The organism is Streptomyces sp. NPDC020898 (genome assembly GCF_044333925.1).
Lineage (GTDB): Bacteria > Actinomycetota > Actinomycetes > Streptomycetales > Streptomycetaceae > Streptomyces.
The window spans coordinates 224756-317025 of sequence record NZ_JBIRRV010000008.1 but is presented as its reverse complement, the minus strand read 5'-3'; the positions used below and the strand labels follow the sequence as shown (position 1 = coordinate 317025).

The 92270-nt window shown below is 71.2% G+C and carries 71 protein-coding genes and 1 riboswitch (1 of these 72 cut by a window edge); of the genes, 26 read left to right on the top strand and 45 right to left on the bottom strand.

Going from position 1 to position 92270, the window contains the following annotated elements:
* Positions 1-113 precede the first annotated feature (113 nt).
* The 4 genes from ACH4TV_RS26280 to ACH4TV_RS26265 all read right to left on the bottom strand — a co-directional run bounded on the left by ACH4TV_RS26280 (position 114) and on the right by ACH4TV_RS26265 (position 4448).
* Entirely contained in the window at positions 114-1241 is a 1128-nt protein-coding gene (locus tag ACH4TV_RS26280) for a DUF5954 family protein (protein ID WP_398402137.1), read from the bottom strand.
* A 97-nt stretch (positions 1242-1338) separates the two neighbouring features.
* Positions 1339-2298 (bottom strand): hypothetical protein, encoded by a 960-nt coding sequence (locus tag ACH4TV_RS26275; protein WP_398402135.1) that lies wholly within the window; start codon positions 2296-2298, stop codon positions 1339-1341.
* Positions 2299-2308: 10 nt separating this feature from the next.
* Entirely contained in the window at positions 2309-2662 is a 354-nt protein-coding gene (locus tag ACH4TV_RS26270) for a hypothetical protein (RefSeq protein ID WP_398402133.1), read from the bottom strand.
* Entirely contained in the window at positions 2649-4448 is a 1800-nt protein-coding gene (locus tag ACH4TV_RS26265; protein ID WP_398402131.1) for a hypothetical protein, read from the bottom strand. The genes ACH4TV_RS26270 and ACH4TV_RS26265 overlap by 14 nt, the downstream gene beginning before the upstream one ends.
* A 178-nt stretch (positions 4449-4626) precedes the next feature.
* Here ACH4TV_RS26265 and ACH4TV_RS26260 point away from each other — a divergent pair, with 178 nt between their 5' ends.
* A complete protein-coding gene (locus ACH4TV_RS26260; protein ID WP_398402129.1) occupies positions 4627-5532 on the top strand; it encodes a GNAT family N-acetyltransferase in 906 nt (301 codons plus the stop codon).
* An 87-nt stretch (positions 5533-5619) separates the two neighbouring features.
* Here the strand turns inward: ACH4TV_RS26260 and ACH4TV_RS26255 are convergent, their stop codons facing one another.
* The 5 genes from ACH4TV_RS26255 to ACH4TV_RS26235 form a co-directional block, all read right to left on the bottom strand.
* Entirely contained in the window at positions 5620-6609 is a 990-nt protein-coding gene (locus tag ACH4TV_RS26255) for a malate dehydrogenase (protein WP_398402127.1), read from the bottom strand.
* Between the two features lie 329 nt (positions 6610-6938).
* Positions 6939-8270, bottom strand: a complete 1332-nt coding sequence (locus ACH4TV_RS26250) for an XRE family transcriptional regulator (RefSeq protein ID WP_398402125.1) — start codon at positions 8268-8270, stop codon at positions 6939-6941.
* 403 nt (positions 8271-8673) lie between these two features.
* The gene (locus ACH4TV_RS26245) at positions 8674-9162 is read right to left on the bottom strand and encodes a helix-turn-helix domain-containing protein (protein WP_398402123.1); all 489 of its coding nucleotides are present in this window, start codon (positions 9160-9162) and stop codon (positions 8674-8676) included.
* A gap of 93 nt (positions 9163-9255) precedes the next feature.
* Positions 9256-10014 carry a DUF3017 domain-containing protein gene (locus tag ACH4TV_RS26240; protein WP_398402121.1) on the bottom strand — a complete coding sequence of 253 codons (759 nt, stop codon included), beginning with the start codon at positions 10012-10014 and terminating at the stop codon, positions 9256-9258.
* A gap of 517 nt (positions 10015-10531) precedes the next feature.
* A complete protein-coding gene (locus ACH4TV_RS26235; protein WP_398402119.1) occupies positions 10532-11386 on the bottom strand; it encodes a bifunctional methylenetetrahydrofolate dehydrogenase/methenyltetrahydrofolate cyclohydrolase in 855 nt (284 codons plus the stop codon).
* 283 nt (positions 11387-11669) lie between these two features.
* Here ACH4TV_RS26235 and ACH4TV_RS26230 point away from each other — a divergent pair, with 283 nt between their 5' ends.
* From ACH4TV_RS26230 to ACH4TV_RS26220, 3 genes are all read left to right on the top strand, one after another.
* Entirely contained in the window at positions 11670-12296 is a 627-nt protein-coding gene (locus ACH4TV_RS26230) for a hypothetical protein (RefSeq protein WP_398402117.1), read from the top strand.
* 134 nt (positions 12297-12430) lie between these two features.
* Positions 12431-13177, top strand: a complete 747-nt coding sequence (locus ACH4TV_RS26225) for an FHA domain-containing protein (RefSeq protein WP_398402115.1) — start codon at positions 12431-12433, stop codon at positions 13175-13177.
* Entirely contained in the window at positions 13177-14826 is a 1650-nt protein-coding gene (locus ACH4TV_RS26220) for a serine/threonine protein kinase (protein WP_398402113.1), read from the top strand. Before ACH4TV_RS26225 ends, ACH4TV_RS26220 begins: the two co-directional genes overlap by 1 nt.
* Before the next feature lie 113 nt (positions 14827-14939).
* Here the strand turns inward: ACH4TV_RS26220 and ACH4TV_RS26215 are convergent, their stop codons facing one another.
* Positions 14940-15299, bottom strand: coding sequence for a hypothetical protein (locus ACH4TV_RS26215; RefSeq protein ID WP_398402111.1), 360 nt, complete (start codon positions 15297-15299; stop codon positions 14940-14942).
* Between the two features lie 290 nt (positions 15300-15589).
* Between ACH4TV_RS26215 and ACH4TV_RS26210 the strand changes: the two genes are divergently transcribed.
* Positions 15590-16549, top strand: a complete 960-nt coding sequence (locus ACH4TV_RS26210) for a hypothetical protein (protein WP_398402109.1) — start codon at positions 15590-15592, stop codon at positions 16547-16549.
* Between the two features lie 68 nt (positions 16550-16617).
* On the top strand, positions 16618-17070 hold the full coding sequence (locus tag ACH4TV_RS26205) for a peptidase inhibitor family I36 protein (protein ID WP_398402107.1): 453 nt from the start codon (positions 16618-16620) through the stop codon (positions 17068-17070).
* A gap of 73 nt (positions 17071-17143) precedes the next feature.
* Here ACH4TV_RS26205 and purH read toward each other — a convergent pair whose 3' ends face one another.
* Complete coding sequence (purH, locus tag ACH4TV_RS26200; RefSeq protein ID WP_398402346.1) at positions 17144-18715, bottom strand: bifunctional phosphoribosylaminoimidazolecarboxamide formyltransferase/IMP cyclohydrolase; 1572 nt, start codon at positions 18713-18715, stop codon at positions 17144-17146.
* Between the two features lie 8 nt (positions 18716-18723).
* Complete coding sequence (gene purN / locus ACH4TV_RS26195) at positions 18724-19401, bottom strand: phosphoribosylglycinamide formyltransferase (RefSeq protein WP_398402105.1); 678 nt, start codon at positions 19399-19401, stop codon at positions 18724-18726.
* 234 nt (positions 19402-19635) lie between these two features.
* Here purN and ACH4TV_RS26190 point away from each other — a divergent pair, with 234 nt between their 5' ends.
* Positions 19636-20433 carry a hypothetical protein gene (locus ACH4TV_RS26190; RefSeq protein WP_398402103.1) on the top strand — a complete coding sequence of 266 codons (798 nt, stop codon included), beginning with the start codon at positions 19636-19638 and terminating at the stop codon, positions 20431-20433.
* 149 nt (positions 20434-20582) lie between these two features.
* Here the strand turns inward: ACH4TV_RS26190 and ACH4TV_RS26185 are convergent, their stop codons facing one another.
* On the bottom strand, positions 20583-22166 hold the full coding sequence (locus tag ACH4TV_RS26185; protein WP_398402101.1) for a DUF6350 family protein: 1584 nt from the start codon (positions 22164-22166) through the stop codon (positions 20583-20585).
* 97 nt (positions 22167-22263) lie between these two features.
* Here ACH4TV_RS26185 and ACH4TV_RS26180 point away from each other — a divergent pair, with 97 nt between their 5' ends.
* Positions 22264-23313 carry a helix-turn-helix domain-containing protein gene (locus ACH4TV_RS26180; protein WP_398402099.1) on the top strand — a complete coding sequence of 350 codons (1050 nt, stop codon included), beginning with the start codon at positions 22264-22266 and terminating at the stop codon, positions 23311-23313.
* A gap of 260 nt (positions 23314-23573) precedes the next feature.
* Here the strand turns inward: ACH4TV_RS26180 and sucD are convergent, their stop codons facing one another.
* The 6 genes from sucD to ACH4TV_RS26150 all read right to left on the bottom strand — a co-directional run bounded on the left by sucD (position 23574) and on the right by ACH4TV_RS26150 (position 32170).
* A complete protein-coding gene (gene sucD / locus ACH4TV_RS26175) occupies positions 23574-24458 on the bottom strand; it encodes a succinate--CoA ligase subunit alpha (RefSeq protein WP_398402097.1) in 885 nt (294 codons plus the stop codon).
* Between the two features lie 21 nt (positions 24459-24479).
* Entirely contained in the window at positions 24480-25658 is a 1179-nt protein-coding gene (sucC, locus tag ACH4TV_RS26170; RefSeq protein WP_398402095.1) for an ADP-forming succinate--CoA ligase subunit beta, read from the bottom strand.
* Between the two features lie 705 nt (positions 25659-26363).
* Positions 26364-27296 carry a hypothetical protein gene (locus tag ACH4TV_RS26165; protein ID WP_398402093.1) on the bottom strand — a complete coding sequence of 311 codons (933 nt, stop codon included), beginning with the start codon at positions 27294-27296 and terminating at the stop codon, positions 26364-26366.
* A gap of 142 nt (positions 27297-27438) precedes the next feature.
* Positions 27439-28614 carry a VWA domain-containing protein gene (locus ACH4TV_RS26160; protein ID WP_398402091.1) on the bottom strand — a complete coding sequence of 392 codons (1176 nt, stop codon included), beginning with the start codon at positions 28612-28614 and terminating at the stop codon, positions 27439-27441.
* The gene (locus ACH4TV_RS26155) at positions 28611-31028 is read right to left on the bottom strand and encodes a DUF5682 family protein (protein ID WP_398402089.1); all 2418 of its coding nucleotides are present in this window, start codon (positions 31026-31028) and stop codon (positions 28611-28613) included. Before ACH4TV_RS26155 ends, ACH4TV_RS26160 begins: the two co-directional genes overlap by 4 nt.
* Positions 31025-32170, bottom strand: a complete 1146-nt coding sequence (locus tag ACH4TV_RS26150; protein WP_398402087.1) for an AAA family ATPase — start codon at positions 32168-32170, stop codon at positions 31025-31027. The genes ACH4TV_RS26155 and ACH4TV_RS26150 overlap by 4 nt, the downstream gene beginning before the upstream one ends.
* A gap of 176 nt (positions 32171-32346) precedes the next feature.
* Here ACH4TV_RS26150 and ACH4TV_RS26145 point away from each other — a divergent pair, with 176 nt between their 5' ends.
* Both ACH4TV_RS26145 and ACH4TV_RS26140 read left to right on the top strand, forming a co-directional pair.
* A complete protein-coding gene (locus ACH4TV_RS26145) occupies positions 32347-33705 on the top strand; it encodes an SWIM zinc finger family protein (protein ID WP_398402085.1) in 1359 nt (452 codons plus the stop codon).
* Between the two features lie 91 nt (positions 33706-33796).
* Complete coding sequence (locus ACH4TV_RS26140; RefSeq protein WP_398402083.1) at positions 33797-35500, top strand: DUF5691 domain-containing protein; 1704 nt, start codon at positions 33797-33799, stop codon at positions 35498-35500.
* On the opposite strand, the gene ACH4TV_RS26135 is transcribed toward ACH4TV_RS26140, so the two are convergent.
* On the bottom strand, positions 35427-35843 hold the full coding sequence (locus ACH4TV_RS26135) for a cobalamin B12-binding domain-containing protein (protein WP_398402081.1): 417 nt from the start codon (positions 35841-35843) through the stop codon (positions 35427-35429). The genes ACH4TV_RS26140 and ACH4TV_RS26135 overlap by 74 nt on opposite strands.
* 402 nt (positions 35844-36245) lie before the next feature.
* On the opposite strand from ACH4TV_RS26135, the gene ACH4TV_RS26130 reads away from it, so the two are divergent.
* Both ACH4TV_RS26130 and ACH4TV_RS26125 read left to right on the top strand, forming a co-directional pair.
* Positions 36246-37181, top strand: coding sequence for a lipase family alpha/beta hydrolase (locus ACH4TV_RS26130; RefSeq protein ID WP_398402079.1), 936 nt, complete (start codon positions 36246-36248; stop codon positions 37179-37181).
* 228 nt (positions 37182-37409) lie between these two features.
* On the top strand, positions 37410-38927 hold the full coding sequence (locus ACH4TV_RS26125; RefSeq protein WP_398402077.1) for a M23 family metallopeptidase: 1518 nt from the start codon (positions 37410-37412) through the stop codon (positions 38925-38927).
* Positions 38928-39018: 91 nt separating this feature from the next.
* Here ACH4TV_RS26125 and pcrA read toward each other — a convergent pair whose 3' ends face one another.
* Positions 39019-41556 (bottom strand): DNA helicase PcrA, encoded by a 2538-nt coding sequence (pcrA, locus tag ACH4TV_RS26120; protein WP_398402075.1) that lies wholly within the window; start codon positions 41554-41556, stop codon positions 39019-39021.
* Between the two features lie 267 nt (positions 41557-41823).
* Positions 41824-41998, top strand: a riboswitch (cyclic di-AMP (ydaO/yuaA leader).
* Positions 41999-42006: 8 nt separating this feature from the next.
* On the opposite strand from pcrA, the gene ACH4TV_RS26115 reads away from it, so the two are divergent.
* Positions 42007-43218, top strand: a complete 1212-nt coding sequence (locus ACH4TV_RS26115; RefSeq protein WP_398402073.1) for an NlpC/P60 family protein — start codon at positions 42007-42009, stop codon at positions 43216-43218.
* 18 nt (positions 43219-43236) lie between these two features.
* Here ACH4TV_RS26115 and ACH4TV_RS26110 read toward each other — a convergent pair whose 3' ends face one another.
* The gene (locus ACH4TV_RS26110) at positions 43237-43590 is read right to left on the bottom strand and encodes a hypothetical protein (RefSeq protein ID WP_398402071.1); all 354 of its coding nucleotides are present in this window, start codon (positions 43588-43590) and stop codon (positions 43237-43239) included.
* Between the two features lie 426 nt (positions 43591-44016).
* On the opposite strand from ACH4TV_RS26110, the gene ACH4TV_RS26105 reads away from it, so the two are divergent.
* On the top strand, positions 44017-45123 hold the full coding sequence (locus tag ACH4TV_RS26105) for an NlpC/P60 family protein (protein WP_398402069.1): 1107 nt from the start codon (positions 44017-44019) through the stop codon (positions 45121-45123).
* A 51-nt stretch (positions 45124-45174) separates the two neighbouring features.
* On the opposite strand, the gene ACH4TV_RS26100 is transcribed toward ACH4TV_RS26105, so the two are convergent.
* Both ACH4TV_RS26100 and ACH4TV_RS26095 read right to left on the bottom strand, forming a co-directional pair.
* On the bottom strand, positions 45175-45951 hold the full coding sequence (locus ACH4TV_RS26100) for a LuxR C-terminal-related transcriptional regulator (RefSeq protein WP_398402067.1): 777 nt from the start codon (positions 45949-45951) through the stop codon (positions 45175-45177).
* On the bottom strand, positions 45948-47276 hold the full coding sequence (locus ACH4TV_RS26095) for a PspC domain-containing protein (protein ID WP_398402065.1): 1329 nt from the start codon (positions 47274-47276) through the stop codon (positions 45948-45950). The genes ACH4TV_RS26100 and ACH4TV_RS26095 overlap by 4 nt, the downstream gene beginning before the upstream one ends.
* A gap of 143 nt (positions 47277-47419) precedes the next feature.
* Here ACH4TV_RS26095 and ACH4TV_RS26090 point away from each other — a divergent pair, with 143 nt between their 5' ends.
* Complete coding sequence (locus ACH4TV_RS26090) at positions 47420-48928, top strand: PspC domain-containing protein (protein ID WP_398402064.1); 1509 nt, start codon at positions 47420-47422, stop codon at positions 48926-48928.
* Positions 48915-49232: a hypothetical protein gene (locus ACH4TV_RS26085; RefSeq protein WP_398402062.1), complete on the top strand. Its 318-nt coding sequence runs from the start codon at positions 48915-48917 to the stop codon at positions 49230-49232. The genes ACH4TV_RS26090 and ACH4TV_RS26085 overlap by 14 nt, the downstream gene beginning before the upstream one ends.
* Before the next feature lie 65 nt (positions 49233-49297).
* On the opposite strand, the gene ACH4TV_RS26080 is transcribed toward ACH4TV_RS26085, so the two are convergent.
* Positions 49298-49828 (bottom strand): DoxX family protein, encoded by a 531-nt coding sequence (locus ACH4TV_RS26080; protein ID WP_398402060.1) that lies wholly within the window; start codon positions 49826-49828, stop codon positions 49298-49300.
* 174 nt (positions 49829-50002) lie between these two features.
* Positions 50003-51280 (bottom strand): hypothetical protein, encoded by a 1278-nt coding sequence (locus tag ACH4TV_RS26075; RefSeq protein WP_398402058.1) that lies wholly within the window; start codon positions 51278-51280, stop codon positions 50003-50005.
* A 221-nt stretch (positions 51281-51501) separates the two neighbouring features.
* Here ACH4TV_RS26075 and ACH4TV_RS26070 point away from each other — a divergent pair, with 221 nt between their 5' ends.
* Positions 51502-52383, top strand: coding sequence for a DUF4429 domain-containing protein (locus tag ACH4TV_RS26070; protein ID WP_398402056.1), 882 nt, complete (start codon positions 51502-51504; stop codon positions 52381-52383).
* A gap of 4 nt (positions 52384-52387) precedes the next feature.
* Here the strand turns inward: ACH4TV_RS26070 and ACH4TV_RS26065 are convergent, their stop codons facing one another.
* Entirely contained in the window at positions 52388-53185 is a 798-nt protein-coding gene (locus ACH4TV_RS26065; protein WP_398402054.1) for a class II aldolase/adducin family protein, read from the bottom strand.
* A gap of 134 nt (positions 53186-53319) precedes the next feature.
* Here ACH4TV_RS26065 and ACH4TV_RS26060 point away from each other — a divergent pair, with 134 nt between their 5' ends.
* Positions 53320-53787 carry a pyridoxamine 5'-phosphate oxidase family protein gene (locus ACH4TV_RS26060; protein WP_398402052.1) on the top strand — a complete coding sequence of 156 codons (468 nt, stop codon included), beginning with the start codon at positions 53320-53322 and terminating at the stop codon, positions 53785-53787.
* 20 nt (positions 53788-53807) lie between these two features.
* On the opposite strand, the gene guaA is transcribed toward ACH4TV_RS26060, so the two are convergent.
* Positions 53808-55379 carry a glutamine-hydrolyzing GMP synthase gene (gene guaA, locus ACH4TV_RS26055; protein WP_398402050.1) on the bottom strand — a complete coding sequence of 524 codons (1572 nt, stop codon included), beginning with the start codon at positions 55377-55379 and terminating at the stop codon, positions 53808-53810.
* A gap of 377 nt (positions 55380-55756) precedes the next feature.
* On the opposite strand from guaA, the gene ACH4TV_RS26050 reads away from it, so the two are divergent.
* The gene (locus tag ACH4TV_RS26050) at positions 55757-56023 is read left to right on the top strand and encodes a chorismate mutase (protein WP_398402048.1); all 267 of its coding nucleotides are present in this window, start codon (positions 55757-55759) and stop codon (positions 56021-56023) included.
* A gap of 524 nt (positions 56024-56547) precedes the next feature.
* Here the strand turns inward: ACH4TV_RS26050 and ACH4TV_RS26045 are convergent.
* Entirely contained in the window at positions 56548-57699 is a 1152-nt protein-coding gene (locus ACH4TV_RS26045; protein ID WP_398402046.1) for a hypothetical protein, read from the bottom strand.
* 201 nt (positions 57700-57900) lie between these two features.
* Here ACH4TV_RS26045 and ACH4TV_RS26040 point away from each other — a divergent pair, with 201 nt between their 5' ends.
* Positions 57901-58947, top strand: coding sequence for an LAETG motif-containing sortase-dependent surface protein (locus ACH4TV_RS26040; protein WP_398402044.1), 1047 nt, complete (start codon positions 57901-57903; stop codon positions 58945-58947).
* 102 nt (positions 58948-59049) lie between these two features.
* Here ACH4TV_RS26040 and ACH4TV_RS26035 read toward each other — a convergent pair whose 3' ends face one another.
* The 4 genes from ACH4TV_RS26035 to ACH4TV_RS26020 form a co-directional block, all read right to left on the bottom strand.
* Positions 59050-60843 carry a GMC oxidoreductase gene (locus ACH4TV_RS26035; protein ID WP_398402042.1) on the bottom strand — a complete coding sequence of 598 codons (1794 nt, stop codon included), beginning with the start codon at positions 60841-60843 and terminating at the stop codon, positions 59050-59052.
* A 43-nt stretch (positions 60844-60886) separates the two neighbouring features.
* Positions 60887-62518 (bottom strand): succinic semialdehyde dehydrogenase, encoded by a 1632-nt coding sequence (locus tag ACH4TV_RS26030; RefSeq protein ID WP_398402040.1) that lies wholly within the window; start codon positions 62516-62518, stop codon positions 60887-60889.
* Positions 62519-62664: 146 nt separating this feature from the next.
* Positions 62665-64446: a protein kinase gene (locus tag ACH4TV_RS26025; protein WP_398402038.1), complete on the bottom strand. Its 1782-nt coding sequence runs from the start codon at positions 64444-64446 to the stop codon at positions 62665-62667.
* On the bottom strand, positions 64443-65903 hold the full coding sequence (locus ACH4TV_RS26020; protein WP_398402344.1) for a diacylglycerol/lipid kinase family protein: 1461 nt from the start codon (positions 65901-65903) through the stop codon (positions 64443-64445). The genes ACH4TV_RS26025 and ACH4TV_RS26020 overlap by 4 nt, the downstream gene beginning before the upstream one ends.
* 232 nt (positions 65904-66135) lie before the next feature.
* On the opposite strand from ACH4TV_RS26020, the gene ACH4TV_RS26015 reads away from it, so the two are divergent.
* The gene (locus ACH4TV_RS26015; RefSeq protein ID WP_398402036.1) at positions 66136-67098 is read left to right on the top strand and encodes a hypothetical protein; all 963 of its coding nucleotides are present in this window, start codon (positions 66136-66138) and stop codon (positions 67096-67098) included.
* Positions 67099-67106: 8 nt separating this feature from the next.
* Here the strand turns inward: ACH4TV_RS26015 and ACH4TV_RS26010 are convergent, their stop codons facing one another.
* The 6 genes from ACH4TV_RS26010 to ACH4TV_RS25985 all read right to left on the bottom strand — a co-directional run bounded on the left by ACH4TV_RS26010 (position 67107) and on the right by ACH4TV_RS25985 (position 79618).
* Positions 67107-68744, bottom strand: a complete 1638-nt coding sequence (locus ACH4TV_RS26010; protein ID WP_398402034.1) for a serine/threonine-protein kinase — start codon at positions 68742-68744, stop codon at positions 67107-67109.
* A 54-nt stretch (positions 68745-68798) separates the two neighbouring features.
* Complete coding sequence (locus ACH4TV_RS26005; protein ID WP_398402031.1) at positions 68799-70403, bottom strand: serine/threonine-protein kinase; 1605 nt, start codon at positions 70401-70403, stop codon at positions 68799-68801.
* Positions 70404-70512: 109 nt separating this feature from the next.
* The gene (locus ACH4TV_RS26000; RefSeq protein ID WP_398402342.1) at positions 70513-72189 is read right to left on the bottom strand and encodes a protein kinase; all 1677 of its coding nucleotides are present in this window, start codon (positions 72187-72189) and stop codon (positions 70513-70515) included.
* 187 nt (positions 72190-72376) lie between these two features.
* Positions 72377-75109, bottom strand: coding sequence for a protein kinase (locus ACH4TV_RS25995; RefSeq protein ID WP_398402029.1), 2733 nt, complete (start codon positions 75107-75109; stop codon positions 72377-72379).
* A gap of 152 nt (positions 75110-75261) precedes the next feature.
* Complete coding sequence (locus tag ACH4TV_RS25990) at positions 75262-77577, bottom strand: serine/threonine-protein kinase (RefSeq protein ID WP_398402340.1); 2316 nt, start codon at positions 77575-77577, stop codon at positions 75262-75264.
* Positions 77578-77911: 334 nt separating this feature from the next.
* A complete protein-coding gene (locus tag ACH4TV_RS25985; protein WP_398402027.1) occupies positions 77912-79618 on the bottom strand; it encodes a glycerol-3-phosphate dehydrogenase/oxidase in 1707 nt (568 codons plus the stop codon).
* A gap of 295 nt (positions 79619-79913) precedes the next feature.
* Between ACH4TV_RS25985 and ACH4TV_RS25980 the strand changes: the two genes are divergently transcribed.
* Positions 79914-81122, top strand: a complete 1209-nt coding sequence (locus ACH4TV_RS25980) for a nucleotide sugar dehydrogenase (protein ID WP_398402025.1) — start codon at positions 79914-79916, stop codon at positions 81120-81122.
* Between the two features lie 720 nt (positions 81123-81842).
* On the opposite strand, the gene ACH4TV_RS25975 is transcribed toward ACH4TV_RS25980, so the two are convergent.
* The 4 genes from ACH4TV_RS25975 to ACH4TV_RS25960 form a co-directional block, all read right to left on the bottom strand.
* Positions 81843-82967: a GuaB3 family IMP dehydrogenase-related protein gene (locus ACH4TV_RS25975; protein WP_398402023.1), complete on the bottom strand. Its 1125-nt coding sequence runs from the start codon at positions 82965-82967 to the stop codon at positions 81843-81845.
* A 116-nt stretch (positions 82968-83083) separates the two neighbouring features.
* Positions 83084-84586 (bottom strand): IMP dehydrogenase, encoded by a 1503-nt coding sequence (gene guaB, locus ACH4TV_RS25970; protein WP_398402021.1) that lies wholly within the window; start codon positions 84584-84586, stop codon positions 83084-83086.
* 186 nt (positions 84587-84772) lie between these two features.
* Positions 84773-85360 carry a sigma-70 family RNA polymerase sigma factor gene (locus ACH4TV_RS25965; RefSeq protein WP_398402019.1) on the bottom strand — a complete coding sequence of 196 codons (588 nt, stop codon included), beginning with the start codon at positions 85358-85360 and terminating at the stop codon, positions 84773-84775.
* Between the two features lie 371 nt (positions 85361-85731).
* Entirely contained in the window at positions 85732-86343 is a 612-nt protein-coding gene (locus ACH4TV_RS25960; RefSeq protein ID WP_003948568.1) for a response regulator transcription factor, read from the bottom strand.
* Positions 86344-86746: 403 nt separating this feature from the next.
* Here ACH4TV_RS25960 and ACH4TV_RS25955 point away from each other — a divergent pair, with 403 nt between their 5' ends.
* Complete coding sequence (locus ACH4TV_RS25955) at positions 86747-87076, top strand: WhiB family transcriptional regulator (RefSeq protein ID WP_398402017.1); 330 nt, start codon at positions 86747-86749, stop codon at positions 87074-87076.
* A gap of 79 nt (positions 87077-87155) precedes the next feature.
* On the opposite strand, the gene ACH4TV_RS25950 is transcribed toward ACH4TV_RS25955, so the two are convergent.
* Entirely contained in the window at positions 87156-88055 is a 900-nt protein-coding gene (locus tag ACH4TV_RS25950) for a LysR family transcriptional regulator (protein WP_398402015.1), read from the bottom strand.
* A gap of 131 nt (positions 88056-88186) precedes the next feature.
* On the opposite strand from ACH4TV_RS25950, the gene ACH4TV_RS25945 reads away from it, so the two are divergent.
* The 3 genes from ACH4TV_RS25945 (at position 88187) to ACH4TV_RS25935 (ending at position 90545) form a co-directional block, all read left to right on the top strand.
* The gene (locus ACH4TV_RS25945; protein WP_398402338.1) at positions 88187-88849 is read left to right on the top strand and encodes an MOSC domain-containing protein; all 663 of its coding nucleotides are present in this window, start codon (positions 88187-88189) and stop codon (positions 88847-88849) included.
* A gap of 121 nt (positions 88850-88970) precedes the next feature.
* On the top strand, positions 88971-89744 hold the full coding sequence (locus tag ACH4TV_RS25940; protein WP_398402013.1) for an SDR family NAD(P)-dependent oxidoreductase: 774 nt from the start codon (positions 88971-88973) through the stop codon (positions 89742-89744).
* 93 nt (positions 89745-89837) lie between these two features.
* Entirely contained in the window at positions 89838-90545 is a 708-nt protein-coding gene (locus ACH4TV_RS25935) for an ester cyclase (protein ID WP_398402011.1), read from the top strand.
* A 129-nt stretch (positions 90546-90674) separates the two neighbouring features.
* On the opposite strand, the gene groL is transcribed toward ACH4TV_RS25935, so the two are convergent.
* Positions 90675-92270 carry the 3' portion of a chaperonin GroEL gene (groL, locus tag ACH4TV_RS25930; RefSeq protein WP_398402009.1) on the bottom strand. Its footprint extends 27 nt past the window's final position, so only the last 1596 of its 1623 coding nucleotides appear in the window; the start codon falls outside the window, past its right edge — the gene reads right to left on this strand; it ends in the stop codon at positions 90675-90677.

Below are 92270 nucleotides of genomic sequence, written 5' to 3'. Positions count from 1 at the left end.
CGCGCGGCGGGGGGGGCACGCGGGGGGGCGCGGCGGCGGATGGGCGTATGGGGTTGGGGGGTGGGCGGCCGCTCCCCGCGCCCCCCCCCGCTACCCCTTACCCCCTCTACCCCTTACCCCTTCCCCTTCTTCCGGCTCTCCCGTACCGCCGCCCGTCGCGCCGTCTCCGCGTCCCAGAGTTCCTTCAGCTCCAGGGTCCGGGCGTCGAGGACGATCGGCTCGTCGTCGTCCTCCTCCTTCCACAGGCCCTGTTCCTTGAGCTGGCGGGTCTGGACGTCGACGGGTGGTTCGGGGTCGAAGTCGGACGGGCGCGGGCCCTCGGGGCCGTCGGGGCCGACCCGGATGAGGCGTTCGACGCGGGTGACGCGATAGCGGACGCCGTCCACGGTCGCGACGTTGGAGCGCTTCTCGTCCAGGTGGTCGGCGATACGGGCGTACTCGGCGGCCTTCTCCTCGCCCAGCCGTTGGGTGAAGGGGGCCATCACGCGCAGCCAGGAGGCCAGGGAGTCCCGCGCGCCCTGGGGCGTGGAGTCGGAGGCGCCGGGGTTGTGGGCCTTCCAACTCCCGTTCACCCGCTCGGAGATCATGTAGACGGCGGGCAGCAGCACCCCGCCCGGATGCGTGTGCAGAGCGCGCCGGGCCTCGTCGCGGATCTCCGGCGGCGCACCCGGGGTGACCCCGACGAACTGGATGAGATCGAGTTTGAGGATGCCGTCGGACAGCCCGGTGCCGGTGAAGGGATCGACCACGAACCCCTTGGTGCGGGGCCCCACCTTGTGCGCCTCGCCGACCTCCGCCGGGTCGGGGTCGGAGGGGCGGGGCGGCTCTGGCCCGTTCGGCCCCATCCGGACGAACCGTGAGGCACGGACGATCCGGAAGCGCTCGCCCCGTACGCGCACGTCGTTCACGACCTCGCGGTCCATGCGCAGCGCCGCCGCCATCCACTTGCGGCGGGCTTCCTCGTCGCCGGCGTCGTCGGCGCCCTTGGCCCGCATCCGGAACACCGAGCCCAGCGAGTCCCGGGAGCCCTGCGGTGTGTCGCTGCCGTGGCCGAAGAGCTCCCAGCCGCCCGTCTCGCACTCCCTCGTATGGAAGAACTCCGGGATGCCCACGCCCATCAGGTCGGGATAGCGCTTCGTGGCCTCGTACGCCTCCTGCTCCGCGAAGGCCGCGATCGGCCCGTCCTGGGCGGTGACCCGGATCGTCAGATACGCCGGGACCTCATCCCTGTAGTCACTCATGCACTGAGCGTGCACACAACGAAGCTGCCCGGCACCCGATTTCACCGAATCCGCGGGGGTTCGCGTGTGGAATCCTGTGGAACGGTCGCTGGTCGGTTCAGTCCGGTACCGGCGCGGCGCAGGCGCCGAGGGGTGGGCAGAACCAGTCCAACGCCGTGGTGAGCAGCTCCAGTTCGTCGTCGCGGCCGTCCGCGTCAGGGCCGTACGCGGCGATCGCGTAGACGTTGCCGTCGGACGCCACGAAACGCTCGTCGAAGACGTGCCAGGTGCCGACGTCGGGTTCGTTGCTGATGGAGTCGGCCAGGTACTCCAGCCGTGTGCCCGTGAACTCGCCGTCGTCGAGGGTCTCCAGGTCGAGCTCCGTGAAGCCGGGCGCCTTGGCGGTCTCGTCCGACAGGTACAGCTCGAACGACTCGGCCGGGGACGACTCCGCCACCTGGTACACCTGGATGCGGTGATTGCTGTCCGGGCTGCGGTAGTTGACCACGGCGATGCCGAACGAGGAGTCCGCCGTGGTCCGCGTCCACCCCTCGGGTCTAGCGATCCTGAAGCCCTCCTCGTCCTCGTACGACTCGTAGCCGACGGGCAGTTCGGGGCCGGACGCGGAGGGCGAGGCCGTCGTTTCGGTGGGCGAATCGGTCAGGTCCGTCGGCTCCGGGGTGCCGGGCGTCGTGGACTCGCCGGCCACGGTCGTCCGGTTGTCCTTGCCGTCGTCCCCGGTGTCGACCAGGAAGGTCAGCACCAGGCTCGCGGCGACACCGACGGCGGCGGCCCCGATCAGCACGGACCACACGAGCCGCCGTCCCGGGCCCCCGGTCGCGGCGGGCGCGGCGGGCTGACCGGCGGGCGGCCAGGAAGCGTCCGGCCACCCGGCGGGCACGGACACCGTGGGCGCCTCGGGCGGCGGCGCGCCCTCCCCCGGCTCCGCCGTCCCTGACCCCGCCGGCAGGAAGTGCGGCCGGGGCGGTGGCGGAGGCGTCGCCGAAGGGCCGGAACGGCTCCCGGTCTCCTCCCAGCGCTGCGTCTCCTCGTTCCAGTACCGCGATCCCCCGCTCATCGTGTTCCCCTCACATCCCCACGAGGCCCGCCACGGCCGCCGCCGAGGTGAACACGTTCAGCAGGGTCTGGGAGTCGGTGAGCAGCTCCCGCAGTCGCTCCCGGCGCGAGGGATCCGCCCGGCCGGTGCGGGTGATCTCCTCCTCCGCCTCCTCCAGCTCCGTGCGCAGAGCGTCCGTCTCCGCGCTGGCGCGCACCCGGGCCAGGTCGGCACGCAGCTCGCGTACGGCGTTCAGCAGTTCCTCGGCGGCCTCGTCGCGCTGCGGAGGCGCGCCGTGGTTGACGACGGCACGCGCGTGGCGGCCGACGGCGAAGGTGCTGTTCGAGACATCGCCAAAGCTGACGTTCGGTTCATCGCTGGCCATCGGAGCCGGATCCCGTCTGCGGCGCGGCGCCGCCGGTAGTCGTGGAGGTGGAGGCGAACTTGCCTACAGAGAAGGTGCTGTTCTCGACGCGCCCGAAGTTGTTCACGTCGCCGTTGATGACGTTGGTGACCCGCTGCATGAACTCGCCGGTCTGGTAACCGGATTCGGCCAGCGCGACCAGCACCCCGTTCGCCACCCGGTCCTGCACGTTCCTGAGATAGCGCAGAACGTCCATCTCCTGGAAGTCGGACCCGGTGCGTACGGAGCCCAACTCCCGCACGGACAGGGCCGGCCCGTCGGGCAGCGCACCCGCGTACCCGCCGGTCAGCAACCGCCAGACGTACAGCAGGCCCTTGCCCAGGGTGACGAGTGAGCGGGCCACGGAGCCGGGGACCTGGGCGACGGCCCAGGCGGCCTTGCCGAGGACGCTGTTGTTGCGGAAGCGGTGGGCGGCGCGGTCGGCGTTCTTGAAGTCCTCGCGCACCGGCGTCAGTACGTGCGGGGCGACCTCCAGCGTGAGCATGCGGCCCTGGGTGTGGACGCGCACGAAGACCGTGACGACCAGTTCCTCCTCCCAGCCGCCGACGCGGATACGCAGGAAGTGCCGCCTCTTCTCGGCGCCCTCCTCGACCGCACGCGCCCGGTGCTCCTCGAAGGCCTGCGGATAGTACGGCGCCTCCTCGCGCCGCTGGATCCCCTCGGCGGGCAGGAACACGCACTCGTCGATCTCCAGCCGGCGCAGCCGGTCGCGCCCGAGCTGACCCGCGTACTCGGCGGGCAGTCGCAGCTGTTCGATCAGCGGCCGGATCTTCTCCAGCACGACGCGGTTGCCGAGCGGCTGCTGCTTCTTCATCTCCTCGGGCCGCAGCTCCACGGCGAGGACCCAGGTCTGGTAGTCCGCGCCCGCACCGCAGAACGGCCGCAGCTCGTTGTACATGATCAGCGGCGCGTGCTGTTCGAGCCGGATGCGGTCCTTCAGCCGGTGGAACCGCTGTCCCTCCGCCCGCTCGGCGGGGTCCGAGGCGGCGTCCGGGAAGCGCTCCGGGGACAGTTCGGCTGCCAGCGCGCGGGCGAACTGGCCGCGCTGCGCGGCCACGCACAGGGCGATCAGCGCGAACATCGCGAACGTGGCCCACGCCTGCCACAGCTCGATCACGCCGTCGAGGCTGTCGGCGGACGGCACCAGCACGTCGGTCGGGCTCGGCGAGTCGGAGAAGCCGTCGCCGTACAGACCGGAGTCGTACGACGAACCGTAGCCCGAGTCGTACGAGGAGACGTCGTCCCCGGCGCCGAACGCGACGGCGAACGTGAGGACCAGCAGGAACGCGAACCAGCCGCGGCCCCACCAGCGGAGCAGAAAGGCGGGCACCAGGCGGTACAGGGGCGGGTGGTGGCCCCGGCCGCGGATCCAGGACGCGACCGCGATGTACAGGATGGGGAACAGGAAGAGGGCGAGCAGACCGCCGGTCAGCGCCGAGCCGACCACCCACAGGCCCAGGATCGCCCCGGCCCACAGCAGTTCCTGGCGTCTGGCCCGCAGGGCGTGCGCGAGGACGCGGGCCGCGTCGAAGCCGAGCGAGGGTGCCACGATCCGCTGTTCGTTGAGGTGCAGTTCCTCGATGACCCGGTCGCGGTATCCGGAGTCCAGATAGGTGCCGGCGCACAGCAGCCGGGTCGCCTCGCTGGCGTGCGGTGGCGTGGGCGCCTGTGCGGGCGGCGGGCCTGCCGGCGTCGGTTCCGGTTGCTGTGGTTGCTGTGGTTGCGGCGGCACGTATGCGGTACTCACGCGACTCCCCCGATGCGTGTAAAGGCCGTTGTCTGACGTTCAGTTGACAGCCCATCAGCATAGAGCGACGCACGAGGCGGGGATACCGGAATACCAGGAGGACGGCCGTGCGACCCCGGATGCACACACTGTCTCCACGCTGGACTCCCAGAAATCCTTTGACTAAGGTCAAAGAAATATGGAACCTGTGCTGACGAAGGATGCGGACGACGATGTCGCGGCCCTGCGCCGCTTCAACCGGTACTTCACGCGCCGCATCGGCGCCCTCGACGACCACTACCTCGGCCAGGACCGGCCACTGGGCGAGGCGCGACTGCTCTTCGAGATCTCCGAGACCGGGGACGGCGCCTCACTGCGCGAGCTGCGCAGCCGGCTCACCCTGGACGCCGGGTATCTGAGCCGGATGGTGCGCGCGCTGGAGTCTCAGGGGCTGGTGCGGGTGCGGGTGCATCCCGAGGACAGCCGGTCCCGGGTGGTGCGGCTGACGCCGGCCGGGAAGGCCGAGCTGACGGAGCAGAACCGGCGGGCCGACGGGCTGGCGGCGGGCCTCCTGGCCGGCCTCGACGACACCCGGCGCGGCGAACTGACGACCGCCCTCGACACGGCCCGACGGCTGCTCCGCCTCGCGGCGATCACCGTCGAGGTGGCCGACGGCGCGAGTTCCGACGCCCGCGCCTGTCTGGCCGCGTACGCCGCCGACATCGACGAACGGTTCCCCGAGGGCTTCGACCCCGCCGCCCTCGTACAGCCGCACGAGGTGTCGGGGGACGCGGGTGCCTTCCTGGTCGCGTACGAGGAAGGGCGTGCCGTGGGCTGCGGGGCGCTGCGGCGGCTCGACCCGGGGGTCGGCGAGATCCGGCACGTCTGGGTGGACCCGGGGGCCCGCCGTCTGGGCCTCGCCCGCCGGCTGCTGGACGCCCTCGAACACGAGGCGGCGGAACGGCACTTGACGGTCGTACGGCTGGACACGCACGCCGTGCTGACGGAGGCGCAGGCGATGTACCGGGCGTGCGGCTACACGGAGATCCCGCGCTACGACGACAACCCGTACGCGGGGCACTGGTTCGAGAAGCGGCTGTCCTGACCCGCCCGGACGCACCCGGGCCCCGTCCGGCGAAAGCCTGAACGGGGCCCGGGGGAAAAGCAGTTGGGGCTGGTGGAACCGGTGGGACTAGATCAGGCCGAGGGCGCGGACCGCGTCGCGCTCCTCCGTCAGTTCCTGCACCGACGCGTCGATGCGGGCGCGGGAGAAGTCGTTGATGTCCAGGCCCTGGACGATCTCGTACGCGCCGTCCTTCGTGGTGACCGGGAAGGAGGAGATGATGCCCTCCGGAACGCCGTACGAGCCGTCGGACGGGATGCCCATGGAGGCCCAGTCGCCGTCCGCCGTGCCGTTGACCCACGTGTAGACGTGGTCGATGGCGGCGTTGGCGGCGGAGGCGGCCGAGGACGCGCCACGGGCCTCGATGATCGCGGCGCCGCGCTTGGCGACGGTCGGGATGAAGTCCTCCGCGAGCCACTTCTCGTCGCTCACGACCTCGGCGGCGTTCTTGCCGCCGACCGTGGCGTGGAAGATGTCGGGGTACTGGGTGGCCGAGTGGTTGCCCCAGATGGTGAGGCGCTTGATGTCGGCGACCGTCGAGCCCGTCTTCTTCGCGAGCTGCGTGAGCGCGCGGTTGTGGTCCAGGCGGGTCATCGCGGTGAAACGCTCGGCCGGTACGTCCGGCGCGGCGGCCTGCGCGATCAGCGCGTTGGTGTTGGCCGGGTTGCCGACGACGAGGACCTTGATGTCGTCCGCGGCGTTGTCGTTGATGGCCTTGCCCTGGGGCTTGAAGATGCCGCCGTTGGCCGAGAGGAGGTCACCGCGCTCCATGCCCTTGGTACGCGGGCGGGCGCCCACCAGGAGGGCGACGTTGGCGCCGTCGAAGGCTGCGTTCGCGTCGTCCGTGATGTCGATGCCCTGGAGCAGCGGGAAGGCGCAGTCGTCGAGCTCCATCGCGGTGCCCTCGGCGGCCTTGAGCGCCGGGGTGATCTCCAGGAGGCGGAGCCTGACCGGCACGTCCGCGCCGAGCAGCTGGCCGGAGGCGATGCGGAAGAGCAGGGCGTAACCGATCTGGCCGGCCGCGCCGGTGACGGTGACGTTCACGGGAGTGCGGGTCATGGCGTTCTCCGTATGACAGCTGTCGGTGGGGCGTCGCTGCCCCGGGGGGTTCGGATGATCGATCTCTTGGCGTCAAGAGAGATCCAGCCGTCAGGCTATCGCGCATCCGGGATCCCGTACGTCCGGGTCCGTGTGGCCCACCCCACAGAGTCGGTTCACGGCGCGGCACAGCGACGGCCGCTCGTCCGGGAGAGGAGTGACGAGCGGCCGTCGGCCGGGTGACCGACCGTGCCGGACTCCCGTGGGGGTACTTCACCGCCTGCCCCGAACCGGGCCGGGCATTCCCCCGTACGGCAATTCCGTACGAGGGAAATGTGGCGCCGTCGTCCTTACTGCGTGCAGCCCTTCTCCGCGGTGGCCGCGAGGGTGACGCACGCCGTCGCGTCGCCCGCGTCCTTCACGGCCACCATCGGCGTGTACGCGTCGGTGTCCGTGTCGACCTCACCGGTCTGCTTCTTCGCCGTGCCGGACGCGGCGACGTCGACCTGGTCGCCCGGAGCTGCCTGGGTGATGCGCGCCCAGGCGGCCTGGCAGGTCTTGCTGTAGCGGACCTCGACGAGCGTGGTGCCGACGGTGACGCTGTTGGCGGTCTGCGCCAACTCGCCGCCGCAGCCCATGTTCTCCGGGTCCTGGCCGGTGCACGCGTCGCCGCTGCACTTCACGCCGACCGGCAGGTCGGTGTTGGTGTCGGCCGAGACGGTCGGGGAGGGGGGCGGCGCGCCCGCTTCCGGTGTGTCCCCGCCCTTGGTGAGGAACCACGCGGCCGCGACCACCACCGACGCGCCCGCCACGCCCGCGAGGAACATCGTCAGCCGCCGCTTGCGCCGCGAACCGCCACCGCTGCCGCCACCGCCCGGCCGGGCGTCCTGCGGCGGACCGCCGGGTGACATCACGGGCGTACCGGGAGTCCAGGTCGACGACGCCCCGGACTGTCCGTCCGGTCCGCCTGGTCCGCCCAGTCCCGAAGCCGAGGGTGCGCGCCCCCCGGCGCCGATCCTCGACGACGGTCCGGCGTACCCGGCCAGCCCCCACGAGTTGGCCTCGGCCGAGGGGAAACTCCCGGAGCTTCCGGAGTTCGCTGAGCTTGCGGAACTCGCGGAACTCACCGAGCCGCTGGAACCACCGCTCCGCGCGGCGCCGGCGCGAATGTCACGCGCGTCCCGTACGTCGCCCGCCGAGTCCCGGGTCTCCGGGGCCGTCGGCTGCGGCGGCACGGTCGGTGCGACGCCCGCGGGACCGGCGATGCCCGGTGTCGCCGTCGCGCTCCGGGCGGGCCGCCCGTTCTTGCCGCTTCCGTTCTTCGTGTCGGCGGCAGGCGCCCCGGACTCACCCAGCGCGGCGCGCGCCTGGGAGATCCGGATCGCCTCCATGGTCATGTCGTGGCGCATCTCCGAGCGGCTCCAGGCACGCTCGGCCAACTCCCACATCGTGGTGAGATGCATGGGATTGGTACCGGTGACCTCGGCCAGGGCGACTATCGCGCCCTTCGGCGCGAGGAGCCGGCCGTTGAGATAACGCTCCCAGGACGTCTTGCTGTAGCCCGTGCGGTCGGACACCGCCGCGACGCTCAGGCCACTGCGGTCCACGAGCCTGCGCAACTGGCTCGCGAACTCCTTGACCTGCGGATCGAGTTCATCCGGCAAGGCCCTCCAACGAGGCATTGCTTCCCCCCTCATTCCCCCCGGTTCGTGCCGGCTGTTCTCCCGCGCGTGTTGCCGTGGTTCCCTTGACCGAGTCCCGTCCTGGCTACCCACACGGATGCGCCCAGTCAGGATCTCGGTTCCCGGGGTGGGGGCGCACGGGAGCATTGTCAGGCCTGGGGGTGCACCGTTGCACGCCCCTGGCTTGCGGTCCAGTGTTCCACCGACGCCCCCCACGGCCGGCCAAACCCCTGAATAGTGCACGAGACGCCCCGAGCCGTCCCGATTGCCCCACGTTAGCCCTCGTGTCTTGCGCCCTGCTCGCAAATCCTCGAACTTATCGACACATCGACACACAGAAAGCACAAGAGCGGTCACAGCGGGCACACGGATGCCACGATCTCTCAGCGGCATCAACGCGACATCAACCAAAAACGACAGCGCCGATCACCGCGAGCATCACGAGCGCCGGTACGAGGAGCAGGGCGACGAGCAGCACCCGCCGCGAGGAGTCCCCAAGGGCCCCGGAATCCCCGGAATCCCCGGCGGACTCGGACTCCACCCACCAGGGAAGGGTCGGCACCTCCTCCTCGTACACCCCGTCGTACGCCCCGGCCTGCTGCGCGGGAGCCGGCGGGCGGGGCCAGGCCCGGACCGCCAGCTCCCAGCGGACCCCGAAGCGTTCGGCGTCCGCCGGTGTGAGTTCCGCCACCCGGCACAGGGCGGCTATCGCCTGCCGGGGCGGCGGCTGGGTCGCGTTGAGATACCGCTGCCAGGAGGACTTGCTGTACGCGGTACGCGCGCCGAGCGCGGCCAGGCTGAGCCCCGTGCGGTCCTTGAGGAGCCGCACCTGCTCCACGAAGTGCCGCACCTCCGGCGGCAGATCGTCCGGCAGCGGCTGCCAGGCGCTCATCGCGCACCCTCCTCGACGTTCGTCGGCGTTCGCCGGCCTTCACCGGCCGGTCCGAGGCGTTTGACGACGCCGGACGGCGGGTCGGTTCCCGCGCTACTGCGCGTCGCTGCGGATCGTGTAGTGCAGCGTGTCGTTGAGGAACGGGATCTCCAGCCAGGGTCTCGGCTGCGCCATCATCGACAGCAGCACGATGGCCGTGCCCAGCACCGTGTACGTGACCATGTCGGTGAAGCGGGAGCGCACCGCGAGCATCCCGACGTCGGGCACCACCCAGCGCAGTACGGCACCGCCCAGCAGCGCGGCCCCGATCAGCAGCGTCCCGTACCGGAACACGTCGAGCGCGGTGATCAGCAGCCCCACCCCGACCACACTCAGCACCAGAAGGATCGGCCACTGCCGCGCAGGCGCCGGCGCACCCCCCGAGGCCGCCCGGCCACCCCCCTCCGGCCGCGCGGTGTCCCGCGTGAAGAGAGGAAACCGCCGAGTCGTACGCCGAGGCCGCCCCTCGGCATCAGGCGCACTGACGGGGTCGACGGCACCGTCCGGGTCGGCGACATCCGCCGGGCCGGCGGCACTGGCCGGGCCGGCGGCACTGGCCGGGCCGGCGGCACTGGCCGGGCCGGCGGCACTGGCCGGGCCGACAACACTGACGTGATCGCCGGGCCTGGACGCCCTGTCGGGCTCGGGTGCCTGGCCGGACTCGTACGCCTCACCAGAGGTGGACGTCCCGCCGGACCGGGAATCCCGGCCGGAGTCAGCCGTCCCACCGGAGCGGGAACCCCCGACCGACTCGGACGCGCTGCCGAGCTCGCGGGTCCCACCGGAAGCGGCGGGCCCAGCCGACTCAGACACCCTGCCGGACTCGCGGGTCCCACCGGAAGCGGCGGGCCCAGCCGACTCAGACACCCTGCCGGACTCGCGGGTCCCACCGGAAGCGGCGGGCCCAGCCGACTCGGACACCCTGCCGGACTCGCGGGTCCCACCGGAAGTGGCGGGCCCAGCCGACTCGGACACCCTGCCGGACTCGCGGGTCCCACCGGAAGTGGCGGGCCCAGCCGACTCGGACACCCTGCCGGACTCGGATGCCCCGCCAGCGGTAGCAGCCCCACCGGAACGCGAAGCCCTCCCTGCCCCTGAAGCCCCACCGGAGGAGGAGGCCTCGCCGAACCGAGGCGCCCCACCGGAGGTGGATGCCCCCGTCGACTCGGCCGCCTCCGCGCCGGGCGTGCCGTCGCCGAGCGGCTTTCGCACGCCCCCCGCCTTTCGCTCACCCTCCGGCCCTCGGCCGCCCTCCGGCTCCGGGCCGTCGACCGGCGACCGGCCGTCGACCGGGGCCGGGCCGTCGACCGGGCCCCGCCTGTTTTCCGCCTCAGCCGACACTGCGCTCCGCCGCCTCGACCACGTTGACGAGGAGCTGGGCGCGGGTCATCGGGCCGACTCCGCCGGGGTTCGGGGAGATCCAGCCGGCGACCTCGGTGACGCCCGGGTGGACGTCGCCCACGATCTTGCCCTCGGCGGAGCGGGAGACGCCGACGTCGAGGACGGCGGCGCCCGGCTTCACGTCCTCGGGGCGGACCAGGTGGGCGGAGCCGGCCGCGGCGACGATGATGTCGGCGCGGCGGAGGTGGGCGGCCAGGTCACGCGTACCCGTGTGGCACTGCGTCACCGTCGCGTTCTCGCTGCGCCGGGTCAGGAGCAACGGCATCGGGCGGCCGATCGTCACTCCACGGCCGACGACCACGACCTCGGCGCCCTTGATCTCGACGCCGTGGCTGCGGAGGAGGGTGAGGATGCCGTTGGGGGTGCAGGGGAGCGGGGCCGGCTCGTTCAGGACGAGGCGGCCGAGGTTCATCGGGTGGAGGCCGTCGGCGTCCTTGTCGGGGTCCATCAGTTCGAGGATGCGGTTCTCGTCGATGCCCTTGGGGAGGGGCAGTTGGACGATGTAACCGGTGCAGGCGGGGTCCTCGTTCAGCTCGCGGACCGCCGCCTCGATCTCCTCCTGGGTCGCCGTGGCGGGCAGTTCGCGCTGGATGGAGGCGATGCCCACCTGTGCGCAGTCGCGGTGCTTGCCGGCGACGTATTTCTGGCTGCCGGGGTCCTCCCCGACCAGGATCGTGCCGAGGCCGGGCGTGACGCCCTTCTCCTTCAGCGCCGCCACGCGGGCGGTCAGGTCGGACTTGATCGCGGCTGCGGTGGCCTTGCCATCGAGAATCTGGGCGGTCATGCCCCCATCCTCGCGGATGACCACCTCCGGGTTCCAATCCGGGTTCCGATCCGGCTTCCGATCCGGGTGTCCTACCGACGTATGCGCATGATCGCGGATGTTGCACTTGCACAACACATGGACTATGCGGCTGGACAAGTGCGGGCGAACTGAAGAACGATTAAACGACAAGCAGCACAGTGCCGCGGGCAGGGCCGGGGGGCGGACCGCATCTGTACATCACCTTCCTCCGTTCGGTGTCTCGCGCGTCCCCGCACTTGACGCAGACGGAGGAAAGCCCGCCATGAGTTTCGGCGACCCGAACAACCCGTACGGCCCGCCCCAGGGGCAGCCCCAGCAGCCGGCCCCCGGCTACGGCTACCCCCAGCAGACCCCGCCCCAGCAGCCCGGCTACGGCTACCCGGCGGCCCCGCCGCTCGGCCAGCAGGCGTACGGGCAGCCGGGCTACGGCGGCGGCTACCCTGGCGGCCCGCTCACGATGCCGGGCAATGTGAAGGCCGCCCGCGTGATGCTCTTCGTCATCGCGGGTCTCCAGGTGATCGGCGCCATCCTCTTCGCGCTGTCCGCCTTCGCGATCAGCGCCGCGAAGAACGACGAGGAACTGCAGAACGACGTCGACTTCCAGCAACTCGCCGACTACTCGTCCGGCGCCCTGTGGGCCGGCACCGCGCTGGTCCTCGCCTGGGGCGTCTTCGCAATCGTCCTCGGTGCGAAGTTCTCCAGCGGCGGCAGCGGCATCCGGATCACCACGATGGTGTTCGCGATCATCACCGCGATCCTGGGCATCTACCCGTTCATCGTCGTCGGCCTGGTGCACACCGTGCTCGCGATCCTCGTCGCGGTGTTCGTCGGCAAGTCCGACGGCGCGGCCTGGTTCAACCGCTCGAAGTACCCGGCGGCCCACCACTAGCAGGACACGGTCTGCGGCTAGTTCACGCCATTCACCGTCAAGGGCCGTGTCTCAGCTCGCGCAACAGGAGACACGGCCCTGGTGCGTCGCCCTACCCTGGCTCCGGTATTTGCGAGGCCCCGGGGAGACGCACCTTGTACAGCATCATCGTGGTACCTCCGCCGACCACGGAGGACGAGCGAAGAAACACCCGCTTCCGGCTCGCGCCCGGCGAGCGGCTCACGTTCGGACGGTCCGCGACCGACAACGACCTGGAGATCCCGCACGAGGGTGTCTCCCGCGCCGCCGGTGAGATCACCGCGCAGGGCGCCTTCTGGATACTCAGCAACCTCAGCCGCACCCAGACGTACGTCGTCGAGAACCCGGAGGGCGCGGGCGAGCACATCAAGGTGGGCCCGGGGCGCCTGGACGCACCGGTCCCCTTCGAGTTCTCGCGGATCGTGCTCCCGGCGGCCGGTGACCTGCTCCCGGTCGAGGTGTGGGCACCGCGCCACGACTACCGCGACCCGTCCGCCGGTCCGACCGGCGCGACCACCGCGCCCGCCTTCTCCGTCGACCGCACGAAGCGTTACTTCGCGGTCCTGGCCGCCCTGTGCGAGCCCCGGCTGCGCGGCGCCCCGCACGCCCCGCTGCCGACCGTCGACCAGGTCGTCGACCGGCTGCGCCCCAACTGGCCTGCGACGTCCCGCACTTCGGTGCAGTGGAACATCGACTACCTGGCCGTGAAGCTGCGCCTCAAACCCGGCCCCGACACGGCGGACACGGGCCCGCGCCTCAACGGCAAGAAGGAGTCCCTCGTCTCGCTGGCGCTCCGTTTCGACCTCGTACGAGAGGACGACCTGACCGTGCTGACCAGCGTGCCGGGCGCGGGAGAGCGGTGATGCCGGAGGCGTACGCGGTGACGGTGCCCAAGGGTTACCGGGTGGGCACCTGGGAGGTACGGGAGCCGATCGCGACGGGCGCGTTCGGCAGTGTGTACGAGGCACGGCGCGTCGACGACGGACAGGGCGACCAGCTCACCGGGGGTGCCGGCGCGCCCGAGCACCTCCCCCGCACCGCCGCCCTCAAGTTCCTGCCCACGGGCACCGGCACCCCCCGTCACCTCGCCCACCTGCGCGAACTGGCGGACCGCGAACTGACGTTGCACCGCCGGCTGAAGCGTCCCCGGCTGATCCGCATGTACGAGGCGCTGACGGTGGACGACCCCGCCCACCCGGACCTGGACGGCGCGGTGGTCCTCGTACTGGAGAAGGCGGAGGAGTCCCTTGCGGCCCTCCTCGCCCGCACCCAGGGCCCGGCAGCGCAGGGCCCGCCGCCGCAGAACCCGGCCCTCCTCACGCAGATCTGCGAGGGGCTGGTCCAGTTGCACCGGGCGGGCTGGGTGCACGGTGATCTGAAACCGGCCAATGTGCTGCTGATGAAGGACGGTTCGGCGCGGCTGGCCGACTTCAACATGGCCGCGGAACTGGAGGGCACGCACGCGTACACGCCTGCCTTCTCGACGCCCGACTACACGCCCCCGGAACTCCTGTGGTCGGAGATCGGCGAACGGGGCCGCCGTATCCGTCCGTCGGCCGACATCTGGGCCTTCGGCGTTCTGGCCCACCTGGTGCTCACCGGCTCCTTCCCGCTGCCCGGCGGCACCCCGACGACCCGCCGCGACGCGGCGGCGGCCTACGCCCGGGGCACCGACGAACTCCGCCTCTCCCCCGGCCTCCCCGACGGCTGGGCGGAGATCGTGCGGGACTGTCTGACCCGTACGCACGAGGAACGGATCACGGGCGAGGCGCTCCTGCGGAGAGTGGAGACGGTGACGGGTACGGGCGCCGGTGCCGGACTCCTGTCCCGCACCCTCTCTCGCCTCGTCCCCCGGTTCCCGCGCCGGGGCCGCAGAACGCTGATCGGGAGCGCGACGGTCGCGACGGTGGCCCTGGGCGCACTCGCCGCGTTCAGCTACGGCATCAACGGCGAGGCGGACGAGGAGGAACCGGCCGGCGAGTCGAAGGCCACCGGCCGGGCGTCGTCGGTCACGGCGGCCGCCGCGTACGGCGCCGCCGACCTCCGCAGCGACAAGGACATCCCGCCCGCCTACCGGCTGCTGATCGTCGAGACGGCGCACGACTGCAGGCAACCGGACGTCACCCCGTCCCTCATCGCGGCCATGCTGAAGGTCGAGAGCGACTTCGACCCGAACCTCGCCGATCCCGCCAACGACGAGTACGGCATCGCCCGTTGGACCCCGCGCGTACTGCGCTGGTGGATGCGCGAGGACGGCACCCCCGCCGTCTCCGTCCCCGAACCGCCCTTCCCACCCGCCGAGTCCATCCCGGCCATGGGCCGCTACCTGTGCTGGATCGCGCCCCGCCTGGACTCGCAACTGCCGGGCGACCGCCGGGTACTGATCTCGGCGGCCTACCGGATGTCGTACGAGAAGGTGAACGACGCGGCCGGAGTTCCCCCGAAGATCCAGCCCTATGCCGACCGCATCGCCCACTACCTCAAGGAGTACACGCCTCCGGGGAAGAAGTGACCCTGAGAGTTACGAGGTACACCTCCCCGCCCTTCCACGCGAGGGTGTCACCGTCCGCCCCGCGCGGACGTGTGGCCTCCGGCCCCCTCGGGGGAGGGCCGGAGGCGTCACGTTCACGGTGCCGGGAGGGACAGGCAGGCCCCGATCGAGGGGCTCACGGCCCGCACACTGTTGTCCCAGGTGTTGGTCTGCCCCGGGGCCAGTCCGTGGCTCAGTTGCCCGGTCACGCAGTAACCGGTCTTCGTGCTGTTGGTGATCTCCGTGATCAGTAACGCGGGGTCGAACGAGACCCCCTGCCCTTCCGGTACGAGCAGCGGCTGACCGCTCCCGAGCAGGGGCAGGAGACAGACGTACCCCGTCGGACACGCCACCGCCACGTCACGCTCGGCGGCGGACGCGGACACACTCCCCACGGCGACGACGACGGTGGCGCCGAGGGCGACCACCAGCGAGCGTCTGAACTTGTCGCGCATCACTGGACCTCCAGAGGCCGGTACGAACAGGCAGTCGCCTGTCGCCACACCGTCCCAGCGGAACGCGCGCCTCTGTACCCAGGTATGCGCCATTCCGCTCCCACCGCTCCCGGGTGAGAGCCGGCGGACAGAAGCCAGGGCACAGTTTCCCCACCGATCCCCCACAGCAGACCCTCAGACATACGAGGTACCCCCACACACCCCGCCTGCCCCATCTTGTGGATGCCGCACCGAGACCAGGAGCGGCGACGGGGGAACGGAACCCACGAGGGGAACGGGAGTTCGGGGCCATGAGGCGTGCGCTGATGTCGTTGTGCGCGGTCGTGGCGGCCACCGCGGCCGTCACGACCGGATGTGCCGGCGGTACCGGTGGTACGGGCGATAGCGGCGGTGACGGCGACAGCCGGGCGCAGTCCGATCCGCGTCCCCTCCCCCCGGAACTGACCTGGCGGCAGGAGCTGCGCGTCACCGACGCGCAGCAACACCTGACCAGACAGTGCATGAACCGCCAGGGCTTCACCTACTGGGAGGACCTCGGTCTGACGCTCCAGGAGAGCCGCCCGGTGCGCTACGTCCAGGACGACGTGGCGTGGGCCCGTACGTACGGGTACGGCGGCCGGATCTACGCGAAGAGCGAGCGCGTCCGCGAACGCAACCCCATCGGCACCTACCGCCAGAGCCTTTCCGCGTCCCGGCGTACCGCCTTCGACACCGCGCTCGACGGCGGCGACAGCAGCCGCGTGCTCGCGGTGACCCTGCCGGGCGGCGGGGAGATCCGCAAACGCTTCGGCGGCTGTACGGAGGACGCGGAGCGCAGGCTCTACGGCGACCCGGCCGAATGGTTCCGCACGAGCAAGGTCGTCATGTCCCTCAACTCCCTTTACGGGGAAGACCTGATGACGGATCGTCAGTTCACCGCCTCGGTACGGGCCTGGTCCCGTTGCATGAAGCAGGCGGGCCGGCCCTACAAGGATCCTCAGGCGGCCCGCGACGCCGTCCGGGTCAACACCGGCCGGCTGGGCGCGGCCCGCGCCGACGAGGCGTTCGCCGCCGAGCGGAAGACCGCCGTCGCGGACGCGACCTGTGCCCGAGAGACCTCCCTGCGTGCCGTGGTCACGGCCCGGGAGACGTACCACCTGGACCGCCTGCGCGACCGGGACGGCAGGTACGAGAAGGACCTCGCCACCCACCGGAACCTCGGTCAACAGGCCTACGACCGGGCGGTACGCGTCGTTCCGGAGCGCGACTGACCACCGCGCGCTCCGGACGCGTACCGCCCAAGCACCACCAACACACCGCGAAAACAAGGGGAACCATCATGCGCAAGTTCACTGTCACGGCAGCGGTCCTCGGGCTCACCGCCCTGGGCCTCGCCGTACCCGCCACGGCCGCACAGGCGGCCGAGAGCGCCGTGCCCGGCCCCGTCTGCCAGAGCAAGTGGGGTGCGCGCAACGGCAACGTGTACGCCTGGCAGGACCTGGACTGCTCGGGCACCCAGCTGATCAACACTCCGGGGAACAGCACCAACTGGGGTGCCGGCGCCAACGACAAGGCCACGTCCGTCATGAACCGCGGCTTCACCGGCGGCCTGGACCACGTCGCGTTCTACCAGGACGACCTCTACCGCGGCGGCCACACCTGTCTCGCGCCGGGCGAGCTGTACGCCGACAACCTGACCGACAACACGTTCACCAACGGCGTCAACGTGAACGACAACATCACCTCGCACCAGTGGGTGGCCGGCAGCGCCTGCGGCAAGCTCGTCACCTGATCCACCGAACGAAGGCGGGCGGTCCGGCACTGTGCCGGACCGCCCGCCTTCGTGTGTACGGCTCAGTGGAAGGTCAGTGGAAGAAGTGCCGCGTCCCCGTGAAGTACATCGTGACGCCCGCCTTCTTCGCCGCCTCGACCACCAGCTCGTCGCGCACCGAACCGCCCGGCTGCACCACGGCCTTGACGCCCGCGGCCGTCAGGATCTCCAGCCCGTCGGGGAACGGGAAGAACGCGTCCGAGGCCGCGTAGGCGCCCCGCGCCCGCTCCTCGCCCGCCCGCTCGACCGCGAGCTTCGCCGAGTCGACGCGGTTGACCTGGCCCATGCCGACGCCGACCGAGGCACCGCCCTTGGCGAGGAGGATCGCGTTGGACTTGACGGCCCTGCACGCCTTCCACGCGAAGGAGAGTTCCGCGAGCTCGGACGGGGACAGCGCGTCGCCCGTCGCCAGGGTCCAGTTGGCCGGGTCGTCGCCGTCCGCCTGGAGCCGGTCCGTCACCTGGAGGAGCGCACCGCCGTCGATGGGCTTGACCTCGGCGGGGTGCGAGGGCGCGGCCGGGGCCTTCAGGACGCGGATGTTCTTCTTCTTGGCGAGGGCTTCGAGGGCGCCGTCCTCGTAGTCGGGCGCGACGATGACCTCGGTGAAGATCTCCGCGACCTGCTCCGCCATCTCCTTGCTGACCGGCCGGTTGACGGCGATCACGCCGCCGAAGGCCGACAGCGGGTCACACGCGTGCGCCTTGCGGTGCGCCTCGGCGACATCCGAACCGACCGCGATGCCACAGGGGTTGGCGTGCTTGATGATCGCGACACAGGGCTCGTCGTGGTCGTACGCGGCACGGCGGGCGGCGTCCGTGTCCGTGTAGTTGTTGTACGACATCTCCTTGCCGTGCAGCTGCTCGGCCTCGGCGAGACCGGTGCCCGTGCCGTCGACGTAGAGCGCGGCGGGCTGGTGCGGGTTCTCGCCGTAGCGCAGGGTGCTCTTGCGCTCCAGGGCGGCGGCGATGAACTCGGGGAACGGTGAGTCGTCCGCCGGCGCGTAGGCACTCGCGAACCAGCTCGCCACCGCGATGTCGTACTCGGCGGTGTGCCGGAAGGCCTCGGCGGCCAGCCGCTTGCGGGCGGTCAGGTCGAAGCCGCCGTCCTTGACCGCGGTCAGGACGTCGGCGTACCGCGCCGGACTGGTGACCACGGCCACCGACGGGTGGTTCTTGGCAGCGGCGCGGACCATCGACGGGCCGCCGATGTCGATCTGCTCGACGCACTCGTCCGGGGACGCGCCGGAGGCGACCGTCTCGCGGAACGGGTAGAGGTTGACGACCACCAGGTCGAAGGGCTCCACGCCCAGCTCCGCCAGCTGCTCGCGATGGCTCTCCAGGCGCAGGTCGGCGAGGATGCCCGCGTGGACCTTGGGGTGCAGGGTCTTGACCCGGCCGTCCAGGCACTCGGGGAAGCCGGTCAGCTCCTCGACCTTGGTGACCGGGACGCCCGCGGCGGCGATACGGCCGGCGGTCGAACCGGTGGAGACGAGTTCCACGCCGGCCTCGTGCAGGCCACGGGCCAGCTCTTCCAGGCCGGTCTTGTCGTAGACGCTGACGAGCGCCCGACGAAGGGCCCGCTTGTTGCTCTCGGCCGTGACAGTGATGTCGGCGGTCACTGGATAACTACCTTTCGTCCCTCAATGCGATAGCCGTTGCGGGCGAGCCGCCCCACGACATCGACGAGCAGCCTTCGCTCGACTTCCTTGATGCGCTCGTGCAGAGCGCTCTCGTCGTCCTCGTCCCGGATCTCCACCACGCCCTGAGCGATGATCGGTCCGGTGTCGACGCCGTCGTCGACGAAGTGGACGGTGCAGCCGGTGACCCTGGCGCCGTACGCGAGCGCGTCGCGAACGCCGTGGGCCCCCGGAAAACTGGGCAGCAGGGCGGGATGCGTGTTGACGAACCGCCCGCCGAACAGGGCCAGGAACTCCTTGCCCACGATCTTCATGAACCCGGCGGACACGACCAGATCGGGTTCGTACGCGGCCACCGCCCCGGCGAGCGCCGCGTCCCACTCCGCCCGGGTGCCGAAGTCCTTCACCCGGCACACGAAGGTCGGCAGCCCGGCCCGCTCGGCGCGCGCGAGCCCCTCGATGCCGTCGCGGTCGGCCCCGACGGCGACGATCTCGGCCCCGTAGGCCTCGGTGCCGGTGGCCGCGATGGTGTCGAGGAGCGCCTGAAGATTGGTACCGGATCCGGAGACCAGCACGACAAGGCGCTTGGCGGCCTGGGACTCGGCCACGGCGGGGCCCTTTCTCGGGGGAACAGTCTGTGCGGGCGGCTCGTGCATTCATACGAGTGCTTCGCGCCCCGGGATACGGGGAAGTCTACGAAGCGGCCGACCGGCAGCAACGATACCGGCACACCGGACAGCCCCCACGGGACGGGGGCGTGGCCGGAAGGTAGCGTCTGCGAGGAGCCGGTCCGGGAACGCGCTCGTCATACGGTGCGTTGACGGGATGACGGCCCACGCCGGAACAGCCGTACGAAGCCGTATTTCACCAAGGGGAAGACGCTCACTTTGATGCCGGACCGCAGCCTGCGACTCCTTACGCTCCCCCCGCAGTCGGTGCTGTGGCGGGAGCGCCCCGCGTCGCCGCCCGACGCGCCCTCGGGCAAGAAGAACGGCGAGACCGGCGACGGGCAGGGGAGCGCGGCCCCGGACGACAACCCGTTCGCCCCGCCGCCCGAGGGCTCACCGGACAAGCCCTGGCAGCCCCGGCGCCCGGCGGGCGACGACGACTCGGCCGGCCAGTCCGGCGACGGCGGCCGCTCTCCGTGGGGCAGTCAGTGGAGCGACCGGCAGCCCGGCCGTGCCCCGGGCGGCTTCGGCGAGCGGTCGGGCCGGTCCGGCGGACAGGGCGGCCCCGAGGGGCCGGGCGACGGACAGGGCACCAACCCGCGCTGGGACCCGACGGACCCCGCCCAGCGCCACGCGCGGTACGCACTGCTGTGCGGCATGTGGGCCTTCTTCTTCGCCCTCTTCAGCTGGCCGTACGTGGCGCTGCTGCTCGGCGCGCTCGCCCTGAACTGGGGCATCAGCGCCCTGCGCGCCAAGCCCCGCACCCCGAACCCGGACGACCCGGCGCCGGTGCCCTCGCAGGGCCCGGGCGGCGCACGCCGGCCGCAGACGACGGCCGCGATCAGCGGCCTGGTCACGGCATCCCTGGCCCTCGCCATGGTCGCCGCGACCTTCAGCCTCCAGTTCGTCTACCGCGACTACTACACGTGCACGAACGACGCGCTCACGAACACCGCCAAGCAGGACTGCGACCGCCTGCTCCCGAAGGAACTCCGGGGCGTGTTCGGCTCGAACAGCTAGGCGCTCCGCGGGATATGCGGTTCGTTTTCCGCGGGCCGGGTGGGGGCTTGTCGCGCAGTTCCCCGCGCCCCTTTCGGGGCGCGGTGGCGCACCCGACTTCACCAGATCCGCTCAGGCGCTCGAAAAAGCCTGGTAGGGCTACGGCAGGGCTACGTGTCTTCCGGCTCCGGTGGTGACGTGGCGGACGCCTCCTTCAGCGCCGCCCAGCGGGCCTCGCGGGCGGCGTCGTCGTACCAGGGCGAGGGTGAGGGCAGGTCGGCGGGGAGGAAGTCGTAGGCGGCCTCCAGTCCGTACGGGTCGCCCGCCCCGTACACGTCGTCGCGGGTCGTCCCCTGCGGCTTCTTCGCCTCGCCGTCCGCCGCCGGGGGCGTCGGGGTCGGTGTGCCGGTGTCCTTCGTCTTCGGCCGCTTCCGCAGGCACCACGCACGCAGCCCCAGGGCCGTCGGCACGGCGACGGCCGCCGTCCACGCCAGCGTCGCCGCCCCCGTCTGCCACCACACCGGCCCGACATGGGCGAGGGCGCCGCTCCCGAGCGGTCCGCCCGCCGCAGCGGCCAGCACGGCCAGCGCGCCCGCGCACAGGACGGCGGCGAGGCCCGCGTTCGCGGCGGTGCGCCCGACCGACCAGGGCTCCCTTCCCTCGCCCGACCCCGCCGCCCGCGCCGTGAACCAGGCCACCGTCAGCCCGGCCGCCACCGGCACCACGGCGACCGCCCAGGTCAGCGGGGTGCCCTGCCCGGCGTCCGGTACCGCCGACAGCAGCGGGAACGGCGGCAGCAGCGGCGCCGGGTCGGAGGCCAGCGGGCCCGTGGTGTGGTCCACGCCGAGCGCGAAACCCGGGCCCAGGGCATAGGCCGCGCCCCACAGCGCCGCGTTGGGGATCAGGGCCAGACAGAGCAGCAGTACGGCGATCCGCCCCGACCAAGCCTCCGTCAGCTGGAGGAAGGAGGCCCGGGCGACCCCGCCGTGCCACACCAGCGACACCGCGACCAGCAGCGCCCCGCCCCCGGCGAGCACAGCGGTACCGGCCCCGGCGGCCCGCCCGGCGGCCAGCAGACGGACCCGGGCATCCGGGTCCAGGGCCCGTCGACGAACCCACCTGGGCAGCAGGTACAGCGCCCGGGGCGACAGGGGCCCGTGCGGGCGCCCGTACGCCGTCCACACCCCGGCTCCCGCCGCGGCCATGGCGAGCAGCGGCACGCATACGGCCGTCCACGCCCAGTCGGGGCGCAGCCCGCCGCCGGACGCGTACAGCGCGACGCCCCCGCCGACGGCCAGATAGCCGGAGACGACGCCGAGCCAGGCGGTACGGGCGGGAACGGGCGGCGCGTCCTCGGCGTCGTCCTCCCCCGTGTCCGGGCCCTCCGTCGCGTCGCGGGCCGCGCGGTGCAGCAGCCAGGCGGGGAGCGCGAGGAGCAGGAGGGGGGCGACGCCGACCGGGGCGGGGGCGCCGGACAGGCTGTCCGCGCGGACGAGTTCGGCGCCGTGCGCGAGCAGCCAGAGCGCGGCGGCGACGTGCAGCGCGCCACCGGGTCCGCTGTCCGGGTACGGGGAGCTGATCCACAGCACCATGACGAGCACGGCGAACGAACCGAGCCCGAGCCCGGCCGCGACCGCGCCGCCGAAAACGCCGGCGGCCAGTCCGGGGGAACGGTCGCGCAGCCGGTCACGGACGCGGGTGCGCAGAGACAGGAAGGGAGGCCGGCGGTGGGTCGTCTGGGTCACGGGCGCCATGCTCCCAACGACACGCGCTTTCCCGTCGTAACAGGCGAACCTCCGATGTGTCGCCCAATATACGTTTTATGTACTTTTCCGCGCGAAAGGGTCTCCGGTGACGCAGAGCCCCGCCATCCCGCTGCCGCCCCCCGCCGAGCGCCGACGCCTGCGCGAGGCCCAGTCGCTGACGCAGGCTCAGGTCGCCGAACGGGTGGGCGTCGGCCGCGACACGGTACGCGCGTGGGAGGCCGGCCGTACGACACCGCGCGGTCGCAAGGCACAGACGTACGCGAGCCTCCTGGCGGCGGCATCGGCGACAGCCCATGAGGTGACCCTGCGTCAGGCCGATCCCACGGCACCCTTGACGCCCCTGACGCCCGCTCAGGCCTTCGACGCGCTCTACGCGTTCTGCGCCCCCGCTCTCGTACGGCAGGCCTATCTCCTCACCGGGCGGCGGGAGTTGGCGCGTGAGTCGGTCGAGCGGGCGTTCCAGCTGGCCTGGCACCGCTGGCCCGAGGTGGCCGTGGACCCGGACCCGGCGGGGTGGGTACGGGCGACGGTGTACGAGTGCGCTCTCTCCCCCTGGCACCGCTTCCGCGCCCGCCACCGGCACCCGGAGGCCCCGCCCGCCGACCCGGCCGACCGCGCGCTGCTGGCCGTACTCCTGAGGCTCCCCCCGCCGTACCGCCGCACCCTGCTCCTGTACGACGGTGTCGGCCTGGGCCTGCCGGAGACGGCAGCGGAGACGGAGGCGAGCACCCCGGCGACGGCGAATCGTCTCCTCCATGCCCGCGAGGCGGTCGCCGCCCGTCTCCCGGACCTCGCGGACCCGGCCCTGCTCTCCCGGCGGCTCGCCGAAGTCGCCGCCCACGAACGGCTGCGCGCCGCCCGCCCACCCGTGGTCCGCGCGGGCAGCGAACGCCGCGCCCGCAACTGGACTCACGCGGCGATCGCCTTCACCGTCGCCCTCATCGGCGCCACCACGTTCACCCTCCACACGGCCCCCACGCAGTACAACCCCCCGGTCGCCCCGGGCGCGACAGTGCAGGGAGTCCCCCCGAGGGCAGCCCCGGGCGCGCTCTCCCGAGCCGAACTGGACCTACGGACCAAGCTGCAGCGCGCGGCGACGAACGGCCCGGAGAGACTGACCCCGGACGCGAGATGAGCACGCCCGCCCGCCCGGCCGTGGACAGCCGCCCCGCCCGCCCGCGGGCAGTCGCCCGCCGCCCGCCCGGCTGTGGGCAGTCGTTCCGCTGGGGCGATGGGGGTCCCCCGGTCGAGCGAAGCCGAGACTGGGGGAGGGTGGGCACAGCCACCAGTTCCGGGTACCCGGCAATCCTGCGGGCACCTGTACCAACGCCAGTGGGCCCGCCCCAGCAAAGGGAACGGGCCCACAGAGGTTCAGCTCAGTACCGCCGAGAAACGTCAGCCCGCGAGAATCTCGCGCGCCAGCTTCGCCGTCTCGGTCGGCGTCTTGCCGACCTTGACACCGGCGGCCTCAAGGGCCTCCTTCTTGGCCGCGGCCGTACCCGACGAGCCCGAGACGATGGCACCGGCGTGGCCCATGGTCTTGCCCTCGGGCGCGGTGAACCCGGCGACGTAACCGACGACCGGCTTCGTCACGTTCTTCGCGATGAAGTCCGCGGCGCGCTCCTCGGCGTCGCCACCGATCTCACCGATCATGACGATCAGGTCGGTGTCGGGGTCGGCCTCGAACGCGGCGAGCGCGTCGATGTGCGTCGTACCGATGACCGGGTCGCCACCGATACCGACGGCGGACGAGAAGCCGATGTCACGGAGCTCGTACATCATCTGGTACGTCAGCGTGCCGGACTTCGAGACCAGGCCGATACGACCCGGCTTCGTGATGTCGCCCGGGATGATGCCGGCGTTCGACTGGCCCGGGGTGATGAGACCGGGGCAGTTCGGGCCGATGATGCGGGTCTTGTTGCCCTTCGACTTCGCGTACGCCCAGAAGGCGGCGGAGTCGTGGACGGCGATGCCCTCGGTGATGACGACCGCGAGCGGGATCTCCGCGTCGATCGCCTCGACCACGGCGGCCTTGGCGAAGGCCGGCGGTACGAAGAGGACCGATACGTTCGCGCCCGTCTTCTCGATCGCCTCGGCGACCGTGCCGAAGACCGGGATCTCGGTGCCGTCGATGTCGACGGACGTGCCCGCCTTGCGCGGGTTCACACCGCCGACGATGTTGGAGCCGTCCGCCAGCATGAGCTTGGTGTGCTTCATGCCCGTGGCACCGGTCATGCCCTGGACGATGATCTTGCTGTCCTTGTTCAGGAAGATAGCCATGGCTGTTCTGTCCCTCTTCCCTTACTTCGCAGCCGCGAGCTCGGCGGCCTTGTCGGCCGCGCCGTCCATGGTGTCCACGCGCTGGACCAGCGGGTGGTTGGCGTCGGAGAGGATCTTGCGACCCAGCTCGGCGTTGTTGCCGTCAAGACGGACGACGAGCGGCTTGGTGACCGCCTCGCCCTTGTCCGCGAGCAGCTGCAGCGCCTGCACGATGCCGTTGGCGACCTCGTCGCACGCGGTGATACCGCCGAAGACGTTGACGAACACGGACTTGACGTCCGGGTCGCCGAGGATGATCTCCAGGCCGTTCGCCATGACGGCGGCGGAGGCGCCACCGCCGATGTCGAGGAAGTTGGCGGGCTTGACCCCACCGTGGTTCTCACCGGCGTAGGCGACGACATCGAGGGTGCTCATGACGAGACCCGCGCCGTTGCCGATGATGCCGACCTCACCGTCGAGCTTGACGTAGTTGAGGTTCTTGGCCTTCGCGGCGGCCTCGAGCGGGTTGGCCGCGTCCTTGTCCTCGAGCGCGGCGTGGTCCGGCTGGCGGAACTCCGCGTTCTCGTCCAGGGAGACCTTGCCGTCGAGGGCGATGACCTTGCCGGAGGCGACCTTGGCGAGGGGGTTGACCTCGACGAGGAGGGCGTCCTCCTTGATGAAGGTGTCCCACAGCGTCACGAGGATGTCCGCGACCTGGTCGGCGACCTCGGCCGGGAACTTCGCCTGCGCGACGATCTCGCGGGCCTTCTCGATCGAGACGCCCTCGTTGGCGTCGACCGGGACCTTCGCGAGGGCCTCGGGGTTCTCCTCCGCGACGACCTCGATCTCCACGCCGCCCTGGACGGACGCCATGGCGAGGAAGGTGCGGTTGGTGCGGTCGAGGAGGAAGGAGACGTAGTACTCCTCCAGGATCTCCGGAGCCGTCTCGGCGATCATCACCTTGTGGACCGTGTGGCCCTTGATGTCCATGCCGAGGATGTCCGTCGCGCGGGCGACGGCCTCGTCCGGGGTGGCGGCGAGCTTCACGCCGCCGGCCTTTCCTCGCCCACCGACCTTCACCTGCGCCTTGACGACAGACTTGCCGCCCAGACGCTCGGTCGCCGCGCGTGCCGCCTCAGGCGTGTCGATGACTTCACCGGCCAGCACCGGTACACCGTGCTTGGCGAAGAGGTCCCTCGCCTGGTACTCGAACAGGTCCACGCGCGTCCGTCCCTATCAGTGATCTCGCGGTTCGTTGTCTGCGTGGGCGTGCCGCGATGGGCAACGTGACGTCCGCTGTGTCACAAGGGTGGCGCACACGGAGTCCGAGCGCGCGGCATGTCCGTCTCGCAGGTTATCGCCGCACGCCGCAGGTCCCTAAATCAGGAATCACACCTGAGCGGTGATACCTGTCACAGAGTGCCATTCAGGGCCGCCCGGCGGCCCGCGCGAGGGGCGGAAAGAGGCATTACAGGTGCAAAGGTGAGGCCTCACCGGGCTGGGGTGAACCCGGTGAGGCCCCTGGAAGGCCCGTCAACGGCTTTGACGGTCCTCCGGCAAGCGGTCCCCACCCCTATGGGAGCCGCTCACCGCCGTCCGCCGGACACGCACCGCCCGGACCGATGGCATTCGGCCGTACGGGGCTGTCCTGGCGGAGTCCGGATGACCCGCACGACCCGCGCGACCCGCACGGTCAGGCGTGCGGATCGTCGGACGTACGGGGGTCGCGAAGATCGGGTGCGCGAAGGCCGGGTCGCCGGTCTGGCACTCCGTGCAGTCCTCGGAGATTCCGGACCACGGGAGGGCTTCGGCCGATCAGGGCACGGCAGGACAGCGCGGGGCAGGCCCAGTGAGACCTGACCAGAGCCACTGCGGCGCGACGGATTCGCGTACGGCGCGTACGGCGACCGGAGAGGCGGCCCGTCCCTAGCCGGGGAAAACCGGAATGTCCCGGTACCTGTCCCGGGCCTCGGCACCAGCCGCGACCGGGGTGCCCCCCGGTACCAGCCGCACCGGCACCCGCTGGCTCAGCGCGACGGCCTGCGCATCGCCGGGCCCACCGTGCCGAGGGCCACCACCGTCGACGGCCACCGAGTCACCGAACGCCCCGCCAGGCACCCCGTTCGGCATCTCACCGGGCGCCTGACGCCCGGACGTCTGCGCCCCGGGTACGCCGCCCTGCTCGCCGGGCGCCACCGCTTCCCCGGCGTCCACCGCACCGCCGACCCGGCCCGGGAACCCCGGCCCGTGAACGACGCCGCCCTGCTCCCGCCCGTCTCCCCCGGCCGCCACCGCACCGGACGGTTCCGGCACACCGCCGCCGTCCCGCGGCCCTGAATCGGGCGCCGGCAGGGTCTGCCCCGGCAACGGGGGCGTCGAGTGCTCGGGCGACTCGGGCAGTTCAGGCACAGCAGGGGGCGTGGGGAGGGTCGGCGACGCGGGGAGCTCGGGGAACGCCGGTAACTCGGGGAGCGCCGGCAAGGTGGGCAAGGCCGGGAGGGAAGGCAAGGGCGGCAAGGAGGGGAGGGGCGGCACCTGCGCCGGAACCTCCGCCAACTCCTCGGTCACGTCCTCCACCAGTTCCCCGACCGGCCGTACGACCTTCTCGATCACCGGCGCCACGTCCGGATCCGGAGACGCGGGCGGGAGTCCGACCGTCAACGGAGCAGCCAGAGCAGTCACCCGCGGAACCGGACCCCGCACCGACGGCGCGCCCTCCGCCGCATGCGCCCGCTCCCCGCAGAGGAAGCCGAACACGAACAACCCACCCACCAGCACCGCCACTCGCAGCGCACGCCGCCCCGCCGCCGTACGCGTCACACGCAGTACAGCAACGGAGAGGGCGGCCGGCCAGTTCAAGAGGAGGAACCCTCCAGCGACAGGAGCAGGACGAGAGAGGCGCGGGGCGAGGTGGCGCCGATCCTGCACGGCCCTCCCGAGGTCGCGCAAGCCCCCCGTTACCGATGCGCACTCATGTCCTTTTTGCCGAACGGAGTGGCCCTCACTCGGTGTCGGGTATCGGCAGCGGGCGCTTCTCGATCGCCGCGGCCATGATGTCCGGGAACAGGTCGGGCGTGCAGGCGAACGCCGGTGCGCCCAGCGCCGCGAGTGCCGCCGCGTGCTCCCTGTCGTACGCGGGCGCCCCCTCGTCGGACAGCGCGAGCAGCGTCACGAACTGCACCCCCGACGCCTTCATCGCCGCGACCCGCTTCAGCATCTCGTCGCGGATGCCGCCCTCGTAGAGGTCGCTGATCAGTACGACGACGGTCTCGGCGGGCCGGGTGATCTGCGACTGGCAGTAGGCGAGCGCCCTGTTGATGTCCGTACCGCCGCCGAGCTGTGTACCGAACAGGACGTCCACCGGGTCGTCGAGCTGGTCGGTGAGGTCGACGACCGCCGTGTCGAAGACGACGAGCCGGGTGTCGATCGACCGCATCGACGCCAGCACCGCCCCGAACACCGACGCGTAGACCACCGACGCCGCCATCGACCCGGACTGGTCGATGCAGAGGACGACCTCCTTCTTCACCGACTGCGAGGCGCGTCCGTAGCCGATGAGGCGCTCCGGCACGATCGTGCGGTACTCCGGGAGGTAGTTCTTGAGGTTGGCCGCGATCGTGCGGTTCCAGTCGATGTCGTGGTGGCGCGGCCGGCTGATACGGGCACTGCGGTCGAGCGCCCCGGTGAGCGTGGCCCGGGTCCGCGTGGCGAGCCGCTTCTCCAGGTCCTCGACCACCTTGCGTACGACCGCTCTCGCCGTCTCCTTCGTCGTCTCCGGCATCGCCTTGTTGAGGGAGAGCAGGGTGCCGACGAGGTGGACGTCGGCCTCGACCGCCTCCAGCATCTCGGGCTCCAGCAGAAGGGCGGCGAGCCCGAGCCGGTCGATGGCGTCCCGCTGCATGACCTGGACGACGGACGACGGGAAGTACGTCCGGATGTCACCGAGCCACCGCGCGACCGACGGCGCGGACGCCCCGAGCCCCGCCGAACGGTCCCGCCCTGCCCGGTCCTTGCCCCCGTCCCCTCGTCCGTAGAGCGCGGTGAGCGTCCCGTCCATCGCGGCGTCCTGCCCGGAGAGCGCGCAGCCGGTGCCGTCCGCCGCGTCGCCCCCGAGCACGAGCCGCCAGCGCCGCAGCCGCTCCTGCGCCGGGTCCGCCGGTTCGGTCGCCGTCGTCATGTGCCCACCCCCACCAGGTTGTTGTCGTCGGAGGCTTCGCCCCCGGTGTCCAGGCCCAGCAGCAGCCGCAGCACCGGCAGTACGGCGTCCGCCCGCCGGGCGTCGAGGTCGGGTGCGAAGCCCGGCACACCGGCGGCGCCGGTCACGGAGCTCCCCCGCTCCCCCTGACCGCGCCGGACCAGTTCCCCGAGCGTTCTGCGCACCCCGGGCTCATATGCCGAGAAGGTGCGCCTCAGCAGCGGCAGTACGTCCGTGAACGCGTCCGCCGGTACCCCGGTCAGCCAGGCGTCGACCAGCCCGAGCAGCCGTTCGTCGTGCACGAGCAGCATCCCGCCCCCGGAGCCGCCTCCGACGAACCCTTCGATCCACGCGGCCGCGTCCCCCGGCGCCGTCCCCGGCGACAGCACGAGCCCCATGAGTACCGCGGCCTCGTCCTGCGCCAGCTCCCCGTCGTCCAGCAGCAGCCGCACGGCCCGGCCGCGGACGACTCCGGCCACGCTGTCCCGCGCGCACAGCACCCGGAGCACGGAGTACCAGCGGTGCCGCAGCGTGCCGCCGGGCCGAGGAGCGGAGGCAGTCGCGGCAGCACTCGCCGTGGCACCGACAGTCTCGGGGTCTCCCAGCAGCCCCACCGCCCCGTGGACCGCGTCCACATGGCGCCGCATCTCCTCGGCCGCGTCCGTGTCGAGGGCGGCGCAGGCCGGGGGCAGGCCGACGAAGACGCGTTCGGCGAGGCCCGTCGCGACCTCCGCCAGTGCCTGGGTGTCCGTGCCGCGTACGTCGCCGTAGCGCAGGGTGCGGACCAGTGCCGGCAGGGCCTGGGCCAGGTGGCCCACGTCCGTGTCCAGGGCCGCGCGGTCGGCGAGGACGCGCATCACCACGGGGAGCGCGTCGGACAGTTCGGCGAGGAGACAGCGCTCGGCGAGTGCGGTGACGTCGGCCAGCGCGCCTGCGCCGACGGCGTCGGCCTCCGCCCTGGCCGTCGCGGCCGAGAGCACGGTCGTCCCCCACACGCCGGCCTCGGCGACCCGTACCGCCAGCTCCGGCTCCCAGCGCAGCCGCCAGGTCTCCCGGAAGGTCCCGGTGCTGCCGCGGGACGCCGAGGGCACGCCCCAGCCGATGCCGAGCAGCCGCAGCCGGTGCAGCAGCCGACTGCGCCCGGCGTCGGTCTCCTTGCGCAGGTCGAGCTCCAACTCCCGCTCCAGCGCCTCCGGTTTGAGCCGCAGCCGGCGCTGGAGCCGCGTCAGGTCGCGCTGCAAGGGCACCGCGGGCGCCGCCTCGGGCACCTCCCCGAGCACGTCCCCGACGACGAGCCGGTCCCGCACCAGGGCCAGCGGGACGTCCGAGCCCTCGCACATCACCGCCCGTACGGCGTCGGTCGTCTCCGTCAGCCCCGGCAGCGGGCGGCCCCGCATCGCGGCCAGCGTCTCGGCCAGCCGCACCGCCTCGATGACGTGCGCCGAGGAGACGAGCCTGTCCTCGGCGCGCAGCAGCCCGGCCACCTTGGTCATCCACCGCTCGACCGGCCGGTCCCGGGCCCCGAACAGGTGCCCGTACCAGCCGGGCGAGTCGATGCCCGCCCCGTACCCGCTGGCCCGCGCGAGCCTGCGATGCGTCCACGGGACCCAGGTGACGTCCACCTTGACCTTGGGCAGCCCCTTCAGCAGCGCCCGGTCGGCGGCGACGGAGGCCTTCCCCCGCAGCGCGGGCACATGCCAGGCCCCGCACACCACGGCCACCGCCCCGTCCCCGAACTCCCGCTGCGCGGCCCGCAGCTGGAGCCGCATGTACGCCTCGCGCACCAGGTCCCGGTCATGGCCCCCGGTCCCGTACACCTCCCGCAGCGCGCCCATGGCCTCTTCGAGCACCTCGAAGGGAGCGAACGCGTCCCCCTCCCCCGTGCCCCGGTGCTCGACGACGTCCTCCCACCAGCGCTCCGGATCGTCGTAGCCCCCGGTCTGCGCGAGCACGGCGAGCGGATCGACCCGCACATCGGCATCCGCGTCCGTGTCCGTGTCCGTGTCCGTTTCGGGCGTACGACCCTCGGTTCCGTCCTCCTCCCAGGCCAGCGTGTGCGTGGCGGGGAGGTCGATGAAGCGGGCGGGAACCCCGTGCTCCAGGGCCCAGCGGATCGCCACCCACTCCGGGGAGAACTCGGCCAGCGGCCAGAACGCCGAGTGGCCGGGCTCGTCCACGGCGTGGGCCAGCAACGCGACGGGGGGTCGCATGTCCTCGTCGGCGGCCAGCGGGATCAGGGCGTCGGCCTCGGGCGGCCCCTCGATCAGGACGACCGCCGGCCGCGCCGCCGCCAACGCGGCCCGCACGGCCCGCGCCGACCCCGGTCCGTGATGCCGCACCCCGAGCAGCAACGGCCCGGCACCGGACCACCCTTGTCCGTCCGCACCGGAGTTCACGCGCTCACCTCCCGGCAGGCCCGGTAGAAGTCCTTCCAGCCGTCCCGCTCGCGGACTACCGCCTCCAGGTACTCCTGCCAGACGACCCGGTCGGCCGCCGGATCGCGGACGACCGCGCCGAGGATGCCCGCGGCGACGTCGGAGGACCGCAGGACGCCGTCGCCGAAGTGGGCCGCCAGGGCGAGGCCGCTGGTGACGACCGAGATCGCCTCGGCGGTGGACAATGTGCCGCTGGGCGACTTCAGCTTCGTACGGCCGTCCGATGTGACGCCGTCGCGCAGTTCGCGGAAGACGGTCACGACGCGGCGGATCTCGTCGACGCCCTCCGGCACGGCCGGCAGGTCGAGCGAGCGGCCGATCTGGTCGACCCGGCGCGAGACGATGTCGACCTCGGCGTCGGCGCTCTCGGGCAGCGGCAGCACCACCGTGTTGAAGCGGCGGCGCAGGGCGCTGGACAGCTCGTTGACGCCGCGGTCGCGGTCGTTGGCCGTCGCGATCAGGTTGAAGCCGCGTACCGCCTGCACCTCCTGCCCCAACTCCGGTATCGGCAGGTTCTTCTCCGACAGGATCGTGATCAGCGTGTCCTGTACGTCGGCCGGGATACGGGTCAGCTCCTCGACACGGGCCGTCATCCCCTCCGACATGGCCCGCATGACGGGGCTGGGTACGAGGGCGGCGCGGCTCGGGCCGTGCGCGAGCAGCTCCGCGTAGTTCCAGCCGTACCGGATCGCCTCCTCCGGTGTGCCGGCCGTGCCCTGGACCAGCAGCGTCGAGTCGCCGCTGACCGCCGCCGCCAGGTGCTCGGACACCCAGGTCTTCGCCGTACCGGGCACGCCGAGCAGCAGCAGGGCGCGGTCGGTCGCCAGGGTGGTGACGGCGACCTCGACGATGCGGCGGGGACCCACGTACTTCGGTGTGATCACCGTGCCGTCCGGCAGGGTGCCGCCTTGCAGATAGGTCGCGACGGCCCACGGCGACAGCTTCCAGCGGGCCGGGCGCGGGCGGTCGTCCTGCGCTGCCAGCGACGCGAGTTCGGCGGCGAAGGCGTGCTCGGCGTGCGGCCGCAGTTCCTCCGTGTCGTTCGCGTGCGCCGACTGCTCGTGACGCGGGTCGACGGATGTCGGTTCAACGGAAACAGGCATGGATCGGTCCCCCTCCAGCTCGGCCGGTCTTGGCCCGTTCGGATCTGGTGTCCACACTGCACCACGCCACTGACAATGCGTCTGACCTGCGAAAATACCGCTTCGAGGGCCGGGTGGAGCCGAGCGGAGATCGCTGCGAGGGCCGATTGTCAGTGCCGGGATCTACCTTCGGTGTCATGACTCAGCAGGGGGTGCGCTGGACGGCGGATCAGGTGCTGGCACTGGCGCCTGACGTCTCGTCACGCAAAGCGGGAAGCAAACTCGGCGCGGCCGGACCGTGGTCGGAGGCCGGCAGTTCTGACGAGGGGACGGTGTGGGGACTGTGCAAGGGCAGCGGCAGCAAGCCGTATCAGACGGTCATCGACATCGCGGACGCCACCGGGCCCGCGTACAAGTGCAGTTGTCCGAGCCGGAAGTTCCCGTGCAAGCACGCGCTGGGGCTGCTGCTGCTCTGGGCGGGCGGCGACGGCGCGGTGCCGCGAGGGGAGGCACCGGGCTGGGCGGAGGAGTGGCTGGCGGGGCGGCGGAAGCGTGCGGGGGAGAAACGGGCGGCGGGCGCGGACGGTTCCCCGTCCGAGTCCGGTGATCCCGAGGCGGCGCGGCGCAGGGCGGAGCGCCGCGCCGAGCGGATCACGGCGGGGGCGACGGAGCTGGAGCAGCGCCTCGCCGACCTGCTGCGCGGCGGCCTGGCCACGGCGGAGCAGGCGGGGTACGGCCTGTGGGAGGAGACGGCGGCCCGCATGGTCGACGCGCAGGCACCCGGGCTCGCGGCGCGCGTAAGGGAGTTGGGGGCGATCCCGTCGTCCGGACCGGGCTGGCCGGTGCGGCTGCTGGAGGAGTGCGCGCTGCTCCACCTCCTCGACCAGGGCTGGCTGCGCCGCGACGAGCTGCCGGACGGTCTGGCGGCGACGGTGCGGTCCCGGATCGGTGTGCCGGGCTCGGCGGACGGCCCGCCGGTGCGCGACCACTGGCTGGTTCTCGCCCAGTACGAGACGGCGGACGCCCGTCTGACGACCCGCAGGATCTGGCTGCACGGCGCGCAGTCGGACCGTACGGCGCTGCTCCTCTCGTACGGGGCGGCCGGCCGGGCCCCCGAACTGGCGCTGCCGGTCGGGCTGGCCTTCGAGGCGGAGGTGTCCGCGTATCCCGGCGCCGGGCAGTTGCGGGCGGCCCTGGGCGAGCGGTTCACGCCGCCCGCGCCGACGGACGTACGGCCGCCGGGGACGACGGCCGCGCGCGCGGCGGAGCGTTACGGGGAGGCGCTCCGGGACGACCCCTGGCTGGACTCGTTCCCGGTGACGCTGGACCGGGTCATACCCACCCCGGCCGACGGCTCCTGGCAACTGGCGGACGCTGACACCGACTTGGCGCTTCCCCTGGCCCCCTCCGCCGTCGCCCACCCCGGCCTGTGGCGCCTGGTCGCCCTCTCGGGCGGCGCTCCCGTCACGGTCTTCGGCGAGTGCGGCCACCGGGGCTTCACTCCGCTGACGGCCTGGCCGGAGGGGCCGACGGGAGAGGCGGTCCCCCTGTGCTGAGGCGATCCGGCGCGGCCCACCGACAACTCGTCCGACTCATCCGACCCCTTCGGCTCCCCCGACCTCTCCACACCCGGTGAAAGGGAATCTCATGAACGGCAGCACCGCTTCCGCCCCCGCGGCGAGCGCCTGGGAGGAACTGGTCACCTCGGCGCTCCTCGGCACGGAGCGGCGTACGCCCCCGGGCTGCCCGCCGGGCAGTCGGGCGCCGGTCGCGCTGCTCGACGCGGCGGCCGTGGAGACCGTACGGCGGCGGGCGGGACTGCGGCCGGCCAGGGCCGCGACGCGACCGGAACCCGCGCCCACGGACCCGCGCCCGGCGCTGCCCCCGGCGGCGGCCCGCAGGCTCACGCTGTTGCTGACCGACCGGCCCGGCACCTCCGGCGGCAGCGGTCGCCGGGGCACAGCGCCGGACCTGATGGAGTTGCTGCCCCAGTGGCTCGCGGCGGCGAACGCGCACGGTTTCGCGGCCCCTCCCCAGGCGCTGCCCGCGTTGCTCGACGCGGCCAGGGGGCGTACGGATCTGCGCCCGGCGGCGCTGGCGTTCGTGGGCCCGCGCGCGCTGTGGCTCGCCCGGCTGAACACGGACTGGCGGTTCGCCCTGCGCTCGACCCCGGGCGGAGGTACCGCCGTGCCCGCCGCAGAGGAGACCGAGCGGATCCAACTGCTCTGGCAGGAGGGCCTGTTCGCCGAACGGGTCGCCCTTCTGGCGGCGATACGCGCGCGGGAGCCCGCTGCCGCCCGGGAGCTGCTGGAGGCGACCTGGCCGACCGAGCGGGCCGAGGACCGGCTGATGTTCCTCGACTCGCTGCGAACGGGTCTGCGCGCCGACGACGAGCCGTTCCTGGAACGGGCGTTGGCGGACCGCAGCCGCAACGTCAGGGCGACTGCGGCGGAGTTGCTCTCCGCGCTGCCGGGTTCCGCCCTCGCCGCGCGGATGGCCGTCCGGGCGGGGACGTGCGTGGCCGTCGACCACACGAACAGCGCGGACGGTACGAGTGGCGGGGCGGCGCTCGTCGTCGAGGCGCCGCACGAGTGCGACGCCGGCATGGAGCGCGACGGCGTCGTGGCCAAGGCCCCGACGGGACGCGGTGAACGGTCCTGGTGGCTCGGCCAGCTGGTGGAGGCGGCCCCGCTCGGGAGCTGGCCGGAGCGGCTCGGCGGGCGCACGCCGGAGGAGATCGTGGCGCTGCCGGTGGCGGACGACTGGCAGGGCGAACTGCACGCCGCGTGGTGCCGGGCGGCGGTGCGGCAACGGGACGCCGACTGGTCACGGGCGCTCCTCGGAAGGCCCGCGGCACCCGAGGCCGGCGGGCCCGGGGCGGTGTCCCTGGCCGAGCGGGCGAAGCTGCTCGCCACGCTGGACTCCGCCGAACGGGCCGGGTGGGTCGCGCAGTTCATCGCGACGCACGGCCTGTCCGAGGCGTTCCAGCTGCTCGGGGTGTGCGCGGTGCCGTGGGCTCCGCCGCTCGGGCGGGCAGTGGTCGACGCACTCAATATCGCGCGGGACGCGGGAAGTTACCCATGGAGCTTCAGCGGCGTGATGGGGCTGGCGGAGCGCTGCCTGGACCCGTCCGAGGCGAGCCGTCTCGACGGCCTGCTCGCGATACCGGACGAAGGGGAGGACGCGTCACCGGGCGCGGGCAGCTACTGGGCGGAGGCCTTCCAGCGCCTCGTCGGCACCTTGCGCCTGCGCGCGGCCATGGCCGAGGAACTGGGGGCTACGCCCCCGCCGCCTGCCGTACGTTCCCCCGCACCCATTCCACGACCGAAGCCATGGTCGCCCCAGGCGTGAAGATCTCGGCGACCCCCTTCTCCTTCAGACCGGCGATGTCCGTCTCGGGGATGATCCCGCCGCCGAAAACTTTGATGTCGGCGGCGTCGTGCTCCTTCAGGAGGTCGATCACGGCCACGAAGAGCGTGTTGTGGGCGCCGGAGAGGACGGAGAGCCCGATCGCGTCGGCGTCCTCCTGGATCGCGGTGTCGACGATCTGCTCGGGCGTCTGGTGGAGGCCGGTGTAGATGACCTCCATACCGGCGTCGCGCAGCGCCCGCGCGATCACCTTGGCCCCGCGATCGTGGCCGTCGAGCCCCGGCTTCGCCACCACCACGCGGATCGGACCGGCTGCCACACCCATCGCTGCCTCCATGCAGTGAACGAACGTTATGTCCAGCATCCCGCAACCGGCAGTTTCACGACGGATCGCGAGGGGGAAATCACACGTGGGACACGTTCGCCGCGCCCCGGTCCGTTCACCGGACCGGGGCAAGGGGAGCCGCATCGAGGTCGTCGCACCACCGCGCCGCGAGCCGCGCGCCGTGGCGGTGCGGTGCACGGGAGATGGCACGAAGGGCAGGAAGGGCACGACAGCGGGGAGCTTCGTCGCCACACGGCAAGGAGCTCGACACCCCCTTGGCGTCACACACGCCGCACGCCCCCTCGTACCGCCGCGCCACCACCGGCCACCCTCGTCGCGACCCCCCACCAAGGGCACACGGGGGACAGAGGAGTCCTCCCGCGTGCCGACAGGAGGTCGGCCATGAAGGTCATCCGGGCAGTAATGCCCATGCTGCCGCTCTGCCAGCGCGTCCTGCCGAGCAGACTGGCGGGACTCTCCATGGCTCTCCTCAAGGCGACCGCCCTGGAGATCGCGATCCTGGCGGGACACCTGCTCCTCTATCCGGCAGGCATCGCCCAGGAACGCCGAGCCAGCACCCCGGACCCCTCACCGGACAGGCCCGGAGCACCCACCGGCACCACCGCCACCACATCGGCTTCGACCACCACCCACCTGCCGACGGAGCCGAAGCCCCCGGTCGTCCTCCTCCACGGTTTCATCGACAACCGCTCGGTCTTCGTCCTGCTGCGCCGTTCCCTCGCCCAGCACGGCCGCCAGCAGATCGAGTCGCTCAACTACTCCCCGCTGACCTGCGACATCCGCACTGCCGCCGAGCTGCTCGGCCGGCACATAGAGGAGATATGCAGGCGCACGGGCCACCCGCGGGTGGACATCGTCGGGCACAGCCTGGGCGGGCTGATCGCGCGCTACTACGTACAGCGGCTCGGCGGTGACGTCCGCGTCCGTACGCTCGTCACGCTCGGCACCCCGCACTCCGGCACCCGGGTCGTACCGCTGGCCGACGCGCACCCCATCGTCCGCCAGATGCGCCCCGGCTCGGAGGTCATCGAGGAGCTGCGCCTGCCCGCACCCGGCTGCCGTACGCACTTCGTCAGTTTCTGGAGCGACCTGGACCACCTGATGGACCCGCTGGAGACGGCCTGCGTCGACCACCCCGACCTGTTCGCGCAGAACGTACGGGTCACCGGCATCGGCCACCTCGCCCTGCCCGTCCACCCCGCCGTCGCGACCGGCATACGGCAGGCCCTCGACCAGACGGGCCACCCCCTCGCCACCGGAGCACAAACCGGCGCGCGGACCGGCGGAGCCCAAGCCGGCGGACTGACGGTGGCGTAACCCCGCGCATCCCCGCGCACAGGCCGCTCACCACCACCGGACAGCCGCCGCAACTCGAACAATCTTCGAACACCAGGCCAAACCCGTGCCCGCAGTTCCCCGAAACACGGCCGAATGCCCGTTTCCTATAAGCACGAAACCTGCCGAAGATTGTCGCGCCCGCATACCGCCGGGTACAGTCACCGCACTGCTCTGCCAGCCCCTGTTGTCGAGGCGAAAGAGAAGTTGGTGAACGAACGTCACCCGTCGGGGACCATGACCCCCCCGGCTCCGGCTTCCGATGCCGCGACGGCGCATTACCCGTCGTACGGCGCACAGGAAGTCCCTTTCGGTGACTTCACCACGCACGACCCCACCTTCGCCAACGGTTTCGACACCGGCATGGGTACGGGTACCTGCACAGGCACTTTCGACACCGACCCGCTCTTCGGCAACATGCCGGGCGACGAAACCGGTTCGTACGACAACGCCCAGTGGTCGACCGGCAGTCAGCAGACCCTGAACTACGACCCGTACGCGGCCCAGCACCACGCCAACTACGACACCGGGGCGTACGACACCACCGCCTGGGCGCCTGGCTACCAGCAGCTCGCCGACATCCCCGCGCAGACGCCGCCTCCGGGCGCCGACGCCAGCGGCCAGTGGGATGCCAACACCTGGCTCCAGCCGGAGCAGCCCTCCCAGGCCGACCTGACCCAGCAGTGGCAGTGGGGCACGCAGGCCTCCGACACCGGCGTGTACGACGCCACGCAGTGGAACTCGGACAGCGCCCCGGAGAGCACCCCGACGCCGGCCGCCGAGTACGACCACGAGCACGCATACGACCAGCAGGCCCCGGATGTGGCGGATTACGGGCAGCACACTCTCGCCGACGACGAGTCCGACCCGGACGACACCGGCGACCCGGCCGCCGAGGCCCCCCTGCTCGACGGCCAGGAAGAGGCCGTCCCGGGCGCGGTACCCGGCGGAGGGCGCGCGGCGTCCCGTGCGGCGGCGCGCAACGCGGGCCGGTCCCGGCGACGCACCCCGGCCAAACGTTCCGCTCTGCTGACGATCGCCGTTCCGTCCGCCTGTGTGATGGGGGTCGCGGGCATCGCCGCCGCCTCCGTGGGCGGGATGAGCGGTGACGACGAGCAGAACACGACGGCTTCGGCGTCGGACGGCGTCGCCGTGAAGCCGTCCACCGCGAACAACAAGCTGGACAGCCAGCTGGCGAGTCTCTCCGCGGGCGCCGACGATTTCGCCGACCGGGCCAGCCGTACGCAGGAACGTATCGACCTCAAGGCCCAGCAGGTCGCCGAGAGGAAGGCAGCGGCGGCGGAAGCGGCCCGCAAGGAGCGGCTGCGCCCGAAGTACGCCCTCCCGGTCGAACAGCACGGCCTCAGCGCCTACTTCGGCCAGTCCGGCATCAACTGGATGTCCGTGCACACCGGAATAGACTTCCCGGTCTCGTACGGCACGACGGTGATGGCCGCGACCGACGGCACCGTCCGGACGCAGTGGAACAGCGCGTACGGCAACATGATGATCGTGACCGACAAGGACGGCACGGAGACGTGGTACTGCCACCTCTCCAGCTACCAGGTCCCGTCCGGTACGACGGTGAAGGCCGGCGACCCCATCGCGTACTCCGGCAACTCCGGCAACTCGACCGGCCCGCACCTGCACTTCGAAGTACGCCCCGCCGGCGGCTCCGCGATCGACCCCCTCCCGTGGCTCCGCAGCCACGACCTGGACCCGACGTAACCGGCAGCCGCGCCCCCTTAGGGGCGCGGGGAACTGCGCGACAAGCCCCCCACCGGCCCGCAGGCGAATAACCTGCGCACCCAGCGGAGCGCTAAAGCTTCTCCACAGGCGCGTACCGCAACAGCAACCGCTTCGGCTTCTCCTCGCCGAAGTCGACCGTCGCCTCCGCGTTCGAGCCCGTGCCCTTCACTCCCACCACGGTCCCCAGACCGAACTGGTCGTGCGTGACCCGGTCCCCCACCGCCAGTGCGACGACCGGCTTCTCGACGCCGCCCCGCCGCGTGGCGAAGCCGGACGCACCCGAGGCCGCGGAACGCGAGCGCGAGGACGACAGCGAGGACGCCACCCCGGAGACCGGGCCGGAGGACGTCGCCGGAGCCATCGCCCCCGTGCGCTTCCACTCCAGATGCGCCGCCGGGATCTCCTCCAGGAAACGCGAGGGCGGGTTGTACGAGGGCTGCCCCCACGCGCTGCGCAGCGCCGACCGCGTCAGATACAGCCGTTCACGCGCGCGCGTGATGCCGACGTACGCGAGCCGCCGTTCCTCCTCCAGCTCCTTCACCTGGCCGAGGGCGCGCATGTGCGGGAAGACGCCGTCCTCCATGCCGGTGAGGAACACCACGGGGAACTCAAGGCCCTTGGCGGTGTGGAGGGTCATCAGGGTGATGACGCCGGAGCCGTCGTCGTCCTCGTCGGGGATCTGGTCGGAGTCGGCGACCAGGGCGACCCTCTCCAGGAAGGCGGGGAGGCCGACCGGGGCCGGGGCTTCGCCCTCCGCGGGCTGCGGGGACCCCTCGGCCGTCTCGGCAGCCGCTCCGGACTCCTGCTCGAACTCCAGGGCCACGGCGGCGAGTTCCTGGAGGTTCTCGATCCGGGTCTCGTCCTGCGGGTCGGTCGACGCCTGCAACTCGGCGAGGTAGCCCGTGCGTTCGAGTACCGCTTCCAGGACGGTCGCCGGGCCCGCGCCCGACTCCACGATCGTCCTCAGGTCCTCCATCAGCGCGTTGAACCGCTTGACCGCGTTGGTCGACCGCGACGCCATGCCGTACGCCTCGTCCACGCGCTTCAGCGCCTGCGCGAAGCTGATCTTCTCGCGCTGGGAGAGCGCGTCGATCATCGCCTCCGCGCGGTCGCCGATGCCGCGCTTGGGCACGTTGAGGATGCGGCGCAGCGGCACCGAGTCCTCCGGGTTGGCGAGGACGCGCAGGTAGGCCAGGACGTCCCGGACCTCCTTGCGCTCGTAGAAGCGGACGCCGCCGACGACCTTGTAGGGCAGGCCGACGCGGATGAAGATCTCCTCGAAGACACGGGACTGGGCGTTCGTCCGGTAGAAGACGGCGACATCGCCGGCCTTCGCGTCGCCCGCGTCCGTCAGTCGGTCTATCTCCTCGGCGACGAACTGCGCCTCGTCGTGCTCCGTGTCGGCGACATAGCCGGTGATGCGCGCGCCCGCGCCCGCGTTGGTCCACAGGTTCTTGGGGCGGCGGGACTCGTTGCGCTCGATGACCGCGTTGGCCGCGCTCAGAATCGTCTGCGTGGAACGGTAGTTCTGTTCGAGCAGGATCGTCGTCGCGTCCGCGTAGTCCTCCTCGAACTGGAGGATGTTGCGGATCGTCGCACCCCGGAAGGCGTAGATCGACTGGTCGGCGTCACCCACGACACACAGTTCGGCGGGGCCCAGGTCGTGCTCGGCGGGCGGTACGTCCACCGGGTGCTCGGCGGTGCCCACGAGCTCCCGTACGAGCGCGTACTGGGCGTGGTTGGTGTCCTGGTACTCGTCGACGAGGACGTGGCGGAAGCGGCGGCGGTAGTGCTCGGCGACGTCCGGGAAGGCGCGCAGCAGGTTGACCGTCGTCATGATCAAGTCGTCGAAGTCGAGCGCGTTGGCCTCACGCAGCCGCGACTGGTACATCGCGTAGGCCTGGGCGAGGGTCTTCTCGAAACCGTCGCTCGCCTGGGCGGCGAAGTCCTCCTCGTCGATCAGCTCGTTCTTCAGGTTGGAGATCTTGGCGCTGAAGGACTTGGGCGGGAAGCGCTTCGGGTCCAGGTCCAGGTCGCGGCAGACGAGCGCCATCAGTCGCTTGCTGTCGGCCGCGTCGTAGATCGAGAAGGACGACGTGAAGCCGAGCCGCTTGCTCTCGCGCCGCAGGATGCGCACGCACGCACTGTGGAACGTCATCACCCACATCGCGTTCGCGCGCGGGCCGACGAGGTGCTCGACGCGCTCCTTCATCTCACCGGCGGCCTTGTTGGTGAAGGTGATCGCGAGGATCTGGCCGGGGTGGACGCCCCGCTCGCCGAGCAGATACGCGATGCGGTGCGTGAGCACACGCGTCTTGCCGGAGCCGGCGCCCGCCACGATGAGCAAGGGGGTGTGGGCGTGCACGACGGCCGCGCGCTGGTTCTCGTTCAGCCCGTCCAGGAGCGCGGCCGGGTCCACCGCGGGGCGCGGGGCACCGTCGCGGTAGTACGCGTCCCGGTCCGGCGGCGCGTCGAACTTCCCGCCGAACAGATCGTCCGGAACGGGCTCCGGCACGTGCTCGTCCTCGGGCGGCGGCGGGGGCTCCTCCTCATGGGCGCGAGGGCCCCGGAGGTCCGCCAGGAAGCTGTCATCAAAGAGGCTGCTCATCGCTCTCCGAGTCTAGGCGCCCCCACTGACAACCCGCCCCGCCCCCGGAAACATGGAGGGCGAGGATCTACCGGAGCTACCCGTGCACACTCACAGATCCGAACAATTCGCCAGAAATCATTCCGGATCGGTTTCACGAATCCACGTTTAAACCTAAGGTCACAAAAACGTATCGGACATAGCGGTCATCAACCTTCACAGGAGCCACACCAGTTGGTTAGCGTGCCCTAAGGCCGCTCGAACCCCACCGGCGAACGTCGCCGGGCCGCGCGGCCTCCGCCGAGTCCGATCGTGCCGCCCTGTGCGGCAGGAGCCGGGGACCCACCGAAAACCTGGGGTGAATCGGTCCGACTGCCGTCCAGGGCAAGGACCGTAGGGCAACCCTTCCGAATCACCCGCCCGAACCCGACAGCTAACCCGGTAGGCGGAACATGGAAGGAGTCGCCTCCCTTGGCGTCGTCGCACCGCAAGTCGCGTCCTGCAGGAACGCGCGTAGCAGGCATACGGACCCCCGCCCTCGCCACGGCGGCACTGACCTCCGTGGCCCTGCTGTCCCAGACCGCCACCGCCGCGCCCACGGAGCCCACGACACCCCCGGCACCCTCGGCCGACGACCAGCCGAGCATGGAGGAGGTCGAGGCGAAGATCGGCGACCTCTACCGCCAGGCGGAGTCGGCCACCGACAAGTACAACGGCGCCAAGGAGAAGACGTCCAAGCAGCGCAAGCGCGTCGACACCCTGATGGACGACGTGGCCCAGCGCACGCAGAAGCTCAACGACGCGCGTGAGGAGCTGGGTTCGTTCGCCGCGGCCCAGTACCGCACCGGGTCCGCCGCCCCCGACACGGCGACGTTCCTGCTCGCGGACGACCCGCAGGACTACTTCGACCAGAACCAGCTGATGGACCGCCTGACCGCCCGCCAGAAGGGCTCGGTCGACGACTACGTCACCCAGCAGGCCGAGACGACGCGGATGCGCCAGGAAGCCACCGCGAGCCTCGAATCGCTCACGGAGGCCCAGGACGACCTCCAGACGACCAAGACCGCCGTCCAGACGAAGCTCGCCCAGGCCCGTCAGCTGCTCTCCCGCCTCACCGCCGAGGAGAAGCTGCGCCTCGCGGCGATCGAGCGGGAGAAGCAGACGGAGGCCCGCCGTCAGGCGCAGGAGCTCGTCCGCCAGCAGCAGGCGGCGGAGCAGCAACGCCAGCAGGAGGCCGCAGCGGCGGCAGCCGCGGCGGCCCAGCAGCCGACGGGCGGCAGCACCCCGGACACGTCGACGCCGACGGTCACCGACTCCTCGTACGCCGCCAAGGCCGACAAGGCCCTCACCTTCGCACGCGCACAGATCGGCAAGCCGTACGTCTGGGGCGCGACCGGCCCGGACTCGTACGACTGCTCGGGCCTCACCCAGGCCGTCTGGAAGGCTGCCGGAGTCGACCTCCCGCGCACCACCTACGACCAGGTGAACGCGGGCACGACGGTCTCACTCTCCGACATCCAACCCGGTGACCTGGTCTTCTTCTACGACGACATCAGCCACGTCGGCCTCTACATCGGCAACGGCATGATGATCCACGCGCCGAAGCCGGGCACGTACGTCCGTGAGGAATCGATCTTCTACGACGGCGAGTCGGCGATCCACAGCGTGGTGCGCCCCGCCTGAGGGTTCGGTCAGGTCGGGTCAGGTCCAGAGCACGGCAATGAAGATGTTCGCTGTGGTGAACAGGCCCACCAGACCGAACAGACGCTTGTCCACGGTCTCCTCGTCGCGCTGCACATAGACGAGGCCGAGGATCACGATCAGCAGGGCCAGCTTCACGCCGATCTTGACGTTGTCGACCGGCTGGTCGTCGGCCTGATTGAGGCCCACCAGGGCGACACCGGTGACCAGCATGGTGAACGCGCCGTGCAGCATCGCCGGCACGAAGCGGGCCGTGCCCTGCCCCATCGCCTTCAGCTGGGTGAGAAACCCGCCCAGGAGCGAGGCGATGCCGATGATGTGCAGGCCGACGAAGAGATGGATGAGTACGTCCATGGCCCGGAGCCTAATCAGAGGCGCCCGCACGACCTGACACCGGGCCGGGCATGGGGTGCTCCGGGATCTCGCATATATGCACCCCATAGCACTGTGTCACCGTCGCGTGTCCCGGAAGCGCCGCATCGGTCAGTCGACTGCGTGAAGTCGGCGGCGGCGGACCGCGATCACGGTCGCATACGGTCACCCGGCGATCGGCTCACGCCAGTTCCGCACATGGCGTTACCCCCACGACACACTCAGGTTTAGCGTCCTCCACCAGGTGCCCGGCTCCCCACCGCCGCCCGGGCCAGGGGCGGCAGTCGGACACCACCGCCGAGAAAGTCCGGCGGCGGACCGCTCCCCCTGTGCGAGCCGCCGCCGGACGCGCGACCGCCCTCCTGGGGTCCGCTTCCCGGCGGTCGTACGAAAGGACGTGACGCCCCGGTGGCAGCGCACCGCAAGCCCCGACAGCGCTCGCTCAACGGCAGTACGGCCCGCACCGCCGCGACGATCGCCCTCGCGGGCGCGGCGACGGCGACCGGCTTCGACGGCATCGGATACGCCGATCCACAGCTGACCGCGGCGCAGGTCGAGGCCAAGGTGAACAAGCTGTACGAGGAGGCGGAGGTCGCCACCGAGAAGTACAACGGCTCGAAGGAGAGGGCCGAGCGGGCGGAACGGAGGCTGGAGAACCTGCGCGACGAGGCGGCGCGCAAGGAGGAGGGGCTCAACTCGGCCCGGGAGGCGCTGGGTTCGATGGCCGCGGCGCAGTACCGCTCCGGCGGTCTCGACCCCGCGCTGCAACTCGCCCTCTCCGACGACCCCGACCGCTACCTGGACGGGGCCGCGTTCGCCGAACGGGCGGGCAGCAGACAGTCGTCGGACGTGGCCCACGTACGCAAGCAACTGCGGGAGATCGAGCAGCTGCGCGGGGCGGCCCACGTCGAACTGACCTCCCTCAAGTCCCGCCAGGCCGAGCTGAACCGCCACAAGAAGACGGTCACCGGAAAACTGGGCGAGGCCCGCCAACTGCTGTCCCGCCTCAGCTCGGAGGAACGCGCCCGGCTCGCGGCGGACGACGGAAGCTGGGGCGGCGGGCATGCCTCCCGGTCGTCGGGGGGTGCGCGGGACGGGCTCGGGGCAGCCGGAGTCGCTGACGCCACCGCGGCAGCTGGGGCAGCCGGAGTCGCCGGGGCGCCCAACTCGCGTGCGGCGGAGGCCGTTTCGTACGCCTACCAGAAGCTCGGGAGCCCCTATGTGTGGGGCGCGACCGGCCCGGACGCCTTCGACTGCTCGGGCCTCATGCAGGCCGCGTACCGCTCCGCCGGCATCTCCCTGCCCCGCACGACCTACGCCCAGATCAACGCCGGCCAGCGGGTCTCACGGTCCGAACTCCTCCCCGGCGACCTGGTGTTCTTCTACTCGGGCATCAGTCACGTGGGCCTCTACGTAGGCCGCGGACAGATGATCCACGCCCCGAACCCCTCGGCACCGGTACGAGTGGCACCTCTGGACGAGATGCCGTTCGCGGGGGCCACGAGGGTGGTGTGAGCGGCCGCGCGGTGCCCCCGGGTCCCTCCTGACCTACGAGGCGCCCTGCCCCTAGACGAGCCGCCGTGCCGTGGCCCACCTCGTCAGCTCGTGCCGGTTCGACAGCTGGAGCTTCCTGAGGACCGCCGACACATGCGACTCCACCGTCTTCACGGAGATGAAGAGCTGCTTGGCGATCTCCTTGTACGCATAGCCCCGGGCGATCAGCCGCAGCACCTCCCGTTCCCGCTGGGTGAGACGGTCGAGGTCCTCGTCCACCGGCGGGGCGTCCGTGGACGCGAACGCGTCCAGTACGAACCCGGCGAGGCGCGGCGAGAACACCGCGTCGCCGTCCTGGACGCGGAAGACGGAGTCGACGAGGTCCGCGCCGGTGATCGTCTTCGTGACGTATCCGCGCGCACCGCCCCGGATCACGCCGATGACGTCCTCCGCCGCGTCCGAGACGGACAGCGCCAGGAAGCGGACCGGCTGCTCAGGGTCGCCCATCAACGGGGCGCAGCGGCGCAGTACTTCAACACCGCCGCCGCCCGGCAGATGCACGTCGAGAAGGACCACCTCGGGCCGGGTGGCGGTGATGACGGTGACCGCCTGGTCGACGTCGGCGGCCTCGCCGACCACCTCGACGCCGGTCCGCTCGGTCTGCCCGATCTCGGCCTGTACGCCCGTACGGAACATACGGTGGTCGTCGACGAGAACGACACGCACCCGCCGCCCGTCCGCATCGCCGCTGCCGCCGCCCACTGGCTCTGCGGACCGGGCAGGTTCAGTGGTTCCTGCCGGCTCGGCCGACTCGGATGCCGGCCTGCTCTCCCCGTGCGCGTCACTCATGACGTACTCTCCGCCCTCTCCATCTCCAGCTCGACCTCCGTGCCGCCGTCCGGTACCGCGCGCAGTCGCGCCGTACCGCCGTTGCGCTCCATGCGGCCGATGATCGATTCTCGGACGCCCATGCGGTCGGCGGGTATGGAGTCGAGGTCGAAGCCGGGTCCGCGGTCCCGGACGGACACGAAAACCGTCCTGCCCTCGACCTCGGCGTAGACCTGCACCGCACCGCCCTCGCCACCGTACTTGGCGGCGTTCACCATTGCTTCCCGCGCGGCCTGCATCTGTGCGCCGGTTCTGTCGTCGAGCGGGCAGTCGCCGACGACCACGACCTCTATGGGGACGCCGTGCTTGTCCTCGACCTCGGCCGCGCTGCGCCGCACCGCCTCGGCCAGGGTGGTGGGTTCGTCGGCCTCGTCCTTGCCGGTGCCCTCCGGTTTGTAGAGCCAGTTGCGCAGTTCGCGCTCCTGGGCGCGTGCGAGGCGGCGCACCTCGTTCGCGCTCTCCGCGTTGCGCTGGATCAGGGTCAGGGTGTGCAGCACCGAGTCGTGCACATGGGCGGCGACCTCAGCACGCTCCTGGGCGCGGATGCGCATCAGACGCTCCTCGGAGAGGTCCTGGGTCATGCGCACGAGATACGGACCGGCGAGCAGCGCTATCCCGACCAGCACGGCGAGCGCGGCCTGGAGGACCGAGCCGAGGTGGGCGGCGGAGCCCTGAAGGACGAAGATGCCGGACACACCCGCCGTGACCAGCATGACGCCGGCCGCGGCGCGGACAAAGGTGAGGGTGCGCCGACGGCGGCCGGCCTCCATCCAGCGGGCCCGCCGGGCGTTGTCCGCCTGACGCCAGACCAGGGCGACGCCGGCGGCGACGAGCACGGTCGGGAACAGATAGGCCTTGGCGCCCCCGCCGAGGTTCACGTTGCCGACGAAGACCATGGCCACGACGACCATGAGGAGCAGGGCGACGATCTGCCCCTTGTCCGGCTTGCGGGCGACGAGTCTGCGGCGGCCGTCGGGCGAGCTCTCGGTGCTGACGAGGGAGGGGGGCCGCTGGGCCTCGACACCACCCATACCGAGCGGGACGAAGAACCAGAAGGCCGCATAGAGCAGCGCACCGAGTCCGTCCGCCATGAACAGGCCGACGAACATGAGGCGCAGCCAGATCACGGGCAGCCCGAGATGCCCGGCGAGCCCCCGCGCCACGCCTCCGAGCCAGCGTCCGTCGCTGCTGCGGTAGAGCTTGCGCGGGGGCCGCGGTTCGACGAGTGGCAACGCAGCGGCTTCCGGCATGCCATCGATGTTCACACGCCCGGCGGGCCCGGGCATCAGGGTCCGCCCCCGAGACTCCCCTGATCTTCGAGCCCGCCGGCCGTCGAACGCTTCCCCCGTCCCGACTCAGGGCCGAAATCAGGGTTCACCCAGGGTCATTCCGACTGCCGCCGGGCCGCCCCGGGCGTCACCATGGACGCATGACAGATCACTCGCACGCCGCGACGGGTCCGGGACCCGGCTCCGGCCCTCGCCCCACCCCGGGCGCCGGGCCGCAGGATGCCGTGCCCGCCGCGGCAACCCCGTCGCCCACAGAGAAAGGGGAACCGCGCACGCCCGGGCACGCGTACACGGGAGCGGGCGCGGGTGCGTACGCGAGTTCCCATCCGACCGGGGCAACCGCCGTGGAGGAGGCGGTCGCCGAACAGCTGGCGACTCCACCGGCCGCGTTCCGGCGCGAGCGGCGGCACAAAATGCTGGGCGGGGTGTGCTCGGGACTCGGGCGGCACTGCGACATGGACCCGGTGATCTTCCGGATCACGCTCGCGGTGCTCTCCGCCACCGGCGGTATCGGCCTCATCTTCTACGGCTTCGCCTGGCTGTTCGTGCCGTACGACGACGAGGAGGAGAACGAGGTCCGCAAGCTGCTCACCGGCCGGGTGGACGGCCAGGCGCTGACGGCCGTGCTCTTCGCGCTGGTCGGCTGCGGTGTGTTCCTGACGATGCTGAAGAACGGCGGGGTGCTGTCCTTCGCCGTCATACTCTCGATCCTCCTCGCGGGCGCCGGCTACTGGTCGCGCAACCGCGGGGCCCCCGACCCCGACCCGCTGGCCGTCCAGGCCGTCGCCGACGCCCCCCCGGAGGCCCAGGCGCCCCCGGTCCCCTCCGCCCGCCCCTCCTGGTGGCGCGACCCCATCGTCAAGGACGGCACACACGTCGGCGGTACGGGGTATCTGTGGGGCCCGCACAACACCCGCGACCGGGACGTCGCGGCGGCGGTCAACATCGCCCACGGCAACTTCGGCGGCCTGCACCCCGGCATACGGACCGAATGGCCCCGCCCACCGAAGCCGCGCGGCCCGCGTTGGATCGGCGGCTGGATCTTCCTGCTCGCCCTCCTCGCAGGCCTTGTCGGAACAGCCCTGAAGTGGGACGACCAGGCACTCGCCACCAGCTTGCAGACCGGCCTGGCCTGCGCACTGACGGTGTTCGGCGTCGGCATCGCCGTCAGCGCGTTCCTCGGCCGTACCGGAGCGGGCTCGGTCTTCCTGGCGATCGTCACGGCGGCTCTGCTGGCGGGCTCGGCCGCACTGCCCAAGGACATCAGCACCCACTGGGTGCGTACGGAATGGACACCGGCCGCGGTGGCGGACGTACAGCCGAGATACGACCTCGGCACGGGCGTCGCCACCCTGGACCTGACCCGGCTGCGCCTCACCGAGGGGCAGACGGTGACGACGGCGGTCGAGGTGGGAGTGGGCCGGATCGAGGTGATCGTGCCGAAGGGCATGACGGTGGAGGCGGAGATCGAAGTGGGCATAGGTGACATCCAGTTGCCCGGCGACGACCAGCAGGACCTGGACGTGGCACCGGGCAAACGCAAGCAGGTGACACTGTCGCCGGCGACCGGCGGTGCCGACGCCGGCACGGTCGACCTCGACCTCGGAGTCGGCCTGGGACAGGCGGAGGTGACCCGTGCTACGTCATGAGTTCCAGCCCGGAAAGCTGATCGCGGGCATCTTCGTCGCCATCGCCGGTGTCACCTATGTGGGCGACGCGGGTGACGCCTGGGAGACACCCTGGTTCGCGGTGATCCCGCTCCTGGTGTTCGGCCTGACCCTGGCAGCCGCGGTGGCCCTCCTGACCGGGGCGATACGCCGCGCGAGAACCCGCCGAGCGGCGGCTACGACGACCGACGACGGCACGGAGAGGGGGGCAGGCACGGAGGCGACGGAGACCACGGGACCGTCAGAGCCGTCAGAGCCGTCAGAACCGACGGAGATACCGCACTGACCGGCTCCCCGCCCACCATCCACACCCCACCCTCACGCGCACCGACCCGCACCGACCCTCGACGACTATCGATACCCCCCGGCCCGCTGTCGCCGTCGTGCCCGCAGGGCGGCGTCCACGGAGAAGACGGAGGCGCCTGCGAGGACCAGGGGGAGCCAGGCCATCAGGTAGGGAAGATCATTGCCGTAGTAATACGGGTCGGAGGCCCAGCTCACCGTCAGCCAGAGGCTGAGGGAGATCAGCGCGCCGCCGACGGCAGCCAGCCGGGCGAGCAGTCCGAGCAGTGTGCCGATGCCGACGGCCAGTTCGCCGATGGCGATGGCGTAGCCGAAACCGGCGGGGTTCTTGAGGGCGAGGTCCACCAGGGCCGGGATCGCGGAGGAGTCCCGGACCGTGCGCATCAGATCACCGACCGAGCCTGACCCGGAGTCGGTGAAGAAGGAGCTGTCGGTGAGTTTGTCCAGGCCGGCGTAGATGAAGGTGACGCCCAGGAAGACGCGCAGGGGCAGCAGGGCGTAGCGAGTGGCGGCGTCCCGCCAGTCCCGGTCGCCGTCGCGATATGGAGGATGCGTGTCCGTACGAGTGCTGTGAGTCATCGCCCCTAGCCGCCTCTCGCCCGCCGTACGTTGACCCCTCAACAGACGATACGTACGACAGCGTGACCTCGCTCACTACCAGTCGGCCATTTTTCGGGCTTATGTCTGGGTGCGGAGCCCTCGGTCGGGCGCCGGACCCTCAGTCGGATGGCAACCCGTCAGCACGTCAGTCCCTCAGTCCGTCACGTCGATCACGCACCGGTTCGTCTCCACGCCCGCGGCGGTCACCACCTGGACCTCCACCCGGCCCGGCTCCACGTCCGCCGGTACCGGCACCGTCAGTACCTCGTCGCGGGGGTTGCTGAAGCCGCCGGGTACCGGGACGAGGGGGACGTGGACGTGGACCGGGCCGATGCGGACGACCATGCGGGACAGCCGGTCGGCGGTTCCCGCGCCCGGGGGCACGAAGCCGGCGCCGCGGATCTCGATGTCGTCGCCGGTGCGGATGGGGCCGTCCAGGTCGCCCGCCTCCCGGGACCGGACCACCGAAAGGATCACCGGTCGGCCGCCCTCCGCGTACTTGCCGGCCACATAGGTCGCCGCCGACACCAGCACCACCACCGCCAGCCCCCACGGCAGGTCCGGCAGCTGATCCGGGCGCCGGGCCAGCCGTACGACCGCGAAGAGGAGAGCGACCGTGCCGATCATCACGTACTGGATGTCCGCGAAGGTGCCGCGGCCCGCGTCGTCCGTCAGGAGGTCGGCGGCGCGGGGTCGGTCCGCGCGTACCTTCTGGAGGCGTTGGCCGAGGACGCGCAGGCCGACGACCCTGCGGACCAGCACAGCGATCGCGCACACCACCGCGAGGACGGTCACGACGCCCGCGCCCCGGGCGAGGTCGAGGCCGGCGATCAGCGCGTCGCGTTGCTCGTGGCCGGAGGCCGCCGCCAGCCGGCCCACCAGCACGAGGACGGCGTACGCCACGAACACGACCCAGCCCGCCGCCACCACACGGGACGTCGACAGCCGGTTGTCCTCGCCGATCAGGGGCGCCAGCGCCCCGCCCCGCGCCCGGTGGAACCAGGACGCGGCGGTCAGCGCACCGCCGACCAGTACCGCGGCCACCAGTCCGGCGGTCCGCGCGGACGTCCAGCCCGCCCCGATCGCGGTGAGTGCCTGCACGAGCAGCAGGACGCCGATCAGCGCCCACACCGTGAAGGCCGTCCGGCGCCACAGCCGTACGAGCCACACCTCGCCCTCGGCCCGGCCCCGCTCGGCGACGATCGCCGCGGACTGGGTCAGTTCGTCCGAGACCCACTGGCGGGAGGCCGAGGCCGAATGGGCCACCGCGGCCGGCAGCCCGTGCCCGGCCGCGAAACCGTCCCGCATGAGGAGGAACTCGGCGACCGCGCGCCGGTGCCCCGTACGCGCCCCGTGCGGGCAGTCCCCGCAGGTGCAGCCACCCCCGTGGTCCCCGGGCAGCACACCTTGCCTAGCCTCCTGCACCGCCACGCCCGACGCCTGCCTTCCCGCACCCGATGCTGAACCACCCCAGCGGATCGCCACCCGAACCGCACACCCGAACCGCACAGCTGACCGCCGTACAAGTCCCCGACGACGACAGCGAATTGTGCCCTACGTAACACCCCCCGTGTACGGCAGGTCGGCCCGGGCAGGGGAAAGGGCGAGTGAAAGCGCGACCCCCGTGTTGACCCGGCTGCGAGAATTTGCGTATGGCCGAGATCATCCAGCGGGACGGGGCCTGGGCCTTCGACGGCAGCACGGTCCGGATCACGCCGGGGCTCCACCGTTCCGTGCCGCTGTTCCGGCAGACGTACGGCGAGGTCGCCGTGCCTCTGGAGGCCGTCGCGGGCATCGTCTACGAACCCGAACGCAAGCGCGGACGGCTGCGCCTGAGACTCCGCGAGGGCGCCGACCCGCTGCTCCAGGCGACCGGCGGACGGCTGCCGGACGCGGCGGACCCGTACCGGCTGAGCGTGGACATCGACCGGTCCGGCGTCGCCGAGTACGTCGCCGAGGAGATCCGCCACGCCCTGCTCCTGGACCAGGTTCCCAAGGAGCCGGCGAAGGCGTATCTGCTGCCGGGCCCGCCCGTGCCGGTGTCGGTGCGGTCCAGCGACGGCATGGTGTCGTTCGACGGTACGCAGGTGCGCATCGACTGGGCCGACACCGCCGACCGGATAAAGCGGGCCACCGGCCCCCGGATCATCTCCACGCACGATCTCGTCCAGGTCGACTGGCTGCCCAACTCCGGCTACGAGGACGGCTTCCTGCGCTTCGTGACCCACGGGACGGTGTTCTCCAAGCTGCCGCCGGAGAAGGACCCGTACGCCCTCGACCTCTGGGGCAGCACCCGTCGCGACCTGCTCACGGCGCTCGTCGCGGCCGCGGTCACCGCCCGGCTGCCGCATCCCTCCACCCGCGCGGTCGACCACGCGGAGCGGCCCGGGCTCGCGCCCGCGATCCCGCCGCAGTCCGACCATCACGACGTACTGCTGCGCAGGCTCCGGGAGTTGGGCGCGCTGCACCGCGAGGGTGTGCTCACGGACGAGGAGTTCACGGCCACCAAGGCCGCGGTCCTCCGGGGTTTCTGAGCCGTCAGCTCAGCAGATCCGGCTCGCTCCTGCTGATGTCCTGCCACAGTGGCTGGTAGTTGATCCACGCGACCAGGTCCCCGCCGAGCTGCTCCCGGGTGGCGACCGCCTGCTTGTGGTCGATCAGGATGGGCCGGCCCGCCGCCCGTGCGGTGAGCTGCACCTGGCTCGACCGTTCCATCGACAGGAACCACCAGGCCGCCGCGTCCACCGAGCAGCCCACCGTGAGCAGCCCGTGGTTGCGCAGGACGAGGGCCTTGCGGGAGCCGAGGGCGGACGCGATCCGCCGGCCCTCGTCGGCATCGACGGCCACGCCCGTGTAGGTGTCGTAGAGCGCGTGGTCCTCGTAGAAGGCGCAGCTCTCCTGGGTGATCGGGTCGAGGAGGGCGCCGAGGGTGGAGAGGGCGCGGCCGTGCACCGAGTGGCAGTGGGCGACGGCGACGACGTCCGGGCGGGCGGCGTGCACCTGGGCGTGCACCGTGAAGGCGGCCTGGTTGATGTGGTAGCGGCCCTCGATGACCTGGCCGTCCTGGTTGGCCAGGACGAGGTCGCTCACGGTGACGTGCTTGAAGGGCATCCCGAACGGGTTCACCCAGAAACAGTCGCTGTACTCCGGGTCGCGCGCGGTGATGTGCCCCGAGACACCGTCCTCGAAGCCGAGCCGGCCGAACAGCCTCAGCGCGCCGGCCAGCCGTTCCTTGCGGTGTCTGCGCTCGTCGTCGAGCGATTCGTACATGGGCGGCATCGCGAACTGCAGCTGGTCGGTGGGCAGCGGCGGCAGGGGCGGCGTGGGCCCGTGCATAGGTCCTCCAGCACTGGGTTCCTTTACGGAGCGGAAGTTACCGTCGGTCCGCGCAGGAGAACAGGGATGTTTGCAAAGAGATACCGTCGAATACACGTCAATAGATGTCCGGTATCCACGGCAGACTCGGTTCCATGAACTGGGCAGTATTCACCACCACGGAACCCGACCTGGCCACAACCGTCGAAGAGCGCTTCGGCGCCTTCACCCACCACACGCTCGCCACCCTCCGCAAGGACGGCTCGCCGCGCACCACGGGCCTCGAAATCCGGTTCCTGCACGGCGAGTTGTGGCTCGCGATGATGCCGGACTCGCTCAAGGCACGGGACCTGCACCGCGACCCCCGCTTCGCTCTCCAGGCGAACCCCGGCCCGGGGACGGAGATGGGCGGGGGCGATGTACGGATCAGCGGGCGGGCGTACGAGGTGGAGGACCCGGCGGCCAAGGCCGCGTACACCGAAAAGGTGGAACCGCCGGAGCCGTTCCACCTCTTCCGTACCGAGCTGACGGAGGTCGTGAGGACCTACGTCGAGGACGAGAAGTACCTGGTCGTCCAGATCTGGCAGCCCGGAGAGCCCCTGCGCACGGTCAGGCGCGCATAGGGCCTACTCCCACTCGGGGCCTACTCCCACTCGATCGTCCCCGGGGGCTTGCTGGTCACATCGAGGACGACGCGGTTGACGTCCGCGACCTCGTTCGTGATGCGGGTCGAGATCTTCGCCAGGACCTCGTACGGGAGGCGGGACCAGTCGGCGGTCATCGCGTCCTCGGAGGAGACCGGGCGCAGGACGATCGGGTGGCCGTACGTACGGCCGTCGCCCTGGACGCCGACGCTGCGCACGTCCGCGAGGAGGACCACCGGGCACTGCCAGATGTCGCGGTCGAGGCCGGCGGCGGTCAGTTCCTCGCGGGCGATGGCGTCGGCCTCGCGGAGGAGGTCGAGGCGGTCCTTGGTGACCTCGCCGACGATCCGGATACCGAGGCCGGGGCCGGGGAACGGCTGGCGCTGGACGATCTCCTCCGGCAGGCCCAGTTCCTGGCCGACCATCCGGACCTCGTCCTTGAAGAGCTGGCGCAGCGGCTCGATGAGCTCGAACTCCAGGTCTTCGGGCAGCCCGCCCACGTTGTGGTGGGACTTGATGTTGGCGGTGCCGGTGCCGCCGCCGGACTCGACCACGTCGGGGTAGAGGGTGCCCTGCACCAGGAAGGCGACCTCGGGACCCTCGTCGGCGATGATCTCGGCCTGTGCCTGTTCGAAGACGCGGATGAACTCGCGCCCGATGATCTTCCGCTTCTCCTCGGGGTCGGAGACCCCGGCGAGCGCGTTCAGGAACCGCTCCTCGGCGTCGACGACCTTCAGCGTGACGCCGGTCGAGGCGACGAAGTCCTTCTCGACCTGCTCCGTCTCGCCCTTGCGCATCAGCCCGTGGTCGACGTAGACGCAGGTCAGCTGGGAGCCGATGGCCTTCTGTACGAGGGCTGCGGCGACCGCCGAGTCCACGCCGCCGGAGAGGCCGCAGACGGCGCGCTTGTCGCCGACCTGCTCGCGGATCAGCGCGACCTGTTCTTCGATGACGTTGCCGGTGGTCCAGGACGGGGCCAGGCCCGCGCCCCGGTACAGGAAGTGTTCGAGTACCTGCTGGCCGTGCGTGGAGTGCATGACCTCGGGGTGGTACTGGACCCCGTACAGCTTCTTCTCGTCGTTCTCGAAGGCGGCGACCGGGACGACGTCCGTGGACGCGGTGACCGAGAAGCCCTCGGGGGCGGCGGAGCAGGCGTCGCCGTGCGACATCCACACCGACTGGCCGTCCGGGGTGCCCTCGAAGAGGGTGGAGGACGGCTTGGTGACGGCCATCTGCGTACGGCCGTACTCGCGGGCTCCGCTGTTGTCGACCGTGCCGCCGAGGGTGGTCGCCATCAGCTGGAAGCCGTAGCACATGCCGAAGACGGGGACGCCGGCCTCGAAGAGGGCGCGGTCGACGCTGGGGGCGCCCTCCGCGTACACCGACGAGGGGCCGCCGGAGAGGATGATCGCCGCCGGGTTCTTGGCGAGCATCTCCTCGACCGGCATCGTGCTCGGCACGATCTCGCTGTAGACCCGGGCCTCGCGGACTCGGCGGGCGATGAGCTGGGCGTACTGCGCACCGAAGTCGACGACCAGGACGGTGTCGGGGGCGGGGGTCGCTGCTGACACGGGGGCCTTCCGGCGGTTGGGCGGGGTCTTGTGGGGGCGATTCTACCGGGGTGGTCGTGGGACACCGTGCCGTCTCCTGGGGGCTCCGCCCCCAGACCCCCGGACCTGCGCCCACCCACCACCCGTCTCGGTCGGACAAAAGGGCGCCCCACCACGCCATGCCATACTGACCCCCATGCTCACGCACCCGACCTTCCTCTTTACCTATGGCAACCGGCCCCCCGGCTGCCATGGTCGTGCTGCTTGAGCAACTGACAAGCGACTTCCCAGGCGCCCCGGGCCGACAAGGCCCGGGGCGTCTGACGTTTCCGGGCCCGCCGGACCGGGGTGTCTCCTCCACCCGATCTCACCCGTTCCCACCCGACGAGGAGCCCCGAATGACCATCACCGACGCCGGCCAGACCCCCGACGTGATCACCGGCGCACGTGAGCGCATCGACGCGCTGGACGACCGGATCATCGGTCTCATCCAGGAACGGATGGCCGTGTCCGCCGTGATCCAGGAGACACGGATCGCCTCCGGCGGGCGGCGCGTGAACCTGTCCCGGGAGATGGACATCCTCAGCCACTACAGGGACGCGCTGGGCAAGCCCGGGACCTCTCTCGCGATGACCCTGCTGGAGCTGTGCCGGGGCCGGATCTGAGGTCGCAACTGAGTTCGGGCGCCGTCTCACCCCCTGCGGCGCGTGACCGTCGTGCTGGGTCTTCGTTGGTACCGGTGTCCGTGTCAGCCAGGGGCGGGCCCGTACACACCACGCGTGGCTCCAGGGTTGTGACCGGACGGCAGGGGACAGCAGTCCGGTCACCCCGGAGAACGGTCGGCGCCGGGGACGCCCGGGGTCGGCCGGCCGGTAAAGAGCAGGATCAAAAAGTACAAGGCCGGGTCAAAAGGTTGCGTACTCCGTGACCTTCCAGCACGATGCAAGAACAACCCCAAGTCCTTTAGCAGGCAACTGCATTGACTTGTGATCCCTGACTTCCATTGGTCGAGACCAAGCGTGCGCCCCCTGTACGCCGGGGCGCCGACCGGTGGGTACAGACCAACATGCGGCGCAACCCCCCGGCGCCGCCTCCCCCAGGCACCGGCGCTGCCCTGACGCCGGTGCTGACGGAGAAGGGCCCCGCGGCTCCGCCCCGCGGGGCCCTTTGCCGTGCCCGGCGGGGCGACTCACGAACGCGTGACGGTCCCGCAGCTGCCGTCGTCCACTTCGCCGCTGCGGTCGTAGGGGTCGATGGTGGGGCCGGTGGGGTCGGCGCCCTCGGGGGCGACGTCCGAGTCGAAGTTCGGGTGGAGATAGCCGTCGAACACGTCGCAGGCCGAGTTGCCGATCGAACTGTCGTAACGCACGACGCCGACCGTCCCGGGAGCGACCTGGTACTTGGCCGGGTCGTAGAGCTCGGTGTCGAGAACCCGGCGCACGATGGTGCGGGCCACCTCGGTCGCGCCCGCCTCGGCGTGCACCACGGGGTAGACGAAGGTGTAATCCGCGCGGACGACGACGGTGCCGCGTTCGCCCGCCTCGAACGTCATCCGTCCGCGGGTCTTGATCACGTCACCGGCCGGGCGCACCTCGGCGGGGTCGAACCGGCTGAACATCCACAGCGGATCACGCTTTTCGTCCGGTGTGCGCAGGCCGGTGTTCAGCAGACCGAGCAGGTCCTTCTGGGCGGGGTCGATCACTTTGAGCGCTGCTTCGGGACGTCCGCCGCGCAGGGTGGCCGGGTTGAGGTTCGCGTCGACCAGGAGCTGCTTGGTCAGCCGCAGCGCCCCTTCCACCTGGGCCTTCGACAACGAGCCCACAGCCCTGGCCGGCGGCAGGACGATTCCGGCCGCGCCGTCGGAGTACTGCTCTGCGGGTGATCCGGCGAACGGCCTGGCGAGGGTCGGGACATCCGGGTCCACCGCCGAGGGCGCCGCGGACGGCGCGGCCGTCTCGTCGGGCAGCGGCGAGGCGTCGGAGGTTCCGTCCGACGGGGCGGAGCCGAAGGGGTCGCCCGGGAGCAGCGACGGCTTCATGGCCACCACGGCGACGGCGATCGCCAGGGGCACGCCGACCACCGCCCACAGGCGACGGCGCCTGGCCGCCCGGTCGTTCGCCCGCTGCCGGGCGGGGTCGGTGCGCCAGCCCGCGGGCTGTTCGCCGCGCGCGTCCTGCTGGCGCAGCCGTTCGGTGACCATGCGCGCCCGCGCGGACGGTTCCTTCTGCGCGGAGGCACGGATGTTACGCTCGGAGTCGCGGGCGAACTGCTCCCATATGTCGTCGGGAACCGACAGCTCGGGCTCTTCGGACGGCTTCCCGCCGGACTGGTTGTCAGACACGAGGGATATTTCTAGGCGATCAGGAAGCGGATCCACAACCGCGCCCGCCCAAAACCCCCGGGCCAGCCACATGTGACCCAGCACACATAAGTTTCCTGTGAGGGAAGAGCAACCATTCACAGCTGTCGCATGTCACACGTTCAGAACCAGGAGCCACATCCGTGGCCCGCGCCTGGACGTCCTGAAGGTCTTGAGGTCTTTATGAAGCTTCGCCGTGCCATGGCCGCAGCAGCGGCGACGGCTGTCATAGCCCCGCTGGCTCTGCTGTCCGCGCCCGCCGCGTTCGCCACCGAGTCACCCTCGGCGTCGCCGACGGAGACGGTCGTCACGGAGATCCCCTCGCAGTCCCCGACCGACACCGCGCCGGCGACCCCCTCGGACCCGCCGGCGTCCGACACGGCCAAGCCGTCCGACGTGCCGTCCTCCAGCACTTCGCCGAGCGCGAGCACGAGTGTGTCCGCCTCGTCCTCCCCGTCCGACTCCGCCTCCCCGTCGGCCTCCGCCTCGACCTCGGCCGAGCCCAGCGAGGAGCCGACGGATCCGGACGTCCCGTTCTGCGAGGACCTGGACGAGGACTACAGCAACGCCCAGGTGTCCGCGGACATCAAGGGCCTGCCGGGCAAGATCGTCGCGGGCGACGGCTTCCACCCGTTCGAGCTGGTCGTCAAGAACGACTCGAAGGCCGACCTCAAGGGCGTCGCCTTCTACGCCGAGGTCGAGAACTACGAGCTCGACGAGGCCAAGTTCCTGAGCCCGTACGTCGACCTGGAGTTCAAGAACCCCGAGACCGGCAAGTGGGACCGGATCGGCGACGACGAGTGGGCCGGCGACTACTTCTTCTACGTCGAGAAGCTGAAGGCCGGGGCGAGCAAGTCCGTCGACCTGCGCGTCAGCATCGACGCCAAGGCCCCCGCGGGTGACGCCTACTCCTTCGGTTCCGGCGCCTACGTCGACAACGTCGACGGCCAGGACTGCATCGCCGAGGGCTGGGCCCAGTACGACTTCGAGGTCCTGAAGGCCGGCTCCTCGAACACCGACCCGGGTACGGCGACGCCGAGCGACAACGACCCCAAGGACTCGGTCCAGAAGCCCCAGGGCAGCGTCTCCGACCTGCCGACCGGCAACCTCGCCGAGACCGGCTCCAGTTCCGCCCTGCCGATGATCGGCCTCGTCGGCGGTGTCGCCATCGTCGCCGGTGCGGGCGCGGTGTTCGCGATGCGTCGCCGGAAGGCGGGCACCGAGGCGTAGTCCGCCTCCGCAAGAACAAGAGAAGGACCTGCGCTCGGAGGGGGGCGCGGGTCCTTCTCTTAATTACGTGGGCTTCATTACGTGTGCTTCTCCGTACGGCCGCTACGACAGCTTCTTCGGCACCGTCGGTATCCCCAGGAACGGCAGCCGCAGCGCGCCGAACGCCTCCGCCGGGACCGCCGGTGCCTTCGGCTCGACGGGCCGCAGACGCTCGTATGCGGCACCCTGCGCCGGACGCGGGTCCGTCTCGCCGCTGTTGGGCCAGTACGACATCGCGCGTTCGGCCTGGGCGGTGATCGTGAGGGACGGGTTGACGCCCAGGTTCGCGGAGACCGCGGCGCCGTCGACCACCGAGATGCCGGGGTGGCCGTAGAGGCGGTGGTACGGGTCGATCACCCCCGTCTCCCGTGAGTCGCCGATCGGACAGCCGCCGAGGAAGTGGGCGGTCAGCGGCATGCCCATCAGCTCGCCCACGTTGCTGCCGGCGAAGCCGTTGATCTCGGCGGCGATGGCCGACGCGCTCTCCGTCGCCGCCCTGATCTGCTTGGGGTTGGGGGCGCCGTGGCCCTGACGGGCCGTCAGCAGGCCTTTGCCCGCGCCCTTCGGCTTCAGGTAGGTGGTCAGGGAGTTGTCCAGGGACTGCATCACCAGGGCGATGATGGTCCGTTCCGACCAGCGGCGGTTGGAGATCGAGCGGAGGACCAGCGTCGGGTGGCGTGCCGCGTTCGCCAGCCAGCCGAGAACCCTGGACGAGCCTTCCGCGTACGGGACTTGGACGATCGACATGCCGCCCATCGAGTTCGAGCCCTTGCCGTAGCGGACCGGCTCGATGTGGGTGTTCTCGTCGGGATGGAACGAGGACGTGATGGCGACCCCGCGCGTGAAGTCGACCTTCGCCTCGCCGGTCGCCCTGCGGTAGCGGCGGTTGTCGGTCTGGGCGCCGACCAGCGCCTCCGAGTTGGTACGGGTCAGCTCGCCCAACCGGTCGGAGAGGTAAGGGAGTTGACCGCCCGCCTTCATCCGGTGCAGCAGGGTCTGGGTGCCGTACGTGCCGGCCGCGAGGACCAGGCGCGGGGCCGTGAAGGTACGCCCCTTGCCCTTCCGCCTGCGGTCCGTCGGGAGCGTGGCGACCGCGTAGCCGCCGCGTGAGTCGTCCGTGACGGACACGACCGTCGTCAGGGGGTGGACGACCGCGCCCGCCTTCTCTGCCAGGTAGAGGTAGTTCTCGTTGAGGTTGTTCTTCGCACCGTGCCGGCAGCCCGTCATGCACTCACCGCACTCGGTGCACGCCTTGCGGGCGGGCCCGGCACCGCCGAAGTACGGATCCGGGACCTCCTCCCCCGGCGCCGCCTTCACCCCGCGCCCCTCTCCCTCTCCGTCCGCGCCGTCTCCGAAGAAGACGCCCACCGGCGCCAGATGGTAGGTGTCGCCCACGCCCATCCGCTCGGCCGCCGCCTTGAGGTGGACGTCGGACGGCGTCGTCGTCGGGTTGAGCCGTACGCCGAGCATGCGCCGGGCCTGGTCGTAGTACGGGCTCAGCTCCTCCTGCCAGTCCGTGATGTCACGCCACTGGGGGTCGTCGAAGAACGGCTTCGGCGGTACGTAGAGGGTGTTGGCGTAGTTCAGCGAACCGCCGCCGACACCCGCGCCCGCCAACACCATCACGCTGCCCAGCAGATGGATGCGCTGGAGGCCGTACATGCCGAGCCTGGGCGCCCAGAGGTAGTTCTTCAGGTCCCAGGAGTTCTTGGGGAGCGTGGCGGGGGTGAAGCGGCGGCCCGCTTCCAGTACGCCCACCCGGTACCCCTTCTCGGTGAGGCGCAGGGCGGTGACGGAGCCGCCGAAACCTGAACCGACGACGATGACGTCGTAGTCGTAGGCGTGGTCGTCGGACACGTGCTCTCCTCGTTTGCTCTCTTCGTTGAGAACAGGAACCTGCTCAGCGCAGCCTGAGTGCCTTCATGACCCGCAGGCTCCTGCTCATGAACTCCGCGTACTTCTCGTCGTCCATGCCCAGCGCCGGGGCCAGCGGCAGCAGGCGCTGCTGGGCGACCGTCTGGGCCTCGGTGAACTTGAGGATGCCCTCGGAGCCGTGGCGGCGGCCGAGGCCGGAGTCCTTCATGCCGCCCATGGGCGACTGGACGCTGCCGTACGCGGCCGCGTAGCCCTCGTTGACGTTGACCGTGCCGCAGCGCACGCGGGCGGCCACAGCGTGGCCGCGGGCGGCGCTCTTCGTCCAGACCGAGGAATTCAGGCCGTACGGGGTCGAGTTGGCGAGGGCCACCGCCTCGTCGTCCGTCTTGAAGCGGTAGATGGAGACGACCGGGCCGAAGGTCTCCTCCGAGCAGACGGCCATCGGGGTCTCGACGCCGTCGAGGATGGTCGGCTCGTAGAAGTACGGGCCGACGTCCGGACGGGCCGTGCCGCCCGCGACGACCTTCGCGCCCTTTGCGACCGCCTCGTCGACGTGCCGCGTCACCGCCGCCAGCTGGCTCTCGCCGGCCAGCGAGCCCATGTCGGCGCCGTACGCCAGGGACGTCCCGAGCCGCATCGCCTTCGTACGGGCCGCGAAGCGCTCGACGAACGCGTCCGCGATCGACTCGTGGACGTACAACCGCTCGATGGAGACGCAGAGTTGGCCGGCGGAGGAGAAGCAGGAGCGGACCGCGCCCGCCGCCGCCTTCTCGATGTCGGCGTCCTCCAGGACCAGCATGGCGTTCTTGCCGCCGAGTTCGAGCGTCACCCCGACCAGGCGCGCGGCGGCGCTCTGCGCGACCTCGCGGCCGGTGCGGGTGGAGCCGGTGAAGGAGACGTAGTCGGCGTGCTTGACGACCTCGGGGCCGACGACCGGGCCCTCGCCGAGGACGACCTGGAAGGCATCGGCGGGCAGCCCGGCCTCGATGAGGAGGTCCCGGGCCCAGAGGGCCGTCAGGCAGGTCTCCGTGTCCGGCTTCATCACCACCGCGTTGCCCGCCACGAAGGCCGGGAGCGCGTCGCCGACGGAGAGTTCGAGGGGGTAGTTCCAGGGGGCGATCTGGCCGACCACGCCGCGCGCGTGGCGCAGTTCGGTGACCTTAGTGAGGACGGGCATCGCGCCGGCGTGCCGCTTCGGCTTCAGGTACCGGGGAGCCGTGCGGCCGTAGTGGCGGGCGACCACGGCGACGGCCTGGACCTCCTCGTGGGCGTGGAGGCGGGCCTTGCCGGTCTCCAGCTGGATGAGGTCGAGCACCTCGGCCTGGCGTTCGAGCACCAGGTCGTGGAAGCGGAGCAGCACGGCGGCGCGCTGCCGTACCGGGGTCTGCTCCCAGACGGCCTGGGCCACGCGGGCCCGCTCGTACGCCTTCTCCACGTCCGCGGGGGTGGACTCGGGCAGGTCGGCCAGCTTCTCGCCGGTGAACGGGGTGTGGTTGGCGGTGCGGCCGGAGCCGACGACACCCTTGGTGAGCTGGGCGACCAGCTCGGGCGTGACCACGTCCGCGGCGGTGCGGGCGCCTGTGGGCGCGAGGGCCAGGGGGTTCGTGCCGGTGGGGGCGTCGGTGCCGGGCTTTACCGGGGCCTGCGAGTCCGTCATGAGCCGCAGCGTATGACGGACTCGGAGGCTTTGGGTACCCATGGGTAACCCGGATTCACCGAGTACGCACATCGAGCGCGCATGCCGCCAGTGAGCGCTGGCAACGAATCCGCTGATCAGGGCGTTGGCCGATCGCCTCTGGCTCGCTACTGCCCGATGTCGAGCTGGTCGCGCGCCCCCTTGAAGACTTCCATGCCGCGCTTCTCGTTCGCCGTCCCCTTGGGCATGTCGACGCGCAGCTCGTACAGCCTGCCGTCGCCGGTCAGGATCTCCACCTGCATGACCCGGACGAGCCTGCCCTCGGTGTCGTACGTGGTGTCGGCCTGGACGGCCTCGTAGCCGTCGACGGTCGTGTCGGTGTACTGGGTGCGCGACTCGCCGTATCCCGACCAGATCTCGGCGGCCTTCTGCGCCTGCCCCAGGGGCGAGCGGGGGGCCTTGTCCCACAGGGTGAGGCGGACCTGGATGGCCTCGTCGTTGTCGTAGATCGCCATCCGGGGCTGGTCGTCGATGTCGCCCTGCTCGTGGAAGCGGACGTACTGGCGGGGGAGGGCGAGGACCGCCTTCAGGTCCTTCTCCTCGTGGGCCAGCCAGCTGCCGAGGGTGGGGAGGGCCTCGGTCGGCGCGGGGACCGAGGTCGGTCCGGCGTTCGGGGTGCCGTGCGGCTCCCCTCCCGCGACCGCCGTGTCTTGGCCGGTGGTCTCGACGATCGTCCCCTCGAACACCATGCCCACGGCCACGAGCGCGCCGGCGACTCCCAGGGCCACGAGGGCCGTGCGCAGGGGGCGGCGGCGACGCGTCGGTTTCGGGGCGGGCAGCGAGGCGGGGCGGGTTTCGGGGGACGGCACGGGTACGGGTGTGCCGGGCGCCGGTGTGTCCGCCCCGGAGACGGGCAGGGCAGCGGGGACGGAGGCGGCCCCGGAAACGGGCGCGGAAACAACAGACCCGGACTCAGGCACGGAAACGGGCGCCGGGCCGTCAGCCTTCAGCCGTACCGTCCCCGCGTCGTCCGCGAACTCCCTTATACCAGAGGCATCCTGAGACTCCGTCACCTCACCGCGTTCCTGGGCCTTCGGGAGCGGCCAGCCCTTCGCCACCGCTTCCAGGGCCGCCGTGACCTCGTCCGCGTCGGGGCGCTCGGCGGGGTCCTTCACCAGGAGCCGTACGAGTAACGGGCCGAGCGGGCCCGCCTGTTGGGGCTTGACCGGCTCGGCGGCGAGGATCGCGGCGAGCGTGGACTCCAGGGTCGTACGGCGGAAGGGGGACCAGCCCTCGACGGCCGCGTAGAGGAGGACACCGAGCGACCACAGGTCGGAGGACGGGCCGGCGCCCTTGCCCGACATGCGTTCGGGGGCGATGAACTCGAGGGAGCCGACGAACTCCCCGCTCATCGTGAGGGATTCCTCGCCCATGATGTGGGCGATGCCGAAGTCGGTCAGGACGACCCGGCCGTGCTGCCCGATCAGGACGTTGGCGGGCTTCACGTCCCGGTGGACGATCCCGACGGAGTGCGCGGCGCGCAGCGCGCCGACCACCGCGAGGCCGATGCGCGCGGACTCCGCGGGCTTGAGGGCGCCGCGCTGGAGCACCTCGTGCAGGGACTCGCCGCGCACCAACTCCATGACGATCCAGGGGAGTCCGTCCTCGACGACGACATCGTGGACGGAGACGGCGGACGGATGGTCGACCCGCGCCGCGGCCCGCACCTCCCGGTGGAGACGGTGGGCGATCCGCTGATGGGCGGCGTCCTGCGGGTCCCCGGGCAGCCTCGGCTGCTTGACGGCGACCTCCCGCTCGACGAGCTCGTCCCGGGCCCGCCACACCGTGCCCATGCCGCCGGAACCGATGCGCTCGGTCAGCCGGTACCGGCCACCGACCAGCCGGCCCGGCCCGTCCTGGGTTCCCCCGCCTTCCCCTCTGTTGCTCATACCCCATCACTACCGTGCGAGGACGACGCTTGTCGACGCCGGTTCAGAGCGTCCGTCGTACGGCGAGGCAGTGCCGTACGTCCCACCGTCGCCGCGAGCTTGCGCAGCCGCCGCCAGTCCATGGGGGGCGTGGGTGCGGGAACGCCGGGCCGGTGGCGGGGGACGCGGACGCGCAGGGCGCCCGGTTCGACGCGGCAGCGGACGGGCGTGGGCAGGAGGAGGGCCTCGCCGTCAAGGCCGACCTCGATCTCGGGCCGGTCGGCCTCGATGACGACCTCGCGGGCGGTGACGGCTGTCAGGCCGGTGGCGTACGTGCCGAGCAGCAGTTCGGCGGCCTGGGCCGCGTCCTCCACCTTGATGCCGAGCACCCCGAGGACACCGGCGTCGAGGCGCTCTCGGCGGCCGACGCCGATCAGATCGTCCATGCGGTAGCGGTTGTTGCTGACCAGCACGGCCTGCGGCGCGTGGACGACCGTTTCCCCGTCCTGTGCTTCCGACTGCGGGTACGCCCGTGCGGTCAGCGTCGCGCCGCGCTCGTAGGAGAGCAGCTCGGGCAGCAGACCCAGGGTGGTGCCGACCTTGTCGTCGCGGTAGGCGGGGCTCTGCACGATCGCCGCGTACGCGCCGAAGGAGGCGTTGTTGACGAAGGGGCGGCTGTCGGTCGTACCGCCCGTGGAGGTGTCGAGGAAGCCGAGGTCGACGCGCATTTCCACGCCGCCCCGGTCCGTGAGGGCGTCGAGGCAGGCCGCCGGGTCGTCGCGGTCGAGGCCGAGGTCCATGGCGAAGTGGTTGCGGGTACCGGCGGACACCACCAGGAAGGGGAGCCCGTGTGCGGCGGCGACGCCCGCGACGAGGGCCTGGGTGCCGTCGCCGCCGGCCACGCCGAGCAGATCCGCGCCGGCCGCGACGGCCTCCCGGGCCAGCGCGACGACGTCCTCGGGTTCCGGCTTGTCAGGGTCGAGAAGGTGGACGCGGGCGCCGAGCCGTTCCGCCTTCTCGCGCAGCGCGAACCGGTCGACCTTGCCGGCGCCGGAGCGCGGATTCATGACGAGGAAGGGGCGGACGGGCGCGGGCGACTCGTACTCGCGGACCGGCACGACATGGGAGCCGGTGCTGCTCAGCGCGGTTTTCCCGGCCCATACGGCGATGCCCCACAGGGCGAGCGAGGCGATCGCCGGCCCCAGCAGGTTGGCGGCGGCGAAGAGGGCTATCACGCCGACGGGGGTGGCGACGGCGAGCACGGCCGCCGCGGCCCGGACGAGTCCGCGCCGGGCGAGCGCCCACCACAGGGCGGCGGCGGTGAGCACGGCCCCGCCGACTCCGACCACCGCGAGCAGCAGGCTGCCCATGCCCGCGTACCCGATCGGCAGCAGGACGGCCAGCCCGGCGGCCCCGAGCGCGCCGCGCGCCGCCCATCGCTGCCGGGCATGCGCACGCCCGTACAACTCCATGCCCATGTCCATGCCCATGCCGACGTTTTAGCAGAGTTTGTATTACGGCCGTGCGCGAGAGGAACAAAGCGGGCATTCGAGAGTGACCCGGCTCACCCTGCTGAGCAGGGAGATCACGGTGCTCTTACCTTGAAGGCACGAACAGGTCACGGTATCTTCACGTGCCAGTCGGCACGCCTACCCGATTGCGGCGCGCGCATTCATAGTTCGCACTTCGCACTTTTTGGAGAACGTGACGATGACGGTGCCCCTCAACGCGGCCAGAGAGATCGAGATACGGCACCACGTCTCACGGGCCGAACTGCGCGGCACCCGGGTGCTGTTGGCCGGGCACGCCTATCTGCGCCAGGTGGAGACCGACGACGTCACCACCGAACTCGTCCTGCGCGAGCGGGAGTCCGGGACGGAGTACCGGCTGCCCGTCACGCACACCGTGTCCCCGGGTATCGGCGCCGACGAGGACGAGGGCCGGTACTCGTACGAGAAGGCCGGGTTCGAGGCGGCCGTCGACATCGACACCGCCGCCGACGGCTCGCCCCTCGACGACGGGCTGTGGGACATCTCCCTCGCGGTGGGCGCCCAGGGGCTGGCGCGCGAGGTGCGCATCGGCAGCAGCCGGGCCGGACGGCTGTCCGGCCGCCCCGACGTGCGGATCACGGAGACGGTACGCGGCCGGCGCGCCGTCACCCTCTACACCACCGTCCCGTACGGCAACTACACGATCGACCTCGGCGAGCGGAAGCACCCGGTACTGAAGCGGCTCACGTTCGGGGGCATCCGCTGGCACGCCGGCCGGCCCACCGAGCTGCTGGTCACCGGCCGCTGCACGCTCGGCGCCTGCCCGCGCGGGGCGCTGGCCGTGCACCTGAGCAGCACGGAGGGTGCGACGGCGGTCTTTTTGGCCGTACGGCCCCCGCACGGCCAACAGTTCACCGTCAGCGTGCCCGTGGCCAAGCTGGAGCCGGGGGTATGGAGCGGCGAACTACGGCTCGGGGAGCGGGTGTTGCCCCTGCCGCCACTGCCGAAGGGGCTGGCCGCGACCAAGTGGTGGTGCCGCAGCGGACTTTGGTACGCGAAGCCGGTCTCCCGTCCCGGCGGCGGGTTCGCCCTGCGGGTGGGAAGAACCGGGAAGGCCGGCCTCCTCAAGGCGGGCCTCGGACGTCTCCCCGGTATCCGGACCGGTATCCAGGGCGATAGCTAGGGCGGTAGCTAGGGCCTGTCGATGTCCAGGTTCTTGATCGCCGCCTTCGCCACTTCACGGCCGCGTTCCGTGAAATCGCCCTTGCCCGGGTAACTGATCGTCAGCTTGTACATGTCCCCGGCGGAGTTCTTGTAGTAGAAGATCTCCAGCTCGCGGGGGCGCCGGTTCGGGCTGTCGGTGGTCTCGTAGGCGATCGTGTTGCGGGCCGCCTGCTTCCCCTTGTACTTCGTCACCTCGGGGGCGGTGTCGGGCCCCACGGGCATCGACAGTTCGTAGCTGCCGCTGTTCTTGAACTCCTCGTTGTCGGCGTACATTTCGGCCGCCGCGGAGTTCTTGATCTGGTTCGAGGTGTCCTGCGCCTTCTTCGTGAGGGTCAGGCCGACCCAGATACCGCCGCTCCAGTCGGCGTACGTGACCCAGTTCTTGTCCGTGTCCTGCGCGCCCGGTCTGCGTGCCTGGTAGTCCACGGGGACGGCCAGCGTCACGCCCAGCTTCGGGTGCGCCCGCTTCTTCCAGCCGTCCGGCAGCGGCCCCGCGAACGGATCGGCGATCACCAGGTACGCCGTCACCGCAGCGGCGACGACCAGCGCGCCGAGCGCGAACAGGGCTCTGCGGCCGACCTGGACGCCCTTTCTCGGCGCGGCCCGGTCGACTGCTGCGACCTGCGTCGGTGCCGGGGGCGCCGGGCGGGCGGCCTCCTCCAGGAGGGGGCGCAGACGGGCGGCGTCCGGGCGGCGGGAGGGGTCCTTGTCGAGGAGCCCGTTGACAGCCTCGGCGAGCGGGCCCGGTGCCGAAGCGGGCGCGGCGGGCGTGGAGTTGAGGACCGACTGGAGGGTGGCCGGTGTGTTGCTGCGGCGGAACGGTGAGACGCCCTCCGTGGCCGCGTACAGCACGACGCCCAGGGACCACAGGTCGCTCGCGGGGCCGGGGCGCTGGCCCAACACCCGTTCGGGCGCTATGTATTCGGGCGATCCGACGAAGCCGCCGGTGTCCGTGAGGCTCGTCTCGCCCTCGATCTGGGCGATACCGAAGTCGGTGAGGACGACCCGGCCGTGCCGGCCGAGCAGGACGTTGTCGGGCTTCACGTCCCGGTGCAGGATGCCCGCCGCGTGCGCGGCCTCCAGCGCGCCGAGGACTTCGAGGCCGATGCGGGCCGCCTCGCGCGCCCCGAGGGTGCCCTCCTGGAGCGCGTCGCCCAGGGAGCGCCCCTGGACCAGCTCCATCACGATCCACGGCCGGCCGTCCACGACGGCCACGTCATGCACGGTCACCACGGACGGGTGGTCGAGCCGGGCGGCGGCTCGTGCCTCGCGGCGCATCCGCTCGAAGGCGTTCTCACGTTCCCGTTCGGGAAGATGGTCCGGGACGCGCGGCTCCTTGACGGCGACCTCGCGGTCCACGGTCTCGTCCTTGGCCCGCCACACGGTACCCATGCCACCGTGTCCGAGCTTGCCGAGCAGACGGTAACGACCGGCTATGAGGCGGCCGGTGCCGTGGTCCGTCGGCGCGTCCACCGCTGCCACCACCTGGGTGGGCGCGGCGTACGGGTTCCCTGGGTGCGGGACGGCGACCGGCGGACGTGGCGGTTGCAGACCGAAACTCGTGGGCTCGTCAGGACCGTAAGGGGCTCCCCCGTTGCTGCTCATGGGTCCATCCATACCGCGACCCGACGTGCTTCAGCCACCTCCAGCGCTTTCCGGTCACACACCCGTGACGAACGTGTTCACGGCGACATCGAAGTACTCCTTCGCCTCCCGCACCTTGCCGACGGGCGCCGACACCCACACGTCGTACATCCGCCCGCCCTCCTCCCAGCACAGGTCGTACGTGTGCCGCGGACCCTCGGCCGCGCTGAACCCGTCCCAGGTGAACTCCCAGAGCGCGGCGGCCTGTTGGGCCTGCGTGGTCTCGGTGACCCGTCCGTCGCGGTAACCGGGGTTCGAGGAGGGCCCGTTGGCGTCCGCCCGCTTCATCACCCCGAGCGGGCCGCCCGGTTCGGGGTCGACGACCCTGATCCCGAGCCGGAAGACCGCCCCCGGCGACTGGTAGAAGACCCGCTCCCCCTGCTCGGCCCGCGTGAACTCCTCCGGAACGGCGAGCGAGAAACCACGCGGATCCTGAGCGAGGCGATAGCCGGACGGAACCGTCCGGGAAGGAGGGACGGGTGAAGCGCTGGGCGAAGGCAGGGTCGTACGGGGACTGGACGACACCGTCGCCGTCCCCGACACGGTCGCCGTGTGCTTCGGCTCCTCACCCCCGGGGCCGTCCGAGTTCATCAGCAGCGCCGCCGCGGACACCCCCGCCCCGGCCATCGCCGCGACCAGCACCGCGGCGACGAGCACGGCCCGCCCGGACGGCCGCGCCGGCTGGTCCCCCGTACGAGGAGAAGGGGTACGAGAGGTAGGCCCCGACTCCCGGCCGTGTGTCTCGTTGCGCTGGGTCGGCGTGTAGCCGGCCGACAGCTTGGGCGTACGTCCGGTCGCCCGGAACGTCCGCAGCATCCGTTCCGCCTCCGCCGCGTCGAGGCGCCGCTCGGGATCGCGCTCAAGCAGCCCCCGTACGACGGGCAGGAGCGGCGCGGCCTGCGCCGGTGGCCGTACCTCGTCGATCACCACGGCGTGCAGGATGCCGCCCAACGAGTCGCGGCGGAACGGCGATTCGCCGCTCAGGGCCGTGCAGAGCAGCGCGCCGAGCGACCACAGGTCGGACTCCGGTCCGGTCCTGACCCCGGACATCCGCTCGGGCGCGGTGTACTCGGGCGAGCCGACGAAGGAACCGCTCTCGGTGAGCGTGGTCGCGCCCGCGACCTGGGCGATACCGAAGTCGGTGAGCACGATCCGGTCGGTGCCGTCCTCCAGGAGTACGTTCGCGGGCTTGATGTCCCGGTGCAGGACACCGGCGGCATGGGCCGTGCCCAGCGCGCCGAGCAGGGCGATGCCGATCCGGGCGGCCTCCTCGGCGTCGACGGGGCCGCGCCCGGAGACCCGGTCGGCGAGCGAGCTGCCGTCGATCAACTCCATGACGATGTAAGGGCGTTCGTCGTCCTCGACGACATCGTGGACGACGATGATGTGCGGGTGGCTCAACTGGGCGACCGCGCGCGCCTCGCGCAGGGTGCGGTCGCGCCGCAGCCGGGCCTCGTCCGTCGAGAGGGAGGTGTCCTGCGTCAGCTCCTTGACCGCGACCCGCCGTTCGAGCAGCAGGTCGGTCGCCCGCCAGACGACACCCATGCCGCCCCGGCCGATCCTCGCCTCCAGGCGGTACCGCCCGGCGATCACGCGGAAGCTGTCCCCCTCGGTCCCCATGAGCCTCATCATGCCGCAACGGAGGGCGGGGCTCCGGGGCCGCGAGCAGCGGATGACCGACAACCGCCCTACCAGGGCGTGCGGCTTGCGGAGAGTTGGGGGGGCGTTGTCAGCCGGAGTTCGGGCGCCATCCGCGCAGGATCGCCGTGAACTGCTCGCGCGCGGTCGCCCAGTCGGCCGCCGGAGCGGACATGTAGATCAGGTACTCGGCGCCGTCCCGGCCGAGATACGCCTGCTCGATGGCCCGCCGCGGCCCCGGGAACTCCGAGTCCTTCGCCAGCGCCGTCCAGGTGAAGTCCCAGAGCGCACCCTTGCGGTCACGGTAGACGTTCGGCTCCAGGCTCACCCGCCGGTATTCGCTGAGCCTCTTGAGCTGCTGCTCCAGGTCGAGCAGGTGGAGGTAGGGGTCGGCGAAGTCCGGGGACCTGTCGACGGCGATACGGACGAAGCGCTCGCCGCCGTCGGGTGTGTAGTCGATCTGCTGGCCCTCGACCTGCCTGGTCCACCCCTTGGGCAGGGAGAGGCTGAAACCGGCCGGATCGTCGACGACCACCCAGTCCTCCGGCAGCGGGGAGGGCTGCCCACCGGCGTCGTCCAACGCGGAGGCCGAGGCGGAAGGAGTGACCGAGGGGGTGGCGGACGGAGTGGCCGAGGGAGCGCCGGAGGGGGCGGTACCGGCCTCCGTCGAAGCCGGGTCCCACTTGTGCAGCGCGACGGCCCCGGCCCCGCCGACGAGCACGACCAGAGCGGCGACGAGGGCGATCGTCCACCCCCGGCGGCGCGGACCGGCCGGGGCAGCCGGGCTCACGGCCCCCGGCGACGGCGTGGCGCCGCCGCTGTCGGGCGTACCGGAGGGGACATCCGCCGACGGCGGCGAGGCGAATATACGGAAGGTCCCGACGTCCCCGACCGCAGGTGCCATCGCCGACCCCACATGAAGCGTCGGCACGTACTCCTGTGCCGCGCGGGGCCGCCGTCCCTCCGCCGCCTCCGCGAGCATCTCCTCGGCCTCGGCCGCCGAGGGCCGTACGGCGGGATCCTTGAGGAGGAGGGCCGTGATGACGGGCGCCAGTACACCGGCGTACCGCGGCTCGGCGGGCTCGTCCTCGACGACGGCCTGCATCGTGGTCAGCGGGGAGGTGCGTCGGAACGGGGATCTGCCCTCGACGGCCGTGTACAGCGTGGCGCCGAGCGCCCACAGGTCGGAGGACGGCCCCGGGTCCTCGCCGCGCAGCCGTTCCGGGGCGAGGTAGTCGACCGAGCCGACGATCTCTCCCGTACGGGTGATGGCGGTGTCCCCGTCGACCTGGGCGATGCCGAAGTCGGTGAGCAGGACGCGGCCGTCCGGGGAGAGGAGGACGTTGCCGGGTTTGACGTCCCGGTGCAGTACACCGGCGGCGTGCGCGGCGCGCAGTGCGCGCAGCACCCACAGCCCGACCCTGGCGGCCTCGCGCGGCTCGACGCGGCCGGCGTCCTTGACCTCGTCGGCAAGCGAGTTGCCCTCGACGAGTTCCATCACGATCCACGGCCGGCCGTCGTGTTCGAGTACGTCGTGCAGGGTGACGACAGCGGGGTGGTTGATCCGCGCCGCAGCGCGCGCCTCGGCCCGGGTACGGGCGAGCAGGATGGCCTGGTCGCTCTCGGACACGTACAGCGCGGCCGTCAACTCCTTGATGGCGACAGCACGGTGCAACAGCTCATCGTGCGCACGCCACACCCGGCCCATGCCACCGCTGCCGATGACGTCCACGAGCCGGTAGCGGCCCGCGAGAAGCAGGCCGTGCATCTGATTCACGTCTCCCCGCAATGCTCTTGACAGGGGCAAGACTAAATACCGCCCCCGGCGGAGGGAACCGCAGAGCCTCTACAGAGACAGCCCTGTGACCGTTCTGCCCGCCCGGTCTGCCCCCGAGGTCATCCGATGACCCGTCCGGTCAGCCGAGGACCTGTCCGGCCGGCGGTGAACGGTCCCGTCAGCCGGTGAACTGATAGGTCGCCGCCGCCTGTTCGTACAGCCGGGTCACCTCGTCCCGCTCGGCCTCCGGGCCACGCATCTGGACCACGTGATAGCGCCCGTCGACAACGATCGCGAGATTGCGTACGAACACTTCACTGCCGGAGCTGTTCTGCCAGGTGAACTGCCCCTCGGCCATGGTCCGTCCGCCCACCTCGACAGTCCGCATCCCGCTGGACGTGGCCCAGGTCGAGTCGCGGAACGGCTGCAACTCGTACTCCCGCTCCCGCTGGTACGCCATCGGATCGGAGCCGTACTCCTGCGTGGTGTCCCGGCCCGGTACGACGATGAGCTCGAACGCGCCGTGCGAGTACACGACTTGGCCGCGACCGTTCTTGGCCGCCCGGTCCCAGCCGTTGGCCACGGCGACGCGGAAGCCCGCCGGGTCGGCGCGCACGGTGAAGCCGGCGGCGGCATCGGGCCCGGTGGTCGTCTGTGTACCGGACGAACCGTCCGACGGAGCCGGGCTGTTGCCCGCTCCGCTGTCGGGCGAGGTCTGCTCGGGCCGCGGCTCGCTGCTCGCGTCCGGATTGTCGGCCGACTGCTCCGGCGCCGGACTGACCTCCCCGGCGGAGCCCGTCCGCTCGCCGCCTTCCGGGCTGCTGCCGGCCTTCGGCATGAAGTACATGGCGTACGCGATCGCCGCGGCCAGTGCCAGCAGTATCAGGAGGAGCAGATTGCGGCCCAGCTTGCGCGGCGCCGACTGTTCCTGCCTGGCCCGCTTGTGCCGGCCGTGCGGACCGGTCGCGGGCAGGCCTGCCCGGCGCCTTCGCACCAGCTCGCCCCGGCGCCGCACGATCGGCAGCCGGCGCGGATCGGTGGGCGGCGCCGCTATGACGTGCGCACCGGCCTCCGGCTCCGGCGCCGACCGGACGAGGGAGCGCAGCCAGCCGCTCAGTTCCTCGAAGTCGAGCCGCTCGGTGGGGTCCTGGCGCAGCAGCGACTCCACGACGGGCCGCAGCGGCCCGCACTCCTCCGCGAAGGCGGGCGGCTCGGCACACACCAGCTGCACCAGTTCGGCCGTCGACTCCTCCGGGTAGGGCGCATGCCCCTGTACGGCCCTGAAGAGCAGCGCGCCCAACGCCCACAGGTCGGTCGAGGGCCCGATGGGCGGCGCCAGCTGCCAGTTCTCGTGCACGGGCCCGGCCTGCTCCGGCGCCCAACGCTCGGTCACCGCCCCGACGACAGCCATCCGCGCCTGCCGCGCCCGCTCGGCGGCCAGCGCGGTGGCGGGCCCACGCCGGGGAGCACCCGCGGCGACCACGTCGTCCCAGCGGCCCGGAGGATGCGCGGGGACGCGGTCGGCGGGCTGAGGCTGGTCCTGGGGGCCGGGCTGAGGCTGAAGGTGCGGATGGGAGCGCGAGTGCGGGTACGGGACGCTGTCGGCGACACCGTTCGTCGCGGCGCCGTTCCCTCCGGCGGGCAGGGCCGTACGTCCTGTCCCGGCAAGCCCTGTCGCGGGCGCGGGAGTAGCGGCGGGAACAGCGCCGGCTCCGGTACGAGGCGCCGCCCCGTGCCAGGAAGCGGGCGCACTCACGCCGTACGGGTCGGCGATCTGCCCCGGAGGCGAACCGGCCGGGGCACGCTCCACCCCGGAGTCACCGCCGGCCTCGATCGAAGGCCGGGCACCGGGCAGCGCGGCGCGCCCGCCCTGCTCGGCCTCCTGAACCCGGGCCGCGGCCCGAGCACCCGCCCGATACGCGGCGATCGCTCCGGCCCGCGCCGCCCTGATGTCCCCACCGGTCTCCAACGCCCGCCGCTCGCCCCCGGCGGAGCCTCCGCCACTCCCCTCGGGGCCTGCCCCGGGCGCCCCTTCGGTGGCACGCGCCTCGATGGCGGCACGCCGAGCAGCCTCAGGATCCGCTCCGGAAACCCCGTACCCCCCGGAGTACCCGGCCCCGACGGGCAAGCCCTGCCGATCCTGTACGTCCTGTACGCCCTGCCCACCCGACAAACGGGCCGGCTGCCCGTACCCACCGCTCTTCACGGCCCCCGGCCCCTCCCGGAGAGACCCGGAACCGGGACCAGGACCTGGACCTGGACCTGCACCGGGGCCAGAAGCTGGACCGGGGCCGGGCACCGGGTCGTACCCGCACAGCGCCTCTTCCGCCGCCCCGGCCGCGAGCCCGGTGAGCATCACGCGCCCGTCGTCGCAGACCAGCACCGTGCGCTCGGTGATGTTGCGGTGCACCCAGCCGTGGGCGTGCAGCACGCGCAGTGCCATGAGGACATCGGCGGCGACCTCGGCCGCGCGGTACGGCGTCAGCGGTTTCTCGGCGAGCAGCGACGCCAGCGACCTGGCCGACACCAGTTCACTCACTATCCAGAGCGAGCCGCCCTCGGCGAACACGTCGAAGACCTGGTCGAGCCGTGGGTGATCAGGAATGGACGCGGCGGCCTGCGCGGCCTCGATCGCACGCCGTACGGCCGGCTCGCTGGGCCGGCGCGTGGCCGTGGACCGCGCGTCAGCCCCTCGCGCCCGACGCCCGTCCCGCGCCACGAACCCGTCCGGCAGCCCGTCCGCGTCGAGCACCTCGGCCTCGACGACCTCGGGCAACGGCACCTGCCTGACCAGGACTTCCTGCCCGCTGTAGGTGTCGAAGGCCCGGATCTCGGTGAGTTCGAACTCATCGGACGGCGGCAGCGGCAGGCGGTAGCGATCGGCGAGTACCCGTCCCGCATATTCGTCCACGATGCCTCCCCCGGCCGCCCGGCTGCTCAATTCCGTTCGCGTTACGTCCCGTTCTGGATGCGTACGGTCCGCAAGCACTCACGATACGTGCCAGAGGCAACCCGCAAAGAGGGGATCCGAGATCTCACGGCCTCAACTCGGATCCGCGCACATCACGATTTCGGCTCGAACGTCTCCGTCAGCGTCCGCCAGGTCTCCTCGCGCAGCCCACTGTCCCAATTCGACGCCTTCGCCGTGTACATGAGGGCGTACCCGAGTTGACCGCCGACGACGAACCCCCGGTCCACCGACCGGTACTTGGTCCCGCCCTCTGTGTAGGTGAACTCCCAGTCGGCCGCGTTCCAGCCCCGGTAGTTCACCTTCTCTATTCGGATCCTGTCGTACTGCGAGCGCGTCATGTACTGCTCTTGGTTCTTCCAGTCCGCCACAGGATCATCCTTGGGCGTAGTGGTCCACCCGACGAGCAACTTCTGCCCGTCGGGCCCCGCGAACCGGGCCCCAGCGGCCCCCGTGGACTCGTACTTCCACCCGGCGGGCAGTCCGATGGAGAACCCCTGCCCATTCGTATACGTCGACACACCCGCGGACCCACCGGATCCGCTACCGGCCTCACCGGACGCCCTGGCGCTCGTGCTCGCGCTGGGCGAGTTCCCCGAGGCCGCGCCGCCGGCACCCGCACCGGCACCCGCCTCCGCGGAGGTATCAGCGCTCTCCGCGCCGTCCGTACGCGTGCCGCTGCCCTCATCCTCCTTGGTGTCGGCGGAGGCGGAGGAAGTCACCTTGGCCCCACCGCCCTTCGCCCCGCTGGCGGAACCGTCGGGAGAATCGTCGCCGCCGAGCGTCAGGGCCAGCACCACACCGAGCACGATGACCGCGAAGACCACCGCAATGATCACCAGCGTCCGCTTCGGCACCACATCGGTGATCGGCGCCCTGGGCACCGGCCGAGGCGGCAGATCCGGCGGCGGTACGACAGGCCACCCCGAACTCCGCCCCCCGGTACCCGCGTTACTCCCCTGAGCCTTACTGTCGCGGGCCCCGGGAACCACGGCCCCCTGAGCAACACCCCCGGCCCGCTTCCCGGACTCACCCGCACCACTGCTCTTCGCAGCCTCGCCCGCCACACTCCCGGAGGCGACACTTGCAGAAGCCACACCACTGCCAGAGGCCACGCCGCTGCCGGAAGCCACACCGGTGCCAGAGGCCACAGCCCCAGCCCCGGCCGCTCCACCGGCCCCGGAAGAAGAACCACCGACGCCGCCGGACCCACCAGTCCCGGAAGAAGAACCACTGGCTCCACCGGACCCGCCGGCGCCCGAATCCCCGCCGGACCCACTAGCCGCGCCGGTCCCCGAATTCCCAGAAGTCCCCGAAAGCTTCGTACGAGCAACCCCCGCCCCGGCCCCCGCCGCAACGGCCGCCTTCTTCACGGAACGGAAGGCCCCACGGAACCGCTCGCCGGCCTCCTCGCCCCGCTTGCCACCGGAGCCCGAGTCGGCCGAACTCCCGCTCCCCGCACCCTTGCTCGCGCCCTTGCCCGTGCCCTGGTCGGGGATGATCGGCAGCGGCACGACCTTCGTGGCGTCCATCGGCTCCGGCTCGGCCTCCTTGGGCTCGGGCGCATGGATCACCGCGTTGAGCATCGCGCGCGCACCGGCGTCGTCGAGACGCTTGGCGGGATCCTTGGTGAGCAGCCCGTAGATCACGTCCTTCAGCGGCCCCGCGTTCTTCGGCTCCTCCAACTGCTCCGTCATCACGGCGGTCAGCGTCGCGATCGCGGAACCCTTGTCGTACGGCGGCACACCCTCGACCGACGCGTACAGCAGACCGCCGAGCGACCAGAGGTCGGCTGCCGGACCGGGCTTGTGGCCTCGGGCCCGCTCCGGCGAGATGTAGGAGGGCGCGCCGACGAGCATGCCGGTCGAGGTGATCGACGGGTCGCCCTCGACCTGCGCGATACCGAAGTCGGTGAGCACGACCCGGCCGTCGTCGGAGATCAGCACGTTCGACGGCTTCACGTCGCGGTGCAGGATGCCCTCGCGGTGCGCGGACCTGAGCACGTCGAGAATCGCGAGGCCCACCTCCGCCGCCCGCTGAGGCTCCAGCAGCCCGTCCTCACGGATGGCCTCGGCGAGCGACTTGCCCTCGACGAGCTCCATGACGATCCACGGCCGGTCGTCCTCCTCGACCACGTCGAAGACGGTCACGGCGCTGTTGTTGCGGATCCGCGCGATCGCCTTCGCCTCGCGCAGCGTCCGCGTGATCAGCCGCCGCTTCTCCTCCTCGTCGATGCTCCCCGGGAACCGCAGCTCCTTGACGGCGACCGTCCGGCCCAGGGTCTCGTCCTCCGCGCGCCACACGGTGCCCATGCCGCCGCGGCCGAGGACTCCTCCCAGCCGGTACCGCCCGGCGAGGAGACGTTCGCTCTTGTCCTGACGGGGTGCACCCGCCCGCTCCGCCTCCGACATGCGTCCCCTCATACAACCCGCCCTGACAAGGCCTCCATTGTCCCTTACCCGACAAGCGGCCGACGCCCAGGGTGCCCCTGGGGACGGACCGCGGCCTGTGGGAGGGGGGATCACATGAACCCCGCCTTCCCCCGTCCCGCACGAAGTGAGGACACGGACGCGATCACGGAGCCCGCCCTCGAACCGGCCCTACTCCCCGCCGAGTTCCACCCCGCACCCCGTAGAACGGACGGGTTCCGGGCAAAGATCCCAGCTCACGACACCCGTTCGAGTGACGTTCAGGAATTCGAGGGGAGCCTCGGGGAGGCCTGGGAGACGTCAGAACGGTGCGCCGTCAGAGCGGTGCGATGTCCGGCGCTCCCAGCCGCGCCGCGTCCGCCGTCAGGTCGTCGGGCTGGCGCTGCGACTCGCGCTCCGCCTCCACCCGCTTCTCGTAGTGCTCGACCTCCCGCTCGATCTGGTCCTTGTCCCAGCCGAGGACGGGCGCCATCAACTCCGCCGCCTCACGGGCACTGCGCGTCCCCCGGTCGAACGTCTCGATCGAGATCCGGGTCCGCCGCGTCAGCACGTCGTCCAGATGCCGCGCGCCCTCGTGGGAGGCCGCGTACACGACCTCCGCCCGCAGATAGTCCTCCGCCGCCGACAACGGCTCACCGAGCGACGAGTCCGCGGCGATCAGGTCGAGGACCTCCTGCGCCAGTGAGCCGTACCGGTTCAACAGGTGTTCCACGCGCACCACATGGAGTCCGGTACGCGCGGCCGTCCGCGCCCGCGCGTTCCACAGCGCGCGATAGCCCTCCGCCCCCAGCAGTGGCACGTCCTCGGTCACGCACTCGGCGACGCGCTGGTCGAGCCCGTGCACCGCCTCGTCCACCGCGTCCTTCGCCATCACCCGGTACGTCGTGTACTTGCCGCCCGCCACGACCACGAGCCCCGGCACCGGATGCGCCACGGTGTGCTCGCGCGACAGCTTGCTGGTGGCGTCCGACTCACCGGCGAGCAGCGGACGCAGGCCCGCGTACACCCCCTGGACGTCGTCCCTCGTCAGCGGCACCGCGAGCACCGAGTTCACGTGCTCCAGCAGGTAGTCGATGTCCGCGCTGGACGCCGCCGGGTGGGCCTTGTCGAGGTCCCAGTCGGTGTCCGTGGTCCCGATGATCCAGTGCCGGCCCCACGGGATCACGAACAGCACGGACTTCTCGGTGCGCAGGATCAGCCCGGTCGTCGAGTGGATCCGGTCCTTGGGCACGACCAGATGGATGCCCTTGGACGCCCGGACGTGGAACTGCCCGCGCTCGCCGACCATCGCCTGGGTGTCGTCCGTCCACACCCCCGTGGCGTTGACGATCTGCCGGGCGCGGATCTCGTACTCCCCGCCCGCCTCCACGTCCTGCACCCGGGCGCCGACCACCCGCTCCCCCTCGCGCAGAAACCCGGTCACCCGCGCGCGGTTGGCGACTTTCGCACCGTACGCCGCCGCCGTACGCACCAGGGTGGCCACATAGCGGGCGTCGTCCATCTGCGCGTCGTAGTACTGCAACGCTCCGACCAGCGAGTCCTTCTTCAAGGCAGGCGCGACCCGCAGGGCGTGACGGCGGCTCAGGTGCCGGTGGGTCGGCAGGCCCCGCCCGTGTCCGCGGGCCATCGACATGGCGTCGTAGAGCGCGACGCCCGACCCGGCGTACAGCCGCTCCCAGCCCTTGTTCTGCAGCGGATACAGGAAGGGCACCGGCTTCACCAGATGCGGAGCGAGCCGCTCCAGCAACAGTCCGCGTTCCTTCAACGCCTCCCGTACGAGGGCGAAGTCGAGCATCTCCAGATAGCGCAGACCGCCGTGGATGAGCTTGCTGGACCTGCTCGACGTGCCCGACGCCCAGTCACGGGCCTCCACCAGCCCCGTGGACAGGCCCCGGGTGACGGCGTCGAGCGCGGTGCCCGCGCCGACCACGCCGGCGCCCACGACCAGTACGTCCAGCTCACGCTCGGCCATGGATGCCAGTGACTCGGCGCGCTGCGCCGGTCCCAGTGCCGCTGTCCTCATCGCTGCCTCCCGCTGTCGGTCGTGCCGGCCACGTCCGTACGACCGGCTGACTGTGTCCCGCCGTACGGCTGCGCCTGCCCGAATCCCCTGCCCGAATTCTGACCGGGTTGCCCGACTTCGGCCACCACCCGTCCTCAGCCTGTGGACAACCCACACAGAAACACCTGGGGAAACTCGCCCACCCAATCACGCATATCGGTCATATTTACTCCTAGTCTGACATTGCGCTCGCCCGTCTTGTCCACAGGGCTTGCGCACCTGTCCCGCTTCGGCTATTGGGAAGGACGGCCCACGCATGCCCGCAGACCTCGCCGTCATCGGACTCGGACATCTGGGCCTGCCGCTGGCCCAGGCCGCCGTCGCCGCCGGCATCCCCACCCTCGGGTACAAGACCGGCCCCGAGGCCGGTTCCCTCACCGCCGCCGAACTGCGCCGGATGCTCTCGCGCGGCTTCCGGACGGCAGCCGGCCCCGCCGAACTCGGCCGCGTACGCACCGCCGTCATCTGCGCCCCCACACCGCGCGGCGCCGACGGAACCCTGGACCTGAGCCAGGTGGAGGCAGCCGCGCGCACCCTGGCAGCCCGCCTCCGCCCGCACACCACAGTCATCCTGGAATCACCGGTCCAGCCGGGCACAACGGAAGAATTCCTGCGCCCCCTCCTCGAAGAGGGCTCCGGTCTCAAGGCGGGCCGCGACTTCCACCTCGCCTACTCCCCCAGCCGCGTCGACCCCGGCAACCGCGACTTCACCCCCGCCAACACCCCCAAGGTCATCGGCGGCCTCACTCCCGCCTGCACCGAGTCGGCCGCCGCCTTCTACAGCCGGCTCACCGACAAGGTGGTACGTGCGCGTGGCCCCCGGGAAGCGGAAACAGTCCAACTCCTGGAGACCAACTTCCGGCACGTCAACATCGCCCTCGTCAACGAGATGGCCGTCCTCTGCAACGACCTGGGCGTCGACCTCTGGGACGTCATCCGCTGCGCGGAGACCAAACCGTTCGGCTTCCAGGCCTTCCGCCCCGGCCCGGGAGTCGGCGGCCACGCGACCCCCCAGGACCTCCACAACCACTCCGGCCGCACGCTGCGCATGGTGGAACTGGCCCAGCAGGTCAACAACCACATGCCCCAGTACGTCATCCAGCGCGCGGCCACCCTCCTGAACGAGCACGGCAAATCGGCCCGAGGCGCCCGCGTCCTCCTCCTGGGCGTCACCTACAAACCCGACCTCGCCGACCAACAGGGCTCCCCCGCCCAGGAGATCGCCATCCGCCTGATGGAACTGGGCGCCTCCGTCAGCTACCACGACCCCCACGTCCCGTCCTGGAGCGTCCTGGACCGCCCCCTCCCCCGCGCGGACTCCTTCTACGAGGCGGCAGCCGACGCCGACCTGACGATCCTCCTCCAGCAACACCGCACGTACGACCTCCAGGGGTTGTCCGTGAAGGCCCAGCTGCTGCTGGACACGCGGGGGGCTACGCCTACGGGAGCGGCGCATCGGTTGTGAAGGGGGGCGCGTGCGGGTGGCTGCGCCTCCGGGGCTGGTGGCGCGGGGGGCGCTTGCGTCGGTAGCGTAGGAAGTGGAAGCCATCGCAGGGGCTAAGCGTTTTGCTGCGGCGGACTTCTGAACGGGTTACAGGTGTCCGCCCCTATCTCTTGTAGGGGCGGCCGCTCACCGTCCGTAAATCCACAAGATGCACCTCCTCCGGCGCCGGGCCGCTCATCAGTGGATCCGGTACCGTACAAAAAGGTGGAGCCCACCGCAGCGGGAACTGCGGCGGGCTCCTGAAAAGTGAACGGAGTGTCCACCCCTAGCTCTCGTGGGGGTGGCCGCTCACTTTCCGTATGTCCACAAGATGCACCTCCTCCGGAACTTGACCGCCCGAAGACGGATCCGGTCCCAGCGGGTGGGCTTGCGGTGGCGACCCATGGGCGCCCCCTTCCGCGACGCCGCCCATAGACCCGGTAGGCGGTTTGCTGGAACTCGGGCCGGGCCCCGACGGGCGGGGGTCCGGAACCATGTCCTGGAAGGGGGCGCTCCAGAGATCTGGGGCGCCGACACACACGCTAGCGGCCACCACTTCCCTGACCAGCCCATATCTGCCCCGAACACAACCGCGCGCCCACATCCCGCACCACGCGCCCCCACTCCGGACAGCCAAAAGGGGGCCGGTCACCTGCCAAGGTGACCGGCCCCCTTTTCGGGTCCCGAATTGCGTCCTACGGACTACCGCTGATGCACCGAGTCCGCCACCGCGACCTCGACGCGCTGGAACTCCTTGAGGTCGCTGTAGCCGGTGGTGGCCATGGCGCGGCGCAGGGCGCCGAAGAAGTTCATCGAGCCGTCGGGGATGTGCGAGGGGCCCATGAGGACCTCCTCGACCGTGCCGACCGTGCCGAGGTCGACCTTCTTGCCGCGCGGCAGCTCCTCGTTGACGGCCTCCATGCCCCAGTGGTTGCCCTTGCCGGGCGCGTCCGTGGCGCGGGCCAGCGGGGAGCCCATCATCACGGCGTCGGCGCCGCAGGCGATCGCCTTGGGGAGGTCGCCGGACCAGCCGACGCCGCCGTCCGCGATCACGTGTACGTACCGGCCGCCGGACTCGTCCATGTAGTCCCGGCGGGCGGCGGCCACATCGGCGACCGCGGTGGCCATCGGGACGCGGATGCCCAGCACGTTGCGCGTGGTGTGCGCGGCGCCGCCGCCGAAGCCGACCAGCACGCCGGCCGCGCCGGTGCGCATCAGGTGCAGGGCCGCGGTGTACGTGGCGCAGCCGCCGACGATCACCGGGACGTCCAGCTCGTAGATGAACTGCTTCAGGTTCAGCGGTTCGGCGGCGCCGGAGACGTGCTCCGCGGAGACCGTCGTACCGCGGATGACGAAGATGTCCACGCCCGCGTCGACGACGGCCTTGGAGAACTGGGCCGTGCGCTGCGGGGAGAGCGCCGCGGCAGTGACCACGCCCGAGTCGCGCACCTCCTTGATGCGCGCGCCGATCAGCTCTTCCTTGATGGGAGCCGCGTAGATCTCCTGGAGGCGGCGCGTCGCGGTGTCCGCGTCCAGCTCGGCGATCTCGTCGAGCAGCGGCTGCGGGTCCTCGTAGCGCGTCCAGAGGCCTTCGAGGTTCAGGACGCCGAGGCCGCCCAGCTCGCCGATGCGGATCGCGGTGGCCGGGGAGACGACCGAGTCCATCGGGGCTGCCAGGAAGGGCAGCTCGAAACGGTAGGCGTCGATCTGCCAGGCGATCGAGACCTCCTTCGGGTCGCGCGTACGACGGCTCGGGACGACGGCGATGTCGTCGAAGGCGTACGCCCTGCGGCCGCGCTTGCCGCGCCCGATCTCGATCTCAGTCACGTGTGTGGCCTTTCCCTCTTCGGTTCTGCGCCTCCCAGTATCCCCGACGGGTACGACAAGGGCGGTCCCGGAGTACCTCCGGGACCGCCCCTCGCACGTCCGGTTACCGCTGGCGCTTACTTGCGGCTGTAGTTGGGCGCTTCGACCGTCATCTGGATGTCGTGCGGGTGGCTCTCCTTGAGGCCCGCGGACGTGATGCGCACGAAGCGGCCCTTGGACTCCATCTCACCGACGGTGGCGGCACCGACATAGCCCATCGTCTGGCGCAGGCCGCCCACGAGCTGGTGCAGCACGTTGGCCAGCGGACCGCGGTAGGGCACCTGGCCCTCGATGCCCTCGGGGACGAGCTTGTCGTCGGAGCCGACGTCGGCCTGGAAGTAGCGGTCCTTGGAGTACGACTTCGCCTGGCCGCGCGACTGCATGGCGCCCAGCGAGCCCATGCCGCGGTACGACTTGAACTGCTTGCCGTTGATGAACATCAGCTCGCCGGGCGACTCCTCACAACCGGCGAGAAGGCTGCCCAGCATGACCGAGTCGGCGCCGGCGGCGAGCGCCTTGCCGATGTCGCCGGAGTACTGCAGGCCACCGTCGCCGATCACCGGGATACCGGCGGCGCGGGCCGCGAGTGCTGCCTCGTAGATGGCGGTTACCTGCGGTACACCGATGCCGGCGACTACGCGGGTGGTGCAGATGGAGCCGGGGCCGACGCCCACCTTGATGCCGTCGACGCCCGCGTCGATCAGCGCCTGGGCGCCGTCACGCGTGGCCACGTTGCCGCCGATCACGTCGACGTGGACGTTCGACTTGATCTTCGACATCCAGCTCAGGGCGTTGCTGTTGTGCCCGTGAGAGGTGTCGACGACCAGGAAGTCCACGCCCGCCGCGGCGAGCGCCTGGGCGCGTTCCAGCGCCTCGGGGCTGGCACCGACGGCCGCGCCGACCAGCAGGCGGCCCTCGGAGTCCTTGGCGGCACCCGGGTACTTCTCGGCCTTGACGAAGTCCTTGACCGTGATGAGGCCCTTGAGGAGACCGGAGTCGTCGACCAGGGGAAGCTTCTCGATCTTGTGGCGGCGCAGCAGTTCCATGGCGTCGGTGCCGGAGATGCCGACTTTGCCGGTGACCAGGGGCATCGGCGTCATGACCTCACGGACCTGACGCGAGCGGTCGGTCTCGAAGGCCATGTCGCGGTTGGTGACGATGCCGAGCAGCTTGCCGTTGCCGTCCGTCACCGGGACACCGCTGATGCGGAACTTGGCACACAGCGCGTCGGCCTCGCCCAGCGTCGCGTCCGGGTTCACGGTGATCGGGTCGGTGACCATGCCGGACTCGGAGCGCTTCACGAGGTCGACCTGGTTGACCTGGTCCTCGATGGAGAGGTTGCGGTGCAGCACGCCGACGCCGCCCTGCCGGGCCATGGCGATCGCCATGCGCGACTCGGTCACCTTGTCCATCGCCGCGGAGAGCAGCGGGATGTTGACCCGGACGTTGCGGGAGATGCGGGACGAGGTGTCGACCGCGTTGGGGAGCACCTCGGATGCGCCCGGCAGCAGCAGCACGTCGTCGTAGGTCAGCCCGAGTGTCGCGAACTTGGCGGGCACTCCGTCGACGTTGGCAGTCATGACACCTTCCCCAAATGGCCTTGATCGGTGCGGATGTCCATGCTAACGGGAAGCACGGGTCCCAAATTCCACGGTGCACGGTGCCCCGAGGCTTCGTACGTTCGTACGGAATCGAAGCTTCGTACGGAGTCGACGTCTCGACCGTTCAGACGGCAGCCGGGAACGGGGTCCTCGCGGAACGGGCCCCTACTGCTCGGCCAGCGCCCGCAAGCGGTTGAGCGCGCGATGCTGGGCCACGCGGACCGCTCCGGGTGACATTCCCAACATCTGACCCGTCTCCTCCGCCGTGAGGCCCACCGCGATGCGCAGCAGGAGCAGTTCGCGCTGGTTCTCGGGGAGGTTGGCCAGAAGCTTCTTGGCCCATTCGGCGTCGCTGCTCAGGAGCGCGCGCTCTTCGGGGCCCAGTGAGTCGTCGGGGCGTTCCGGCATCTCGTCCGAGGGGACCGCCGTCGAACCGGGGTGGCGCATCGCGGCGCGCTGGAGGTCGGCGACCTTGTGCGCGGCGATCGCGAAGACGAACGCCTCGAACGGGCGTCCGGTGTCGCGGTAGCGCGGCAGGGCGAGGAGGACGGCGACGCAGACCTCCTGCGCCAGGTCCTCGACAAAGTGCCGCGCGTCGCCCGGCAGTCGGGACAGCCGGGTGCGGCAGTAGCGCAGGGCGAGGGGGTGGACATGGGCGAGCAGGTCGTGCGTGGCCTGCTCGTCCCCGTCGACGGCGCGGTGGACGAGCGCACCAATCACCCCATGGGCATAAGCCGCCTCGTCGTCGCGCATCGGACCATGGTGCCTTGGCGCCGCTCTGTCCGTGGCACCGCGTCCGTTGTTGTGCACCGAAGCGTTATGAGCAGGTGCGCCGGAACTCATATCCTGCGCCCTCCCCTTCCGCTCGACCGACTCGTCCCCGAGGAACTCCACACCTCAAGGATGCGGCATCCGCGGCGAAACGAGCAGCGGGCACCCGGCGGGCCGTTTTGCGGCCCCCACCCACCTTGCGGTAGGCGGGGACTTCCGCACCCGAGGTTCGCCTTGCGACGTCCGCGCCGCTCATCCCTGCTGACCTGCTTGTTCGCTCGGGATCCGAGAGCCGTCGGCGGCAGCCGCCGACCTCGGAATCCCCGGGAGAACACCGTCCCCGCCGAGGTCCACTAACGGACCAGACCCCACCGGAAACCGAGCGCCACCGCATGTGCGCGGTCCGAGGCGCCGAGCTTCTTGAACAGACGCCTGGCATGCGTCTTCACCGTGTCCTCGGAGAGGAACAGTTCACGTCCGATCTCCGCGTTCGACCGGCCGTGGCTCATGCCTTCCAGGACCTGGATCTCGCGCGCGGTGAGCGTGGGCGCGGCGCCCATCTCGGCCGAGCGCAGCCGGCGCGGTGCGAGCCGCCAGGTCGGGTCGGCCAGCGCCTGTGTCACCGTGGCCCGCAGTTCGGCACGCGAGGCGTCCTTGTGCAGATAGCCGCGGGCACCGGCGGCGACGGCGAGCGCCACGCCGTCCAGGTCCTCGGCGACGGTGAGCATGATGATGCGTGCTCCGGGGTCCGCGGACAACAGCCGCCGGACCGTCTCGACGCCGCCCAGACCGGGCATGCGTACGTCCATCAGAATCAGGTCCGAACGGTCGGCACCCCAGCGGCGGAGGACTTCCTCGCCGTTGGCCGCCGTGGTCACGCGCTCGACACCGGGCACGGTCGCGACCGCACGGCGGAGCGCCTCTCGGGCAAGCGGGGAGTCGTCGCAGACGAGGACGGATGTCATGGCCGCCCTCCGCAGCTGATGCGCGTCACCTTGAGCCTCCAGGCTGGTACTAATCGTCACCTGTGCGGTTGACGCTCGACCGATTTTTCCGGCAGTGGGTACTGCCGCCCGTCCGAGCGCTTGTTCCTCCAACCGCCTCCGCACTCTCAACGATGGTCACTCGAAAGAGTTACGGGGCTATGTGTCGTCTTCGGCACTCTACGTGAGGGCGTGGACACGGTGCAGACATGCACAACAGACCCTCAACGTTTCATCACAACCTATGCCCCATTTAGACTGTTTTCTTCCCTTTTGTTGGTGTCTGAGGCTAGATTCGCAATGAGTCATATTTTCATCTCCTTAGATCGTAGTTGTACGGTCAGGGGCACCAACTCAGCCCAGAACGGCAACAAGGGGACACGCAATGGCAGATTTCTCCCGCCTTCCCGGTCCGAACGCGGACCTCTGGGACTGGCAGCTCCTCGCGGCCTGCCGTGGGGTCGACAGCTCGCTCTTCTTCCATCCGGAAGGGGAGCGCGGTGCGGCACGGAGCGCTCGTGAGAACTCGGCCAAGGAGGTCTGCATGAGATGCCCGGTCCGCGCACAGTGCGCCGCGCACGCGCTGGCGGTGCGCGAGCCGTACGGCGTGTGGGGCGGACTGACCGAGGACGAGCGCGAAGAGCTCATGGGGCGGGCCCGCAACCGGCTGGTGTCGGCGTCGGCGAGTGGCGGAGATGTCGGTTCGAACACTTAAAGGAACGTTTCTGCAATACGGGCACGCACACGCGTGCCCGAATTTTTGATCTGAGCCCCGCCTGTCGCCCACGCCGGGCCTAGGTCCGGCCCGCCGCTCGCGCCAGCTGATCCAGCGTCGCCGCCACCGCGGGCACCTGAGCCAGGTCGGGCAGCGTCAGCGCGACGATCTCCCGCCGCACCGCCGGTTCCAGCGTCACCGTGCGCGCGCCTCGTGGCCGTACGGACTCGATGGCGAGCTGGGGCAGGACGGCCACGCCCAGGCCCGCGCTCACCAGGCCGACCACCGCGGGGTAGTCGTCGGTCGCGAAGTCGATGCGGGGGGTGAAGCCCGCGCTCTCGCAGGCCTCCACCAGCTGGCCCCGGCAGCGCGGACAGCCGGCGATCCACGGTTCGTCGGCGAGTTCGCCGAGGGCGACCGACTCCGCGCGGGACAGCCGGTGCCCTTCGGGTACGAGGCCGACGAGGCGGTCGGTCAGGAGGGGGCGGACGACCATGTCGTCCCACTCGCCGGCGCTCGCCGCACCCTCGTACCGGAAGGCGAGGGCCACGTCGCAGTCGCCCTCGCGCAGCAGTTCGACGGAGTGCGGGGGTTCGGCCTCCTCCAGGGAGACCCGGGTGCCGGGGTGGGCGGCGCGCAGGGCGGCGAGGGCCGTCGGGACGAGGGTGGAGCTGCCGCTGGGGAAGGAGACCAGCCGGACCCGCCCGGCCCGCAGGCCGGCGATCGCGGCGACCTCCTCCTCCGCCGCCGTGAGCCCGGAGAGGATGCTCGTCGCGTGTCGCACCAGGGCCTCGCCCGCCTGGGTCAGGCGCATCTCGCGCCCGCTGCGGATGAGCAGCGGGGTGCCGACCGAGGCTTCCAGTGCCTTCATCTGCTGGCTCACGGCGGGCTGGGTGCAGCCCAGTTCGCGGCCCGCCGCCGAGAAGGAGCCGGTGGCGGCCACGGCACGCAGGACACGGAGATGACGGGCTTCGATCATTTTTCGATCATAAGTGGTCCTTGGGGAGGATGGAGAATAATGCGGCGTGGCTTTGGGCAGGAGTGACCTAGCGTGTGGTCGTGGTCAAGGATGCGGGGACAAAAATGACGAGTACGGGGGCGAGTGCCGTGATGAAGGTGTTGTCCGTGAACGTGGGGCGTGCGCAGCCCGTGCCGTACACGGACCATCCGGAAGGGACCGGGATCGACAAACGGCCGACGGACGGGCCGGTGCGGGTGGCGGCGCCCGGGCCCAAGGGGATCGGCGGCAGCGGTCTGGCCGGAGACATGGTGTGCTCGAAGCAGCACCACGGCGGGGACGAGCAGGCGGTGTACGCGGTCGCGCGCGAGGATCTCGACGACTGGGAGCGCGAGTTGGGGCGCCCGCTGCGCGACGGGATGTTCGGCGAGAACCTCACCACGCGGGGTCTGGACGTGTCCGGCGCGCTGATCGGCGAGCGCTGGCGGATCGGGTCCGAGGTGGTCCTTGAGGTCACGAGCGGGCGGATTCCCTGTAGGACCTTCCAGGGCCATCTGGGTGAGAAACGATGGGTGAAACGGTTCACGGAGCGGGGTGCGCCGGGCGCCTATCTGCGGGTGATCGAGCCGGGTGAGATACGGGCGGGCGACGCGGTGGAGATCGCGCACCGGCCGGACCACGACATCACGGTCGCCCTGTACTTCCGGGCGCTGACGACCGAACGGACACTGATGCCACGGCTGCTCACGGCCGGTGAGTCACTGCATTCAGAGGCGGCCGAGGCGGTTCGCGAGTATGTGAAGAAGTACGGCTGAAGCGCGGGCGGGACACGGCTGCTGACAAGGCGTTACGCGCAGGGCCCGGGCGGCGGCTTCACGATCGGGAGGGAGCGTGCAGGGGGCGGACGGGCACAGCCCGGGTCACTAATCTTGCGCCATGACAACGGCTCTGATTACGGGATCGACCGCGGGAATCGGCGCCGCGTTCGCGCGGCGACTGGCGGCCGACGGCCACAACCTCGTCCTGGTGGCGCGCGACGCCGAGCGGCTCGGTGAGCAGGCGACGGAACTGCACGACCGGCACGGCATCGAGGCGGAGGTGCTGAGCGCCGACCTCGCGACGGACGCCGGCATCGAGGCGGTGGCCACCCGCCTCGGCGACCGCAAGAACCCCGTCGACCTGCTGGTGAACAACGCCGGCTTCGGCAACAAGGGCCGCTATCTCGACGTATCGATGGCGGACGAGCTGAGGATGCTCAAGGTGCACTGCGAGGCGGTGCTGCGGCTGACCAGTGCGGCGGCCGAGGCCATGCGGGAGCGGGGGCGCGGGGGTGTCGTCAATGTGGCGTCCGTCGCCGCCTTCGTGCCGCGCGGTACGTACGGGGCGTCGAAGGCCTGGGTCGTGCAGTTCACGCAGGGGGCGGCGAAGGACCTGGCGGGGAGCGGGGTGCGGCTGATGGCGCTGGCTCCCGGTTTCGTGCGTACGGAGTTTCACGAGCGGGCCGGGATGGGGACGGACAACATCCCCAACTGGATGTGGCTGGACGCGGACAAGCTGGTCGCGTCGGCGCTCGCCGACCTCGCCCGGGGCAAGTCCCTGTCGATCCCGGACCCGCGTTACAAGGCGCTGATGGGCGTGGTGAAGGTGACGCCCCGGGCGCTGCTGGGCGGGATCTCGTCGAAGACGGGGCGTAAGTACGGGCCGCGGTGACGCGTTTACGGGTCTGTGTGGAAGAGGTGTCGCCGCCGGTCCGGTGGGAGTATGGAGAGAGGTACCGGACCCAGGGGGGCCGGAGGCGGCGCCATGACATTCGTACAGTTGATCGACTGTAAGACCAGCCGGTTCGACGAGATGAACCAGCTGATGGACACCTGGGTCGAACAGACCAAGGGGAAGCGGACCGCGACGCACACGCTGATCGGCAAGGATCTCGCGGACTCGTCGCACTTCGTCGAGATCGTGGAGTTCCCGTCGTACGAGGAGGCGATGCGGAACTCGAACCTTCCGGAGACCGACAGGATCTTCCGGGAGATGGTTGCCCTGTGCGACGAGATGCCGACGTTCACAGATCTTGACGTCGTACGGGACGAGCAGTTGTGCGCGGACACCGCGCGGCGGTTCTTCGAGGTGATCGCCACCCGGGGTGAACTGCCCCCGCTCAACGACCTGTTCGTGGAGAACTACCACGACCACGATCCGTCCAACGAGCAGGACAACCTGGGGCTGGACGCGGCCCGGCGCGAGATGCAGATGTGGCGCGCTTCCTTCGACTTCGCGTTCACCGTCGAGGACCAGATCGCCCAGGGCGACAAGGTCTGCACCCGCTGGACGTGGAACGGGACCCAGCGGGGCGAGTTCCTGGGGATCCCCAACAGTGGGAAGAAAGCCTCGATGACCGGCTCGACCATCCACCGGTTCGACACGGACGGGAAGATCGTCGAGGGGTGGTGGCAGTACGACCGGCTGGGGCTGATGGACCAGTTGGGGGCGCTGGAGGGCCTGGAGCAGTAGCTGGATCTGAAGGACTTGGAGCAGTAGGGCGTACGGGGATCATCTGACCGCCCGCGAAGGGAGAAACCCCCCGTTCCAGCCAGGAACGGGGGGTTTCTTCGTGCGGCAGGGCTTTTGCCGGTGCCCTGACTAGTGGGAGTGGCCGTGGCCCCCGGCCGCGGCCGGCTCTTCCTCTTCCTTCTTCTCGACGACCAGGGTCTCGGTCGTGAGGAGGAGGGAGGCGATCGAGGCCGCGTTCTCCAGGGCGGAGCGGGTGACCTTGACCGGGTCGATGACGCCCTGCTTGACCAGGTCGCCGTACTCGCCGGTGGCGGCGTTGAAGCCCTGGCCCTTGTCGAGCTCGGCGACCTTGGAGGTGATGACGTAACCCTCCAGGCCGGCGTTCTCGGCGATCCAGCGCAGCGGCTCGACGGCGGCCTTGCGGACGACCGCGACACCCGTCGCCTCGTCGCCGGTCTTGCCGAGGTTGCCCTCAAGGATCTTCACGGCGTGGACGAGCGCGGAGCCACCGCCGGAGACGATGCCCTCCTCGACCGCGGCACGGGTCGCCGAGATGGCGTCCTCGAGGCGGTGCTTCTTCTCCTTCAGCTCCACCTCGGTGGCGGCGCCGACCTTGATCACACACACGCCGCCGGCCAGCTTCGCGAGGCGCTCCTGGAGCTTCTCGCGGTCCCAGTCGGAGTCCGTGTTCTCGATCTCGGCCTTGATCTGGTTGACGCGGCCCGTCACGGCGCCACTGTCGCCGCCGCCGTCGACGATGACCGTGTCGTCCTTCGAGATGGTGACGCGGCGGGCGGTGCCCAGCACGTCGAGGCCGACCTGGTCGAGCTTGAGGCCGACCTCCTCGGCGATGACCTCGGCGCCGGTGAGCGCGGCCATGTCGCCGAGCATCGCCTTGCGGCGGTCACCGAAACCGGGGGCCTTCACCGCGACCGCGTTGAAGGTGCCGCGGATCTTGTTCACGACCAGGGTCGACAGGGCTTCGCCCTCGACGTCCTCGGCGATGATCAGCAGCGGCTTGGAGGAGTTGGTCTGGATGACCTTCTCCAGCAGGGGCAGCAGGTCCTGGATCGAGGAGATCTTGCCCTGGTGGATCAGGATGTACGGGTCGTCGAGGACGGCCTCCATACGCTCCTGGTCGGACACCATGTACGGGGACAGGTAGCCCTTGTCGAAGGCCATGCCCTCGGTGAAGTCCAGCTCCAGACCGAAGGTGTTGGACTCCTCGACGGTGATGACACCGTCCTTGCCGACCTTGTCCATCGCCTCGGCGATGAGCTCGCCGACCTGCGTGTCCTGCGCGGAGAGCGCGGCCACGGCGGCGATGTCGGACTTCTCCTCGATGGGGCGGGCGGTCGCGAGGAGTTCCTCGGACACAGCCTTGACCGCCGCGTCGATGCCCTTCTTCAGGGCGGCCGGGGAGGCGCCGGCGGCGACGTTCTTCAGGCCCTCGCGGACGAGCGCCTGGGCCAGCACGGTGGCGGTGGTCGTACCGTCACCCGCGATGTCGTTGGTCTTGGTCGCCACCTCCTTCACCAGCTGGGCGCCGAGGTTCTCGTACGGGTCGTCGAGCTCGACCTCGCGGGCGATGGTGACGCCGTCGTTGGTGATGGTGGGAGCGCCGAACTTCTTGTCGATGACGACGTTGCGGCCCTTGGGGCCGATCGTCACCTTGACCGTGTCGGCAAGCTTGTTGACGCCGCGCTCAAGGGCGCGACGGGCGTC

Coding starts and splice junctions, on each gene's coding strand:
- ACH4TV_RS26030 (WP_398402040.1), bottom strand. CDS start 62,518: ATGACGGACTCGCAGGCCCCGGTAAAGCCCGGCACCGACGCCCCCACC.
- ACH4TV_RS26110 (WP_398402071.1), bottom strand. CDS start 43,590: ATGGACGTACTCATCCATCTCTTCGTCGGCCTGCACATCATCGGCATC.
- ACH4TV_RS26135 (WP_398402081.1), bottom strand. CDS start 35,843: ATGGGTGTGGCAGCCGGTCCGATCCGCGTGGTGGTGGCGAAGCCGGGG.
- ACH4TV_RS26150 (WP_398402087.1), bottom strand. CDS start 32,170: ATGCCTGTTTCCGTTGAACCGACATCCGTCGACCCGCGTCACGAGCAG.
- ACH4TV_RS26130 (WP_398402079.1), top strand. CDS start 36,246: ATGAAGGTCATCCGGGCAGTAATGCCCATGCTGCCGCTCTGCCAGCGC.
- ACH4TV_RS26080 (WP_398402060.1), bottom strand. CDS start 49,828: ATGACTCACAGCACTCGTACGGACACGCATCCTCCATATCGCGACGGC.
- ACH4TV_RS25980 (WP_398402025.1), top strand. CDS start 79,914: ATGCCCGCAGACCTCGCCGTCATCGGACTCGGACATCTGGGCCTGCCG.
- ACH4TV_RS26235 (WP_398402119.1), bottom strand. CDS start 11,386: ATGACCGCCCAGATTCTCGATGGCAAGGCCACCGCAGCCGCGATCAAG.
- ACH4TV_RS26025 (WP_398402038.1), bottom strand. CDS start 64,446: ATGAGCAACAGAGGGGAAGGCGGGGGAACCCAGGACGGGCCGGGCCGG.
- ACH4TV_RS25935 (WP_398402011.1), top strand. CDS start 89,838: ATGACATTCGTACAGTTGATCGACTGTAAGACCAGCCGGTTCGACGAG.
- ACH4TV_RS26095 (WP_398402065.1), bottom strand. CDS start 47,276: ATGCCCGGGCCCGCCGGGCGTGTGAACATCGATGGCATGCCGGAAGCC.
- sucD (WP_398402097.1), bottom strand. CDS start 24,458: ATGGCTATCTTCCTGAACAAGGACAGCAAGATCATCGTCCAGGGCATG.
- ACH4TV_RS26260 (WP_398402129.1), top strand. CDS start 4,627: ATGGAACCTGTGCTGACGAAGGATGCGGACGACGATGTCGCGGCCCTG.
- ACH4TV_RS25950 (WP_398402015.1), bottom strand. CDS start 88,055: ATGATCGAAGCCCGTCATCTCCGTGTCCTGCGTGCCGTGGCCGCCACC.
- ACH4TV_RS26140 (WP_398402083.1), top strand. CDS start 33,797: ATGAACGGCAGCACCGCTTCCGCCCCCGCGGCGAGCGCCTGGGAGGAA.
- ACH4TV_RS26280 (WP_398402137.1), bottom strand. CDS start 1,241: ATGAGTGACTACAGGGATGAGGTCCCGGCGTATCTGACGATCCGGGTC.
- ACH4TV_RS26100 (WP_398402067.1), bottom strand. CDS start 45,951: ATGAGTGACGCGCACGGGGAGAGCAGGCCGGCATCCGAGTCGGCCGAG.
- ACH4TV_RS26275 (WP_398402135.1), bottom strand. CDS start 2,298: ATGAGCGGGGGATCGCGGTACTGGAACGAGGAGACGCAGCGCTGGGAG.
- ACH4TV_RS25985 (WP_398402027.1), bottom strand. CDS start 79,618: ATGAGGACAGCGGCACTGGGACCGGCGCAGCGCGCCGAGTCACTGGCA.
- ACH4TV_RS26250 (WP_398402125.1), bottom strand. CDS start 8,270: ATGCCTCGTTGGAGGGCCTTGCCGGATGAACTCGATCCGCAGGTCAAG.
- ACH4TV_RS25960 (WP_003948568.1), bottom strand. CDS start 86,343: ATGACATCCGTCCTCGTCTGCGACGACTCCCCGCTTGCCCGAGAGGCG.
- ACH4TV_RS26145 (WP_398402085.1), top strand. CDS start 32,347: ATGACTCAGCAGGGGGTGCGCTGGACGGCGGATCAGGTGCTGGCACTG.
- ACH4TV_RS26005 (WP_398402031.1), bottom strand. CDS start 70,403: ATGGGGACCGAGGGGGACAGCTTCCGCGTGATCGCCGGGCGGTACCGC.
- ACH4TV_RS25945 (WP_398402338.1), top strand. CDS start 88,187: ATGAAGGTGTTGTCCGTGAACGTGGGGCGTGCGCAGCCCGTGCCGTAC.
- ACH4TV_RS26070 (WP_398402056.1), top strand. CDS start 51,502: ATGGCCGAGATCATCCAGCGGGACGGGGCCTGGGCCTTCGACGGCAGC.
- ACH4TV_RS26090 (WP_398402064.1), top strand. CDS start 47,420: ATGACAGATCACTCGCACGCCGCGACGGGTCCGGGACCCGGCTCCGGC.
- ACH4TV_RS26010 (WP_398402034.1), bottom strand. CDS start 68,744: ATGAGCAGCAACGGGGGAGCCCCTTACGGTCCTGACGAGCCCACGAGT.
- ACH4TV_RS26255 (WP_398402127.1), bottom strand. CDS start 6,609: ATGACCCGCACTCCCGTGAACGTCACCGTCACCGGCGCGGCCGGCCAG.
- ACH4TV_RS26160 (WP_398402091.1), bottom strand. CDS start 28,614: ATGACGACGGCGACCGAACCGGCGGACCCGGCGCAGGAGCGGCTGCGG.
- ACH4TV_RS26050 (WP_398402048.1), top strand. CDS start 55,757: ATGACCATCACCGACGCCGGCCAGACCCCCGACGTGATCACCGGCGCA.
- ACH4TV_RS26040 (WP_398402044.1), top strand. CDS start 57,901: ATGAAGCTTCGCCGTGCCATGGCCGCAGCAGCGGCGACGGCTGTCATA.
- guaB (WP_398402021.1), bottom strand. CDS start 84,586: ATGACTGCCAACGTCGACGGAGTGCCCGCCAAGTTCGCGACACTCGGG.
- ACH4TV_RS26230 (WP_398402117.1), top strand. CDS start 11,670: ATGAGTTTCGGCGACCCGAACAACCCGTACGGCCCGCCCCAGGGGCAG.
- ACH4TV_RS25940 (WP_398402013.1), top strand. CDS start 88,971: ATGACAACGGCTCTGATTACGGGATCGACCGCGGGAATCGGCGCCGCG.
- ACH4TV_RS26060 (WP_398402052.1), top strand. CDS start 53,320: ATGAACTGGGCAGTATTCACCACCACGGAACCCGACCTGGCCACAACC.
- purN (WP_398402105.1), bottom strand. CDS start 19,401: ATGCACGAGCCGCCCGCACAGACTGTTCCCCCGAGAAAGGGCCCCGCC.
- ACH4TV_RS26220 (WP_398402113.1), top strand. CDS start 13,177: ATGCCGGAGGCGTACGCGGTGACGGTGCCCAAGGGTTACCGGGTGGGC.
- ACH4TV_RS26245 (WP_398402123.1), bottom strand. CDS start 9,162: ATGAGCGCCTGGCAGCCGCTGCCGGACGATCTGCCGCCGGAGGTGCGG.
- ACH4TV_RS25955 (WP_398402017.1), top strand. CDS start 86,747: ATGGCAGATTTCTCCCGCCTTCCCGGTCCGAACGCGGACCTCTGGGAC.
- ACH4TV_RS26020 (WP_398402344.1), bottom strand. CDS start 65,903: ATGGGCATGGAGTTGTACGGGCGTGCGCATGCCCGGCAGCGATGGGCG.
- ACH4TV_RS26270 (WP_398402133.1), bottom strand. CDS start 2,662: ATGGCCAGCGATGAACCGAACGTCAGCTTTGGCGATGTCTCGAACAGC.
- ACH4TV_RS25965 (WP_398402019.1), bottom strand. CDS start 85,360: ATGCGCGACGACGAGGCGGCTTATGCCCATGGGGTGATTGGTGCGCTC.
- ACH4TV_RS26210 (WP_398402109.1), top strand. CDS start 15,590: ATGAGGCGTGCGCTGATGTCGTTGTGCGCGGTCGTGGCGGCCACCGCG.
- ACH4TV_RS26000 (WP_398402342.1), bottom strand. CDS start 72,189: ATGCACGGCCTGCTTCTCGCGGGCCGCTACCGGCTCGTGGACGTCATC.
- ACH4TV_RS26065 (WP_398402054.1), bottom strand. CDS start 53,185: ATGCACGGGCCCACGCCGCCCCTGCCGCCGCTGCCCACCGACCAGCTG.
- pcrA (WP_398402075.1), bottom strand. CDS start 41,556: ATGAGCAGCCTCTTTGATGACAGCTTCCTGGCGGACCTCCGGGGCCCT.
- ACH4TV_RS26215 (WP_398402111.1), bottom strand. CDS start 15,299: ATGCGCGACAAGTTCAGACGCTCGCTGGTGGTCGCCCTCGGCGCCACC.
- ACH4TV_RS26205 (WP_398402107.1), top strand. CDS start 16,618: ATGCGCAAGTTCACTGTCACGGCAGCGGTCCTCGGGCTCACCGCCCTG.
- ACH4TV_RS26190 (WP_398402103.1), top strand. CDS start 19,636: ATGCCGGACCGCAGCCTGCGACTCCTTACGCTCCCCCCGCAGTCGGTG.
- ACH4TV_RS26015 (WP_398402036.1), top strand. CDS start 66,136: ATGACGGTGCCCCTCAACGCGGCCAGAGAGATCGAGATACGGCACCAC.
- ACH4TV_RS26185 (WP_398402101.1), bottom strand. CDS start 22,166: ATGGCGCCCGTGACCCAGACGACCCACCGCCGGCCTCCCTTCCTGTCT.
- ACH4TV_RS25990 (WP_398402340.1), bottom strand. CDS start 77,577: ATGTCGGAGGCGGAGCGGGCGGGTGCACCCCGTCAGGACAAGAGCGAA.